Raw genomic sequence first — 115,343 nt, forward strand, 5'->3', positions numbered from 1 at the left:
AGACCGATCGCAAACGAGATCGGCACACCGAACGTCACCAGCACGGCGAAAACGCCAAACAGGATAAGTGCGCTTTGCAGTTCCATGGGGGACTCTCTTCAATTCTCGGCTTACTCGGCCGCATCCTCAACTGGCTTGTCGTTCGGACCGGTGCCGGTGCCGTTGATCAGGCCGATGGCAAATTCAACGCAGTAAAACAGGATCACCGCCCCGGAGAACGGAATGGCTGCGTAGACATAGCCCATGGGAATGCGCAGGGCCGGAGAAACCTGGCCCGTGGACAAAGTCTTGGCCACAAGGTTGTAGCCGCCGTACAGCATGATCGTGATCGCAAACACCGCGATCGCAAGCGTGATGAACAGGTCCGAAAGCTGCTTCGTGCGCCCAACAAGCGAACCGGTCAAAAGATCAATCGCAAGGTGACGGCGCTGGCCAAGCGTATACGCCGCGCCAATCAAACCAATCCACATGAACATGAACCGCGCCATCTCGTCCGTAACCGTGCTCGGCTGACCCAAGATAAACCGCGATACAACCTGCCAAACAACACACACTACCAGAACAGCAAATACCAGAACGGTAACTGTGCTGAGCATCTTATTAACTATATTGGTCAGCGCCTTCATTTTTCTTCCCTAGTGATGGACTTGCGCCGAGCCGCCTGCCGCATTCCTCCTGCGGTGGGCGACCAATTTGATGAACGGTGCCTGGATGCGCCGTTCGCTGGGCTAATCCGGGTTATCCTGCAGGCTACGCAATAACCCATAGTCCGCAAGAATCTGCCGAAATAACTGTGCCCGTCTTTCATCGCGCATTTTTCGATATTGGTCAACCAATATAATAAAATGGTTTGACAATGAGGGCGAATTATAGAAATGTACAGGTGTCGGGGCAGCAGATTCTGTTCGCCTCCGGCATACCAAAGTGAGAACGATCACTGTGCGCTCAGTCCCATCTTGAGCTTTGATAAAAAAGGGTTTCAGCCCGTGCGTCGTCCTCCTGGCGTACGGGTTGGTCCCGAAGCCTCGGAAATCGGTCAACCAAGGTTTTTATGGGTTGGCCCGGGTTCTGGCGAACAGGTGCGCAGCCTGCCTCCCGGCAGCGCAATTTGGTCATTTGTGATTTAAGACGCAGCTCCGACACCCGCGACGGACTGCCAGACTGAGGTATTTGGAAGACGATGCTTGAGCGCATGGAAGGTGCCGACAACGCGTTGGCCTGTCTACACGACGAAGACTACGATGTTCCCTTCAACAAACAGAACCTGAATTATGAAGGCCTGATTTTCGTTGGAGGCCGGGAAGCCGAGTCGCTGAATGGCGAATGGAACTTCTGTGTCGATCTTCTGGACACCGGTTTGCGTCAGAAGTGGTTCGCCATGACCCCGATGCCGGCGGAAGAGCGGCCAGAACCATATGATTACGATCCGTATGTTGGTGAAACGGTACCGGTGCCATCTTGCTGGTCCATGCTAAAAGAGAAGTGGTACTTCTTTGAAGGTAGCGCGTGGTATACCCGTGCCGTGGATATTGCAGAGATGCCTGCCGACGAGCGCTTGTTCTTGCGTATCGGCGCGGCACAGTACGACTGCAAAGTTTTCCTGAACGGCGAGTTTCTGGGTAACCATTATGGCGGTTCCACACCATTCAATGTTGAGTTGACCGACAAGGCGAAAGTTGGCCAGAACTGGCTGATGCTGTGTGTCAACAACGCACGTACGCTGGATCGTGTGCCGATGCGTAACACGGACTGGTTCAATTATGGCGGTGTCTATCGCGCCGTCGAATTGTATCGCGTTCCGAAAACCTTCGTGAAGGATTTGTTTGTTCGGATGTTGCCGGACGACACATATTCGAAGATTGCCATCGACGTGGAAGTTGATGGGGATTCCAGCCAATCCGCCAAGGTTTCAATTGCCGAGCTGGGCATTGATGAAGAGATTGCTCTGGACGCCAATGGCAAGGGCAAGGTGATTGTCGAAGCGAAACCAGAGTTGTGGTCTCCGGAAACGCCGCGTCTATACGATGTGGTCGCTACCGCAGGCTCGGATCGCGTGACTGATCGTGTTGGCTTCCGCCAGATCAAACAGATCGGCGAAGAGCTGTTCCTAAACGGAAAGTCTGTATTCCTTCGCGGGATCTCGGTTCACGAGGATGATGAGTTTCAGGGCAAGGTCTTACTGGATGACGACCTGAAGCAACGGTTCCAGCATGCGAAAGAACTGAACTGTAACTTCCTGCGTCTCGCCCACTACCCGCATGACGAGCGTGCTTCGAAGCTTGCAGATGAGCTTGGCTTCATGCTGTGGGAAGAAATTCCGGTGTACTGGGCAATTGATTTCAAGAACCCGGCCACATTCAAGGATGCGGATAACCAATTGCGTGAACTGGTCAAGCGTGACCGCAATCGCGCCTCTGTCATCATCTGGTCCGTTGGTAACGAGAACCCGGATACGGATGAGCGTCTGGCCTTCATGAAGGGCTTGGTGGATACGGCCAATGAGATGGATGGAACACGCCTGACATCTGCGGCCTGTCTGGTCAACCACACCAAGAACCGCATTGAAGACCGACTGGCTCAGTACATCAACGTGATTGGTATCAACGAGTACTACGGTTGGTACGAAGAGAACTTTGATGATCTGATCGAGTTCCTGGACAACTCTGACCCTGGCAAACCGGTCGTGATTTCCGAGACTGGCGCTGATGGTTACATCGGCGAAGGGAAGCTGGAAAAGGGGTTCTTCAGTGAAGCCTACATGGCCGAGGTGTATCGCAAACAGATTGCAACACTGAAAGAGCGGGCCTTTGTGAAAGGTATTTCGCCGTGGATTCTCTACGACTTCCGCGTTGAACGCCGCCAGAACATGTACCAGCGCGGTTGGAACCGAAAAGGCCTGATCGCGTCTGACAAGAAAACCAAAAAGGAAGCGTTCAAGTTGCTCTCTGACTTCTACGCCACCTTGAAAGAAGAACGCTGATAGGGCTTTAGGAATGAAACTGGACGTCAACAAGCGTCGGTATCAGGATGTTGCGGCTTCTCTGCGCGATGAACTCGCGCAGGGTACCTACGCAATCGGAGATCGGCTCAGAACCGAGCGCCAGATCTCGGAGGAACTGGGTGTAAGCCGTTCGCTCGTACGCGACGCAATGATCATGCTGGAAGTCGAGGGGCTTGTTGATGTTCGCAAGGGGTCTGGCATTTATGTCAGACGCCTGCCCGAAAGCGCTGATGATGAAGGCAAGGGCAACGACATCGGTCCATTTGAGTTGCTGCAGGCGCGTCAATTGCTTGAAAGCAATATTGCCGGGTTTGCAGCGACTGTTGTCACCAAGGCAGATATTGTGCGTATGCGAGAACTGCTCGATCAGGAACGTGCAGAACTCGATGCGGGTGGTGATGCCTATATGGCCGATGAGCTGTTTCATCGACAAATCGCCATAGCGACGCAAAATGCGGTGCTTGTGAGCGCTGTCGACAACCTTTGGGGCATGCGAAACCGGTCGCGCATGTGGGAGAGACTTCATGACCGGGTTTTTGACTGTGGCTATCGCGTGAAATGGCTGGAGGATCACCAGTCCATTTTGACGGCCCTTCAATGTCGAGATCCGCAGATGGCTCGTCAGGCGATGTGGCAGCATTTGGAAAATGTGCGTCTGACACTGCTTGAGCTGTCGGATGTCGACGATCCTGCATTTGATGCGTACCTGTTTGATGCCGACCCCTTGGCGGCAGTGCGCGAAGCTTAACCAGGGCGTACGCCCTTTGAACCATAAAGAGAAAGCACATGGAACAGACTTGGCGCTGGTATGGCCCAAACGACCCGGTAACGCTCTCCGACATTCGTCAAGCCGGAGCCACCGGAATCGTGTCCGCTTTGCATCACATTCCGAACGGTATTGTTTGGCCGGTAGAAGAAATTCAAAAACGCAAGGACGAAATTGAGGCAGCCGGTCTGGTTTGGTCCGTTGTGGAAAGCATCCCGGTTCATGAAGACATCAAGACACGGACCGGTGACTTCCAGAAGTACATCGATGCGTACAAGCAGTCGATCCGCAATCTGGTTGCCTGTGGCATAACAAAGATCTGCTACAACTTCATGCCGGTTCTGGACTGGACGCGCACCGATCTGACTTTTGAGTTGCCGACGGGCGCAACCTGCCTGCGGTTCGATGCTGACATCTTCGCTGCGTTTGATCTGTACATTCTGGAGCGCAAAGGTGCTGAAGCTGAGTACACAGCAGAAGAGATCGAGCGTGCAAAGGCGGCATTTGCAGCCATGACCGACGCAGACAAGGACAAACTGGTAAAGACAATCATTGCTGGTCTGCCAGGCTCCGAAGAAAGCTACACGGTTGAGCAATTGCGTGAGCATCTTTCCACTTATGATGGCATTGATGCTGACAAGCTGAGAGAGCACCTGGCGTTGTTCCTGCAGGAAGTTATCCCAGTGTGTGTGGAAGAGGGCGCCCTGATGGCAATCCATCCGGATGATCCGCCCCGGCCACTGCTTGGTTTGCCTCGTGTTTGCTCTACTGAGAGCGACTATGAGTACATTGCCAAGGCGGTCGATAATCCTGCAAACGGATTTACCTTCTGTACCGGTTCTCTGGGCGTGCGCCCGGACAATGACCTGGTCGGCATGGCCAAGCGTTGGGCGGATCGTATCCACTTTGTGCACTTGCGGGCAACCAAGCGCGAGGACAATCCGCTTTCCTTCCATGAAGCCGATCACCTTGATGGTGACGTGGACATGGTCGGTGTCATCAGTGCGCTGGTGGATGAAGAAGATCGCCGCCACAAGGATGGATGGCAGGGTCGCATTCCGTTCCGTCCTGACCATGGCCACGCGATGTTGACGGACCTCAAGATGAAGTCAGCTCCGGGATATCCGGCAGTTGGTCGTCTTCGTGGTCTGGCTGAACTGCGCGGTGTCGAGCTGGCTGTTCGTCAACTGCGCGGCTGATCCATCGGCATTCTAGCTATTTGAAAAGGCCGGGGGCTTATGCCTCCGGCCTTTTTTGTTGCCATCGTCTTTTTGGGAGGAAACGACTCAGGCGTGCGCAGCTGCCAAGTGCTTTTCTGGCGCGGATGCGGTGGGGGAGACCATCGATCCAGGGCTGCGGTAGTCTTGCAGCCGGCGCAAGTTGGAGCGTGCGCGGCTGCGGGGTCTGTAGTCCACGTTGATGCCAAGCTCGTTGATCATGGCAACCAGTTGGCTTCTGGAATAGAAACCCAGCGCACTGAGCAGGGCGGAAACGTGGTGTTTTACGGTTGCTTCAGAGATGCCGAGATCGTGCGCGATTTGCTTGTTCAGCTTGCCTTGCTTGAGGTAGTTGAGGATGGTCGCCTGACGTCGTGTCAAATTTGCCAGTCCTTCATAAAAATCCTGCGAGAAAGCTACATGATTGTCGTTGGTCCGGTTTTCTGACGGATCATGGCGGATGCCGCGTAGCAACGTATCCTGAAGCTGAGAAAACTCTGCGGATTTGGAGATCGTGGTTTGAGCGCCCCGGGCGATGAAGTAGCCGCTCAGTCCTTCATCTTCGTGGTCCGTGATGATCACGAGCCTCACCATCTCGGTTGTCTCCTGCAGTATGGTGGCGGTGCTGAGGCCTGGTGCTTTGTCCATCTTCGGGTTAACGAGAAGGGTCGAACCCGGATGGGCCGTGGCGTGGCGCTGCAACTCGTCAAAACATGTGGTTGTGAACACTTTGACGCCGGGATACGCGGAGGTGTAGATGCCTGCCAGCGCAGCCGCGAAGGCTGGATGAGGATCGCCGATAACCACAGTTGCGCCGGTTTGTTTGATGCCGGCGGTATTCAGTATCGATTGGTTATCCCTGTACATAGTTTCTCCTCCCAAAGAACGCTGCCTAAGTGATTTAACCTAGCTCTTGAAAAAAATACATACATATGGTTTTTTTACAAGACACTTTGAGGGGAAAAATGGAAAAAATCGGAATCATGGCCTCGGAGCCCGGCTCGAAAACACATCAGGCGCAAAAAAGCGATCGGATGAAGAGGGATATCGTTCTTGCGGCAATAAAATGTCTGCACGAGAAGGGCTATCACAGTGCATCCATTAAGAAAATCGCGGAGGCGAGTTCGTTCTCTCAAGGTGCACTGCAGCATCACTTCAAGACAAAAGAAGATCTGATGGTGTTCGTCACGGAACGCGTGTTGGACAAGTCTCTTCGTTTGACCCAGCAGTGGATAAGTGAAAATACGGGAACGGCTCTCAAGATCTCGGAATTGATGAAGGACTGGTGGGAGAATCAAATGCATTCCCCAGAGTTCATCGCCATGATGGAAATACTGGTGGCTGCTCGTACCGAGGAGAGCTTGCGCAAACGCATTGCCCCCTCAATTGATGCCTATGCTGACAAGACTGAGGCTGTAATCACCGAGTATCTGCAGCTTTGCAATACCAACATCGTCAGCATTGATCTGATCCTTACCGCTTCCCGCAGCATGATGTCCGGTTTTGTAATGCTGGATGCCATGTTCCGTACGGATGAGGAAATACAGACCTATATCCATCAATGGGCTGCCATGCTGGATCTGATCGCGGACAGTCGTCCCGACCAGTTGGCTCATTGAATAGGTGGTTTGAAAGACAAGGTTAGCTCTCGACTTGGTCTTTCAAACAGCGCTTGGCCTCGCCGTTGATTGTTTTCAACTCACGAAGGGTTTGGTCGATCATTGCGCGCCGGTGTTCAAGATCGCGGATTGTCTCATCGGTTCGGTCGACGAGATACTCGAGTTGTTCCCGTTGTCCGGTGCCGGAGTGTTTGTAGAGGTCCAGGTAGTGCGAGATCTCTGTCAGCGAGTAGCCGATGGATCTGGCTCTGAGGATCAGCGCCAAACGGGCCCGATCCCGCTTTGTAAAGACCCGATGCCCATTGACCCGTTGAGGGGAGAGCAGGCCTTTGTTCTCATAGAAGCGAATAGCGCGAGTGGACACACTGAATTCTTCCGCCAACTCCGAGATGCCGAACAATTCCTGATCGGTCTCTGCGGCGATTTTCATGTAGTCTTTAGGTTTGCTCGCGCTATCTGCCATGATTTAGATGATTTCGCCAAGTTTCATGGCAACGCTCATGTCGCCGTCTACCTTGACTTTTCCCTGCATGAAGGCCGCTGTTGGGTTCAGATCGCCATCAATGATTGCCTGGAGGTCTTCCAGGGCCACGCTGATGGTGCAATCCGCCTCCTTGTCAGTGGTGGAGACTTCGGTGCCGTCGATCACCAGAATGCCATCGTCGCCGCAGTCGAACTTGATTGAGCTATCGAAGCCGCTGGATGCAACCTTGTCTTTAATTCCCGCAGCAATCGCGTCTACGCTCATTGCTTTTCCTCCGTTACGTGTAGAAGAGTGGTCGTGCCTCGTTGACGTATAGTGGAAGCTAGTGCAGTGTGCGGGATCAGTAAAGCGACGATGCCTTGAAGGCGCTGATTTTCCCACCAAAGTTCTAATTGTGCCAGCGGCAGAGTGATCGGAGGGCGAGGCTCGCATTGGGCATTGATCTTCCGGCGAGCGCAGCTATAACCGTCGAAATGGCAAATCCCAATCCCCCCTTCGTGTACGATCCACCAATGGTGCCGCAGTTGGATATTCTCCATGCGGATGACCAGATTTTGGTTCTGAACAAGCCCTGCGGTCTGTTGTCAGTGCCGGGTAAGGCTGAAGCTCACAAGGATTGCCTCGAAGCTAGAGCGCAAACCGCGTTTCCTGATGCACGGATCGTGCACCGTCTGGACATGGATACCTCTGGCGTGCTGGTCATGGCAATGAACCCTCAGGCGCATCGACATCTGGGTTTGCAATTCGAACGCAGAAAAACGAATAAAACCTACATTGCACGCGTTTGGGGGCATGTAACGAACGACACCGGATTGGTGGACTTGCCCTTGCGGTGCGACTGGCCAAATCGGCCCCGGCAAATGGTCTGCTATGAGCAGGGGCGTCCGGCTCAAACCCACTGGAAGGTGCTTGCACGAGAGCGGGAAACGACAGTTGTCGAACTCTCACCAATTACCGGCCGCTCGCATCAGTTACGCGTGCACATGCTCAGTCTTGGGCATCCTATCATCGGTGATCGGTTTTATGCGCAAGGCAGCGCTTTGACAGCCGGTGACAGATTGCATCTTCACGCGCGCTCTTTGGGATTACATCATCCCGCTGATGGCGAGTTCATCTGGTTCCATAGTGACGTGCCCTTTTGAGATCCGGAGAGAATCACCTAAGGAGCCAATTCCGGATTTGTCATGAAATTGTATACGCTGATGAACGTTTGACAGGCTTCTTACTGAGCGATATTTTTGGTTGGTATCGTATTTGAACGTATAAAATACGTGTAATACCGTATTTTATCGCCTTTTGATTTGTGACCAATTTGTTTTTATTGTGTTTCAGGTTTTCGGTTTTGAGCAATTATTTACAAAACTGAATTGGAATATCAGCGTTACATCTCATATATCTGCCAAAATTGATTTATATCATCTTGAGTGGACGTTTTTTGTTACACTACTGTTCTAGTCACTACGGGGTTAACGCCGGGCTTGGCGATCGATTGCGGGATTATGTGACAAGCATGTCCTGTAATCGGCCCTGTGACTTCTCACTGGGCTATTGGAGGATCAACATGCCGGTCAGTAATCGCGAAGAACTCGACGCTCTCGTCGCGCGCGTTAAAAAAGCACAGAAAATCTACGCTGAGTACTCTCAGGAACAGGTAGATGCGATCTTCCGTGCGGCCGCTCTCGCAGCAGCTGACAATCGTATTCCGCTTTCACGCATGGCTGCAGAGGAAAGCGGCATGGGTGTCATGGAGGACAAGGTTATCAAGAACCAGTTCGCCTCCGAGTACATTTACAACAAGTACAAGGATGAGAAGACCTGCGGCATCCTTGAAGAAGACGAAACCTTCGGTACCATCACAATCGCAGAACCTACCGGCCTGATCTGCGGCATCGTTCCAACAACAAACCCAACCTCAACCGCAATCTTCAAGGCCTTGATCAGCCTCAAGACCCGCAACGGCATTATCTTCAGCCCACACCCACGCGCCAAGAATGCAACAAATGAGGCAGCGCGTATCGTTCTGGAAGCAGCCATTGAAGCTGGCGCTCCGAAGGATATCATCGGCTGGATCGATACACCGTCCGTTGAACTGTCCAATGCTCTGATGACCCACGACGACATCAACCTTATCCTGGCCACCGGCGGCCCGGGCATGGTGAAGGCAGCTTACTCTTCCGGTAAGCCGGCGATCGGTGTGGGCGCTGGTAACACTCCGGTTGTTGTCGACGAATTTGCCGACATCAAGCGTATGGTTGCATCCGTCCTGATGTCAAAGACCTTCGACAACGGCGTGATCTGTGCCTCCGAGCAGTCCGTGATTGTCGTTGATGCTGTTTATGAACAGGTCAAGGAACGCTTCTCCACCCACAAGGGCTACATCCTGAAGGGCAAAGAGGTGAAGGCTGTAAAGGACGTTCTGATGAAGAACGGCACCTTGAACGCAGCAATCGTTGGCCAGCCCGCCTACAAGATTGCCGATATGGCTGGTGTGAAGGTTCCCGTAGATACCAAGATCCTGATCTGCGAAGTTACCGACACCTCCGATGCGGAGCCGTTCGCACACGAAAAACTGTCTCCGACGCTGGCCATGTACCGGGCCAAGGACTATGACGATGCCTTCAAGAAGGCCGAGGATCTGGTCGCTTTGGGTGGCATTGGTCACACTTCGGTTTACTATACCGATCAGGACCGCTGTAAGGATCGTGTGAAGGAATTCGGTAACCGCATGAAGACGGCCCGTATTCTGATCAACTCTCCAGCTTCCCATGGCGGCATCGGTGATCTTTACAACTTCTCTCTTGCTCCGTCCCTGACGCTGGGCTGTGGCTCCTGGGGTGGGAACTCCATCTCTGAAAACGTTGGTCCAAAGCACTTGATCAACAAGAAGACTGTTGCAAAGAGAGCCGAAAACATGCTGTGGCACAAACTTCCAGAATCCATTTACTTCCGTCGTGGCTGTCTGCCAGTTGCACTGGAAGATCTGAAGGGTGCAAAGCGTGCGCTGATCGTTACCGACGGCTTCCTGTTCAAGAACGGTTACACCGACGAAACCGTAAAGACCTTGAAGAAGCTGGGCATGGAAACGGACGTCTTCTACGACGTTGAAGCCGACCCAACACTGTCCATCGTGCGCAAGGGTGCTGCGCTCTGCAACTCCTTCAAGCCGGACGTGATTGTGGCGATCGGTGGTGGCTCTCCAATGGATGCGGCCAAGATCATGTGGGTGATGTATGAACATCCAGATGTAGACTTCGCCGACCTGGCTTTGCGCTTCATGGACATTCGGAAGCGTATCTACAAGTTCCCGAAGATGGGCGTGAAAGCCAAGATGGTTGCGATCCCGACCACTTCCGGTACTGGGTCTGAAGTAACACCGTTCGCGGTTGTTACGGACGATGAAACCGGCATCAAATACCCGATTGCTGACTATGAGTTGACGCCGAACATGGCGATCGTGGACGCAAATCTGGTCATGAACATGCCGAAATCCTTGACCGCGTTCGGTGGTATCGATGCGATCACCCACGCGACTGAGGCATACGTCTCCATTCTGGCTAACGAGTACTCCGACGGTCAGGCGCTTCAGGCCCTCAAGCTTCTCAAGGAAAACCTCGTTGAAGCTTATGAGAAGGGTGCAGAGGCTCCGGTGGCTCGTGAGAAGGTTCACAACGGCGCGACCATCGCTGGCGTTGCTTTTGCAAACTCCTTCCTCGGTGTGTGTCACTCCATCGCGCACAAGATCGGGTCTGCGTTCCACGTACCGCACGGTCTGGCAAACGCGATGCTGATCTCCAACGTGATCCGTTACAACGCAACCGACAACCCGGCCAAGCAGACGGCGTTCTCTCAGTATGACCGTCCGACCGCCAAATGCCGGTATGCGGAAATCGCTGATCACCTGAAACTGACTGCTGTTGGCGACAACAACGATCAGAAAGTTGAAAAGCTGATTGCCTGGATTGAGAGCGTGAAGAAGTCCCTCGATATTCCGGCAGGTCTGAAGGACCTCGGTATCACTGAAGAGCAATTCAAAGCCAAGTTCGACGAAGTTGCTGTTGAAGCATTCGATGACCAGTGCACCGGCGCAAACCCGCGCTTCCCACTGATTGCCGAAATCAAGCAGCTGCTTCTGGACGCCTACTACGGTCGCGTCTACGTGGAAGGTCGGGCTGAAGATGTAGCCGATTTTGCTGCTGAAAAGGCGAAGAAAGAAAAGGCCGCTACTGCAGCTGAATAAGCGGTCAGCTCCTCAAAACTCATTGGCCCGGCAGCTTTCGCTCCCGGGCCTTTTTTTGTTGGTGTTGCTGTACCTTTGTTGGCCGTTGCGGTGAGGGCGCGATAGGGATTTCAAGAAGAGGGTGATCCTTGATCAGGTAGGATACGTAGTTTTAAGGTGCACAGATGAAAGGATCGCCCGCATGCGCAGCCTCAAATCTCTCGCCCTCGCAGCCATGATGACGAGCGCTATGAGTGTCAGTGCTCCAGCCGCACCCGCCAATATAAGCTTCATAGTGGAACGCAATGGTTCGCCTATCGGAACCTATTCAACGCGTTTTTCCGGCTCCAGCAACAATTTGAGTGTTGATGTAGACATGCGATTGCGTGCCCGGTTTCTTGGCATTCCGGTCTATCGTTTCAACTATTCGGCCAATGAGCGCTGGCGGAATGGTCAGCTGCAAGCGCTTGATGTATCGCTGGACAACAATGGCGAAAAACGCAATCTGGAGGGCGAGCGCGCTGGCAACAGGTTTGTCTGGACGGCAAACGGAGAACAGCGCAGCGTCAACGGAAACATTTTCCCGTCCAACCACTGGAATCCTCAGGTCCTGCGTCAAAATCGGGTTTTGAATACCCTGACTGGAAAGGTCAGTCGCGTGAGTATTCGGAACCGCGGAACTGAACAACTGCAATGCGAGAACCGGACGATCAATGCAACTCGCTATCAGTACACCGGGCAGATCGATACAGAGGCGTGGTATGATCAGCAAGGCCGGTGGGTGGGACTTCGGTTCAAGGCACAGGATGGATCGACAATTTTCTTCAGATGCAAAGGCTAGGGATGTCCCAAGACCGTTTACCGTGGAAGACAGCATGGGTCATTGGCGCAAGTTCCGGTATTGGAGCTGCCACTGCCAAACGATTGAGTTCGGCAGGCGTCAAGGTCGTTGTGAGTGCGCGAACGGAAGGGGCTTTGGAGGAGTTGGCGGCGACCTCCGCGAACCTGTGTGTTCAGACTGTAGATGTAACAGATGATGCCAGTGTTGGAGCTGCGTTCAACGCCGTGATGGACAAGATTGGCGTGCCCGATTTGGTCTTGTACAGTGCTGCCGTTTATACGCCGGGCGGTCTATCTGTCCTCACTGGCGACGAAGCGATGCATCATATGGATGTGAACTACGGCGGCGCGGTGCGGACACTTCAGGCAGTCTTGCCGTCCATGATGGAGGTGGGGCGAGGAGGGGTTGGTATTGTTTCCTCCTTGACGGGATACGCGGGGCTGCCGAACGCGGCGGTCTACGGGCCGACAAAAGCGGCCTTGATCAGTTTGTGCGAAACGATCAAGCCGGAGCTTGATGCCTCCGGGGTTGCGCTTTCTGTCATCAATCCCGGATTTGTGCGAACGCCGTTGACGGAAAAAAATACCTTCGAGATGCCATTCATCATCGAGCCTGATCAGGCCGCTTCCCATATTGTCGCCGGGCTGCGGCGCGGCAAGTTCGATATCGCATTTCCATGGCAGATGGCTGTGATGTTGAAGTTCATTCGTCTTCTGCCATATCCCATCTATTTCCGTTTCATGAAAAGATTGCTGCGCTCATGAGCCAATTGACTGACACTGCCTTGTCTGAACAAACCGCAGAAGCCTACGCTCGGTTTTTTGAAGAGCTTCAACCCGAGACCGTTCGCCAAGTGCACGATCTGGTGTCCGATGATGTTCATTTTATTGATCCATTCAACAATGTGCATGGCCGCGAGATGGTGGAGAAAATCCTTCACCGCATGTTTCACGACGTGCAGTCGCCTAAGTTCAAGATCCTCAATCTGATGTGGTCCGACGGGCTTTGCTTCATGAGATGGGACTTCAGTTGTCATCAGAAGCTGTTGGGCGACTGGAGCGTTCGAGGCATGACGGAGCTTCATTTTGATGCGGAGGGGCGTGTGTCAGCGCACTACGACTATTGGGATGCCAGCACTCATTTCTATCGGCATATTCCGGTTGTTGGCAGTTTGATCCGCATGATCAAGAAACGTGCGTCCGTCTAGGCTCGTTCCCGCATTTCGAGGCGTCTGCGGATTGATCTTTGAGCCCGTGTCGTGATCGGGAAATTCCACATGAGTGCGATAACGCCCATTTTAAGTGCTACTGGAAGCAGCGCGTAAACCACCGCAAGAACATCCAGAGAAAACTGAGAGTTTGGTTCACCAGCCCGGAAACCAAAGAACTCCACCAATGGCAAGCAAACCCCCGCAGCCACCGCAAGAGACAACTTGGCGGTCAGGGTCCATGATGAATAGAGAATCCCGCGACGCTTTCGCCGGGAGCGAAATTCGTCCCAATCTGTCACATCAGCAAACAGAGACGCCGGCAAAGCCAGATCTGCCCCAAGGCAGAGGCCGGTTATGACGCATACGATGCCGAATTCAAGCACGGCGCCTTCTGGCAGGAATGGCACAACAGTAAAAGTGATTGAAACAATGATGATCGAGACCAGCCAGAGTTTGGCTTTGTCTCGATTTCTGCTGAGATAGAGCCATAGCGGCAAACCAAGAATGGCACAGAAGAAATACAGAAAAATCAGCAAGTTCTTTTGTTGTTCTGTGGTCTTGAGAACATCCGTCAAAAAAAACGGAAACAGAACGGTGCCCGTACCATTGGCCAGTCCGTTGACAAGCCAGGCCGAGACGATAACCACAAAGGGTTTGTTTTTGCCAAGACTGTTAAGGAACGAGCGCCAATCGTCGCGCTGATGGTGCGTTTCCGCCTCTCTCATGCGGGGAGCTTCGCGGACCAGTGCGAGCAGAAAGCTGATTGTCGCCGCTCCGGTGACGATGGTTATGAGGGCGATGGCGAAGAACTGCTCATTGGTTGGGACGCCTGATGCCTTGAGAATTGCAGGAAGGGCGCTTGCCAGAACGATACCGGCCAAGGTTGCCCCTTCCCTGGCGGAGGCAAAGCGGGTGCGATCATAGGCACCAACGGCCAGCTCGGCGCCCAAAGCGTTGTATGGAATTGAGAAAAACGTCCATCCCACATAAAGCCCGCAGAGGAACACGACCATCTCCAGCAGGCTGGTTGACGGGTCGGGTATGGACAACAGCACCAGCGCCGGGGCAGCTAACAATCCGCCCAAGAGCATCCATGGTTTGCGCTTGCCCCATCGCGTGGGGAACCGGTCCATAAGCCAACCGACAATTGGATCTGTCGCCATGTCCAGCAAGCGAGCGATCAGAAGGCCAAGCCCAATCGCAGCCAAGCTTAACGAGGTTGCGGTGGCATAGTACTGCGGCAACAGTACCAGAACGGGCAGGGTGGGCAGGGCTGTCGCCAGCCCTGGCAAGGCGTAGAGGGTGAGATCGCGATTAGAACGCACGTACCACCTTGAAGAAGCCGACATCAATCGACTTCGCCTTGAAACCGGCTTCACAGTAGGCCAGATAGTAGTGCCACATCCGCTTGAAGCGCTCATCAAAGTTCATTGATGAAATGCGGGGCCATGCTTCTGTGAAGCGTTCGTTCCATGCCGCAAGGGTTCGGGCATAATCGTGGCCGAAATACTCTTCATGCACCAGCTTCAAGCCGCACCGTTCGATGATTTTCTTCAGAACGGACGGGCTCGGCAGCATTCCACCGGGGAAGATGTATTTTTGAATGAAATCAACGCTTTTGCTGTACTGGTCATAGCGTCCATCTTCGATGACAATGGCTTGAATGACCGCAGAGCCGTTGTCCTTGAGACGATCGTGGATGATCGAGAAATAATGATCCCAGTTGTCTTTGCCGACCGCCTCGATCATCTCGATGGAGACAATGTGATCGTAACTACCGTCGGTGTCACGATAGTCGCGCAGTTCGAACTGTGCGTTCTCCGAGAAGTTCTTGGCCAGACTGCGCTGGCGCGCATAGGTCAGTTGTTCGTTTGACAAGGTGACGCCGTGAACAAACGCGTCGCGCTCTGCGGCTTTCTCGGCAAAGCCACCCCAACCACACCCGATTTCCAGAATGCGGTCGCCGGCCTTCGCCTCGGCGAGGTCCAGAACACGATCGTATTTTTGCTGTTGTGCGGTCTCCAACGCTTGGCCTTCGTTGTATCGGTAGGCCGAGGAATACGTCATGCTCGGGTCAAGCCACTGCTCGTAAAAGGCATTGCCGAGATCATAATGAAAGGCAATGTTTCGCTTGCTGCCGCGCTTTGTATTGGCGTTCATCCAGTGCATGAGGCGATTGAGCCAACGCGTGGCTGTACCCTTCAAATGGATGCCGCGGAAACTGCGGGTATTGATCAAGAAAAGCTCGAATAGGTCTGTCAGATCCGAACAGCTCCAATCGCCTTCCATGTAGCATTCTGCCAAGGACAGGTGCCCGCCAAGGGCAAGACGGCGGAATGTGCGCTCCCGATGGATCCGAACCTCGACGGCCGGTGCCTCCGATGTCCGATGTCCAAACTCTGCACGGTCTCCCTCTGGGAAAACCAGTGTCAAATGGCCCTTTTCCAAGTGGTGCAACACGGCAACGATGGCGCGTCGCCACAGGTTCATTTTCGGGAGACGGGTCTGCTTTCGGGATGTATCAAGCGCGCTCGCTGCGACGCGGTTTTCTTCAACGCTCATTGAACTTCCTTGCCGTAAGTAATTGTATCTGCCGACATTCGTGTAACCAATTGCGCCGGAGGTTCGGGGCGGGGCTGAAGTTTGGCACCTTTGCGCCACATCTTGAGCGCCTCCCAATGGATCCCAGCAAGTATTTTGAATCCGCCCTGAAAATAGCGCAGAGCGAACCACAACAGACTTCGTGTTGTCAGTGCTTTTTCATGCCCCTTGAACGCAGCGGTGAGCACTGGCCCGTTACGATCAAACTGCCGAATGAGGATAGAGGCTGTCTCTCCCGGTTGCCTCACTCGGAAATGATAGGTGCAATCCATATGGATGAACGGTGAGACATAAAACTTCTTGTCACAGGCGTGAGCCAGTGCGTCCGATGAGGGATCAACTTCCGTGAGATAATGATGCCATTGCCCAAAGGTATTGCGTACCTGATAAAGAACAGCTCGCAGCGTGCCTTGCTGGTCGTGACAGAAGAAGATGGACAATGGATTGAATGCATGGCCGAGAAATCTCGGATAGGCCAGGAGCGTGATTTGTCCGACATCAAACGAAATGTCGTTATCTGTCAGCGCGGCCAAAACGAACTGGCGCAAGGACGTGTAACCCTCCGGCATGTGATCTTGCTCGAAAAAGCCAAAAATGTTCCAGCGGTTGACTGATAGCACCGGACTAAGGCGGTCAATTTCGGGCAGGCGATCAATGTCCAGAAACATTGAGAACACGGTGTAACGCAGCTTGTGGCTGAGGTCCTGATGTCGGGTATGCACCACCTCGCCAAGGTAGAAACGAGCCGGGCTGGTGTGGTTCGGCGATGGTGCGGGGGTGGTGCTCATGCCAGTTACTCCGCTGCAACCTGTTGCTGAAGCTGCGAAACAGTGGTGGACGGCAGAGAAATCCGGCCTGACTCGTTTTCAACGGTCCAGGGGCGGCGCACCCCGCCCAAGGCTTCCGCAACGGCCAGACCTGCTTGCAGTCCATCCTCGTGAAAACCGTGTCCAAAATAGGCGCCACAAAACCATGTGCGGTTGTGGCCCTGCAATTCCCAAAGGCTAGATTGCGCATTCATTGCGGCAGTGTCAAACAGTGGGTGACTGTAGACGAAGCTGCGCAGTACCGAGCCTTCCGCCGGTTGATGCGTTGGGTTCAAAGTCACGAATAGATCCTGATCGCAGCTCAAATTTTGCAGCCGGTTCATCCAGTAGGTCACGCAGAGATCGCCGGGGCATTGAGCCGTGTCGGTGCGTTTGATGTAGTTCCAGCTTGACCATGCGCGCCGCGCTCGCGGCATCAACGATGGATCCGTGTGCAGGAGCGCAACGTTCTTCTGGTACTGTATGGCTCCCAGCAACGCTCTTTCGCGATCACTCACGCCCAGCTTTCCGCTTTCCAGAAGGCGCAAGGCCTGATCCGAGTGGGTTGCCACGACAAGGTGATCGAACCGCTCGCTCTCGCCATCCCGATCCACCAGCTCAATGAAACCTGGCATCCTGTTTACGTGCTCTATCGTTGCGTTCAGTCTGACGCCTCCGGATATGCCTGCGGCCAAACGGTCAACGTAGTTTTTGCTGCCGCCGGAAACCGTGCGCCATTGCGGGCGATCCTTGAATTGAATAAGGCCATGGTTCTGGCAGAACCCAATGAAACTCTTGAATGGAAAGGCCAGCATGCGTTCAGCCGGCATGGACCAGATTGCAGCTCCCATGGGAATGAGATGGTCATGAATGAAACCGGATGAGTATCTCTGGTCTTCCAGATACTGAGAAAGGGTATAGGTGGTCGGTTTGCGCTGTGCGTCCTGCGCAGCTTCAGTGTAAAACCGACGGATGTCACTCAAGATGCTCCAAAACCGTGGCCGTACTAGATTGCGGCGTTGAGCGAACAATCCATTCAGACCTGTGCCTGAGTATTCAAATCGCCCTTCGTCCGATGACACAGCGAAAGACATATCCGAGTTCTCGGTTCGGACCGATATGTGTTGGAACAGTGCTGTCAAATTTGGGTAGGTTTGTTCGTTGTAGACAATGAACCCCGTATCGACGGGCACCACTTTGCCCCCAACCTCCACAAGCTGGGTGTTGGAGTGGCCGCCAAGACGGTCATCCTTCTCGAAGAGCGTTACGTCATGTTGCTTGGATAAAAGCCATGCGGCTGACAAACCCGAAATACCTGACCCGATAACAGCAATCTTCATTGACACTTGTTCCCTAATTTCAATCTGTTATTCCTATGGGGGTTTGTGCTTATTGGATCACTTCGAACCTATTTCGTTTTGATTTGATCCATGGAGCGCTGTCACGCGTAACAACAAAGTGTTCGAGCATCATAGGATGAAAACGTGCCCTATCACCAACGAGAAATTGAGGATTCGGGCGGCAGGGGGGCAGTGGTGAACCCCAACCGTTTAAGTCAGGTTCTCTCGTCGTTTAGTGAAACGCAGGATCGTGGGGCTTTTCGCGAGCTATACGATTATTATGGCCCGCGATTGAAACAATTCTATATGAAGTCGGGCACAGACGAGGCAACTGCAGAAGAGATGGTGCAGGAAACCTTCGTGTTGGTTTGGCGCAAAGCGCACCTATACGACGTAACGAAGGCGGCTGCATCCACATGGATCTTCACAATTGCCCGAAATCACCGGATTGATCGGATCCGTCGCGAAAAAAGGTTTGTATCTAAAGATGAACATTATTTTGAGACGGAGCTCGTTGCGGAAGGGGATCAGGATGAAAATGTTGATCAGCCCAAGATGTCTTCGATCATCCAAAAGGCGTTGGCAGAATTGCCAGCTAATCAAGCTGAGCTAGTAAAGCTGTCGTTTTACGAAGAAGTGACACATGCGGAGATTGCGAGCCGTTTGCAATTGCCGCTGGGCACAGTGAAATCGAGACTTAGACTGGCATTTGGGCGGCTGAGGAAGAAACTGGCAGAGTTTGAGACATGATCAATCACCATATCAGTGATGAAATGCTCATGAGTTATGCGGCTGGTGCCTTGTCTGAGGGGGCAAGCCTGTTTGTAGCCAGCCACATTCACATGTGCAAGAAATGTGCGCAGCGCGTCTTCACGGCGGAAGCTGTGGGCGGGGCACTGGTCGACGATCTGGATGGGGTGCCAATGACATCCTGCGGGTTTGACGACCTAATGGCGCGTATCGAGTCGGAAGAGCAGGTCTCGGCAAGCCAGAATGATATTCTGGTAGAGCCAGAGTTGAACCATATTCCAGAGCCTTTGCAGTTGCTACTGGGTAAGGATTACAAGGATCTGCCCTGGAAGAGCGTGGCACCGGGTGTGAAGCAGTTCATCCTGCCGGTTGGCGGGAATCGTGGCGAGAAAACACGACTATTGAAGTTGTCGCCCGGGTTTGTCACCCCTGAACATAGCCACAAGGGGTACGAGCTCACCATGGTACTTCAGGGGTCATTCTCTGATGAGAGCGGACGGTACAAACTCGGTGATGTACAGGAAGCAGATGGTGAAATTGATCACCAGCCTATTGCTGATACAGACGAGGACTGCATTTGTCTGGTTTACACAGACGCGCCTCTGGAGTTCAAAGGCGTATTAAATCGGATGCTTCAGCCCTTCTTTGGGATCTGACGGTATTGATGACACAGGAAAAAGCCCGGCTGCACAACCAGCCGGGCTTTTTTGTTGAGCCTCAGGACTTCTTTGCCGGAAGACGCGGTTCACTGCTCAGCCCCGAAATCAGGGAGAAACATGCAAGCAGCAATACAATAGCGAAGGGGAAGCCGGTAGAGACCGACATGGCCTGCAGCGCGGTCAGGCCGCCACCAACCAACAGCGCAATTGCAACCAACCCAACGAAGATCACCCAGAAGACCCGCTGTGTCAGCGGTGCGTTGACCTTGCCGCCGGCTGTGATCGTATCGATCACCAGGGAACCGGAGTCAGACGATGTGACAAAGAAGACAATCACGAGCGTAATGCCGATGAGTGAAGTCAACTGAGCCCATGGCAGAATGTTGAGCATTTCGAACAGGCGCAGCTCCACGGAGGCGTCAAAGATCGCTTGTTCACCCCCCAGAACTGCTAGGTCGATGGCCGAATTGCCGAAAATGGTCATCCAGAGGATGGAAACGACAGAGGGAACCAGCAATACACTGACGATAAACTCGCGCACTGTTCGGCCGCGGCTGACGCGAGCGATGAACATGCCCACAAACGGTGACCAGGAAATCCACCAGGCCCAGTAGAACGAAGTCCAGCCTTGGCGGAATTGATCGTCCTCACGGCCAAACGGCGCGGCAAGAGCCGGCAGATGCTCCAGATAAGCCGTCATGTTGTCAAAGAAGCTGGTAATCAGGTGCCACGTCGGTCCGACCAAGATCATGAAAAGGGCTAGCATGGCAGCGAGCAACATGTTGATTTCGGAAAGACGCTTCACGCCTGCATCAAGCCCGGCCACGACAGAGGCCATGGCGATGGCACTGATGCCGATGACCAGCATGATCTTTACGAGGCTTGTCGGCTCAATGCCAAACAGATACTGCAGCCCGGCAGTTGCTTGTTCAGCGCCCAGCCCCAGCGAGGTGGCCAGCCCTGAGAGGGTTGCGAATACGGCCAGAATATCAATGATGTGGCCAGGCCAGCCCCAAATCTTTTCGCGGAAGATCGGATAGAAGATAGAACGAAACGTGAGAGGCAGGCCCTTGTTGTAAGCGAAAAGCGCCAGAGACAGCCCGACAATGGCGTATACCCCCCACGGGTGTAGCGCCCAATGGAAAATCGTTGCCGCCATGCTGAGGCGCGTCGCTTCTGCAACATTGCCAGCTGCGCCACCTAAAGGTGCCCAGTCCGTCCGGCCCGCTTCACCGTAAACAACCCCGTCAATTGCGCTGGAGTAATGAGAAATGGGTTCGGATACACCATAGAAAATCAACCCGATACCCATGCCGGCGGCAAAGAGCATTGAAAACCAGCCGATGTAGCCAAAGTCGGGCACCGCCTTGCGTCCGCCAATGCGGATGCGACCCAACGGCGAGATGGCAATGCCCAAGGCAAGCACGACGAAAACATTGCCAGCGAGCAGGAAGAACCAGTCGAAATTCGAGGTCAACCAAACGCGCACGCCTGAGAATACGGGGCCGACACTGTCATGAAACAGCAGAACTGCCGCTACAAAACTGATCACCACCAAGCCAGAAATAGGGAAAACCGGCTGGTGAATGTCCAGGCCGAAGGGGCCGATTCTGGTTCTGACGTTGTCCTGTCCGACCTCGTAGTCTGTATCAATGATCGAAACTGCTCCGTCCGGAGCTGGAATTGCGTCTGTACCGGTAATATCGGTCATTATGCCTCTTTTTTGCGCAGCGGGGACACTCAATGGGAGAGGCGTCACACCAGTTTCGCTTGCCGAAATCTCGGGCGAAACATCGCGCGTTCTGTTTGTTTCCAGCGGTGGTCAAAGCGCAGGCACAATACAACAATACCCAGCACGCATGGTGCCAGTTTCACCTCCACCGAGGAGACTGGAAGTTGTATTGCAAAATCCGCAGCCCGACCTGAGGACCGCTTTTGTTTCTTGGGTGTTGTGGCTGGCGCTGCCCCACCCGACTGAAAGCGTTTTATGCGCCTGAATCAAAGACTTGCAGCATAAGAGAAGCCTTTGAGAAATCTGTTGTATGGTGCTTTCGAGGATATTGGGTACTCCTCGCGAAAGCGTCGGTCAATAGTGCTAATACGTAGAACGGACGCCGAAAATAAGTAGTATAACTTATTTGATGCCACAAGGTCGCAGGGCCTTGACGATGCTTCTGGGCCACGAAATGTGGTGGTTTCGTGTCAACGACGTGTAAAATTCTACGTGAACTAATTTACTGATCATAATTAGGTTTTTTAATCATGTCGGATTTGATCTCAACCTGGCGAGCAGGTTGAGGTTGAGTAATTTTTGACGGCACCTTGATAGGTGGCATCGGGCCGAAAATTGATATGATTTTTTTTAGGAAATCGTGATGTTGCACTCATGTTGATGACCAAATTCAGCCAAAATTGAGAGAATCTTTGACTATGCGTTTAAGGAGGTGGGGCCGTCCCTCATTCGCAGTAAACGAACAGATCCTGTAGGTTTTCTGCTAGGTTTTGTATTTATACCGATGAGTTGATCCTGTTTACTGTGCTCTGCGTACCGCTGTGAAGAAAACAACGAGAAGTGTTGGCGTGCAGATTGTTTGGTTCAAGAAAGATCTCAGGATCACTGACCATCGCCCTTTGATCGAGGCGATGCAGCATGGCACCGTCTTGCCGCTGTATGTGGCGGAACCGGAGTTGTGGCAACAGCCTGATGCCTCGGAGCGCCAATGGTGTTTTGTTAAGGAGTGCTTGAAGGAACTTGACGGGGACCTGCGCAAATTGGGGCAGGGGCTCATTCTGCGTATTGGGTCGGTGACCGATGTTCTGGATGAACTCAAAATGTCTTGTGGTGTTGCCGGAGTTTGGGCCCATGAAGAAACCGGCAATGGTTGGAGTTTTGCCCGGGATCGCACGGTATCCGCATGGTGTCGGTTGAATGGGGTGCGATTTCATGAGTTCCCGCAGACCGGTGTGATCCGGGGGCTATCCAGCCGGGATGGGTGGGCGCGCAAGTGGGACCGCTTCATGAGGGCGGACATTTTACCAGCACCCAAGACCCTCGAGCCTGTGCTTGATGAGCCGTTTCACCTCCCGACTGCTGCGGATTTGGGGTTGGAAGAAGATTTTTGCCCAGGCCGACAGCGCGGCGGCCGTCGAGAGGGACAGCGAATACTGTCATCTTTTTTGGCGGAGCGGGCGGGGCCATATCGCCGTTCGATGTCCAGCCCCTTGAGCGCTGAAAGACATTGTTCGCGCTTGTCGCCTTATCTGGCCTATGGGTGTGTTTCCATGCGTGAGGTTGCGCAAGCGACCTGGGGACGTCAAAGGGAATTAAAAGAACAGGCGAACCCACCTCAAGGGTGGAGAGGGTCTCTGTCTTCCTTCGCGGGGCGGCTGCATTGGCATTGTCACTTCATGCAGAAACTTGAGGATGCCCCTTCCATCGAGTTTAAAAATCTCCATCCGGCATATGATGGGCTGCGTGATGTGAGCAACGAATCTGTATTGGCGGCATGGTCTGCTGGGCAGACAGGATTTCCGTTCGTGGATGCCTGTATGCGTTATCTGCGCCATGGCGGCTGGGTGAACTTCCGGATGCGGGCCATGTTGATGGCGTTCGCGAGCTATCACTTGTGGCTTAACTGGCGGGAGCCGGGCCTTCATCTGGCACGACAGTTCGTGGATTATGAACCGGGTATTCACTGGCCGCAGGTGCAAATGCAATCGGGCACCACGGGCATCAATACTGTCCGTGTCTACAATCCCGTCAAACAGGGCTATGATCAGGATGGCGGTGGCGAGTTTGTTCGCCGGTGGGTTCCCGAACTGGCTGCGGTTCCCACATCGTTCATTCATGAGCCCTGGAAGTGGGAGGAGGCGTCGTCAATTCTGGACAAGAGCTATCCAGTTCCGATCGTTGACCACATGTCGGCTGCGAAGGCAGCTCGGCAGAAAATATGGGCGCTGCGCAAGAGTGAAGAATTCAAGCTGCGTTCGGCTGCCATTCAGACCAAACATGGCAGCCGAAAAAGCGGGTTAGCGCAGGTGCAGCAGAAACCCAAGGCCAGTAGGCGCAAAGCCGAGACACGGGGCGGGGATGGTGGTCAGATGTCGTTCTTGTTTGACGGCCCCAATCAATCTTGAAGGGTAGCCAAAAAAGCCTCTGCCGTTTGCAAGTAGTCCTTTTGCTTTTCCGGAGCCATGCGGGCCCATGTTCGGTATACCTGCGCAAGCCGTGGATTTTGTTGGAGCTTGGCGGCGTTTCGTTGCAGGAAGTGCCAGTACAGTGAATTGAAAGGGCATGCGTTCGGCCCCGTTTTCTTGTTTACGGAGTACCGGCAGCTGTCGCAGTAGTTCGACATCTTCTTTATGTAATTGCCGCTGGCTGCATACGGTTTGGAAGCCAGCAGACCGCCATCGGCAAACTGGCTCATGCCCAAGGTATTGGGTAGCTCTACCCATTCATAGGCATCCGCATAAACCGCCAGATACCATTCATGGATTTGTTTGGGTTCCACACCAACAAGCATGGCGAAGTTTCCCGTGATCATCAGGCGCTGGATGTGGTGGGCATAGGCATGGTGCTTTGTTTGCCCGATTGCTTGACTGAGGCAATGCAGGTCCGTTTCCGCTGTCCAGTAGAACCATGGCAGGTTTCGGTTTGCGTCCAGGGCGTTTTCGTCTACGTAGCCAGGCATTTTGAGCCAATAGATGCCGCGAATGTATTCCCGCCAACCGATGATTTGTCGGATGAACCCTTCCACGCAGTTCAGGGGCGCGTGCCCTTCATGGTAGGCGTGTTCCGCTTTGCGGCATATCTCCAGCGGTGACAGCAAGCCGCTGTTCAAGTACTGCGCGAGCAGGGAATGGTACAAGAACGGCTCGTCAGTAAGCATGGCATCTTGATAGTCGCCAAATAGGGGCAGGGCTTCCTCGATAAAGTGATCCAGCGCTTTCAGGGCATCTTCGCGGGTGACCGCATACCAAAACGGTTGCAGATCACCGAAGTTGTCGGCAAATCGAGCTTCCACCAGGTCAAGCACCTCACGTGTTATCGTGTCAGGTGAGACCTTGAACGGTTGTGGCATGAACAGGCTGTCGGAAGCCGGTTTGCGGTTTTCCTGATCGAAGTTCCATTGGCCGCCTTCGGGCTCGCTGCCGGCCATCAGCAGACCCGTTTTGCGGCGCATTTCGCGATAGAAATACTCCATGCGCAGTTGCTTGCGGCCTTTGGCCCAGCTACGGAACTCGGTGTGGCTGCAAACGAACCGGGTATCCGGTCTGATCTCCAAATCGCACGAAAGATCCTCTGCCAGTTCCTTGAAGGCTTGCAGAAGTCGCCACTCGCCCGGTTCGGTAAGAACGATGTGCTCGGGCTGGTAGTCGGCTGCCAACCTCTTGACTTCGCCGACAAGGTCGCCGGTGTTGTGTGCATCGTCATAGCGGGTGTAAGCAATATGCCAGCCCATGTCCTCCAGCGCCTTGGCATGGTGACGCATGGCGCTGAAGATGTACGCAATCTTCTTTTTGTGATGGCCAACATATGACGCTTCTGTGTGCACCTCCGCCATGACCACCAAGGAGGTCGCCTTGTCCATACCTTCAAGGCTGGACATGTCAGGGCTTAGTTGATCACCGAGCATGACGATAAGGTGCGATATGGACACGGGTTGGCTCTCCTGTTGGTCCGCTTGAGGGAGAGGATAGGGCGCTGTGGTTGGATTTCCGTTGACGTGTTACGCAATTCTTGTCGTACGGCAGGGATAGAGCTTTGCTATTCAAAGGTTTTTTGATCTTCTGCGCGAAAGTGGTCGTATCAAGTGGTGCTTGCACAGGGAAAGGATCGGACCATGACACTCAATCGTATCGTGATTGTGGGCGCTTCCGGTGGCATTGGCCGTGCGTTGGTGGAGCAATCCATTCGCCGATATCCGGAAGCCCAGATTTTTGCATTCTCTCGCGGACAGGCTGTGTTTTCCGATGCTCGGATCGAACCGGGATACCTGGACCTCGAGAAACCAGAGAGCATCAAAGCAGCGGCTCAGACAATACCGGATGGCGGGCTTGATCGCGTCATTGTTGCCAGCGGCATGCTTCATGATGATGCGTGCCAGCCCGAGAAGAGTTGGCGAGACCTTGAAGCTGACGCGATGTTGAAGCTCTACGCCGTCAATACCGTGGGGCCTGCTCTCGTTCTCAAGCATTTCGTGCCCCTGCTGCATCGGCGCAAACCGGCAACCTTTGCCGCCGTTTCTGCGCGGGTCGGCAGTATCTCTGACAACCGGTTAGGGGGATGGTACTCCTATCGTGCTTCCAAGGCGGCGCTGAACATGGTGCTCAAATCCGCGAGTATCGAGTATGCTCGCAAGAACAAGGAGGGTGTGATCGTCGGTCTGCACCCAGGCACCGTAGACAGTTCCTTGTCTGCGCCGTTTCAGGCAAATGTGCCTGAAGGCAAACTGTTTTCACCGGCATACTCGGCGAATTGCCTGCTGGATGTCCTCGATGAGCTGAGGCCGGAGCAAACGGGCCAGTGCTTTGCGTGGGATGGCCAACCGATTCCAGCCTGATTTCGCGGCTACCCTTAGCGTGAGCACCTATGGAAAATCCCTGCGAATGGATTTAAAACGTCCTCTGACACAAGAGGAATGGCAAATATGGCTTACACCAACGGGGCTGATCAGCCGCCGATTGAAATCGTCTTTATTGACCTTGATGGAACACTCGCCAACTCCTCCGGTGAATTTACTGCCCGCACGAGAACTGCGCTTAAACAGGCACAGGCGGCGGGCCTGAAGGTGGTTTTGGCAACCGGACGACCGGCGCATGTGGTGCAGCGTGTGTGCCGCGATCTGGATTTGGGCGGTCCCTACATTGCTTTGAATGGAGGGGCTTGTGGCGATATGGGAACCGGCGAGGTTGAGCTTGCAGGAGAGTTCCACCAAGAAGCAGCGCAAACGTTGTGCCGTTTTGTGCAGGGTTTTGATGCTCTGCTCGCAATCCATGATGCGACTGGTTGGTTCGCGGATCAGGAGGATGAGCGTACGCGCCGCCGTATCGCTTTCTTGCAACAAGAACCGCGTCAGATTGGCTATGAGCCCGGGCAGCTTGAAAAAGCAATCAAGATCATGGCGATTGGCGAGGATGAAGCCTTGCGTGCTATCGCGGCCGACTTGCCGGTTAGTGTCCAGCCACATATCGACTGCTTCCGGACGACCGAGTCCTATCTGGAGTTTGTGCCAAAGGGCCTGAACAAGGCGCAGGCTGCGCAGAAGTTGCTGGACGCCCATGGACTGACATGGGGACAGGCAGCGGCTTTCGGAGATGGCGATAATGACCGGGCCTTGCTTGAAAGCGTTGGCCACTCATTTGCCATGGCCAACGCACGTCCCGAGGTCAAAGGCAGTGCCCGCTTCCACGCCCCATCCAATGATGAGGACGGGGTCGCGGTGATGCTGGAAAAAATGGTTGCGGGCGAAGTCGCCTTTTAATTGTGATGTGGCGCATAAGGTGGCGCGATACGATGAAGGGGCGAATAATGCCACAGGTATCGCGCTGCCACATAGGCAACCACCACGGTTGCCACATAAAGCTCCAAGTGGGCGACGAGGCGAACCTGTGCCACGTATTCCGGTGACATGCCATAACCCTGCATCACATTGGCTGTCTTGAACATTGCGGTGGCTCCAATCACCAATGGAAAGGTATAGGCAGCGAAGGCAGGTGTGAACGACAGTTTGAGCAGTCGTCCCGAAGCCATGTAGATGAGCATCGTCATCAGGATCGCGATGCCGGCCAATACCGCGATGATCACCGGGGATGGGATTTGAACCATGGTCAGGTAGCCGGCGAGCGACAGGCTGGCCGGTGCTGCAAGAATGGCCAGGGTCGGTTTGGCAGCATCAGGAACTTTCGTGTGGAAGATCAACCGGTGCATCATGATCGGCAGCATGATTGCATAACACACAATCCCGAAAACAAGCAGACCGTTGGCCAATGGGCGCAGGGCCTCAACGCCGGGAAAGGCAACGTTCGCCACGATAATACCCACCGGAGGCACGAACCAGCTTGGTACCATGTGCGCCATGCGAAATACCTTTGCGCGATGAAAGACGAAGGCTGTCAGAAAGCCAAGGTGCAACACAACAGCGATGAGCCACAGGCTTGCACCCAAGGTTACTGACCAACTGGCCACGGACTTTGAGACCACCATTGTGGCCATTGCAAAGGTGGGGACCACACTGCCGACGACAGGGTGGCGTAGATCGTCCATCAGGCGACTGGGGTGAATGGTAAATTTGATCGCGATCATCAGAAGAAGGGCGGCGCCAATTGCGGCTCCTGCCATTTGCATCTGTCCGTGGAACTGGCCTGCGTTTTCCCAGCTCCAGCCCAGGCTTGCAATGCCAAGTGCGAGCCCGGCCATGGGGGTCGGCACGAAAGCAAGCCGTTCTTTCAGCTTCGTTGTCATTCAAAAGTCCCTCTTCAGGCAGAGGTTGCTCTGCGTCATATTCTTGATCCCTTCAATACAGGTTTCATTTTGTTTTGAATATTTGAAACTATTGAAATAGACATTCGTAATTAGTGAACGTTTGGGGTTGGAAATTCCATGTCCATCACGCTCAAGCAAATGAGAGTGTTTACCGCTGTGGCGCAAGAGCAAACTGTTACCGCAGCGGCTGAGCGTCTTCATCTGTCCAAGCCTGCGGTCAGCACCGCGCTTTCCGAGTTGGAACGCCTGCTGGATCATCGGTTGTTTGATCGAGTCAACAACCGTCTGCATCTGAATGCGCAAGGCCACAAGCTCTTGCCCCTTGCCAGTGAACTGCTGGAACGCAGTGAAGAAATCGAGGGAGTGCTCAGCGATGCAGATCCGCTGAGTGGTCAACTGAATATCGGTGGAAGCTACACAATTGGAAATCACGTTCTGCCGTTTGTGCTTGGGCATTTTCGCGATGAAACAGGCCACCGAAAGCAATCTCTGGTCATCGCCAACACAGCGCGGATCGCAACGATGCTGCTGGGTTTTGAACTCGATATTGCGTTTGTGGAAGGTCGGGTCGACGAGCCGGATTTGGTGTGTGAGCCGTGGCACGAGGATGAGATGGTGGTGCTATGCTCTCCACAAAACCCTCTCGGTGAGGGCGGGATGCTTTCTTATGCTGACCTAGCCGGGACCGACTGGGTGTTGCGGGAACCGGGATCCGGTACACGCGAGTTTTTCATTCAGCATGTGGCTCCGCAACTGCGTGAATGGCATTGTGCATTCGAACTCAGCAGTCATGAGGCGATCGTGAACGCAGTTAGCGCCAATCTGGGGTTGGCCTGTTTGTCCCGGATGTCGGCACGGCAGGCATTGGCTGAAGGTGGTGTTGTTGAGGTTCGTGTCCCTGAGCCGCTGAAACGCCAGCATTGGATGCTGTACCACCGGCAAAAGTATATGGGATCGCTGCAGAGCCTGTTTCTGGACTTTGCCCGGAATTGGTCACTGGACCACAACCAGCCTCTTCGCTAGGCGCGTTCCCTCCCCAGATTGAAAGGATGGTCGCGTTGTTGCGCTACCGGTAGCCTGCCATGTTGGGAGGATGCCGGGAGATGAGCAAAATTGCAGTAGTTGGTGCTGGCGTGTGGGCCTATCGACGGGAGATCGCCCACATAACCGGGTGTGAGCCGGTATATGTCAAGCATACGGCAATGCCTCCTGCGGGCGTGAAGGCTGTTGCGGGGTGGGGGTACAAGCCAGTGCTGAAGGATCCTCGTGCCTATGCTCAGCGCCATGGGCTCCAGTATCTGGCGTTTGAAGATGGGTTTCTCAGGTCGGTGTATCCGGGGCCGACATCGCCCGCGCTGTCGCTGTTCTTTGATGACACGGGCATGTATTATGATCGGTACCGCACCTCTCGGCTTGATCGACTGATCGAGCAGCGTAAAGGGCTCGACAACCGCAGTGTCGCCAGCCAGATCATTGCGCAGTTGAAGACGTTGCGCCTGTCAAAATACAACGCGTTTGATCCTGACCATGTGCCGTCCAGCCTTGCGGGTATTTCGCCGGGAACGGCCATTCTGGTCGTGGACCAGACGCAAGGGGACGTTTCCATTTCTGGCGCGGGCGCTGATCCCGACACCTTTCACGCGATGATGTCTGGAGTTTTAAGCGAGGCGGGCGAAAGGCCGATCCTCGTCAAGGTTCATCCGGAGGTCGTGAGTGGACGCAAGTCGGGGTGCGTGCCACACTCGGTTTTATCGGATGCCAGAGTGCGGGTTTTGAGCGAGCCAGTCTGCCCGTGGTTTCTACTGGATCTTGCGGAAGAAGTGCATTGTGTTTCGAGCCAGTTGGGGCTTGAGGCGTTGATGGCCGGATGTGCCGTGCATTGTTGGGGGCGTCCGTTCTTCTCTCAGCGTGGGCTTACCATGGATCGTGGAGCCAGTGATGCTCCGCAACCTGCGCTGGCTGCGCTGGATGATCTGATTGCCGCTGTTTATCTGGATTATGCTTTCTATTTTGATGCATGGACGCGCCAGCCCATCAGCTTTTTCAGGGCCTGCGAGCAACTGGCCTACTTGCGTCAAAAACTTCCGCAACAGGCTCCCTCCTGGCAGAACATGTTGCCGCGCGAACTTCATTTTCTGATGCATCGCCTGTTCGTATTACCTGAGCGTCCAGTTGTATCGCGCGTCTAAAAGAACTGTCGGATAAGGGTGTTCAGGTACGCCGGGATGGCACGGGCATCCACCTCAGCTTCGCGGATAAGCGTGTCGAAGTGATGGGTCAGCAGCTTAACGCGGTCACTGTCCCTGAATACAATATAAGATTGCCCAATATAGACTGCCGAGAGCAAGGGGCCGAATACGGTGATGGGGGCACTAAAAATGCGTTTGGCGTCAAAAAGGAAAATACGAAGGGAGGGGAACACCTCGTCGTAAACTTCCAAAAGCGTCTCCAGCTGCGCGCGGCGCACGTCGGCGGAAAGGCCGTGATAATACCCCGTGCCGGCGGCAAAGCTGTCGATCTCGTGTTTGGGAAGGGCAATCTCATAATCCGATCCGCGGCCCTTGAGCAGTTCAAGTCGCTCTTCGTAGGCCGCAATCACATCGTCGGGTGATCCTTCGAAGTGACTTGCATACTCCCAGCGCAGGACACCGCGTATCTTCAGCATATCCGGCAAGGTTGCAGGCACATGGCGGATCTTGTAGCCGGCAGCCTCCTGATGCCAGTTGAATATCTCTTCGTCTGCAGCTGCGCGTGCGGCTTTGGGCATTGCGAAAGATGTACGCAACAAGTCCCCGGCTTGTTGCGGCATGTCAGTCAGGCCCAACAGCCAGTCCGCGCTGACATTGAGCACGGCGGCACATTCTCCAACGACATGGGCATTCGGAAGACGGGCGTCCTGCCCATTGAGCAGTTGCGAGATCGTAGAGCGTTCAACGCCAATGGTCTTGGCCAGGGCGCTCTGGCTCATGCGGGAGTTCTCCAGCGCCTGTTGCAGACGATTGCGGAAACGGGCTGCGCGCTCACGTTTGTCCATTTTATAGGTCATGGTTTAATTAAATAAACAAATGCAGGTATTTGTAAAGAAGGTAATGCCTTCTGAAACAGGGGCGTTTCCGCTAAACGCGGTATGTAACCCTATGGAATCAAGGAGTAATCATGGATACGCAACTCAGAACGATCGTGAAGTCCTGTTTTTGGCAGCTCACCGGGTTGGTCGTTATGATGGGTGTGGGTTTCCTGTTTACCGGCTCTTATCTGACGGGAGGGCTGATGGCTCTCGTCAATGCGGGAATTGGGTTCACAACCTATTTCGTCTATGAACGGATCTGGGCGCGGATCAATTGGGGGCGGGTCAAGGCCTGAGCCCGTGTATTAAGCGTTTTGAAACCAGGTGATCCTGCTGTCCGCGGATCTGATGGTGGAGGCCTATCCTTGGAAGAGATTGAGCCGGAGCCGTTTGGCAACAGCGCGGACAGCAACCTGCCCACGAACGCTATTGCCATTACCATCAAGTGGTGGCGCAAACCCAGCAATGGCCAGTTTGCCGGGTGCTATGGCCAGCAAGCCTCCGCCGACGCCGCTCTTTCCCGGCAAACCGACGGTGTAGGCGAAATCACCGGAGGCAGTGTACAGGCCTTCCATCATCATTTCAGCAAGGATGTGTGCGGTATTATCTGGATGCAACACCTGTTCCTGCGTTGCCGGGTTCACGCCATGGTTGGCGAGTGTGGCGCCCATGATGGCCAGATCAACGGCGGTGATAAGGGTGGAACATTGCCGCGTGTAGATGTCGAGCGCCTCCATGGGGTCGGAATAGCAAGTTCCGGCTGAGTAAAGCAGCCAAGCAATTGCACGATTATGGAAGTTGGTGGTCTGCTCAGACAGGTTGACTTCTTCAGATAAGGACAATTGGCGCCCGGCAAATGCGGATTGTGTTTTCAATATCCTGTCCCAGCGTTCGTCAGCGGTATCTCCGGGCACAAGGCTGGCTGTTGCAATGGCACCGGCGTTTACCAGTGGCGACATGGGTTTGCCCTTGGCGAGTTCAACAGCTATCACCGAGTTGAAAGGCATTCCCGTTGGGTTCGCTCCAACCTTTTCGCGAAGAGCCTCGGAGCCGATTGAATCCATCACAGTTGCCAGCGTGAATACTTTGGATATGGACTCAATGGCGAATTCATATCGGCTGTCACCTGCTTCGAACAAACGTCCATCAGCGGTAGCGATCGCCACGCCGCACAGGTCTTCGTCTACTGAAGCCAGATAAGGGATGTAGCTGGCGTTTTCACCGCCAGTCTGATTTCGGGCCTTTTCGTGTGCCTGTTTCACCGTGTCTGTCAGAAGCTCAGTGGTGTAGGGGCTGGACATGGTGGGTGTCTCCTCAGGCTGTGTCCGCTGCCTTTGACCCGGTGTGTTGCCAGGTGAATGGCTCCAGTGCGTCGTCGTCCGTTTCCATCTTCCAGTTTGGCTTGCGCATGGCATAGATAATAAACGGCATCGCAACGAACACCACGTTGCCGAGAACCAGCAAGCCTACCCACGCGGCCGGACTGCCAACAGCAATCTGGGCTGGAGGAAGAAAGCTGAGGCCATAAGCGAGCAGGGCGCCCGCCAAACCCACACCCCCGATAATGAACATGCCGATTGTCCCGCCGGGCACGTTGTAGGGGCGTTTGAGGTTCGGGCTTCTCAGACGTAGATAGATAGCCGCTGCAAACATGAGCATGTACATGATCAGGTAAAGCATGATCGTGAGTTGGGAGAGGATTTGATAGGCCGCCTGAACAGAGGGCAGGATGACAAACAACAGAACGAGGATGGTGACAATGGCTCCTTGAATGAGCAGGATGTTCACCTGAACACCATTTTTGTTCACTTTCTGCATGAATGGCGGCAGGTAGCCCGCATGGCCAACCGACAACAAGCCGCGGCTGGGGCCTCCAATCCAGGTTGATACGCCGGCAAGCACACCAATGGCCAGAGCAACTGCCATTATCGGGGCCAGAAACCCAAGTCCGAACGCATCAAAGTAGTCGAAGTAGGAAACCAGCAGGCTTTGGGTGAGATTGATCTCACTTTGCGGGATGATGAAGCCAATCGCCAAGGTGCCGAGGACAAACAGGGCTACCGTAATGATAGATGATAAGAAGATGGCCTTGGGGTAATTGCGTGAAGGATCGTCGATCTCCTTTACGTGGACGGCGTTCATTTCCATGCCTGCGTAAAACAGAAAGATGCTGGAAGCCAAAACAAGGTTATTGAGGTTGGTCAGGTCCGGGATCAGATCGGTTTCACGAACGGGCATTTGAATGGGATTGCCCATGGCGAGCCATAACATGCCGAACAAGATGATGATGCCACCGGGGATGATGGTACCAATGAGCGCGCCGTATTTGCTGAGTTTGGCGCCCGCCGAGACGCCGCGCAGGTTGACCAGGGTCGCTCCCCAGTAGATGACAAGGCAGGTAACGAGAACATAAAGCTTGTTGGCGGACAGCGCCTTGTCCCAAGTCTGGTCGGGGCCGATAAAGGCCAGAGAGACCGCGGCGAACGTGAGAACAGTTGGAAACCAGATCGTGCTTTCAATCCACAAAAGCCAAATGGCAAGAAAGCCGATGCGTGTTCCGAATGCTTCGCCAACCCACCGAAATACGCCGCCTTTTTGCGGTAGCGCTGATGCCAGTTCCGCTGCCACCAGCGAAACAGGGATCAGGAAGAACACCGCAGCAAAAAGATAGTAGAATATGGATCCCAGACCATACTCGGCCTCGGCCGGCAGGCCGCGCAGGCTCACTACTGCGGCCACGTTCATGATGGCAAGCGTGAATACTGAGATCTTGACGACCCCAGCCGCGCTGGGCTGCCCTGTCTTGGTTGAAACAGCTTCTGACATGATCACCTCCAACTTGGCTGGGGACGTTTGGATCAATTGTGCTTGTAAGAACCACGTTCTTTTTCGGTCATCGGCACAGACACCGGATGCTGCTCGAAATGGGCGATGGCGCGTTGCATGTCTTCCAGCAACAGAGCTGCCAAGTCGCGACTGACGCCTTGCCGAACCATGATGCGGATGATGTCAGTATCCTGAGTGTTGGCGGGGAGTTTGAAGGCCGGTACCTGCCAGCCGCGTTCAAGCAACTTGGCGCTGAGATCATACAGCGAGTAGGGCAGGCTGGCGCCATCGCGTACCTTGAAGCAGGCGGCTGGAATGCCTGCCTCCGGGTCGCCGTCATTGATGAACTCGAAGGGACCAAGTTTGGATATTTCCCGCGCCAGCCATTTGGTCGTGTCATAACAGGCCTTTTGAACCCTGCGATACCCCTCTCGGCCGAGTCTGTTCATAAGGTAGTATTGTGCGATGACCTGTCCGGCGGGACGTGAAAAGTTGATGGCCAGTGTCCCGACTTCTCCGCCAAGATAAGGAACCGAGAAAACAAGGTCTTTGGAAAGCTCCTGCTCATCTCGCCAGACCACCCAGCCGACACCCAAGGGGGCAAGGCCGAACTTGTGACCGGATGTCGAGATGGATTTGACTCGAGGTAGACGGAAGTCCCAAAGGATATCCGGTGCACAGAATGGGGCGAGAAAGCCGCCCGAGGCTGCGTCTACATGGATATCAACATTGATGCCGGTTCGTTTTTCATAGTCATCCAGCGCTCTGGACAATGGCTCAACGAACTCATATTGGCCTGTGTAGGTGACCCCAAATGTGGGTACAACACAGATGGTGTTCTCATCTACTGCGGATAACATGCTTTCCGGCGTCATGTGATATGCACCGGGCTCCATGGGCAGCTCGCGCAGTTCTATATCCCAATACCTGCAGAACTTGTGCCAGCAAACCTGCACCGGACCGCAGACAAGGTTGGGCTTGTCAGTCGGCTTTCCCTCCGCCTGACGGCGCTCTCGCCACCGCCACTTGGCTGCGAGTCCGCCCAGCATGCAGGCCTCAGACGAGCCGGTGGTTGATGTTCCTACCGTGACAGTCGCCTCTGGCGAGTTCCAGAGATCAGCCAGCATGTGCACACAGCGCATCTCCAGTTCGGCCGTTTGTGGGTATTCGCTTTTGTCGATCATGTTTCGGTCAATGGCCATGTCCATGATCTTGTGAACCTCTTCCTCCTCCCATGTCTGACAAAAGGTGGCGAGGTTCTGGCGCGGGTTGCCGTCAAGATACAACTCGTCCAGCACAACCTGCATGATTTCATGTGCGTTGTGCTCGTCCTCGGGAAAGTCGTATTTTGGCAACGGTTTGGCGACATCGCGCCCGGCAAAGATGCTATCCAGCACGCTGTAGCGAAGTTCATCGCGTTTGTTGACAGTCATGGAGGTGGTCCTTCCTGCATTGGGTTGCAGCGTCCCAAGCGCGCGGGATGAGGTCCAATTCGTGCGGCTTGCATGCGAACCTGGCGCCTCCCGGCGTGATTGGGAAATAGTGTTTTGAGAAGTGGCTAGCTTGCGTTTGAGGCGCGGAGCCTTTGACGCAATGTTGTGGCTAGGCCGCGGAGCCTGACTGCTCGTTCTCTTTAATATGCTCGTGCAGTGCCTTGCGCAGCGCTTCTTCCTTGCTGTGGTCCAAGGATGTCTGCATGATTTCGCCGCCTGTTCCTTCCAGTCCCGCAAGGACCTTGTCCAGCGTCACCTTGTTGATCAACACGAACAAGGCGGCGTTTCCCGGCTGCAAGGTGCTGGCGACCTGTTTCATGAACTTGTCGTTGATACCGAAATCGGAGAGAGCTCCGGCGAGTGCGCCCGAAGCTGCACCTACAGCCACCCCTGCCAACGGCACCATGAAAAGGACACCGATCAATAAGCCCCAAAGGCTTCCTGTGGCGGCGCCAGCGCCTGTCGGGGAGAAAATCTGGTGGAGTTTTATGTGCCCATTCGGTTTCTTTTCCGCAATCACCGCATCCCCCATCTGGATGAGGTATTCCTTTTGAAACGCGAACAGCTTTTCTCGTACTTCCTCGGCTTTTTCGAGGGTGGGATAGGCAATGACCACTAGATTGGACATGGAAGGATCTCACTGTTGTTTCAGTGCTTTTATTATTGACCGACGTTTCAGGCATTGGCAGGAACCTGACGAGGCCATCGGAGAGTATTTGTGAAATGACGCAGGGTCAACAAAGAGCTGCACGTGTAGTTAAACAGAGGTGAGTGTTGCTTTCGGGGCAAAGCTTTCCCGCTACCCGCAATCTGCTGCGGGGAAAAAAACCGCCGCCAACGAGGTTGGCGACGGTTCCGTTATTAGTCAGAAAAGGGGGGGGTAGTCCGCCTCAGGCTGCAGTCCCTGAGCGTTCACGTACGGCCCGCAGGAAGTTTGTGACCTGATCGCGCAATTGCGCGGCACGCTCTTGCATGGTCTGGCTGGAGCTGTTGACCACCATGACTTGATCCTGCGTTTCTTGAGCGCTTTGAGCAACGAAATTGATGCTTTCTGAGACCTCGTTGGTAACGCGGGAGGCTTCGGTCACATTGCTTGCAATTTCTTGTGTGGCAGCATGTTGTTGTTCTACTGCGGCCGCAATTTGCGCGGATGTGCCCGACAGATTCTCGATTGTTTGAGAGATCGTGGAAATGGCTGAAACCGCGTGGTTTGTCTCCTGCTGGATCTCCGAGACCTGTTTGTCGATCTCCTCGGTTGCCTTGGAGGTTTGGTTCGCCAGTTCCTTCACTTCGGCAGCAACCACCGCAAAGCCTTTACCTGCTTCACCTGCGCGGGCGGCTTCAATGGTTGCGTTCAAGGCCAGCAGGTTCGTCTGTTCTGCAATGGCCTGAATGAGCGTGACAACCTCACTGATATGCTTTGCTGATCGGGCGAGCCGTTCCACGCGTTCGTTCGTGCTGGCCGCTTCCGAACTGGCCTGTGATGTCATGTCGTTGGAACGCTGTACCTGGCGGCTTACCTCGCTCACGGATGCTGCCAGTTCTTCGGCTGCTGAAGCTACGGCCTCCACATTGGAAGATGCTTGCATCGAGGCGGCTGAAGCGCGCTGGCTTTGGCTTGATGTGTGGTCTGCATTGCCTGCCAGGCGTTCGGACGCAGTTTCAAGTTCCTGAACTGCGGCACTGACTGTATCCAACAACTCAGAGATATCGCGGTCAAAGCCCGCGCAAAGTTCCTGGACTTCATTGCTGCGCTGTACAGAGGTCTGTTGATCTCGCTTCTGGGCTTCCTCAAGAGCTTTGCGGTTGCGCTCGTTTTCCTGAAACACCTTCATTGCAGAGGCGATCTGGCCAATTTCGTCAGTACGATCAATGTAATTTATGGTCGCCGAGTTGTCGCCTTCAGACATGCTGTGCATGTTGCGGATGAGTTCGGCAATCGGCATGTTGATGGAGCGGATTGTAATGAACGCAATTGCCGCTGCTACCAGCATGGCTATCAAAGAAATGATGATGTTTGTCGTGGCCTGTTTCCAGAACGCATGGTCGATGTCGTCGGTGTAGACGCCGGTCCCGATCATCCACTGCCAAGGCGCGAAACCCTCAGCCCAACTTTCTTTCTGATAAAGCGTATCGCCTCCGCCAGCCTTGGTCCAAACATAGGACACCTTGCCGCCGCCGTTCTGGGCTTGCTTGATCAACTCGCGTACAAGATAGACGCCATTTTGATCGCGGGTATTGATAAGGTTTTTACCGATGGCATCATCGTTTGGCATGACCAGCGTTGTGCCTTCGTAGTCATAGACGAAGATGTAGCCATTTCCGCCATCGTAGCGAATGTCGCGCATGGCTTGTTTGGCAAGGTCCTTTGCCTCGGCCTCGGTGAATTCGCCGGTTTGAGCGCGTTGATGGAAATGCTCAGTTATGCGCAGCGCAGAGCTGGTGATGTGTTTGATGCTGTCGATGCGCTCATTCACCATGGATGTGCGTAGCGCTGAGAGATTAATGAGTGAGAGCGCGACGGCAAAGGCAAAGATAACCAGGGTTGGAAGGGCAATCTTCCATGCGAGGGGGAGTCTGGACAGTGACATGTCTTTTCCGTTGAGTTGCAGCAGAACTCCAAGATCATTAGTTAAATATACTCAATGAATATTTAATAGATGAACGACAATCATTCAGACGCCCTAAATTTGGGTGTTTTGGCGCTAAATTAGTGCGTTTAGATAAGGAGTGAGATCTCTCATAAATGAAATATGCTAAATAATAAATTTCATCGACAGTCTTAAGTTATTGTAATTAAAGAATATATTGTGGGATATCAGTTTTCGAGGTGGAATGGTGGTGATGCGCCACATCGCCTCATATTTCTGTGGGCAGGAAGCGCATTTCCATTTTACCAAGGGACCAGCGGAAGGATGCTTTGGTGAAGACGGTGCCGAAAACGCTGTGCTAGCGAACTGAACAAAACATCATGCTTGACGTCTAAAAAATCAGCCCTCTACGGCTTGATCTAGCTGGCTTTGAAGGTACTGGTTAATATTCTGTTGGGATTGCGCTTTTTTGAAGTAATTGTTCAGATTGATGAGGTTCTCATTATTCTGGTTAACCACCTCGGATAGTATGCTATTCGCTCGATTATACGCATTCTCAAGCAAATCGTTTTCCTGTCGTGCGATTGCCATCGCAGTGGTATCATTTCTAGGATCAACAGATAGCTCATTCACCAAAACCCACCACAAAATGCGACATATATGGAAGACACCATAGTTTAAAATGTTTCGTGAAGGATTGTCAGGTTCGAGCTCTCTGTAGGCTCTTCTGCCTCGAATTTCTGCGAACTTGTAAATTTCGTGTGAAACCGCAAGCTGCCAGGGCTGTGCTTTGCCATAAATGTCATTGTAAAATTCAGGTGAGTACACCTTGTATTTCTGAGCTCGGCTAACAGTCGGTTGGTTCTTAAATATCGCCAGGTAGGCTTGACCTGCTTTTTCCAAGTCAATCACCTTGGATTTATGTACACCTGCACTTTTTGCTTCCCCCCTTTTTCTTTCGTAAAATAGGCCAAAATCTTCACTAATCTTCCGCTGAATAAGCTGCTGTATCTCGTCATTGGCATGAAGATCACGGGAGCCGATAGTGTTTTGGTTATTTGTTGCTATGACCACGTTGCTTATAAAATTAAAATCGTTAGACTCATATATCTTGACTTGAACCTTTACGTTATCTTGCAACTCTCCATCTTCAAATGCGGATCGCAAAGACGATGTAGTTTGGCAGCCATTGATAATCTGTACTTTTTCAACTCGAACTGAAGGAGCGTCTGGATCTCGCACCATCGACAAGCTTTCACAAACCATTGTCACTCCGTTGTTCATGTACCAGAAGCTGTCAGATTTTTGGTTGTTGGTCGCAGTTTCGTAAATCGATTTGTTTACTTGTCCACCAAGGCCGAGATTGCCTCTGACATTTGCGTCAAAGATTGCATCTCGAGGTTCGATTTGAGCGAGTTGTGCTAGGTCTCTGCCCTTCACCGTACAAAGAACGCTTCGGACTCCCCCGGTGTCAAATTCGACGATCGAAGGTCGATTTGCGTCATACACAATCGGTATGTCCGCAATTATTTGGCGCGCCCTATTGCGCCTTTGATTATTTATTCGATCGAGTTCATTGACTCCAATGAAGTGAAAATCAAAGCTCGCGAAAACTCCACTATCCGAAAATTCCCGCAGAATATTACCCTTGTTGGCTTGCGCTTCTTCGGCAATGTCTGCTTCGTCACCTAAAGTTACAAAGTAGCAGGAAACACTAACGCTGTTGTTTCCGTATTGCCTGATCAACTGTCTCGCGTTTTCAATTTTCTCTACCAATTTCGCATTTGGATTGGCTTGATATACGGACTGTTTGGACAGAAAAACAAATTCCAATCCTGTCTTCATAAGGGATACAGTATTCGCCGAAAAACCTTGTGTGTTTTTGACTTGAATTAGACGAATGTGAACCGATTGATTGCTATCATCCACTTCAATCTTAAAAATGTCGATCTGACGTTCGCCAGCCCCGTCGACCAGTTCATCATCCGGCAGTTCATCGAGGTCAGCATCGAACAATATGGAATAAAACCAATACATGAACGCGTCATCTTCTTCAACATTCAGTTCACTCGCAGCGTTTGCTATGGCATCGGATATAAATCCGCGTTTGATGGCTGTACTCAATTGATTAATTCCTTTGGTTTATTTAAATAGTATGCCTGCATTCTGATCCGCGCAATGCAACTTTAAGCTTTATCTCTCAAATAGTAAATTATATCCTTGAAGACGGATACCAGCTTAGTATTGAGCTGAGGCGGTCAGTTGGATAGCGGCGAATGCTTTTTTGCCCATGGCAGTCATAGCGGTGGGGGGGGTACTATTGTGAGCGGGAGCATCGTTTAATTAGTTTTTGGGATGAAGCATTCTGTTTGATGCTGTTTCATAGGACATGGAACCCATACGGCACCCAGCGCCTAATATGCGCACAAACGCTCAGCGAAACTTGCATCTATCATTTTAAAAATATTGGGAGAAATGGTAGCGAGGGAGGGACTTGAACCCCCGACACGCGGATTATGATTCCGCTGCTCTAACCAACTGAGCTACCCCGCCACAGGGTTGTCACTGTTTGTCAGTGACTGACGATCTGTGTGACCGCCGCGTCGTGTGAGAGGGTGTATAAGGCGCTTGAGATGTTCCGTCAAGCCTTGTTCGTCAAGATTTGTGGAAACTCGAAATCTTGTGAAAAAACATTCAAAAACAAGGGGTTTGCTGGGTTCGGCGTCGTGGAAAAAGCGCCTTTTTGCACGGGCTGTAGCGGTTGTCAGGCCTACGTTCGTGCGACGTAGGCCTGTGCCTTTACTTCGGCTGCGGGTCAGGAACTGGCCGGGAGTCCGGCTGCTTCCCAAGACTTTCCAATGAGGTTGCGCAGTGCATCCTCTGATTTTCTGTCTTTTTCCGCACGTTGGATCCAGCCGCCTCCCAGAACACGGGCATCCTGAGTGTCTTCGTCAAAAAATACGCAGGCCTGTCCTGGTGCTACGCCGAGTTCACCAGCGACGAGCTCCACAGTAATGTCATCGCCTTCCTTGCGCAGAATTGCTTCTGTCGGTGGGCGGGTTGAGCGAACCTTGGCGAATACTTTCAGGCCTTCCACAGGCAGGTCGTCGAAATGGCCGGCACCGATCCAGTTCACGTTGCGCAGGAGCAGCTTGTGCGTTGCCAGAAATTCTTTTGGCCCAACAATCACGCGGCGGTTGTCTGCATCCAGATGCACTACATACAGGGGCTCGCCAGTTGAAACGCCGATGCCACGGCGCTGGCCGATGGTGAAATGAATGATGCCTTCATGTTGGCCGAGTACACGCCCATCTACATGAACGATGTCTCCCGGATCAGCCGCGTGTGGGCGCAGCCGTGCAATCACGTCGGTGTAGCGGCCCTGAGGCACAAAGCAGATATCCTGACTGTCATGTTTATCAGCAACGATCAGTCCGAATTCTTCTGCCAGTGCGCGCACCTCCGGCTTGGTCATGCCGCCAAGTGGGAAGCGCAGGAAGTCCAGTTGCTCTTGCGTGGTAGCGAACAGGAAGTAGCTCTGGTCGCGATCCAGATCAACGGGCCGATACAGTGCGTTGCGGTTGCCTTCAAGCTTGGTGCGAACATAATGACCGGTAACCAGCACATCGGCGCCCAGATCTTTCGCGGTCTCCAAAAGGTCCTGGAATTTGACGGTCTGATTGCAGGTAACGCAAGGAATTGGCGTTTCACCGTTGATGTAACTGTCGGCGAAACGTTCAATAACCTGTTCGCGAAAACGGGATTCATAATCCAGTACGTAGTGAGGGATGTCCAGACTCTCGGCTACGCGCCGGGCGTCGTGAATATCCTGGCCGGCGCAGCAGGCTCCCTTTTTCTGAACAGCTTCACCATGGTCATAGAGCTGGAGGGTAACACCAATGACGTCGTAGCCCTCGCGCTTCATCAGACCGGCAACGACTGATGAGTCGACACCGCCGGACATGGCGACAACAACCCGCGTGTCTTCCGGACGCCCAGGTAGGCCCAGACTGTTAAGCATTTCGCGACTGACCTCTTAAATCTTTCATGCGCGTGCGCCACAGGGCGCGGTTTTCAGTGCTGCGCATATGGCATTTAATGGGGGTTTCACAAGCCCCGACACTTTTTTATCGACGCCGACCCCAAATTTGTACGGGACTATACTCAAAAAACTTTCAGCCGCCAATGACCCTCGCTCAGGAATGCGGAAAACTCTGCCTAGCTGCAGTCTGTGCAGGGCAAAAACTGCTGCCAGAGAGGGTTGGGCCGCGTTGTGCGGCATGGAAAGCCGCGGAAGCTCGCGGGTTCGGCTTCCTCTGACAAGTTGGCCTGAAGCTTGCTACCCTCACTGCGGAATTGTGTCTGCAGGCTCAGGGGAACGAATGGCCGGTACTCCATCCTTTGACCCGACCGGGGTCAATGTGCTGTCGAAAAATACCTCGCTCAAAGGAGCGTTGACGGGATCGGTCGGCATGGTCTCTGGGGTAAATGGAGCGTTTGCAGCACTGCTTAAAGGGCAGGCTAGCGCTGTCTCTCAGGGTCTATCCTCCAATGAAGCCGTTTCTGATCCTGGCGGCGAGGCCGACCTATTGCGCGCCGGCGGCGTTGCAACAACTGATGCCGCAGCAAGTACAGTCGTTGTTTCCCCTGGTGTACCGGGTGCGGTTACTGTCTCTGGCGGTCCTGCGAATTTGGCAGAGAACGAGGGAGGAGCCGACGATCCGACAGCAGCCCCGGCATCCTTTGCCAATGCCGTTTCTGGATCTGCTGACCAAAAGACATTGCAAAACGGTGCCTTGGTAGCAGCCAGCCCTTTGCGTGCGGCGGTTGGTTCGGAAAGCGCGGCGTTCGAGGTGCCTGCTCAGATCAAGGTCGGCGACGCGGCGGCCTCGGTCAGCAGATCGGGCGCCAGGGCTGGTGCAAGCAGTGTGTTGCCCGCTGGTATGACGGCGGAGACGAGTGCTGTGAAGGTTGCCCAACAAGCGCCATCTGAAGTAGGTACGCCTGCGCGCATCCAGATCTCTGCGAAGTCCATTGGCAGTCAATCGGTTTCCGCTGTACTTGATGCGGCCGATAGTGGTGTGCAGGGTGGAGCCAAAAGCGTTCCAGTTGCGTCAGGAGCAGTCGGCGCAGTTGATCCTGTGAAGGGCGGTTCGACGAGCCCGACTGAGGGCGGGTTTGATGCAGCGGAACAGCCGCCGCGGTTCTTCGATGTAAAGCAGCTCCAAGCAGCCGTTACAAAGAGTGGTGATGGGCCCCAACCCAATGTGAAAACGGCGTCTCTGGCCAGCCACACTCCTGTCCCACTGTCTGGAGCCAGCCCGGCTCTCAAGGCGTCCGGTGCCAGCTCACCAGCTGTCCCTGTCTCGGCCGCTCAAAATGGAGCAGCGGCGGTCGATAACCCGGCCATAGCTACCAGCAAAGCCGATGTGAGCTTGAAATCAGATCTGGCGAGCGCGGCGTCTCCAACGACGAATGGCGCCGCTGCTGGCGTATCTGCTGCTCAGGCAAGCCGTGCTGCTTTGACAGGTGATAGTGTGGGGACGTCTGTCTCTGCTCAGGTTGGTTCAGCGAAAACAGCCCCGGCAGCATCTGAGGAGCTTCAAGCGCCCACTTCAGCAGTAAAGCCTGGATCTGCGGGTTCCGTCGATCATATGGCGGCGCCTACGAATAAGGTGTCGCTGCCTCAAGACAGTGCGATGCCGTCCAGTTCACCGGTGGCTGAGGGGCGTTCATCTGTTGCTGCAAAGGCTGAACTGCAACGACAAACCCTGGACGCAAGTTCTCAAAATGCCCGCGGTGCTGCTTCTGCTCCTGTACAAATTAAAGGTACGCAAGTGCAGGAACAAGCGACCGTACGCCCGGCAGTTGAAACGGTTCCGTCATTGGCGCAGATGGCGCCCGATCGTATTCGTGTTACCCAAGTCGCGCCTGATCGAGTGGTGGATGAGGCCGTGCTCCGGGCGCAGGTGCCGTTGGATGGCAGTGCAGAAGATCATTCAGTTTCCACCAGCGGCTTGAAAAATGAAGCGGCTCCCAAAGCCAACGCAGCCCTGCCAATGATGCCGAAAAGTGTCAGTGACATATTGCAGGATCAGGAACAGGCGCTCGCCAAAGCGGTGGAGCGGCAAGAAGCGGCTGGTAAGGCTTCAACAGGTGCTTCGGATGCCGGACAGTCCAAGAGCGCTCAGCAGCACCAGTCTCAGGCGACGGCTGCTCATCTGGTGGCGCCACTTGCGCAAAATTCCACGAAGCCACGCGTCGCTCCGATTGATCTTTTCGGCAGCCGAAATGGGTCGCGAGTCGGGTTGGATGGTACCAGCCGCATGACAGCAGCTGCTGCTGAGGGGGCTGTGCAAGGGGTTGGTTCTGGCGATGGCGCCACGACAGGGAGCCTTTCTGGTGGAGCGGGTTCTCAGACTGGCGCACCAGCTCCTGCTGGTGCGGCCAGAACAGGCGCAACAGTTGGCCAGCCTGCTGGTGGGAAAACATCGGGAAATGGCGAGTTGCCCTTGATGTTCAATCAGGCTCTGGCCATGGGCGATGATGGATTGATGCGTGGTGAAGATGGGGAAGGACTGGATGAATTTGCTGGCCTCAGCCAGACTGGTTCAACCTCAACCAGTTCGTCTGCCTCCGCCGCTGCTTCGACGGCACTCGCGCGCGATGGCGCTCGCCACATCGCGCAAACAGTCATTCCCACCCTTGTCAGGCAGGCACAACGCGGAAACCAGCGTTTTGAAATCCGCATGGATCCGCCGGAGTTAGGCAAGGTGGACGTATCGCTTGAGTTTTCAAAGGACGGTAAGGTGCGGGCCCATTTGACGGTGGATCGTCCGGAGACGCTGGACTTGTTCATGCGCGATCAGCGTGCCTTGGTAAAAGCTCTGGGCGATGCCGGACTTCAGGCCAGTGATGATGGCTCTCTCCAGTTCTCTCTGAGAGGAGAGCAAGGCGGTGGGCAGAGCCATGGAGAAAGCGCTGGTGAGCATGCCAACGGCGGAAACCGAGGTGGGTCGTCCAATGCTGTCGGGTCAGATGGCACCACCGTTTCAAATATTTCCAAAGCCTATAGCGCGGCCTCAACCGGGGCTCTCGACATCTCGATTTAAGCCCGAAGGCTTGTGAGGAGACCAATACAATGACAACGATCGGAGATGTGAGCTCATCGGGCACCTCATCCTCGCAGAACAATGCTGCGACTCAGTCCATCGGTGCGAGCTACGACCTTTTCATGTCCATGTTGACGACGCAGCTGCAGAATCAGGACCCGTTGGACCCTCTGGATGCCTCGCAATACACCGAGCAGCTGGTAAATTACACTCAGGTTGAGCAACAAATTCTGAGCAACCAGAATTTGGATAAACTGCTGGTGCAATTGAAAACGCAAAATGCGAGTCAGTTTGTTGGTTATATTGGCAATGAAGTGACAGCTCTGGGCGATACAGCGAATCTCAAGGATGGCGAAGCCTCGTGGGGCTATACGGCGCCACAAGATGGCGAAGCCAAGATTGAAATCCGCAACAGCGAAGGCGGCATTGTCTTTAAAGACACGGTAGATCTTAAGGAAGGAAAAGGCGCCTATACATGGCCGGGAACCACCACTTCTGGCAGTACGGCGCCCGATGGGCAGTACAGCATTTCCATCAAGATGGCGAACCCTCAGGGCAAGGAGTTTGAGGTGTCCACTGAAGTAACTGGAACTGTTACTGAAGTTGATTTTACCAAAGGTGAGGTTATGCTCAAACTCGGTGATCTCGAGGTGCCGGTGTCAGAAATCACGAAAGTAAAGCAAGGATAATCGTGGTTAATATCCACTATGAATCTTAGTAATGAATCTTACCAAAACCTGACCGCCGGTTTAGGTAATTTTTAAAGGCCTTCGTCTACTCTCCATTCAAGCTAGGTCATGGTTTGTGTGAGAGTAGAATGACCGAACAAGTAAGTTCACGAGTAAAATACGTCATTGGTCCCGATGGGAGTCCTTTGACAATCGCCGATCTCCCTCCGCGTACAACAAAGCGGTGGGTGATCCGTCGGAAAGCCGAGGTTGTGGCCGCCGTACGCGGCGGACTACTTTCCCTCGATGAGGCTTGCCAGCGCTATACGCTGACAGTGGAAGAGTTTCTGTCTTGGCAGAGTTCCATTGAAAAGCATGGTCTGGCTGGTCTGAGGGCGACCCGGATACAGGACTACAGAAGTTGATAAGAAACTGCTTGTCGGGCTGGGAGGTTCGATCAGGTAGGCGTTAATAGGAAAGCCCTTCGTGCGGAAGTACGGAGGGCTTTCTTATTGAATGCATCAGACCACATTGAGCGGCCTATGCTTGCGGGTGCGTGAATGGTGGTTGACCGTCAGCCCTGCAGAACACGACCCCTCTGTTCTTGACGAAAATGCGGCGAGAAGGGGGTGGTTGACAGCCCCAGCGGGCAAATCAGGCAAATCACCCTCCTAACGTTTACCAGCCAATTTTAACCGTATATTCAATACCTATTGCAATTTGATAGGTAAATTTTGCATAAACTCTTGGAAAACTGGTGTTCGAAAATGGCTGAATTTGGCCAAATCTGGGCATTTTGACGAAAAGCTGGCTTAGGGCGTTAAGGATTTGTTAACCACATTGGCGGCAATTTTTGCCCAGTAGATAACCACGGGGCACCTGTGATTTGGGTGGTTTTCTACTCTTTGTGGCGACGACTATTAATGTGGGGCGACATCCGTGAGCGGCATCCTTGAGTTTTTGAAAACCCTCGGTCCTGCGCGTATTGGTGCTATGGGCGTCATGGCAGCCATTCTTATCGGCTTGTTTTCCTTTATTATTTTTCAGGCTACAGCGCCGCAACTCGTTCCTCTTTATACTGACCTGAGCATGGATGACGTTTCTGCCGTTGTTCAGGAACTGGAGGGGCAAGGCGTCACCTACGAAGTGCGTGACAACAGCTCGGCGGTTTTCGTGCCTGAAGAAGACGTCTACCGCCTTCGTATGGTGGTTGCGCAGGCCGGATTGCCTACTGGCGGCGGCGTCGGCTATGAGATTTTCGACAAGACGGATACATTGGGTGCAACCAGTTTCGTGCAAAACATTAATCATTTGCGCGCTCTGGAAGGAGAGTTGGCCCGTACCATCCGGTCTTTGGGCAAGATAAAAACCGCCCGTGTGCATTTGGTCATTCCGGAGCGCCAACTGTTTCAACGGGATCGCATTCCTCCGACGGCGTCTATCGTTCTGGCAGTACGCGGCGCTTTGGACGAGGGGCAGATACGGGCGATCCAGCATATGGTCGCGTCTGCCGTTGAAGGTTTGGAGCCCTCCTATGTGTCTATCGTAGATGAGCGTGGCGCATTGTTGGCCAGTGGTTCGGGGCGAGACGAGGGCAACTTCGGCGTGTCGGCTCTGGACGATCAGGCCATGGAGATCGAGAACCGGTTGCGCATTCAGATTGAGGAAATCCTGAATAACGTGGTCGGGTTCGGGCGAGCACGGGTAAAGGTCGCGGCTGATCTCAATTTCAATCGTCGGACTGAAAAGCAGGAGATTTATGATCCTGCCGGGCAAGTTGTGCGCTCCACACAAACACGGGAAGAAAACTCCACGTCGCGGTCTGGAGAGGATGCCGTTACTGTTGGGAACCAATTGCCAACCGCTGACCCACAAGCGGGCGGTGCGGGCGATCTGGATCAAGCCAACTCTTCCGAAGAGGTGGTGAACTACGAGATTTCCAAGAGCACCGTTACGGAAGTGATCGAGGCTGGGGAGCTGGAGCGACTTTCCGTAGCGGTGCTGGTTGACGGTACCTATGATCAGAACGAAAACGGTGAGGTCGTCTACACGCCCCGTTCTGAAGAAGAGATGGAACAGATCGCCAAGCTGGTGCGTACTGCTGTCGGATTTGATGAATCTCGCGGTGACACCGTAGAGGTCGTAAACCTCCGGTTTACCGAAAACGCATTGCAAGACGTTGAGCCGGTTGCCGGTGGGTTGTTCGAGTTCACGCGCTACGACATCATGCGCCTGATCGAGATGGGTGTGTTGCTGGTCATCTCAGTTCTGCTGCTGATTTTCGCGGTGAACCCGCTGATGAAGAAGGTGCTGGCACCCGTTGAAAAGGGGAGTGATCTTGCACCTGCGGAAGCGGCGGCGGGTGGCGCGTTGGTTACAACAGGGCCTGATGGGCAGCAAGAATATCTTGCGCAGTTGGTCGATGATCGGGCTCAAAAGCCCGCAATTCCCAGCAATGAGTGGATTGAAGACGCCAAGAGCGAGGCTGCATTGCACGCCAATTCGATTAAGGAAATCAGCGATATGATTGAGGAGCTTCCGACCGAAGCTGTCAACATTGTTCGCGGTTGGTTGAACGAGGCGGCTTAAGACTATGAACCAGCAACTTCCGACAACTGCAGGGCGCCAGCTAGAGGTTTCCGATGGGGCCGACCAGCGCGATCTCAGCGGTACAGAGCGTGCTGCGGTGCTGCTTCTGGCGTTGGGTGAAGAGCATGGCCGGACCATCTGGCAGGGGCTGGATGAGATAGAGGTACGCCAAGTCTCGCAGGCAATGGCGCGGCTTGGACCAGTTACCCCTGCAATGCTGGAGGAGTTGTTCGTTGATTTTGTTCGAAAGCTCTCAACGCGTGGTTCGTTGAACGGCAATGTGGATGTGACAGAGCGGCTGCTGTCTTCTTTCCTCAGCCCCGATCGCGTGGCCCATATCATGGAAGAAATTCGTGGGCCTGCAGGCAGGAACATGTGGGAGAAACTCTCCAATGTTCAGGAAAACGTGCTCGCGAACTATTTGAAGAACGAATACCCGCAAACCATTGCGGTTGTTCTTTCGAAAATACAGCCGGATCATGCTGCGCGCGTGCTGTCCTTGCTTCAGGACGAATTGTCCATGGAAGTGATCAATCGCATGCTGCGCATGGAATCCATTCAAAAGGACATTCTGGAAAAGGTTGAGCAGACTTTGCGGGTTGAGTTCATGTCCAACCTGTCTCAGACCAGCCGCCGGGACAGTCACGAGATGATGGCGGACATCTTCAACAACTTCGATCGGCAAACGGAAGCTCGTTTCATGGCTTCGCTGGAAGAACAAAACCGGGAATCTGCCGAGCGCATCCGCAACCTGATGTTTACTTTCGAGGACCTGCTCAAGCTGGACAACGCAAGTTGTCAAACACTGTTGCGCCATATCGAGAAAGACCGTCTGGCTCTGGCTCTGAAAGGGGCCAGCGAACAGGCGATGGAGTTCTTCACGGCGAACATGTCTGCGCGCGCCTCGAAAATGCTGATGGAAGATATGGAAAACCTTGGACCTGTGCGCCTGAGAGATGTGGACGAGGCCCAATCCCATATGGTTGCCACCTGTAAGGACCTGGCGGCGAGTGGCGAGATCATGATCTCCAAGAAGAAGGGAGATGATGAGCTTGTTTATTGATCCGGCACATGACGGGTTTGTGAGGCGCGCATGGTCACGGTGATGCCGGAAGGCGCTGTGCGCAAGCGCTTCCTTTTCGATACGGCCAATGAGGACCAGGCTGCGGCGGATGCCGCTGCAACACCGCCCGAACCCACGCTTACGCTCAGCGAACACCAGGAGCTTCTACGGCAGGCGGAAGCGCAGGCCTATGAACGCGGGCGCACCGAAGCTGTAGCCAGTGCGCAAGCACAAGAAGCCGCTCGCCAGACAGAGATTACTCAGGATATCTCTCATGGACTTGTCGAGCTGAGTGAGCGTGTCGAGCAGGTTTTGAAGCAGCAGGAAAAGAGCGCCGTCGCTCTGTGCTTTCTGATTGCGCGTCGGCTCTGTGCGCATCTGATTGCTCGTGAACCGTTGACCGAAGTCGTTGCGCTGATTAACGAGTGTCTCAAGCCACTGAGGCGGGTGCCTTCACTAACCATAGAGGTGCCTGAGGCAGATGCGCAGCACCTGGAAAAGGTCATAGGCAAGATTGCAGAGGCGAATGGATACAACGGGCAGATTCATGTCTCTGGAAAACCCGGATTGATGCGCGGAGATTGTCGGATCGAGTGGCCGGAAGGTGGTATTATCCGCGACCGGCGCAAGACGAATGAACACATTGAGGGCGTTTTGCAGGCGTATTTCAAGGCAGCGGATCGCGAGAACGCTGCGGCCGGCAAGACGAGTAAGCCCGAACCGATGGAGACGGACGCCTCATGAGTCAGAACAATGGCGACGACACTCAGGGAGTGGTGTTTGACGAGTTGGAAGGCAATGCAAAGCCAGCCAGTGCAAGCGGTGAGGATGCGCCCGTCAGCAACAAGTCCGCTGAGGATCTGGAGGCGGTTTTTGATGTGCCGGTACAGATTTCGGCGGTGCTGGGACATACCAAGATGCACATTTCCGACCTTTTGCAGCTTGACGCGGGTGTTGTAATGGAACTCGATCGTAAAATCGGCGAAGCCATTGACATCTATGTGAATGACAGGCTCGTGGCGCGCGGTGAGGTTGTGCTCGTGGAAGAGAAGTTGGGCGTCACCATGACGGAAATAATCAAATCCGACAAGTAATGGCGTCGGTACGTGAGGACAGGTAAATGCGGCTTTTGATTGTGGGCACTTTGGGTGGGCAGCTGACCACGGCGACCAAGATCGCCATGGATCGTGGCGCCTCGGTGTCCCATGCCTCCAACATCGACGAAGCGATGAGTGTCCTGCGCTCTGGCCGCGGCGCAGATCTGTTGATGGTTGATGTGAACGAGAGCATCGCCAACCTCTTGGAAAACATCGAGCGCGAGAGAATCCACGTTCCTGTAGTAGCCTGCGGGCTGGAAACAGATGCCAAAGCCGCTGTGTCAGCTATTCGGGCTGGCGCTAAGGAATACATTCCACTACCACCGGATCCTGAGCTTATTGCTGCCGTTCTTGCGGCTGTCACGGAAGACCGCCGGGATCTGATTTTCCGCGACCCGGCCATGGCCAGTGTCGTGAAACTGGCGGAACAGATTGCCCCTTCTGAAGCCTCAATTCTGGTTACCGGTGAGTCTGGAACGGGTAAGGAAGTTATCTCACGGTTTGTCCATCGCAAGTCCTCTCGGGCCTCCAAACCCTTCATCTCCATCAATTGCGCAGCGATACCCGAGCACCTTCTGGAAAGCGAGCTGTTCGGCCATGAGAAAGGGGCCTTTACCGGCGCTCTCGCGCGGCGGATTGGCAAGTTTGAAGAGGCGCACGGCGGCACCTTGATGCTCGACGAAATCTCGGAGATGGACATTCGCCTCCAGGCCAAGTTGTTGCGTGCCATTCAGGAGCGTGTGATTGACCGGGTGGGCGGCAGCAAGCCGGTACCGGTGGACATTCGCATTATCGCAACGTCGAACCGGGATTTGGGCGAGGCCGTCAAGGCCGGTACATTTCGTGAGGATTTGCTGTACAGGCTGAACGTGGTGAACCTGAAATTGCCGCCACTGCGCGAGCGTCCGGGGGATATCATCGAGTTGGCGGAGCATTTCCTGAGTGTTTATGCCAAGGCCAATGGGGTGGCTGCAGCCGGTTTGGGTGAGGATGCGCGTGAAGTGCTGCTGGCCAACGATTGGCGCGGCAATGTGCGCGAGCTGGAAAACACCATGCACCGGGCGGTTCTGCTGGCTGGCGGCGAAGAGATTGGCGCCGATGCGATCCGCATGCCGGATGGGTCGCCTATTCAGGCCGGCCCGGGGCACGAAACCGCAGCGCGGGCCGCAGCGCAGGCTGCGGAGGCTGTTTCCACAGTCATGGTTGGGCGCACGGTAGCTGACGTGGAGCGGGATCTTATTCTTGATACTCTGGACCACTGTCTGGGCAACCGGACCCATGCGGCCAAGATACTCGGCATTTCAATTCGGACTTTGCGCAACAAACTCAACCAGTATGCGGAGGAAGGGATCTACGTTCCGCAGCCGGGTGAGCTGCGTGCGCATACCTGACACGAGCGCGTAAAGGGGCATTTGGGCGTTCATGGCGGACAATGAAGTAACCCAGCAACCGGCTGCAGAAAGCGGCAACGGGGCCTCCAAAGGGGCTGGCGGTTTCATGACGTCTGCTTTCGGGTTGTCGATCCGCGACATTTACACAGCGGTACGCCACGGTGATCTGGGACTGGCGATTGGGGTGATGGTCATCCTTGTGATGCTCATCCTGCCCATGCCCCCCATGATGCTGGATTTGTTCCTCGCCATATCCATCATCTTTTCGGTCATGATCCTCATGACCGGCCTTTTTATTCAAAAGCCGCTGGAGTTCTCCTCGTTTCCAACGGTCTTGTTGATTGCCACGATGCTTCGGTTGGCGTTGAACATGGCATCAACCCGACTGATCCTGGCCAATGGTCACGAAGGCGAAGGGGCCGCTGGTAATGTGATTTCCGCTTTTGGCAGCTTTGTCATGGGCGGCAATTATGTCATCGGGATCATCGTGTTTGCGATCCTCGTGATTGTGAACTTCATCGTCATTACCAAGGGCTCGGGGCGTATCGCCGAGGTTGCCGCGCGTTTCACTCTGGATGCCATGCCGGGCAAGCAGATGGCCATTGATGCGGACCTTTCTGCTGGCCTGATTGATGAGGACGAAGCCCGCCGCCGCCGCAAGGAACTGGAGTCGGAATCCACGTTCTTCGGGTCCATGGATGGTGCCTCCAAGTTTGTGCGCGGGGATGCCATCGCCGGCCTGCTGATCACCTTCATCAATATTGTAGGCGGCATTGTCATCGGGGTTCTGCAGAAGGAACTCAGCTTCTCCGAAGCCGCGCAGAACTACACCCTGTTGACCATCGGTGATGGTCTGGTCTCCCAGATCCCCGCGCTGATCGTGTCCACCGCCGCCGGTATTCTGGTATCCAAGGCCGGGCTGCAAGGCTCCGCAGACCGGGAACTGGTCAAGCAATTCTCGGGCTATCCCAAGGCGCTCGGCATGTCTGCATTCGTCATGGTGATCTTGTCGCTGTTGCCGGGCATGCCGATGATACCGTTTCTCGCACTGGCGGGGCTGGCCGGGTACATGGCTCGGCGCGCATCGCGTCAAATCGAGGAGCAAAAGGCTACGGAAATCGCTGAACAGGTAACGGCTCAGGAAGAGGAAGCTGCGCCCAAGGAACCGCCGATCACTGACAGCTTGAAGCTGGATGAATTGAAGATTGAACTTGGTTATGCGCTGCTTCCGATCATCAATGGCCGCAACAAGGAAGAGACGGATCAGGTTACCGAACAAATTAAGGCATTGCGTCGCCAGATCGCTTCCGACATGGGTGTCATCATGCCGTCTGTACGTATTCTGGATAACATACAGCTGCAACCGAACGAGTATATCATCAAGGTTAAGGAAGTGGATGCTGGCTCCGGTGTGCTGTTCCCGAACCAGTTCATGGTGATGGATCCGCGCGGCGGCGAGGTTAAGTTGCCGGGGACCCAAACAACCGAGCCGACCTTCGGTTTGCCTGCAACCTGGGTAGAGGCGCAATACCGCGAAGAAGCGTCCCTGTTGGGATATACCGTTGTTGATCCTGCAACCGTGCTTTCAACTCACTTGACTGAAACCATCAAGTCCAACATTTCCGAGTTGTTGACCTATGCGCATGTTCAACACCTGCTGAAACAGCTCCCGGACGATCAGGCCAAGTTGGTGGAGGATATTGTCCCGAGCACCATCTCCATTTCTGGCATTCAGCGCGTGTTGCAAGCCTTGCTGGAGGAGCGCATTTCGGTTCGCGACCTGGGCACCATATTGGAGGGGGTTGCTGAAGCTGTTGGTTCCACCCGCAATCCATCCATGATTGCCGAACACGTGCGAACCCGCCTTTCCCGCCAGATCTGCGCTGCCAATCAGTCGCCTGGCGGTTATTTGCCGTTGATCAGCCTTAGCCCGCAATGGGAGTCGGCCTTCATGGAATCCATTATCGGCGATGGTGATGACCGTCAGCTTGCGATGGCGCCGTCCAAGCTTCAGGAGTTTGTTGGACTGGTACGGCAGGCATTTGAGGAAGCGGGTCAAGCCGGTGAAAACCCCGTTTTGCTGTGCTCAGCCCACACCCGCCCTTATGTCCGGTCTATCGTCGAGCGTTTTAGAGCCCACACCTTTGTTATGAGCCAGAACGAAGTGCATCCTCGTGCACGTCTGAAAACAGTGGGTTCCATCTGACCCTCTGTGTTCCGTGGGGGTTAGCGCTGGACCTCCGCTGATCGATGAGTATTGTTCCCCTTGCGATACTTCAAGAATAGGGGAGGGGATCAATGACGTCAGATGTATCGGGCTCGTGCCAATGTGGTCGTGTGACCTATCGTGTCTCTGGGCAGTTCGAGCACTTCTTTTTGTGCTACTGCAGTCGGTGCCAAAAGGATACAGGCTCAGCGCATGCGGCAAATCTTTTTTCAACCACGGCTCAACTCGTCTGGCTCAGTGGTGATGCGCTCATCAAGACATATCGGGTACCCGAGACGCGCCATCAGAAAAGCTTTTGCTCTGAGTGCGGCGCTCCCGTGCCGATGATGCAGATGGACGGAGAGCTGCTGGTTGTGCCAGCGGGCAGTCTGGATCAGACGATTACCAAAACACCGGATGCGCGGATCTTTCACGCCAGCCGGCCGGCATGGGCGGACCGTTTAGAGCAGATCCATTGTTTTGCTGAAGGCCCCGGTTGAGGATGGTTTGATCAATCTGGTTGATTGACATTGACCCCATCCTGCGTCACCTCACTTTCCATATTGCTATAGTTCAGGGAGTTTTCATGAGCACGATCCCATTGCACCTTGATGGTTATACCGTTTTGCCACAGGACAAGATTGCTTTTGTCGTTACCTATCTAGAAATGACAGAAAAGCCGGATTTGACGCCTGTTTCGAGGTCGGATCTTGCCCTTGAACAGCAGGAAGCCATGAGCGCGCAGGCATTTCGGGATGTGTTCAGGCGGATTGGTGAGCCTTGGCTTTGGTTCGGGCGGTTGACCTGCGCCGACGATGAACTTGAGGCTCTTCTTGCGCAAACCACGCGTGAAGTTTATCTGCCGATGAAAGATGGCAATCCAGTGGGCTTGTTAGAGCTTGATTTTGCGGACCCGCAGAATGTGGAACTGACTTACTTTGGATTGACGCCGGAAGTAGTCGGGGGAGGTGCGGGGCGCTGGTTGATGAACCAAGCCCTTGAAATTGTATGGGGCCGTGAGCGCACGCGGCGATTCTGGCTTCATACCTGTACTGGTGACAGCCCGCAGGCGCTCGGGTTCTACCAGCGCAGTGGCTTTGTGCCCTTCAAGCGAGCCATCGAAGTTGCGGATGATCCGCGTGGTCTGGGCGTATTGCCCAAGGACGCCGGACCTCATCTGCCATTCCTGAATGGTAAATAGTTTCAGTGTCTTGACCGCCGGATTTCGAACAGCCTTGCCGTTCTTTCGCTGTTTGTCTTCACCAAGCTGCGGAGTGGTGCCGGTCGTTCCTGAAAGCAGTTGCCCCAAGTTTGATCAAGGGTAACCCACCCGTGAGGAGTTGTGCCGTCAATATTAAAATTGTATTAATTTGGGGGTTAACATTGGTTAACCATTGGCACATGATTGCCGGTGGATGACCGGGTCGACCAATAGGCGGGAAGTGCCGTTTTGGTTAGGTTTGCGCCACTATATGGTAGCGGTGAGTGGCTCTGGGGGCTCAATGACAGAGGTGCGTGATAACGTTGTGCCACACGCGCGGGTTCGGTCTTTGCGTGAGGCCATTCGCAAAGTGCGGATGGCTGAAATTGAAAGAACGGATGTTGTGGTTGACCTGCAGGAAAGTGAGCGGGCTCGGCTTGAGATGCTCAGCGAAGAGCTGCAGGACGTTTTCCGCGAAGTGCCGGAAGACGACGATCAGTTCTCATTTCACATTGTTGGTGGATCGCAGCCCCGCTTGTGGATCGATATGACCAGTCACGTGCTGATGGCGCGAGACAAACAGACCTACCGTTTCGTGAAGGACACACGGATGGGGCGTGTGGTCCTTCTGGAATCCGCCAATCTGGATGATATGGCGGACTGCATCACCGAATACATCGCCGAACGGATCATTGAAAAGGACCTGTTCCTTGAAGGTGACTGGTTGATGCGGCGGCTGCGCGGCAAGGATCCGGACAAGGCGCGCGCGATGGAGGCGTTGGCCCAACACAAAAAGGAACAAGGTGGCCCGGCCGCGAGTTTCTGGAAGGGCATGTTCCTGTTTGTTCTTGGGCTTCTTGTTGGTGCAGCCGCGTTGGTTGCCTATGCGTGGTTTATCGTGCCGGGCGGAGTTTAGGGCTTGGCTCCTGACGGGATCTGAAGAGTGTGTGTCGCGATTTCGGTGACGCCGGTGTTGCCTTGTTGGAAGCCACGCTCCAACATGCGGCACTGCCATGCGCCCGGATTGCCGGAGATCTCGAAGGTGTTGTAGCGGGCTGCTGGGCGATGCGATCCCAAACCATTTGAGGCTGAGGGAACGCATACAACCGGCACGGGCCCATGAGCGCCGGCAATTTGCATTCGAGTGGCTTTATGAGTGTGGCCATGCAAGATCAGTTCAGCCCCGTGATCGGCAATGATTTTCCGGAACCTGCTGGATCCGACGAGGCGTTTGTGCCACTTGGTGGCTTCGCGCACGGGCGGATGGTGCATCACGACCACGCGAAACAAACCTTGCTTGCGCAAATGGTCCAGGGCAGTCCCCAGTTCGCGGAGTTGGGCTGAATCAATGTGACCTGTCGCCATGAAAGGGCCGGTGGCCCGTGCGGTGGAAAGGCCCACAAGTCCCACGCAGCCGCGGACACGAACCCAAGGAAAGAGGGAGTTTTCTGGTCGTGGCATCGTGTGATGAGCGATGTCGTCTCCGCTCATGTAGGCTTGCCATTCGGTCGTTGCCGCCTTGAAGGCTCCGGGCACATAGGCGTCATGGTTGCCCGGCGTCAGTGAAACGTCAGCCGGGCTTCCAAGCTCGCTCAACCACGCCTTTGCGGCTTCGATTTCTTTCGGCAGAGCGATATTTACCAGATCGCCACAAACAGCGATGTGGTCTGGGGCCTTTGCGTGAATATCGTCGACCAACTGGTCCAGATAGGAGTTGGTCATGGCGTGCGCTCTGTTGCGTTGCCAGTTGATGTAGCCCAGCACCCGTTTGGAGGCGAGCTGCAATAATTCAACATCTGGCAATGGGCCAAGATGGGGGTCGGAAATCTGAACGAGCTTGAACATCCTCTGGATATTTACTGGTGCCCGTTCAAGTTCAAGTGTTATTGTTATTTCCAGTTATTTTTTGTGGTTCTGACCCCAAAAAAAGAGCGTCAAATTGGCCATTAGCCGTTATAAGCAGTGTGCAGACAAGAAACGTAGGGGGTTTGAGCGCTGTTCAGGGCCGGGCGCCATTGAAAACGCGTGGTTTTAGCTCTGGAACGGAGCCAACGGATAAGCATAGTGTGCCTCAAGCAGGTTTATTGGGAGCATTAGTTGGTGCACGGAGTGCAATACAAGCAAACATGTTGCTTTACTCTGCGTCTGTTTAGCTGAGGCAGCACGAATGAGTAGTGCTGTTTTTGCATTGGAGGCATGCAGAATTGTGATGTTTCACGGGGAGGTTGCCGAGTGGTGGAAGCCGACGACCATCAAATCAGCCTAACAACGCGGATCGTGCGAGTCCTTGTGCATACGGTGGCGATGTTTCGCCGGGCGATGACGCTGGGTGTGCGTATCGCCGTTTTTGATGAAGCCGGTAGTGTGCTGTTGGTCAAACACACCTATTTGAAGGGCTGGTATCTGCCCGGAGGTGGCGTGGATCCGGGTGAAACACTGGAGCAGGCTGCCATTCGCGAGCTTCGCGAAGAGGCAGGCATCGTTCCCAGAACGCCCCCTGAATTTCTGTCCATGCACTTCAATAGGAATGCCACGCAGCGGGATCATGTGGCGTTCTTCGTCGTACGCAACTGGACACGCGACCCGAACTGGGAGCGTCCGGGTCATGAGATTGCGGAGATCGGGTTCTTCCCGGTTGACGAGCTGCCGCAAGGCACCACACCGGCGACGCGCCGCCGTTTGATGGAGGTGCGAAATGCGCGAGAGGCTTGTGCCTTCTGGTGAGCGTTTATCAGAAAGTTTATGCTTGCTCCGTCATTTATGATCTTTACGAAATTCGTGGCTCATGCTAACGGATTTCGCGTAAACCCATTGAAGGAAGTTTTCAGGTGGCACAGCTATCTCTCCGACGACGAATGACCTGTGGCGAGCGCCGAGTGCGTGACGCAGTTCGTCGTGGTTTTGCAGCTGTGTTCCATGGTCTCTGACAGGCCGTGACCACTGGGGAGCCGCGAACACCCGGTTCCAACAATGGTCATGTTATGCTGAAACCCCAATGGTTCATCCGGCAAGAAATGCCGCAGGACTCCCACCAAATCGACTTGATACAAGATGAGGCGTTTGGACCCGGACGCCACACGCGGACTGCGTTTCGCATTCGTGAGGGCGTACCGCCCTGCATGGCGCACAGTTTCGTTGGTCTGATGGATGGTGTTCTGGCCGGCTCAGTCCGGTTAACGCCGATCCATATCGGCGATACCTCCGCCATGCTGCTTGGCCCCCTTACTGTCAGCCCTTCCTACAAAAACAAGGGGTTAGGCAAAGCCTTGATGAAAACCGCGCAAGATGCTGCCCGTTGTTCCGGGGTTCCTGCCATTCTCCTCATCGGAGATGCGCCGTATTACGGACCTCTGGGCTATCAGAAAGTGCCCGAACATACCATGGAATTGCCGGGGCCTTATGACCCGGATCGCTTGCTCGTTCTCATGTTGCAGGATGGTCCGTTGCCGACCGGCTTGGTGCGGGCCGGGGCAGGGGCTACAGTGTGAGGGGTCAGCGCCCCTCACGATACCACATGGCGGACAAGAGCAGCAGCAGGACCCCTAGACCCAGAAAGCCTGTCATGAGCGGATATTTCCGAATGCCGTTCAGCATGCTTGCATCCGACCGTTTCAAGCCGATCCAGCCAGCACCGTGGTAGTTCGCGCCGCTGCTTGCGGCAATTACATCCGGAACTTCAAACTCCTCCGGGGTTTGGCGCAGGCGCACTATACCGCCGCCAGTAGGGTCGATTGTCTCCGCAAGACGATCTGGCGTGGAGATTACATCACGAAACTCTTTCGGGTTTGCCGGCCCAATGTTGATGAGCGTTCGGCGCACGCCGTCATCTGCTTCATACAGCCCGAGTTCGCCAACGCGCACAGTGGTGCTCCAGACGCCCGGCTCGTCCGGTGCCAGCTCATGAATGCTGGTTTGGCCCGAAGGAGTGGTCAGCACGACAGGGTCAACCTGTTCATCCAGGGTTTGGCGCAGGATCGTCAAGTCCTGTCCGTTGGCTTCGAGACGCAGGGTCTCTTCGTCCAGGTCCGGCTCCTGCATAAGCCAGTGCGCCAGACGGCGCAACAGACTCACATGCGGTCCGCCGCCTTCATAGCCTCGGGCCCAAAGCCACACATGATCCGACAGCAGGGTAGCGACCCGCCCTTCGCCAACACGGTCCAGCACCAAAAGGGGGCGGTCCTCGGCTCCGGTCATCAATTCTTGCCCGCTTGTAATCACGGAATCAACCACCCGGAACCAGCGGCTCCAAGCTGGAGGTGTTTGCTCTGATCCCGGGAGTTGACGCGTTACCGGATGGCGCTCTCCAAGACTAGAGATTTGCGGCTGGAATGGAACGTCCAGCGTTTGACCTGTTGGGGCTGCGGGCAACACGCGGCTCAGCGGGGTTTGGTAGATGGAGGACATGTCTGCATAATCTGGTCCGCCAGCTACAAGTACGGCGCCACCTTTCATGACGAACTGGGCAATATTGTCGAAGTATAACAACGGCAGCACGCCGCGGCGCTCGTAGCGGTCAAAAATGATGAGATCAAACTCATCAATCTTGACTGAAAACAGCTCGCGGGTTGGGAACGCAATCAAAGACAACTGGTTGATTGGGGTTCCATCCTGTTTTTCCGGAGGCCGCAAAATGGTGAAATGCACCAGATCTACGGCCGCGTCCGACTTCAGCAAATTGCGCCATGTGCGCTCCCCGGCGTGCGGCGACCCAGAAACAAGCAGAACCCGGAGGTTTTCGCGAATGCCGTCAACGGTCACCACCGCCCGGTTGTTGATTGGCGTGAGTTCGTTGTCGAGGCCGGAGACTTCAAACTCGAAGATGTTGTCACCTCCATGATCGATCTCCAGTGTGACCTCGAAGGGCTGGTTGACGCGGATTTGCCTCTGCTCTTCCGCGCTGCCATTGCGGCGCAGGGTGAGCGTGGCTGTTTGTGGCAACTCCCCAGTGCCAGCTTGCACGGCTTCCAGAACGACCGTCTGTTCAGATCCAACAAGACCAAATTTGGGTGCGGAAACGATGTGCAGGCGCCGATCTACTTCTTCCGGATGGCCTGAAAGCACCGCGTGCAACGGCGCATCAAATCCCAGTTGATCAAGGGTCTCCGGCACATCGTGAACCTGGCCGTCGGTTAACAGAATTGCTCCGCCAATGCGTTCAGGCGGCACATCACCCAGACTGTCGGCCAGTGCACTGAACAACTGCGTGCCATCGTTGCGCAGACCAGATGCCGGGTCCACGGTTACTTCGCGCAGGTCGAAACCTTCCAGCGCTTCAATCTGTGCTGCAATGCTGGTGCGGGCAGTGTCGGTGTCGGTCTCGCGCCCATCCAGCGTTTGGCTTTGGCTGCGATCGGTAACCAGCGCCACTACCGTTGAGAGAGGGCTACGGTCCTCCTGATAGAGGGCTGGATTGGCAATGCCCAGCAGCAGCAAGGTGATGGCCAACACGCGCAACAAGGCGCCCTTGAGCCGCAGGTACAGCAAGGCGATGGCCACAATGACAAAGAGTGCTGCCGCAGCATAGAGCCATGGCCACGGGATCAATGGATCAAACGAAAGGGACCAGATCATCTTCTTCTCCCTTTACTGACCGAGGCGCTCAAGCAGGGCGGGAATATGCACCTGATCGGATTTGTAGTTTCCAGTCATCACGTACATGAGGATGTTCACGCCAACACGAAAGGCCATTTCCCGCTGTGAGGGGTTGGGTGGGACTGTCGGATAAAGGTACGTGCCGTTGGAATCGATCGCCCAAGCCGCGGCCATGTCATTGGCGGTGATCAAGATGGGGGAGACGCCATCACTTACGCGCACAGGGCGGCGTCCTTGTGCCGTTGCAGCTGGCAAGGCCTGCACCCACAGCGGGCTGCCTGCGTATCGACCGGGAAACTCGTTGAGGATGTAAAAGGTTTTGGTAAGCACATGATCTGACGGCACCGGTTCCAATGGCGGTACATCAATGCTTTCCAGCATGGTCCGCAACTTGGTCCGTTCTGGCGTGCCGCTAAAGCCACCTGAGCCAGCGGTGAGTTGGTCTCGAGTATCGATCAACACAGTGCCTCCATTTCGCATGTATGCGTCGAGGCGGGCAATTGCTGCTTCACTTGGTTCCGGCATGTCAGCGGTGATCGGCCAGTACAGAAAGGGGAAGAACGCCAACTCGTCCGTTTCCAGGTCCACGCCCACGGGAGCCTCGGGTTCAAGCGCAGTGCGGGCTGTCAGGACGCGGGTTAAACCAAAGAGGCCCGCCCGGCTGATCTCATCAACCTCAGCATCTCCGGTGCGCACATAGGCGAGGCGAGTGTCCAGTGTGGCGTCAAGGGCGAATATGTCTGCGGCCGTCTCCTGTGCGTGGCTGGGCGTTGGCGCAAATGCCAGCGCCACGGAAACGCCAAGTGTGGCAACAAGAACGGGTTGGACCAACCGCCGCTGCAGCGCGCCTGAAAGGACGATGCGGATGACAGAGTCCAAAAGCGCAAGGCTCAGCACCAGTGCCCAAAGCGGCGCGCGCAGATCAACTGGTTCACTTTCCGGATAAGCGCGTGCAGCAGACTGAAGTTCCTGCGGCAGGTCGAGGCCCACCACTTCGTCTTCCGCCTTGAGCAAGTTGAAGGCTGTAAAAGCGCTCTCCGTGCCATAGAGGCCCGGTTGATGCTGCCAACTGGGCGAAAGGCTGGCCAACTCGGTTTCATTCAACGGCAAGGCTTCAGGCGGCGGGGTGGTGAGTTGCCCAGTGCCATCAAGAACACGATAGGGCGGCAGCATGGTCGAGCTTGTCTCGCTCGGCTCACTGTCCGTCTGAGCGTTGGTGCGAGCGGCCGCGTTGGTGGTAATGGCCTGAAGCATTTGGACAAAGGCACCGGAGAGCGGCAGGTTGGACCAGGTTGTATCTGCGGTCACATGGAATAGCACGATCTGACCTTGTCCGCGCACATCTGCCGTGACGAGGGGTGTCCCATCCTGCAAAGAGGCCCAGGTCTTGTTTGGCAGCTCGGCTGAGGGTTGGGCCAGAACCTGTCGTTGGACGGTAACATCGGTAGGCACTGTCAAGGCGCGGAACGGACCTTCCGCAGCAAACTCGCCAATAGGCTGTGGTTGCTTCCATGAGAGGCTGCCGCCCAACGTCCGGTCACCGCCGCGCAGGCGCACTGGAATTAACGTATCGCTTTCTCCTGCCATGTTCGGGCCGGCAAAACGCACCAGTGTTCCGCCATTCTCGACCCACCTGTTCAACTGGTCTTCAGCCGAAGCGGGCAGCGTGCCGATATTTGCCAGAACCATCACGGTAACCCCCTTGTCGATCAAGTCCGTGATCGCTTCCCTGAGGTCCGTCGAGCGTGTGGAGGGGAGGTCTGCAAAGGGGGCGAGGGCACGGTTGAGATAGTATCGTGCCGAAAGAAGGGGCTGGGTTTCTTGGGCCAGGCTATCGGTCAGAATGCCAACCTTGCGTCGCTTCCAACGTTCATCCGCCAAAAAAGTGGTGCCGCTGGCACGGTGGCCAGTGAGTGTGAGGCGCGCGATGTCATTACGTAGATCGGCTGGCAGGTCCAGCCTGGCAGTGCCGGTTTTTTCGCCGCTGGCGAGAGTTATGCGTTGTCGTGCAATGGTTCGGCCCTGTCCATCAACGGCCAGGACCTCTGGGCTCTCTGGCTCTTCGGCGTTCATCCGCGTTACATCAAGGCGCATCGATTGGGCATTGTTGCGCAGGTTTTTAAGTCCGTAGACCTGTGCATCAGGCGTGAAAATCTCGATGGTGGTTGTATCTTCATAAGTCGCCAGCGCCTGAAAAAAAATTTTATCCTCAGCAGTTTGCAGTGAGGAGGGAAGCCAGATCAGGGTTGTCGGCGGCGTATCGCTGGCAGCGGTTTGCATCAAAGGAGCCAATTGGGCGCGATCATTGGGCCAGCTGCGCGGTGCGAGGGCGCGCACGTGTTCTCGTGCTTCCGGGGCCCCTGTCAGGGCGGGTGTTTGGCGCGGACCGTCTGCGCTGGCAAGAACCAGAACGGGTCGGCCGTTTTCAACGGCTTCATCCAGCAGTTTCAGTGCGAGATCCTGCTGTTGGGACCATCCGGCTGCAGCATCCCAGCCATTGTCGATGACCAGCCATAGTGGGCCGGTGGTCGTGGTGGAGCGTGTGAGTGGATTCCACGTCGGGCCTGCCAGTGCAACGATGAGAGCAGCAATCAGAAGCAGCCGCAGCAAGGTCAGCCACCATGGGCTGTTGTTGGGGGTCTCTTCCTGTTTAGTGATCGACAGCAGCAGCCGCAACGGCGGAAACGTGGTTTGCTCCGGCCGCGGCGGGGTTAGTCTGAGCAGCCACCAAATCGCTGGCAGCAAGGCAAGTGCCGCCAGGACCCAAGGGGTTGCGAAAGCGAGTGACGCGAAAAGTCCACTCATGCGCTACCTCCAAACGCCCGTGCATCATCGCCAAGGCGCGCATGCAAAAACAGCAAGGGTTCATTCGGGGAGTGGTCCGTATGATGTTCTATGTAGGACCAGCCAGCACTGCGCGCCGCGGAGCGAATGGTGTGTTTGTGTTCCGCCAGTATGTCCTGATAGGAGCGTCGCCACTCCTCGGCACGTCCCGCCAGAAGCTTGCTGCCAGTTTCGGGATCACGAAATTCCATACGGCCGTTGAACGGGAAGGTTTCTTCGATGGGGTCCAGAATATGGACGAGATGACCCTTGGCTCCTGTGGCGGCCACTTTGCGGATCCATTCTACAGTTACGTCTGGCGGGTCCAGAAAGTCAGAAAATACAAGAACATCCGAGAACCTTCGAATGTTTTGAGCCGAAGGATAGGCAGTTTGCACCTTGTGGTGAAGCAGGGCTGTGGCTATTTTCTCCGCCAAATTGCGACTGGCGGTGGGCGCAACAACGTCAGGGACGCCGACACGCTCGCCCGCGTCACCGAGCAGATTGGCCAACGTCAATTGCAATAGCAACGCGCGATGCTGTTTTGTGGTTGCGCTGAGTCTGGAGCGGAACTGCATTGACTCGGAAAGGTCTGCCCAAAGCCACAGCGTGTGTGCGGCTTCCCATTCCCGCTCACGAACATAGAGATGCGTGTCACGGGCAGAGCGGCGCCAGTCGATACGCTTGACCGGCTCGCCGGTGTGAAAGGGTCGGAATTGCCAGAATGTCTCACCGGGGCCAGCGCGCTTTCGGCCATGCCAGCCCGCAGTGACTGTCTGAGCAAGACGTCGAGCCTCAACCAAAAGGTCCGGCAAGCTCTCCGAGAGCGCACGTGCCTTGACGGATACAGCCATCGTGTTGAGCGCGGTGGTGTCGTCTGTCGAGGCCATTGTTTTACTCCGTTTGCCGCCGTAATGCGCTACAACTGCTTTTCAACGATGCTGCGGATCACACCGGGCACCGTTTGGCCATCAGCGCGCGCGGCGAATGTCAACGCCATGCGGTGTTGCAAGACCGGTTCCGCCAATGCGCGAACATCTTCGATACTTGGGGCCAGACGGCCATCAAGCAGCGCACGGGCTCGAACAGTCAACATCAATGCCTGACTTGCACGTGGGCCGGGGCCCCATGCGATCAGGTCCGCAAGGGCATTGTCTGCCTCCATCTGGTCCGGACGGGCCGCGCGCACCAGCCGCAATATGGCTTCTACGACGGTTTCACCCACTGGGATCTTTCGCACCAGCGCTTGTATGTCCATCAGGTCTGCGGCTTCCAGAATGCGGGCAGCGGCGGCTTCATCAGCCCCTGTGGTTTCCAGCAGAATGCGACGCTCGGCATCCAGATCGGGGTAGTGGACATCGATCTGCATTAGGAAGCGATCGAGCTGGGCTTCAGGCAGCGGGTAGGTGCCTTCCTGTTCAAGCGGATTTTGAGTGGCCAGCACATGGAAGGGGCGCGGCAGGTCGTGCCGATGCCCTGCAATGGTGACGTGATACTCCTGCATGGACTGCAGAAGTGCCGACTGCGTGCGGGGGCTGGCGCGGTTGATTTCGTCGGCCATAAGAAGCTGAGAAAAAACAGGGCCTTGCAAGAAGCGGAAGGAGCGAGTGCCATCGGGACTCTCCTCCATGACCTCCGACCCGAGAATATCCGAGGGCATCAGGTCAGGGGTGAACTGAATGCGTCGTGCATCCAAACCCAAAACGGTTCCCAGTGTGTCGACCAGTTTCGTCTTGGCCAGGCCCGGCACGCCAACCAGCAAACCATGGCCGCCTGACAAGATGGTGATGAGGGACCGCTCCACCACGCTTTCCTGACCAAAGATGACGCGGGCAACTTCCTCACGCGCCTTGGTGATTGTGGTCACGGCCTGTTCGGAAGCCTTGATGATTTCTTCAGGATCCTGTGAGACGCCGGGGGGATTGGTGTTCATGCATGCTCCACGAAGCTTGGGGGCTGGCTGATCGGTCTATCGCCGGTTCTAACCATCATAATACAGGGTTCAAACAGGAATTGTTCCATGCAATTTCACAGAGATGTCAAAATTGCGGCATCTTTTACATGTTCCTCAGGTTGACTTAACATTCTGAGAACGCAGCGGCGTTTTGCCACTACCAGCGTTTAACTGTCAGGGTGGACAATTGCAGTTTACGCAAGAATGCATAGATCTTGTGAAGCCGCCTATTCGACCTAAGACGGGTGGGCGCGCACTGTATTTGTGTTTCCTGAGGTTTATCATGGGAACAGCCTTTGGAGGAGGGGCCTGAGATGACAACATCGCAATTGCCAGCCGGATTGCAAGCCCTGATTGATCGTGCAGGCGGAGATGGGAAGTCACTGCCTCCCATTGATCGCTGGGATCCGCCGTTTTGCGGTGATCTGGATATGCGGATCGCCAGCGATGGTCAGTGGTTTTACATGGGGACGCCCATTGCCCGGCAGGCGCTGGTTGATTTGTTCGCCAGCGTATTGAAACGGGAAGAGGATGGAAAATACTATCTGGTAACACCGGTAGAGAAGATTGGACTGACAGTGGACGATGCGCCGTTCGTGGCGGTCGAGATGGACTTCCAGCCGGGAGAAGGCGATGCCGGGTCGGTTTTCACGTTCCGCACCAACACGGGGGATGTTGTGGTTGCAGGCCCGGATCACCCGGTCCGTTTTGAAACGGAAAGTGACACGGGCGGGTTGAAGCCTTACATCCATGTCAGAGGGCGGTTGGAAGCTTTGCTCGCGCGACCTTTGCTTTACGAGCTGGCCGACCACATGGTTGAGAGAAAAATCGACGGCGTTTGTGTGCTGGGAATAGAAAGCAACGGGGAGTTTTTCCCAGCCGAACAATGAGAGGATAACCCGGTTTGAGCACCTTGAACGTGATGCACCCGTACCCGTTGGGTGAAACGTCTGATCTTTATTCGGCGGATGCCTTCCAAATGCGTGTGCAACAGCGGATGGACGTGCTGCGCGCTGTGGTGGGCGGAGACCATTTGTTAAATCCCGAGTTCAGCTACTGCGCTGAGCATCCTCACAAATTGCGGGATGCGGCCGTTCTTATCCTCGCTGTGAACCGAGGCCCCGACGCGCGTATCGTGCTAACCCAGCGCACTGCTCACTTGCGTGCCCATGCCGGGCAAGTTGCGCTACCGGGCGGCAAGATAGACGAGGAGGATATCGATCCGGTGGCTGCCGCGTTGCGAGAGGCTCATGAGGAAGTCGGGCTGGATCCGGCCCTGGTTACGCCGATCGGTGAGTTGGGATCGTACCTGACCGGCTCCGGGTATCGGGTGGTTCCGGTACTGGCCACGGCCCCGGCCGAGATTGCCCTTCAGCCCAATCCGGCAGAAGTGGAACACGTGTTCGAGGTGCCGCTCTCATTTCTCATGAATCCGGCAAACCATTTGACGCAGTCCCGCGAAATCGCTGGAAAGAAACGCTTTTTTTACGCAATGCCCTATGAGGACCACTATATCTGGGGGGTCACCGCAGGGATTTTACGCTGCCTTTACAACACGGTGTATGCCTGATGCTTCGAATTCTGATTACCCATGGCTTGCTGTTTCTCGTTCCTTTTATCGGTTACGCCATCTGGCTGTATCTGGGAAAAAAGGCGCAGACAGACAAGAAGTTCCGCGATGGACCGATTGCTTGGCTGGCAATTTCCGGTCTGGCGCTGGTAGCGGCCAGTTTCATCATCATGGCATCGGTGGGTTATGCCCCTCAAGGCTCGCAGTATCGCCCTGCCCAGATAATCGATGGGGTGTTCGTCCCAGGGGGATATGAAGAGCCGAATGGCTGAGTTGAAAACAAGCGACTGGCTGCAAACAGGCGCGATCCAGCGTGTGTTTGATGTGCTGGAGCAAGACGGAGACCGGGCTCGCGTTGTGGGTGGGCCGGTGCGAAATGCGCTTTTGGGTGAACCGGTTGAGGATGTAGATATTGCCTGCACGGCCTTGCCTGAAACCACCATGGAGCGCGCGGAAAAGGCTGGTCTGAAAGCTGTGCCCACCGGCGTTGAGCATGGCACGGTTACGCTTGTCTGTGAGGGGATACCGTTCGAAGTGACGACCCTGCGGGAAGACGTGGAGACGTTTGGTCGTCATGCAGTTGTCCGCTTTGGGCGGGATTGGGCCAAGGATGCGTCCCGGCGCGATTTCACGATGAATGCGCTGTACGTTGATCGCAACGGAGAATTGTTTGATCCGCTGGGAGGGGTCAATGATTGCCTCACCCGGCAGGTCCGTTTCATCGGAGATGCAACCCAGCGTATTCGGGAAGACTACCTGCGTATCCTGCGCTACTTTCGTTTCTTTGCGACCTATGGGCATGGCGAGCCGGATCCGGTCGCGCTGGCGGCTTGTACCGCCGAGCGTGACGGCATCACCGACCTGTCGGCAGAGCGTGTGACGAAAGAACTGGCTCGACTGGTTGAAGCACCAAGGGCGGCCGAGGTGCTGGAACTTATGCAAAGCGCAGGAGTTCTGACCCCTGCAGCCGGCGAACCGGTTGAACTGGACCGCGTGCAGGCGGTGATAAGTGCAGAACAGGCGCTGGGCTTGAACGGGGACAAGGACCTGCGTTTGATTGCGCTCAAAGATGAAAGATCGTGCGTTCATTTGCGTTTTTCAGGGATGTTTTGCAAGCGTGAGCACGCAGCCCATCAGGCCCGGCGTGCTTTGGCAGCCCACGGCTTTGGGCAGGCGCATCTGAAGTCGCTTGCCTATGACTTATCCGCCCCTGCAGTTGGTGATGGTATCTTGCTGTCTGCCTTGGATGTGTCGGCAGTAGAGGAGGTGCGCGCGCCGTGGTCCTTCGTGACGTCGTGGACCGTGCCGGAGTTGCCCGTCACCGGCAAGGATCTGGTCAAGGCTGGTGTTGTGCCCGGACCGCAGATCGGCACTCTTTTGGAGGCGGCCAAGAAGAGCTGGAAGGCCTCCGACTACACAAAGACCAAGCAGGCGCTGCTTGCCGAACTTCTGGCTGCGGGGGAAGCGGGCACGGAGCCGTCAGATGATTGAGCTACGCGGCCATCACCTGTTGTGCATGTTGACGTTTGTGGGCAAGGGCTACACCGCCGCCTTTACCCGCAATTACGAAGGCTTGATGCAACGGATGAACGCGGGAGAGCCGGTCAAGGTGGTTGCAGGGCCGGATGCCATATGCGCCGGGCTTTTGAAATCAGACCCCTGTGCTCATTGTCATGACGACAGCGTAAAGGAACGCGATGCAGCGGCGCTGCAGGCTGTGGAAGCGGCGCTCGGGCGACCCTTGCCACGTGAAGCCGCGTTTACGTTGAGTGCTGACGATATCGAGCGGTTGCGAGCCGGTTACAGCGCAGGTCAGATGAAAGCCGCCTGTGAAGGGTGTGAGTGGCAAACCCTGTGCGCGGAGATTGCCGCCTCGGGCTTTTCCGGGGTGCGGCTTTTTGGAAAATAGGGACACGAGCCTTTTATTTGACGCCGCGCTGACTATATCCAAGCGAAACATGTTTCTTCGACAATTGTGGGATCTCCATGCGTTTCATTCTCAAATCACGGCGCGTCTTGACGCTTCTCATCATGGCCGTCGCGGTCGTGTTCGTGACGGCTGAGTTTGCCGAGGCCAAGCGCGGCTTCAGCTTTGGCAGCCGCGGCTCGCGCACGTTCAGCGCGCCGAAGACGACCCAGACAGCACCAAAAACCCAACCGTTGGAGCGGTCCATGACACCGCGTCAGCAAGGCACGCAGCAGCAAGGTGTAGGTTCGCAGCAAACACGAACCCAGCAGGCCGGTGCCATGCAGCAGCGCCGCGGCTTGTTTGGCGGTGGGTTCATGGGCTCCATGTTGGGCGGCTTGATGCTTGGCGGCCTGATCGGCATGCTGCTTGGCCACGGTATGGGCGGCTTTGCAGGCTTTCTTGGTTTGATCTTCCAGCTGCTGCTGTTGGCTGGCGGCGTCATGTTGTTGATGCGTTTCCTGAGATCGCGGCAACAGCCACAGGCGGCTGGCGCAGGAAGTGGCTATGCGCCGCATCCCACTCAGAATTTTGAGTTCAACGACGCCGGTGGCGCGCGCGCTGGAGGCAGCTCCGTGCCCAATGCGGGAGCACGACCCGTTCACGATGATCACCCGACGGCATCCGCTACACCTGCGGATGATGAAATCGGGCTGACGGCTGACGACTTCGACAGGTTTGAAGACATGCTGACGCGGGTATGGACAGCCTACGGCGCAGAGGATTATGGCGCGATCCGCGAGCTTACCACGCCAGAGATCATGGGATATTTCGCGGAGGAGCTGGGGCAAGCAGCCTCGAATGGTCTCATTAACGAAGTGCGCGATATCAAGTTGTTGCAGGGTGACCTGAGTGAGGCTTGGCGCGAGGGGGCTGACGAATATGCGACAGTGGCCATGCGCTATTCATCCATTGATGTGACCCGTGAACGCGCAACCAACAAGGTGGTTGAAGGGAACCCGGATGAGCCGGAAGAGCGGACAGAGCTCTGGACCTTTGTTCGCCAGACAGGTGAGCCATGGAAACTTTCGGCCATTCAACAAGGTTGATCGGCCTTCTTTTTCAATGAAAGTGACAGTGTCCCGCCGGTTGGCGGGACATTCGTTTCATGTCGAGGTCTGACGGCACGAACGGGGCGCTGGCATGGATTGCTTGTTCTGGTGCGCATAAAGCACGACACGTATCGCCCGCCCCGTAAAGGTGCCGGATGCGAAGCTGACTAGGCCAGCATAAACGCCAATGAAGACCGGTGCTGATGCAAGGGCCGGTTCAATGGCCAGAGCGACGCCTCGCGCAAAATTGGCCCAGAATACGGCCATCATCATTGCCAGTGTGAGCCATTCACCCGCCAACTGGACATAAGCGCCATCTGTTCCTCGAAGCCACTTTCTTTGCCAATGAAAGCCGCTGAGCATGCCGAAGATGTAAAATACAGCAAAGCCCGTCCACGCAAGAACCGGATTGGCAAGCGAAGCGATGGAATTGGCGGACATGATGCCAATGAGCGGCAGGAGAAGGAATGTGGCGATGCGGGTTTGCCGAGGCCTTGTTGACCGCAGTCCGGCCCAGATCAACAAGGCAAGCAGAGGCCATACCCACACCGGGGCACCCGTGACGATTTGAAGTAGCATTTTGAAACCTGTTTTCCCGTCACTTTAATGAGACTGGCCGTGATGAGTTGGGTGTAATGCGGAGCGGTATTCCTGTTGCTGCGCCTTGTGGGCATCCCACCCGTGACTGGCAACCGCAATGCCCCATCCCAGCGCGGGCCATATGACCCAAAGCACGTCAGGGCTCGTGATGATGTTCACAAGCGCCAGCAGGCCCATGACGACAGCGTACTTCGTCAAGTGTCCGGGAAAAGAGCGAATGGTTTCGAGCCGGTCCTTTGATGCCTCGTAGGCATCCACTGCTTCCATCATATCTGGTGTGAGTTGTGTTGTCGGGTTTTGGGCTGCGACAGCAGGGGGATTTGGTGTGTGTGCAGGCATGGGTAGGGTCTCCCTTAACTCGGAAAAATCGGTCTCGAGAGCTGACGCGAGGCATTTCAGGGTTTCCGGGCTCGCATTGGCGCCGCGCTCAATGCGCTGCAAGGTGCGGGTGCTGACGCCTGCCATGGTGGCGAGTTGCTCCTGCGAGAAACCTTTTTCAATACGAAGCTGTTTGACCTTCATTGTGCGTTGCCCTCTCGAACTCACCTATCCATGCCGGTTTCTTGCCACAAAGACCACGACACAAGCACGACACTAACCTGTCACTGCGGTGACATACAACGCAAACCTGCGGATTATAAGGTAGTGCATCTGAGGTGAAGAACCTGACCCTGCCATCGTCACCCCAGTCCCGCGCTGGGGAATGCCCTTACCATCCGCCGCAATTTGTAGCTCTGGATGCCGGATCGATGTCCGGCATGACAGTGGTTGGAGGGGAGCGCTTGTCATGCTGGATACCGGCTCGGGGGCCGGTATGACAATGCTGGGTAGGATAGTCGCAAGGGTTTCACTCGCTTACAGCCTCGTGCTTCATTGCAGGCCGTCATCCCGCGCTTGACGCGGGATCCAGAGCCGCGGGGAAACACTTTGCATCAACCTTGAACACCACAGCACGCCGTAGTGCCTGTTGGATCCCGGATCTGCGCTGCGCTTGTCCGGGATGACCTCCGAGGGGTGTGACCGGGTTGATGGCCGCAAGCGACCGATGAAACTGCGGTGCAAACCATTGCCGCGCCACGTTACCATCCAACCTCCGAGAGACCAGGTGGCGTGGCCTCAACCTACCACCGTCATCCCGCGCTTGACGCGGGATCCAGTCAACTGGAACCAGGAGTGCAGGCGGCTGTAAGATGCACACCGCTCATTCCTACGGTGGATCTTCCCCCACAGCTGCTGGTGTTAGCGCGAGAAATCTGACCCTCTTGCGTCACCCCGGCCCTGAGCCGGGGTCCAGTCAGAGTACCCTTACCATCCGCCGCAATTTGTAGCTCTGGATGCCGGATCGATGTCCGGCATGACAGAGTGGCTTTTTCCTTTTGCTGTTGGATCCCGGATCTGCGCTGCGCTTGTCCGGGATGACCTCCGAGGGGTGCGACCAGGTTGATGGCCGCAAGCGACTAGCGCGGTTTGACCATCAGCTCGGGCCGGACGATGAGATCGAACTCCTCTTCCGTCACATACTCCAGGCGCAGCGCTTCTTCACGCAAAGTGGTGTGGTTCTTGTGCGCCGCCTTGGCGATCTCAGTCGCCTTGTCATAGCCGATTTTTGGAGCGAGTGCCGTTACCAACATCAGTGACCGTTCCACCAACTCCTCGATGCGGTCCTTGTTGGCCTTGATGCCGACCACACACCTGTCTGTGAAGCTGGCCATAGCATCACTCATCAACTGGATGGACTGCAACACGCTTTCCGCAATGACCGGCTTGAACACGTTAAGCTCGAAGTGGCCTGTCGCGCCGGCCACCGATACAGTGGTTTCATTGCCCATGACCTTGGCGCAAACCATGGTCAATGCCTCCACCTGTGTAGGGTTCACCTTGCCCGGCATGATCGAAGAGCCCGGCTCGTTTTCCGGCAGGCTCAACTCACCAAGGCCAGACCGTGGGCCAGACCCGAGGAAACGAATGTCATTGGCGATTTTCATCAGGGAAACCGCAAGCGTATTCAGCGCACCATGCGCAAACACGAGGGCATCATGGGTCGCCAGCGCCTCGAACTTGTTCTCCGCCGTCACGAAGGGCAGCCCCGTCGTTTCGGCAACTTGAGCTGCAAAAGCCTCTGCAAAGCCGGGGGTTGAATTGAGGCCCGTGCCCACCGCGGTTCCCCCTTGCGCCAAGCGGTACAGGCCCACCAACGACTGTTCGAGACGTTCGCGCGACAGACGAAGCTGGGCCACATAACCTGAAAACTCCTGTCCCAATGTCAACGGCGTAGCATCCTGCGTGTGGGTTCGGCCAATTTTGACGATATCCTCAAACGCATCAACCTTGGCCTGAAGCGCCTCTTCAAGGTGGCGCAGTGAGGGCAAGAGCTTGGTCTTGATCTCAACGGCCGCGGCGATGTGCATGGCCGTGGGGAATGTATCGTTGGACGACTGGCCCATGTTGACGTGGTCATTTGGATGGACCGGATCCTTGCTGCCCAACTCGCCGCCCAGGATCTCGATGGCCCGATTGGCGATCACTTCATTGGCGTTCATGTTGGACTGCGTGCCGGACCCTGTCTGCCAAACGGACAAGGGAAAGTGGTCGTCCCACCGCCCTGCTGCAACCTCTTGAGCAGCCTGCTTGATGGCGCCGGCCAGTTCAGGGTCAAGGCGCCCCTCTGCTTCATTGACCGTGGCAGCCGCCAGCTTGACAACACCAAGGGCATGCACCAGCGGCACCGGCATTTTCTCCTTGCCGATGGGAAAGTTGATCAGAGAACGAGCCGTCTGCGCACCCCAATACTTGTCTTCGGGAACTTCAAGCGGGCCGAAACTGTCTGTTTCTTGCCGAGTTGCACCCAGGGACGATAGCTTGTTCATTACGACCTCCTTTCACACCCGCGCTTCCCCTTGTCTAACGGGCAAGCGGTTGATGACCTATCCAGTCAGGTAGGCATGGACGCACGTGCAATCAATGTACATCTGCCTGCCATTGCTGTTCAGGGAAGACATGCCGGGCCTTGCGTCACCGTCAACGCCTTGTATGCTCGGATGATCCTTTCCCAAGACCGGACCACATTCATGGGCCTGCCACCAGTTTCCGCCATCGGTATCGAGAACTACCGCTCTGTTCGCAGCCTGTTCATGCGGGTTGGTGCGCTCAATGTTTTTATCGGTAAGAACGGCACGGGAAAGACCAATCTTTACAAGTCTCTGGAGTTGCTCCAGCAAGCAGCGCTGGGCCGAATTACCCGCGCCGTTTCCGAAGATGGCGGCGTGGAGAGCGTGATGTGGGCCGGGGGCCGCAAGGTTCATGACAAGGCCCAGATCCGACTGCGTGCCGATCTGGGAGATCTGTCCTACAAGATTACGCTGGGGCTGCCGAACCCTATTTCCGATCCCGCCCTGCCATTGGAGACCATGGTAAAGGAAGAGGAACTGAACCTTTTGACCGGACGCCGACCGGTATGCCTCATGCAACGCAAGGGGCCCAGCGTGTTTTTGCGCACCGCTGATGGAGAGCGGGTCACCTACGACAATGAATTGCTCAGTTCCGAAACCGCATTGGCGCACATTCGCGACGGTGCCCGGTTCCCCGAGCTGGATGTTGTCCGTCACACGCTCTCGGAGTGGCGGTTCTACCACAGCTTTCGCACGGACAAGGACAGCCCGCTCCGCCGCCCCAGCGCCAATGTAACAACGCCGACCCTGTCCTCCGATGGCTGTGACCTTGCCGCCGTGTTCGCCACTCTCAAGGAGATCCGACAGGATGTGCACCCCCTGCATGAGGCAGTAGCTGACGCCTTTCCGGGAAGTCGGTTGCAGATTGAAGCCAATGGCCAAGACTGCCGCTTTTCTCTTGAGACGCCAGAGATCCATCGGCCATTTCCGGCACGAGAGTTATCGGATGGCACACTTCAGTATCTGGCGCTTTTGGGCGGGTTGTTGTCCTATCGCCTGCCGGCGTTCGTGGCCTTGAACGAGCCGGAAACGAGCCTCCACCCGGACCTTTTGGAGCCGCTGGCTAAGGTCATCGCACAGGCTGCAAACCGGTCACAAATCTGGATCGTCACTCACTCAGAAGCATTGGCCGAACATCTGATTGACCATGCAGGCGCCTATCCTCGCCGCATTTACAAGGACGAGGGCCAGACACAGATTGATGGCTTGAAGGTCACCGGAGAATTTATCGGCGAAACCTGAGGTGGAATTTGACCGGCCCCAGATTGTTTCCTCAAGGGGAACACCTAGATAAACGGAAGTGTTCCACTCACCTGCTTTTGTCCGAAAGTACACGAATGACCGAGCTGAAACGGGATATCCGCGCCTCTTACACCTATCCGGCTGGAGTGCATCTGCAGCGCCGGCTGTGGATCGAGCCAGCTCAGCCTGCCGAACTGTCTGAAGCTGGCGTGAAAACATGGCTGCTGCAGGGAGCACATTACGAGCAGGACCTGCTTGATCTGTTCGCGGCCTTCATGGGGCGACTGGTAACCGCGGGCCATCCTGTGCACCGTGCCACCTTGCATATTGGCACCTTGCACCCACAACTGTTCGCCTACGGATGGATGTGGAACGGGCTTGAGGGGTACTGCGACGAGTTCAAGGTGGAAGAAGCCGCGCTGACAACGGATTCCTATCGCAAGAACCCGATCTACCGTGTGATCGAACACGGCGAGGAAATTCGCCAGTTTCTGCCCAGCGTCCCCGAAGAGTGCCTCAGCCCGCTTTTGAAGGAGTTGCGTACTGAGGGGTATACCGAATACGCGGCCCTTCCCATGCAGACCGGCGGCAACCTCCACCATACGGTAACGTTGGCAACCTGCCATGCCGATGGGTTCTCTGAACACCAATATGCCACACTGCGCGACCTTCTGGATGTATTCGCATTACACGTGGGCCGTCATGCCATCAAGCGCATCGCCCAGAACGTGATGGCAACGTATCTTGGCGAAGCAGCCGGTGAAAAAGTGCTGGCAGGCAACATCAAACGGGGGTCAGGTGAGCCTATCGAGGCAATTGTCTGGGCCTCGGACATGCGCGGCTCAACCGACCTTTCCGACAAGCTGGCGAACGACGAAATGCTGGCCGTGTTGAACCGATATTTTGAATGCCTCGCCGGAGCGGTGATCGACCATGGCGGAGAGGTTCTGAAATACATCGGCGATGGCCTGCTGGCGGTCTTTCCTTTCAACTCGGACACCACAGAGCATGAAGCAGCCCAAGCTGCCGTGGCTGCCGCTACGGACGCGCTGGCGCGGCTCGACAAGCTGAACTCGGACCCCGCCGAACTCTCTGGCATTTCGGGTTGGCGTCCCTTGCGGACGGGCATCGCCTTGCATCGTGGTGAAGTGTTTTTCGGAAATGTTGGCGCCCCGCAACGACTGGATTTTACCGTGACAGGGCAAGCCGTCAATGTCGCTTCGCGCGTGGAAGGCCTGACCAAAACCTTGGGCCACCCGCTGTTGATCACGGAGCCAGTCGCCCGGTCCTTGCCACACATGTTGACGCCGTTGGGCACGCAGGAAGTGAAGGGTGTCAGAGCACCGCTGGCGCTCTACACAACACCCAGCCAAGCCTGAAATGGTTGCAAGGCGTCTAGGAAACTGGTTTTTGGAGCATCTTCTGAACTGCAGCGAGATCTTTGGCCAGTCTCTCCAAGTCGGCAACGCTCATGTCCAGGTGGTCTACCGCGCAACGTTGCACCTCGCATATCCCTTGAGCCAGTGACCGTCCCTTGTCGGTCAAGCTGACGATGACTTGGCGCTCATCATCAACCGAGCGCTTGCGCCGCACCATGCCCATCTCCTCAAGACGCTTCAATAGCGGCGTCAGTGTGTTGGATTCTAGAAACAGTATCTCACCAAGTTCACTGACCCGTTGATCATCTTTTTCCAGCAGAGCCAAAACGGTGATGTATTGAGGGTAGGTCAAGCCCAGCTCTTTCATGAGCGGCTTGTAAAACCGGTTGAAGGCATGGTTGGCCTTGTAAATCGCAAAGCACAGGTGACTGTCCAGGCGAATGCCCTGAAATGGCCCAGCTTTTTCGTCCTCGGAGGAAGCGGTGTTTGGCGTTTGGTCTTTTGGCATCCGGTTGTCTGTCCTCTGCGAATTCGTTCTGGCAGCCTGCCCTGCATATTTCCATCGTGCGCGATTATTTCAAGCCTACCTTGACAAAGCAAGGTGCACCGACCAATCTACATCGTGCACGATTTTTTCACGCACGATATTAAAAATGCAGAAAGGAAGCAGTCATGTCCGTCAAAGTCCTCTACGAAACCAGTGCCATTGCAACCGGCGGACGCGATGGTACCGCCAAAACCCTCGATGGTGCGCTGGAGGTCAACCTCTCAACACCGAAAGAACTGGGGGGCGCCGGTGGTTCCGGAAACAATCCGGAGCAGTTGTTTGCAGCTGGATACGCAGCCTGTTTCATCGGCGCCATGAAGGCCGTTGCCGCCCAACGCTCTGATCTGAAACTACCAGCGGATGTCACTGTGGAATCCACTGTGGGCATCGGTCCGCGGTCCGAGGGAGGTTTTGGTTTGGAAGTGGCTCTCAAGGTAACCGTACCGGGCCTCGACAAGGCAGTAGCTGAAGAGCTTGTCGCGGCTGCCCACGACGTATGTCCATATTCCAATGCCACGCGTAACAACATTGATGTTCAGTTGACGGTGGCTTAGGACACTAGGCACGCATTGCCTGACGCCGGCTTCTTGCCGACCTCAGGCAGTACGGCTTGCTGGCACTACGGCGTGCCGTTGTTTTCAGGGTTGATGCAAAGTGGTTTCCTGCGGCTCTGGATCCCGCGTCAAGCGCGGGATGACGGTGGTAGGTTGAGGCTATGCCATCTGGTCTCTCAGAGATTGGATGGTTACGTGGCGCGGCAGCACATTGGCACAATAGTTTCACCGGCCGCTTGCGGCCATCAACCCGGTCACACCCCTCGGATGTCATCCCGGACAAGCGCAGCGCAGATCCGGGATCCAACAGGCACTACGGCGTGCTGTGGTTTTCAAGGTTGATGCAAAGTGTTTCCCTGCGGCTCTGGATCCCGCGTCAAGCGCGGGATGACGGCAGAAGGGAGGCCCTGCTGTCTGGTATCACGCGGGTCATGTGTATTGGCATGAAGTCAAGGCCACTTCACCACCGGTGGCATGGAGGACAAGATCGAGGCGACGTTGCCCCCGGTTTTCAAGCCGAAGATGGTCCCGCGGTCATAAAGCAGATTGTATTCCACATACCTGCCACGACGAACGAGTTGCTCCTCGCGCTGCGCCTCGGTCCATGGCTTGAGGTAGTTCTCACGCACAAGCTTCGGGTAGATCTCAAGGAATCCGCGGCCGACGGACTTGGTAAAGGCGAAGTCGTCCTCCCAAACGCCGGTGTTGTGATAGTCGTAGAAAATGCCTCCCACGCCCCGAGCCTCGTTTCGGTGCTTTAGGTAAAAGTAATCGTCACACCATTTCTTGTAGTGCTCGTAGTCAGCGCCCTCATGTTCGGCGCAGGCCGCCTTCATGGCAGCATGAAACGCGATGGTGTCCGGATCATCCTGAGTGCGACGTGCATTGAGAACGGGGGTGAGATCAGCGCCGCCGCCAAACCATTGCCGTGTGGTGACTACCATTCTCGTATTCATATGCACGGCAGGCACATGCGGATTGTGCATGTGGGCGATCAAGGAAATCCCGGAGGCCCAGAAACGCGGATCTTCATTGGCGCCGGGGATCTGGCCCCGGAACTCCGGCGAAAACTCACCGTGTACGGCAGATACGTGAACGCCGACCTTCTCGAAAACACGTCCCTTCATCATGGACATGATCCCGCCGCCTCCCTTGGCGCCTGTATGGTCGGTTCGCTCCCACGGTGTTTGCTCGAACCGGCCTGCCGGTTGATCGCTCAACGGTCCGTCATGATCGGCAATCTCGTCTTCGAGCTGCTCGAATGCGGCACAGATCTGATCCCGCAACTCACTGAACCAGCGTGTGGCTGTTTCTTTCTTGTCCTCAATGTTGGAGGGGATCGGTCCGCCGCGCTCGCTCATGCCATGCTCCGAAAACGTCGTTATATTTAGAATTGTTCTGAACTAAGTGAAATTACCAGCAGGTTCAAGCGGTTCTTTTGCCACGCCTCAAGAAAAGCCGTTGGTCTGGCGTAGAGCTTCACCCAGTACCATGCTGGCCGATATGGCCATGTTCAAGGAACGCATGCCATTCTTCATGGGGATCAGCAGGCGATGATCCGCTGCGGCATGGACATCTTCAGGCACCCCGGAACTCTCGCGGCCCATCATCAGAATGTCGTCGGAGGCATAGGCAAAGTCAGTATAGGGTTGCGCAGCTTTTGTGCTGAGTAGCAAGAGGCGGCGCCCTTCAGCCTCACGCCAGTCACGGAAGGCGTCCCAACTCATGTGCCGTTGTAGACGTGCCCGTTCGATGTAATCCATGCCTGCTCGTTTGAGAGCATGATCGGACAGCGGAAACCCCGCCGGTTCTATGAGGTGGATTTGAATGTCCATACACGCGGCCAGACGGAGTAGTGTGCCGGTATTTTGAGGAATGTCGGGTTGGTACAGCGCAATATCAGGCATGGTGTCTCACGAAGCACGATGGGCCAAAAAGGAGGCCGGATCATAGCGCTGAGCAAAGAAGGGGATAAGAGGCGTTGTTGGAAAGCTGTTGACAGCGGCCTGTTGTTTACACCGCCGACGGGCAAAAGCGCCTTATCTTTCATCTGCCTTGGAGTGACGCTTGTCAGCATCGATTTGTTGCCAATATACAACAGGTCTACTTTTGTTGAAAATGCCTCTGGGGCAGCTGTAGCCAGCGCCTGACGAATTGGGTAGGAACAACCTCGTTGCGGATATGGCAGCGACTCACCTGCGAAACGCGGGGGAGGCGAGCCTTTCACCGTCGGCGCCCTGCCGGCAAAATTGAGTGACCTTTTTGAAGGGGAGACGTTACATGACTACATTCTCTGCGCATGTACTGGGCCGTGTCTTCCCTGGCGTGACCGTTGCATTTTGCACCCGGCGAACCGCTTAAGCCCGCTCACTCACTGAACCAGCTTCATATTCTCCATATACACTTCGGGTAGAAGTGCGTCCTGTCCTCGTGTGGGGACTGGTGTCTTTGGCTTCTGCCCATCTCTGAAGAGACAGAACCATGATTACGAGCGTACTGTGGGCGCATTTGGCGTCCAGGTCGGATTCGGCGCTCTTGACCTCGCGCCGTCACCCGTCTCGCCTCCGCTTACGAGAGGCCCCGTTATCACCCAGTCCATTGCGGCGAGGTGGTGTTTTTCTTCTGCTTGTAATGGCCATCAGCTTGCTTGCTTTTGCGCCATCTTTTGTAACGGCATTGTTGTCCATCGAGGCTGTTGAACGCGGCGGGCTTCTGATCAGCGGGGCGGAATTTCGCACCGGCTTGTTTGGCAGTTTGATCGGAGCGTTTGCGGTTGGCCTCGGGATTGCCAGCTTTATCTGGACACTGGCCGATGGGCCGCTTACTCCTCAAGACAGATATGAGAGCGACGAGCGGACGCGATAAGCGCCCGCTCGAAACCCCAAAGGCAAAAAACCAAAAGTCAAGGATAGCCGGGATGTTCTCTCGCTTTGAAGGGTTGGTAGACCCTTTTGAAAAAACTGAAGTCAAAACGCCGCCATCGACATTCTGGCGGTTTATCTGGCATTACACACGGCCGTTTGCGCCGCTTTTATGCCTGGCGGCCCTGCTTAGCGCCTGTATCGCGGTGCTTGAAGTGGTGGTCTTCACCTTCCTCGGCGATTTGGTGAACTGGCTGGGCAGTGAAGATCCCAGCACCTTCTTCCAGAACAACTGGCCGCACCTGATCTGGATGGGTGTTGTCGTGCTGGTGTTGTTGCCAGCGTTGGAGTTGATCTGGCAGTTGGTGTTTCATCAGGGCATCGTCGGCAATTTTCCGATGATGGTGCGCTGGCGTGGCCATCGGTACTTGTTGCGCCAGAGCCTGCCGTTTTTCCAGAACGATTTCGCGGGTCGTGTGGCCAACAAGCTGATGCAAAGTGCACTTGGTGTGCGCGAAGTGGTGACGCGTATTGCGGACATCTTCGTCTACGTCATGGTGTATTTCACTGCGGCAGTGGTCGTGCTGTTTGCCGCGGACTGGAAGCTGGCCTTGCCGCTGGTGGTGTGGTTTGGCGCGTATCTGGTGGTGTTGTTCTACTTCGTGCCGAAGTTGAAGACGATCTCACGGGAGCAGGCGGATGCACGATCGGTCATGACCGGCCATGTGGTGGATGCCTACACAAATATCTCCACGGTGAAACTGTTTTCTCACGCCGAGCGTGAAGAAGACTATGCCAAGGCGTCCATGGCGGACTTCATGGATCCGGTTTATCGCCAGATGCGTTTGGTGTCGGTGCTCAACGTGGCTCTCACCAGCATCAATATGTTGTTGCTGTTCACGGTCGGTGCCGTTTCCATCGGTCTTTGGAGCTATGCGATCGTCAGCACCGGTGACATTGCCGTTGCCATTGGCTTTGTCTTGCGCTTGCAGGGCATGTCCCAGTGGATCCTGTGGGAAGTTGCAGGTCTGTTTGAAAACGTCGGCACCGTGCAGGATGGAATGGCAACGCTATCCAGGCCCTGCGAGGTGGTGGACGCGGAAGAAGCCAAGGATCTTGTCGTTCAAGATGCCGGGATTGAGTTCAAAGAGGTACGGTTTCACTACGGCAAAGAAAAGGGGGTTCTGGAGAACCTGTCACTTTCTATCAAGCCGGGTGAAAAGATCGGTCTGGTCGGGCGTTCCGGTGCGGGTAAGTCGACCTTGATGAACCTGTTGCTGCGGTTTCACGATCTGGAAGGTGGCAAGATCGAGATCGACGGCCAGGATATCTCCAAGGTCAGTCAGGAGAGCTTGCGGCAGGCCATCGGTGTGGTGTCGCAGGACACATCGCTTCTGCATCGAACCATTCTCGAAAACATCACCTATGGCAAGGAAGGGGCGACCTTCGAAGGGGCCCGCCTTGCAGCTGAACGCGCCCATGCGCTGGACTTCATCAATGAGCTGAAGGATCCGAAAGGGGGCAGTGGATTTGATACGCTTGTTGGTGAGCGGGGTGTCAAGCTGTCTGGTGGCCAGCGTCAGCGGATCGCCATTGCCCGTGTGCTTTTGAAGGATGCGCCGATCCTCGTTCTGGATGAGGCCACGTCGGCGCTCGACTCCGAAGTGGAAGCGGCCATTCAGGAGAGCCTGTTTGAGCTGATGCAGGGCAAGACCGTAATTGCTATTGCGCACCGGTTATCTACGATCGCAGCCATGGACCGGCTCGTGGTTATGGATCAGGGAAAGATCGTAGAAATGGGCGCTCATGAGCAGTTGCTGGAAGCTGGCGGGCTCTATTCCAAGCTTTGGGAACGCCAATCCGGCGGTTTTTTGTCGCAGATTGCGGCTCAATAACTGCGATTCAGAATGAATCAACCTACAGTCGTCGCGGGGAATCTTGCGACGGCTGATCCTGTCAGCGCTTGAATATACACGACTTTCTTCCTAGTCGTTTCGTCGCTAGAAGCTTTCTAATCCACCGAATTGCGTAATTTTCCCAATTTTCGTGCGACAATAAGTCCACTTTTCGCCGTGGTCGCTGGACAAGTGGGCGACTTGGTGTCAGATAAATCACGCTATTAGAATTGCGTAGTTCGCGCATGGGCGCCTGCAGCAGTATCACGGTCGATAACCAAAGAGTTTTCATCGAGTGACGGCTTGGTGGGGCGTTAAAACTGTAACTTGTTTCGAGAGGACGCGACCTTGGAACACTCGGACACGGCAGAACCGAATCGCCGCGATTTCTTGTATCTCGCGACCGGTGCCGTGGGCGCAGTTGGCGTGGGAGCGCTGGCATGGCCCTTTATTCATCAGATGAACCCTGATGCATCGGCATTGGCACTGGCGTCTATTGAAGTTGATGTCTCGGCCATTGATGTCGGGCAGTCAATCACTGTTACCTGGCGCGGCAAGCCGGTTTTCATTCGTCATCGTACGGACAAAGAAATTGAAGAGGCCAACAACGTGCCTCTTTCTGATCTACCCGACCCGATTGCACGTAATGCCAACTTGGATGCCAATGCTGAAGCAACGGATTTAAACCGTTCTGCAGAAGGCAAAGAGCCCTGGCTTGTTATGGTCGGGATTTGTACGCACCTGGGGTGTGTGCCGTTGGGACAAAAAGGAGATTTCGGCGGGTGGTTCTGCCCTTGCCACGGATCTCACTACGACACAGCTGGCCGCATCCGCAGAGGTCCTGCTCCGGAAAACATGCTGGTTCCGCCTTTCGCATTCGTTGATGACGAAACCATTCGCATTGGCTAACCGGTTCAGTTCAGGAGGCAGCTATGGCTGGGCATACCAAATATGTACCGCAAAGTGCACCTGCTAAGTGGCTAGAAGCCCGCTTGCCGGTGATCTCGCTCATTCGCGGGAGCTTTGTGGACTTTCCAACCCCGAAGAACCTCAATTATTGGTGGACCTTCGGCGGTATCGCATTTTTCGTTCTGGTGGTGCAGATCGTGACCGGCATCGTGCTGGTGATGCACTACACCCCACATGTGGACATGGCATTCGCATCCGTTGAGCACATCATGCGTGATGTGAACTACGGGTGGCTGATCCGCTACCTGCATGCCAACGGCGCATCGATGTTCTTCATCGCCGTCTACATTCACATTTTCCGCGGTATGTACTACGGCTCCTACAAGGCTCCCCGCGAGATCTCGTGGATCCTTGGTGTGATCATCTTCCTGTTGATGATGGCCACCGCATTCATGGGCTATGTGTTGCCTTGGGGCCAGATGTCCCTGTGGGGCGCAACCGTGATCACCAACCTGTTCTCGGCCATCCCTGTTGTGGGTGAGGGCATCGTGACCTGGTTGTGGGGTGGTTTCTCTGTCGGCAACCCGACGCTGAACCGCTTCTTCTCGTTGCACTATCTGTTGCCGTTCGTGATCGTGGGCGTTGTGCTGTTGCACATCTGGGCGTTCCACACCACGGGTAACAACAACCCGGTTGGTGTTGATCCCAAGTCCGACAAGGACACGATCCCGTTCCATCCGTACTATACCATGAAGGATCTGCTGGCGATCGTCGTCTTTATGATCTTCTTCTCCTGGTTTGTGTTCTACCTGCCCAACTACATGGGCCATGCGGATAACTACATCGAAGGTAATCCGCTTGTGACACCGGCGCACATCGTGCCTGAATGGTACTTCTTGCCATTCTACGCCATTTTGCGCGCTGTTCCGGACAAGCTGGGTGGTGTTGTGCTGATGTTCGGCGCAATTGCGGTGCTGTTCTTCCTGCCTTGGCTTGATACTTCCAAGGTGCGTTCGGCGACGTTCCGCCCGTTGTTCAAGATTTTCTTCTGGCTGTTTGGTATTTACTGCGTGGCTCTTGGCTATCTCGGTGCGATGCCGGCTGAAGGGATCTACGTGATCTTGTCACGGATTTTCACCACACTGTACTTCCTGCACTTTCTCGTAGTGTTGCCGCTGCTTGGCTTCATCGAGAAGCCGGATAAAGTGCCGGAATCGATCAATGATGCCGTGCTTGCCGATCATGGCAAGCCGAGTGCAGCTTGAGATCGGAGCGGGGGACTTTAAGACTATGAAAACACTTCTCGTCAAAAGCGCTCGTGCTCTGGCTCTTGCTTGTGGCGTTCTGATGGCTGGAACGGCGGCTCATGCCGCCGGTGAAGGCCCGCATGTGGAGCGCCAGCAGTGGTCGTTCTCTGGCCCGTTCGGTCAGTATGACAAGGCGCAGCTGCAGCGCGGCTTCAAGGTGTACCGTGAAGTTTGTGCTGCATGTCACTCCATGAACTATGTTGCCTTCCGCAACCTGGCTCAGGAAGGTGGCCCCGGCTTCTCCGAGGACGAGGTGAAGGCATTGGCAGCGGATTACCGGATCGAAGATGGTCCGGATGATTTCGGTGACATGTTCGAGCGTGAGGGCAAGCCTTACGATCACTTCCCGGCACCTTTCCCGAACGAGAAGGCTGCCCGCGCAGCCAATGGCGGCGCCTACCCACCTGACCTGTCGCTGATCGCCAAGGCCCGTGCCGTAAAGCGCGGTTTCCCGTGGTTCGTGACGGATATCGTTACGCAGTATCAGGAGAACGGTCCGGACTACCTCTACGGTTTGCTGACAGGCTATGAGGAAGCGCCGGAGGGCTTTGAGGTTCCGGTTGGCCAGTACTACAACACCGGCTTTATCTCCGGCGAGACGCTGGCCATGGCTCCGCCTCTGATGGATGAGCTGGTGGAATACACGGACGGAACGCCCATGACTGTAGATCAGTATGCGCGTGACGTTTCCGCCTTCTTGATGTGGGCCGCTGAACCGAAGCTGGAGCAGCGCAAGGAACTGGGACTTGGCGTGATGCTGTTCCTGATCCTGTTTGCGTCTTTGCTGTACTTCACCAAGCGCAAGATCTGGAAGGACGTCGAGCACTAAGCCTCGTCGGTTCCAACAATCTCAAGGGTCGCCAATCGGCGGCCCTTTTTTGTGTCCGCTTGCGGGATGGTTTAAGGTGCGCTCGATTTCCTTATCCTGCGTGCTGTTGTGCCGCGTGGGGCTCTGAAGTTTCCTGAAAGAAAGTGTTTGCAATGAAGTCTGTACTTGGAATTGTTGGCGGCTCGGGCCTTTATGATCTGCCGGGATTTGAAAACAGCCATTGGGAGACCATCGAGAGCCCATGGGGCACTCCATCAGACGCCGTACGCATTGGTGAGATTGACGGATTGCGAGTTGCCTTCTTGCCTCGCCACGGGCGTGGCCACGTTCACGGACCCAGTGATATCAACTATCGCGCCAACATTGATGTTTTGAAGCGGGCAGGGGTGACGGATCTGGTGTCGGTGTCAGCCGTTGGATCTTTGAAGGAAGCCTACGCGCCGGGCACATTCGTACTGGTGGACCAGTTCATTGATCGGACATTTGCGCGAGAGAAGAGTTTCTTCGGCAAAGGTTGCGTGGCGCACGTTTCTGTCGCCGAGCCGGTATCGCCCAAGCTGCTTGAACTTGTGGAGGCTGCTTGCCAAGACGAGGCGCTGTCTTACCACAAGGGTGGTACCTATCTGGCCATGGAAGGGCCACAGTTCTCGTCTGTCGCGGAAAGCCATCTTTATCGTCAGTGGGGATGTGACGTGATTGGCATGACCAACATGCCGGAAGCCAAGCTCGCCCGTGAAGCGGAAATGAGCTACTGCACTGTCGCCATGGTCACCGACTACGATAGCTGGCATCCGGGTCATGGTTCCGTAGACATTGCCGACATCATCCGGGTGTTGGGAGAGAATGTGGATCATGCGCGCCGCTTGGTGTTGAACCTCGCCAAGAGATTTCCGAGGGAGCACACGCCATGCCCCATCGGGTCCAATACTGCGCTTGAGTACGCGATCATGACGGCCCCAGCGAAACGCGACCCCGACCTGGTTGCCAAGCTGGACGCCGTGGCGGGCCGTGTATTGAACAGGGCATAGGTTGCAGGCGCCGTGGACTTGCATCCGCTTCCATGGCATCGTGAGGTTATGAGAACCAACTTTCAGATTTCTGGCGCGCGGCGTCTGTTGCGAATTATCAGCCCGGCCTGAACTGCCGGGCCGGGGTTATTTGCATCTGATTGTTAAATGCGCGTCCTGCGCTTTCCAAAGGGTTTTCTCATGTCACAAGACAAGCCTGTACTGCACCTGATGTGCGGCAAGGTCGCCTCCGGCAAATCTACGCTTACTGCAAGGCTGGGCGAACAACCGAATACGGTTGTCATCGCCGAAGATGAATGGCTTTCGGGCCTCTATGGAGACCAGATGGTCTCAATCTCCGACTTCGTGCGCTGTTCTGCGAAGCTGGAGGCGGTGATTGGTCCGCACATCGTCGCCTTGTTGAGGGCAGGTGTTTCAGTGGTGTTGGATTTCCACGCCAACACGGTCGAACGGCGGCGCTGGATGCGCTCAATTGTGAAGGCGACTAACGCCGAGCATCGGCTTCACTATCTGGATGTGCCTGATGAGGTTTGCAAGGCGCGCCTTCGAGCGCGCAACGCCATGGGCGAGCATCCCTTTACGGCGAGTGATGAACAGTTCGAACAGCTTTCGCGGCATTTCGTCGTGCCGAGCCCGGAGGAGGGGCTTGATGTTGTGGTTCACCGCTTCGACGGCGAGTGGTCGCCCATTGAAGCTGACTGACGCAGCTCATAGTGTGCCGCGGGTTCCATGTGCTACCGATGATGCGACCTTGGTCTGAAGGTCGGCGTGGTGTAGATTTGCCCGCTATTTCGGAATCAACGGAGAGCGCGCGCTCTCCGTCAACAAAGAGCAGGACCGTGTCTGAGAACTCAATTCGTGAAGAACTGATTGAATCCATTCGTACCATTCCAGACTACCCTTCAAAGGGCATTCTGTTTCGGGACATCACGACGCTTTTGAAAGACGCCAAGGCTTTTCGCCGTGCTGTTGATGCGTTGGTTCAGCCTTATGCCGGATCCAAGATTGACCAGATCGCTGGCATTGAAGCGCGAGGCTTTATTCTCGGCGGCGCAGTGGCGCACCAGTTGTCGGCCGGTTTTGTGCCGGTGCGCAAAAAGGGCAAGCTTCCTGCGGCTACCGTGGAGCAGGAATATGAATTGGAATATGGCAGTGATGTCATCGAGATGCATCGGGATGCAATCCAGTCGGGGGAGAAAGTGATTCTGGTTGATGACTTGATTGCAACCGGAGGTACTGCTGATGCTGCCGTCCACCTCTTGCGCAACGTGGGGGCAGACATCGTGGCGGCCTGTTTTATTATCGATTTGCCAGATCTGGGGGGACGTGCCAAACTTGAGAAGTTGGATGTTCCTGTACGCACACTAGTGGAGTTCCCAGGCCATTGATTTCCTTGAGTTCTCAAAGTGGTCCATGTTTTTCTGAGGCCTTTGAAAACCAATTCGAGTTGCTTTTGAAATGGCGGCGGGACGTCCGCCATTTCCTGCCTGATCCAGTCTCTCAAGAGGATCTTGATCATATTCTGACAGTTGCGGATATGGCGCCATCCGTGGGAAACAGCCAGCCTTGGCGATTTGTGGTTGTAGAAACTCAGGAGGCCCGTCATGCGGTCTACCAAAGCTTCAAAACGGCCAACAACGCTGCCCTTTCCGGTTACCGGGGGGAGAAGGCGAAGACCTACGCCTCGCTGAAGCTGTCGGGCATTGAAGTGGCCCCGGTTCAACTTGCCGTCTTTTGTGAGCAAGACCCCGAACAGGGGGCGGGGCTTGGCAGGCAAACCATGCCCGAGACATTAAATTATTCAGTTGTATCAGCTATCTATAATCTGTGGCTCGCGGCACGCATTCGTGGTATCGGAGTTGGATGGGTATCCATTCTGGACCCTGAAAGTGTGTCTGCGACACTTGGCGCACCAAACAGTTGGCAGTTGGTAGCGTATCTTTGTATTGGTTATCCGATTCAGGAAACAGATGTGCCAGAGCTGGAAACCAAAGGCTGGCAGGAACGGACTGCGCGGGAAAGCCGGATCTATAGCGACCGGGAACTGCGTGGGGCCGATAAGGTGAAGAAAGGATAAGGGATGGCGGTTGTTATCAGGCCGATTGATGAGCAGGACCACCCAATGGTGGTTGAACTGCTGGTTCGTCGCTGGACAAGTCCGGACATCCTTATTGAGGGCGAGATGATTGACGCCTCCCGGTTGCCGGGTTTCATCGCGCTTGAGGACGGGCGTCTCGTGGGGCTGGTTACCTTGATCAAGCGCCCGCACGAGTGGGAGATCCTGACGCTGGATTCACTACAGCGCTGGGGTGGCGTTGGAACCATGTTGCTGGATGCTGTTGTAGATGGTGCGCTCGCCGAAAATATTCCGCGGCTGATGGTGCGCACCTCCAATGACAACATGGATGCTTTCCGCTTTTATCAGCGCCGCGGTTTTCGCCTGGAACGGGTGGTGCAGGGCGCCATCGATGAAGAACGCAAACAAAAACCTGAGATCCCAGCCACGGGGCTGCATGGCATTCCGATCCATGACGAGGTCGTGTTCGGACGGTCTTTAGCTTAAAATTAGAAGTTTCCCATTACGGTACATAGTCGTTCTAAAAATGTTTTAAATATCGCTTTACTCACTGAGGGTTGGGGCACCCTTGGAGGTTTTATGACACCTAAGGTATTGGAGGAGCTGGTTAAAAACCATCGCACCATCAAGTTGGTGACAGCCCGGGAAATTTTGGGGTTGAGCAAAGCTGCATTTTTCAAGCTTGTCGATGAGGCCAGTGCACGGGGCACGGTTCGCCTGAGTGATGATCGGTTGATTTCGTTGGTACCTCAACCGGAGGAGAGCATCGGTGTGCGAATGCACAACCGATTTCGAGAAAAGGATGCAATCGGTCGGTTGGCGTCGGCGCAGATTGAGCCCTGTTCTCATCTTTTGATTGAGGCTGGAAGCACACCAACTTATTTCGTGAAGCACCTCAACCTTGGGGGGCACATCCGGATTTCGACCACCAGTCCATTGATTGCGCAAAGCATCGTCGTGCAGCACCGGGCGGCGGTGGTCGAGGTTATTTCGGGCCGATTGACGTCAGGAAATTCCAATCTCCATGGTACTGACGCCTTGCAGCGGATTGGCGAGATTGAGGCAGACTGGGCAATCCTCAGCCCTGTTGGGCTCAATGCGGAACAAGGTTTGGCTTACTATTTCCGCGAGGATGCGCGGGTATGTGAGGCGATGAACCTGCATGCCAAAAAAACCATGGTGCTGGCTGACAGCTTCAAGCTCGGTGTGCCGAGCCGGTTTCCGTTCATACCCTCCGAACCTGTCGATCTGCTTGTCACGGACAGTGGGTCATCTACGGAGCTGGAGGCGGTGTGTGAGGCGCTTCAGCCGAAGGAGGTGTTGCTGGCAAACCCAGATACAGAGGATGTGAGCGAGCTAACGCTGCTTGATACATAGTTTATTAGGCGATCATACTATAGTATATCTACGTGATTAATATACAGAATTGTCTGCTTGGGTGGGGTTTGACAGGGGATGGTGAGCGAATTGATGGTCGATGTGCTGGCCAATCTGGTCAAGCGATACAGGCGCATCGAGCTTAGAACGGTCAGCGAAATTTTGAATGTGGGCGCGCTCAGCATTGGCGAGATTGCGAATGCGCTTGCTGACAGGGAATTTTTCGACCTGTATGATGATACCCTGTTCTACCTCGCGCCGCGCGAAGAGGAACGCTACAGCGTGCGCTTGCGCAGCCAGTACAACGAAAAGCATGCGATTGGACGATTGGCATCAACGCTGTTTCGACCCGGTGATCACTTGTTGATTGAAGCCGGTAGCACCATGACCATTTTCACCCAACACCTTACCGAAGTGCCGGGCTTGCGCGTCTCCACCAACAACTACGCTGTTGCGTCACACATCGTGACAGCTTGTCCAACCTGTCAGGTGCACATGATTGGAGGAGACCTGAAAGCTGACGGTGGGGGGTGTCTTGGAGCGCTGGCGGAGACCAATGCGCGCCATCTGCAGGGCGATTATGCCGTGATCTCACCGGTTGGCGTATCGGCCGAAGGGGACATCATGTATTTCAATGAGGAAGAGGCTTCGTTTGCGCGGACGTTGAGCGAAACCTGCAAGAAAACGGTTGTGCTGTGCGACTCCAGCAAGGTGGGCGTTCCAAGCCGTCACAGGGCGATCCAGCCACAGGACGTGGATTATTTCATAACCGACAGTTATCTCAAGCCGCTGTCGCAAGCACGGCTGATGCGCTCTGGGCTTCGTGCCTTGCGGATCGCGCAGGTTGAAGTGGAGCAAGCCAGCGAAATCGTGATGCTGGATGTTTAAGGCTAGTCCTTGTCAACAAAAAAGCGCGGCCGTATAGCCGCGCTTGTTGTTTCGGAGTTGTAAGCGTCAGGTCACGTGTTGAACTTGAACAGCAAAACATCGCCATCCTGAACAATATATTCCTTGCCTTCGTCACGGGCTTTGCCCGCATCCTTGGCGGCGACTTCGCCTCCCAGACCTACGTAGTCATCATAGGCGATGGTTTGGGCTCGAATGAAGCCGCGTTCAAAGTCGGTATGGATGACGCCTGCTGCTTGTGGTGCCTTGGTGCCCTTGACGATGGTCCAGGCACGGGTTTCCTTTGGGCCGGCGGTGAAATAGGTAATCAGACCGAGAAGATCGTATCCAGCGCGGATCAAACGATCCAGACCGGGTTCTTCCAGTCCCATATCCGCCATGTACTCGCGCTGCTCTTCATCATCAAGCTGAGCAATTTCGGACTCGATTGCAGCCGAAATGACAACGCTGGCCGCGCCTTCGGCCTGCGCCTTTTCAACCACCTTCGCAGACAGCGCGTTGCCCGTTGCGGCAGAACCCTCGTCCACATTACACACATAAAGGACCGGCTTTGACGTCAAAAGGTCCAGCATGCGCAGCTGGCGCTTTTCTTCAGGATCCGTGATGTCCAGCGCGCGTACGGGCTTGCCTTCCTCCAGAATTGCAAGGGCCCGCTCCATGATTGGGAGCTGGATCTTGGCATCCTTGTCGCCAGACTGAGCCTTCTTCTTGAGCGGCGCGATGCGCTTTTCAAGGCTCTCCATGTCAGCAACCATCAATTCGGTCTCGACGGTTTCCGCATCCGCAATCGGATCAATGGTGCCTTCCACGTGGGTAATGTCGCTGTCTTCAAAACAGCGCAGGACATGGGCGATGGCATCCACTTCACGAATGTTGGCCAAAAACTGGTTGCCCAATCCTTCTCCCTTGGAAGCACCCCGAACCAGTCCGGCAATGTCCACAAAGGTCAGGCGGGTCGGGATGATTTCCTTGGAACCAGCGATTTCTGCGATTTTGGTCTGGCGTGGGTCCGGTACGGCCACATCCCCGGTGTTGGGCTCAATGGTGCAGAACGGATAGTTGGCGGCCTGTGCAGCGGCCGTCTTGGTGAGCGCGTTAAACAGCGTGGACTTGCCCACATTGGGAAGACCGACAATACCGCACTGAAAGCCCATTAGTCTTGTCCTTTCGATCCGAACAGCCGCTCAAGCCCTGCGGCGAGCGGCCCTTTTTTGGAAGCAGGCTGCTTTGCCTCGCTCCCTGCATGGGGTGCCGAAGGGGAGACCTCGGCGTCCTTGGTCTTGCGCGCTGCCGCAGCTTCGCGCGAGGATTGTTTCTTGTAAGGTTTACCCGGAGCCTCGCCCCGCGTTGCAAGTGTCACCTTGTTGGCGAACTGATTGTCCTGCCCTTTGGCGAGCATGGCCGCATTGTCTGCAATGGCTTCCAGAAGCGGGTCCAGCCAGTCATGATCGGCCTTGGAAAAGTTCCCCAGAACCCACGGCACCACACGATCCTTGTGGCCGGGATGCCCTATGCCCAAGCGTACGCGTCGATATGCATCCGACAGATGGGCGGAGATTGACCGCAAGCCATTGTGGCCGCCATGGCCTCCACCGGCTTTCATGCGAAACTTGCCGGGGGGCAAATCCAACTCGTCATAGAGCACGACAATGTCTTCGACGGGGATCTTGTAGAAGCGAGCGGCTTCACCAACGGCGCGACCGGACTCGTTCATAAAGGTCATGGGCTTCATGAGAAGGATCTTTTCCCCCTCAAGGGTGCCTTCGGCAACTTGCGCCTGAAAACGGGATTTCCAAGGCGAAAAGGTGCCATGGCGGCGATGAATTTCATCTGCCGCCATGAACCCGATATTGTGCCGGTTTTTCTCGTAGTTTGGACCCGGATTTCCCAGGCCGACAAGCAGCTTCATCTGGTGATCTCCAGCCCTTACGATAAAACCTTAGGCTTCGCCTTCTTCAGCTTCACCTTCGCCTTCACCGTCTTCATCAGACTCATTGAGGCCAGCTGGGGCTGCAATGGTGGAGATGGTGAAGTCACGATCTGTAATGGTAGGCTGGCAACCTTCCGGCAGCTTTACAGCGGAGATGTGCTGTGTGGAGCCGAGGTCTTCATTGGCCAGATCGACTTCGATTGCCTCAGGAATACTGGTTGCTGGAACCGTCATTTCAACCGTGTGGCGAACGATGTTCAGAACGCCGCCGCGCTTGATGCCCGGGCATTCTTCTTCGTTCAGGAAGCGTACCGGAATATCAACAGTCAGGGTGTCGCCTGCGGTAACGCGCATGAAGTCAATGTGCCATACGAAGTCACGGACCGGCTCAAGCTGGAAGTCCTTCGCGATCACGGTGATCTTCTTGCCGTCAAGATCAAGGGTGCCGATCTGGGACAGGAAGCCGCCGCGGAAGACAGCGAGCTCGGTTTCCTTGTAAGGCAGGTTGATGCTGATTGCAGGCTTCTTGTCGCCGTAAATGACTGCTGGTACGAGACCTTCACGACGAGCTGCACGAGCGGCCCCCTTGCCGACCCGTTCACGCACCGTTGCTTTCAGCTCATAGCTGTTCGCCATGGTGGTTACTCCTAAGTTTAGATATAAAAGAAGGCCGTTGAAGGGGCATTGCGCCTCTTCCTGCACGGCCAGGCTCACGTGTCTCCTCCAAGGGTGAACGACACGCGAGGCTCGTATAGCGGATCACTGCTGAAAGAGCAAGTAGCACAAGCCCCATGGCACCATGGAATTGCGCAGTCTGTGTACGTCGTTGAGAGGCGCTGCTTGAACCGGCCCAAGACGGGATGGGCCAACGAAAAAGCCGAGAGCGCAGGCTCCCGGCTTTGAACGGTTTTTATGGCGCTCTTGTCAGATGAAGAGGCTGGAAACCGACTTTTCCTGAGCCGTGCGATTGATGGCTTCGCCAATCAGCGGGGCAATGGAAATGGTTCGGATGTTTGGTGCTGCGTTGACAGCTGCCGTCGGTTCGATGGAGTTGGTAATGACCAATTCCTTCAACTTGGAGGCAGATACGCGAGCCACAGCGCCACCAGACAGGACACCGTGCGTGATGTAGGCGGTGACCGACTTTGCTCCTTGTGCCAGCATGGCGTCTGCTGCGTTACAAAGCGTACCGCCGGAATCGACAATATCGTCCACCAGTATGCAGTCGTAGCCCTTCACATCACCAATGATGTTCATCACTTCGGATTCGCCAGGCTTATCGCGGCGCTTGTCGACGATTGAGAGTGGCGCTTCAATGCGCTTTGCCAGAGCGCGGGCCCGTACAACGCCGCCCACATCCGGCGAGACAACCATGACGTTGTCCGTGGCGTAGCGCTCTTTGATGTCCCGTGTCATGACCGGTGCTGCGTACAGGTTATCGGTCGGGATATCGAAGAAGCCCTGAATTTGACCTGCGTGGAGGTCCATTGTCAGAACACGGTCGGCACCAGCGTTGGTGACGAGGTTAGCAACCAGCTTGGCTGAGATCGGTGTGCGTGGTCCGGCCTTGCGGTCCTGACGGGCGTAGCCGAAATACGGAATGACTGCCGTGATGCGGCGTGCCGATGAACGGCGCAATGCATCAATCAGAATCAGCAATTCCATAAGGTGATCGTTGGCCGGATAGCTGGTGGATTGCAGGACAAAAACATCCTCGCCGCGCACATTCTCCTGAATCTCGACATAGATTTCCTGGTCGGCAAAGCGGCGTACCTGCGCTTTTGCCAGGGGAACATCCAGATATTTCGAGATTTCTTCAGCCAGCGCGCGATTCGAGTTCCCCGCGACGATTTTCATGACCCGCAAGTCCTTCCTGGGCTGTGGTTTGGAACAATCGGCTTTGTGCCATTGTTCAACGATAGTTCAAACTTTCGGCAGAACATGCCGTGAATGAACGGCAACAGACGTCGCCGCCGTTGGGGCGCCTTTTAACAACCGGTTTGCGAGCCGACAATAGTCATAAGGACAGAACTGCTGTGATTTTTTAGCCAATCAGCATTATTACCAGCGTAAATCGTTTTAGTGCCGGCTAACCACTATTAACCCATGCGCTGATGGCCGCAACCGCCCTTGCGCCAACCCGCTTGAGTGAGTCGTTGCCGACAGAAGCCCATGGATCGCCGGATCCACCCTCAGATTGCTCCTGTCCCTGAATGCGGTGCAGACGGTTTCCGTTGTTGTCCATGATGTCGAAGACATAGAAAACCGTGGTCGTATACTTGTCACCCACTGCGGACAGGTAGCCCTGTACCCGATAGGTGGAGGGGGCACCGACGCGCCGGACAAGATTGATGTTTTGTGACCGCGCGCTCTGGGCAATGGCACGGGCCAGATCATCCCCTGCGTTGCCGGGAATGCCCGTGAACTGTTCAAAGGCAAAGGTTGCCTTGTCAGGGGCCACGGTTGGTGCAACCGAGTCCTGATTGATCATGGAATTCATCGTATTCAAGGTGCCGGGCGGAACCGGGTCGCCCCCACATGCAGCAAGCAGCAGCACCGAGCTTACGGCCAAACACCGTGACAATTCCTGAAACCTGATCATTTTCTTCCTTAACCGATGGCTGAGTAACCGGCGTGCATTGTGCCCCACACGCAGAATCCTCTTGGGTCCTAGCTCAACAATCTTTAACGCCCCTTAACGGGCAGGTCGAGAGAGAGCTTTGATAATGTTTCGGGCCCTTCTTTATGGGTAATGTAGGTTTGCCCCAGTGACATGGCGGTCTCACTGTCCGAATCCATGATGATCATATGCATGAACAGGACCATGTTTTCCTCGATCACCCGGTCGTTGCCACGGTAAGCCATGTAGGGTGCATCCATCCAGCTGGGGGTGAAGCGGGCGCCAAGTGAATAGCCGCAGGCATTGAGCCTGTGAGACATCAAGCCGCGCTCGTCCAGCACATCCGCATGAGCGGTAAACAGGTCCCCAAAGGTGTTGCCCACCTGCATTACGGTCTCGACGGAATGGAGCGCCGCCCGCGCCGCCTGATGCAGTTCTTTGTGTCGTGGTTTGGGTTCGCCAATGACCACGGTTCGCATCAAGGCCGCATGGTAACGCCGATAGACACCGGCCCATTCCAGTGTCAGTTGATCGTTTTCTGACAGAGTACGTCGTCCGCCCTTGTAGCGACACAGCAAGGCATCTCTGCCGGATCCGATAATGAACTCGTTGCCCGGATAGTCGCCGCCGCCTTCAAAAATGGCTCCTTGTAACCGAGAGAGAATGAGCCCTTCATCCGCGCCGGGGCCAGTCACTTCCATGGCTGCCTCAAAGGCTTTGTCGGCAAGGTGGGCGGCTTCACGGACATATTCCAATTCGGCGGGGGATTTTATGAGCCGCAGACTTGGGATGATGTCCGATGCGTCTTTCGTGTCGGCGAAGGCGCGCAGGGTTTCGTCCAGCTCCCGACCATTGGCCGCAGTCAGGCCATGGGTGTCGTACTCAATGCCAATACGGGCGCCGAGAAGATCCAGATCGAAAAGGATTTCCTTGACCTGGCCGACGGGCGACTTGCCAGCCACATCGGTCCAGAGCCGGATATCGCGGATGTTGGAAGTGTGTCGTGCCTGCCGAAGGTCAGCAGAGCGGGTAAGCAGAATGGGGTCTTCGCCGGGACGTACAATAAGGCACTGGAAGAAGCAAAAACCGAACGTGTCAAAACCGGTGAGCCAGTACATGCTCTCCTGCGCGAACACCAACAAGCAATCCAGTTTTCTTTCAGCCATCTTGGCTTCCAGCGCCTGTTTTCGGTTCTCGAATTCTTCAGAAGAAAAGTGAAGAGCCATCTGTGGTTTCCCCCTGGGTGTGGTCTAGATCAGCGCAATTGCCGATATCTGCCGGCCATAATCTGGTTCTTTATGGTGAGTGGCGCGGCGATACGAGAAAAACATCTCGGGTTCGGCATAGGTGCATCGATTGACAAAGGACACGCTGGCCACCTCTTCAGCGGCCAGTTGGTCCAAGATGAAAGCTGGAAGGTCGAACTGAGCATGGGCTTCACGCACGGACGGCGTGAAATAGCGTTCAAAGTCCGCGCTCATGGCGAGGAACTGGTCTTTGAACTCGGGGCCCACTTCATAGGCAGGTTGGTTGATCGTCGGACCCAGCACTGCGGTTATGGATTCGCGGCGGGCACCCAAGCCTTCCATGGCGGAAATCGTGTTTTTCAGAACGCCTGCATAGGCACCGCGCCACCCGGCGTGAGCCGCGCCGATAACGCCAGCTTTGGAGTCCGCAAACAGGATCGGGCCGCAATCCGCGGTCAGGATACCAATGGCGATACCCGGCCGGTTGGTGACGAGGGCGTCGGCCTCTTGTCTTTCGTCGTCGGGCACGGGGCCGGTAACAACCATCACATCCGGGGAATGGACCTGATAGGATGTGACAAGATGATCTGGGGCAACGCCCATGGCTTGTGCCACGCGTTGACGGTTGATCAGCACGTTCTTGCGATCATCCTTCGACCCCAAGCCTACATTCAGGCTCTTGTAAAGGCCGGATGATACCCCGTTTTCGCGGGTGAAAAAGCCATGCCGCAGTCCTGGCATGGTTGCCAATTCCGGCGCCTGGATCATCTAGCCTCCTCCATTTTGCGGGAAGGTTGACTGACTTCATCGCCGTTTGTCAATTCGCAGCGCTGGATTACAGAGAGTTTTCAGCGGAGAACGGCATGGGAGGGGTGGCGCTGGTCGTTACGGCAAGGGCCTTGAACAGCATTCCCATCTGGTTGTCCGCCGCCAGCCGTTCAACGGCCTGACGGATCTCATTCTGCTCTTGTGCCGTGCGGTTGGTGCCCAGTTGACCTGCGCGTTCCAGCAAACCGAGCTCAAGAAGAAACCGAGCTTGCGGTATCGGGCCATGGGTATGGGTGCCTGCCGTTTGTGCTGCGGTCTTGAGCGCCTCAAAGTTGACATGGGCTGTCAAATCGGCCTCGCCAGGCGTTTCCAGCGGCGAGACATAGGCATGATTTTTTACGGCTTGCAGCGTGTCTCCAAGGGCGGCAGCGGTATAGCCATAATCAATGAACAGGGCGAGGCCGCCATTGTCTGCAATGCGCTGGGCAATCGTTGTTGCAAGCGCTGTGGCTGCGGGTGCAAGTTCAAGAATATCGCCGGGCGATGCCGTTTGTGCGGCCAATGGCAAAGCATTCTCGTCCAGCGTGCCGGAGCCCAGCCCAAATACCAGTTCTTGAGTATCGGAGAGGCCGATGCAGCGCTCCACCCAAGCGTGTTGCGTTTTTACATATTGGTGGATGGGCAGGGCATCGAACAGTTCGTTGGCTACCACATACACCGGGCCTTCGGGGATTGTATCAAAGTGCTCGTGCCATGTGATGTCTGACGGTTTTAGGCGGTTCTTTTGGTTTTGCTGCAAGCGTGGACTGGTTTCCACCAGATGTACGCGGGCGGCTTTCATGAAGGCCGGGCGCAGACGTGCCACACGGAGGATATCCTTCATGAGTGTTCCGCGTCCCGGTCCCAACTCGACCAGATGAAAAGCCTCCGGCGCCCCATCCTGTTGCCATTGATGAACCAGCCAGGCGCCAATGATTTCGCCGAACAGCTGTGAGACCTCCGGAGCGGTGGTGAAATCACCCTTGGTTCCAAATGGCTCGCGGGTCATGTAGTAGCCGAAATCCGGATCCGACAGGCATAGCCCCATGTATTCGGCGATAGACATGGGGCCGTGATGGGCGATACGGAACTTGATCTTGTCGAGCAGTGTGGTGTGCGTCATGGCTCTGATTTCAGGTGTCGTTCCGGGCGGGTTGGCGTAGAGCGTAAACAGCGAGAGCAGCGCCCGCCAGAATCATCGGCAAACTGAGCAGGATGCCCATGGTCAGAAAGCCGGAGAGATAGCCGATATGGGCATCCGGGACGCGGTAGAGTTCCGCGATGGAGCGAAAGATGCCGTATCCCATGGCAAAAAGGCCCGCCAACGCGCCCGGTTTTTGCAATAACTTGAAGCGATGCATCAGGAGCCGCAATACGACAAAGAGCAAAATGCCTTCCAGTGCGGCTTCGTATAGCTGGCTGGGATGGCGGGGCATTGGTCCCCCGGTGGGGAAGACGACAGCCCAGGGCACATCCGTTGGTCTGCCCCAAAGCTCGGAGTTGATGAAGTTCGCCATGCGCCCGAAAAACAGTCCGATGGGCGCGGCGACGCCGCACAAATCCATCAGCGTCAGCAAGTTGAGACGCTTGAAGTGGCTGTAGGCAAGCATCGCAATGACCACTCCGAGGAAGCCGCCATGAAAGGACATGCCCCCGGTCCATACCGCCAGAATCTCCGCAGGGTTTTGCAGATAATAGGGCGCATTGTAGAAAAAGACGTAGCCGAACCGGCCGCCCAGTACGATGCCCAATGCTGCCCAAACGACAAAATCATCAATATCTGTCGCCGTCGGTCTGGAAGCCTTGGCGTTCCAAAGCGTGTCATTGAGAACGACCTTTCGCATGTATCGCCATGCGAGCAGAATGCCCACGATATAGGCCAGCGCGTACCAGCGAATAGCCAAGGGACCAAGTTCGATCAGAACAGGGTCGATCTGCGGAAAGGGGATGGCAAACAAGGGCATGAATGGACCAAGGGTTTGAAATGGCTTTGAGCCCCTACATGCGACATGATGGCGGCATCTGCAAGGTTGTCCGGATCAACTTTACATCAGGTACAGGAACACGCGGTGCCGGCGGTGGATGCTCAGCGCCTCAAAAGCGGTGTGCAACTGGGCGGTGTGCGGCTTTGACCCGCAAACTCTCTTGAAGTTGTGGGTACGGCACAATAGGTCTACACTTATTCAACGATATCGGAGCGTGAGATGACACAATCGCCGAACAAGATCCTTGACGATTTCGCCAAGCTGATGACCGACGCCGCAGGCGTGGCTCAGGGAGCCCGGCGTGAAGTGGAGACCGCCTTCAAGGCGCAGGCAGAGCGTTTTCTGGCGGACATGGACGTGGTGAGCCGCGAAGAATTCGACGCGACCAAGGACATGGCCGTGCGGGCGCTCGATGAGGTGGAGAGCCTCGAAAAGCGCCTAAAAGCGGCAGAAGACCGGATTTCCGCGCTTGAAGCGGCGATTACCAAAGAGAAAGACTAGGCACAGACCGGGCCTTGCGGGAGTGTTAATTATCTGTGGGCGATGGTTTGTCGTCCACAATTTTCGCGTTTTGGGAGGCTGCAGGCGTATATCCCGAGCAGGGAGCTTGCCTGTATATTTTTTTAAAACAAGGATTCGTCACCGGCATGCGGCCAATATGAAACCCAGGTCAAAGCCAGCGGCAGTCCAGCAAGAACACACGAAGTGTCTGGTCCTAGGGAACAATGCCTTTTGAAGGGATTGTTTTTGTTCCGCCCTCTAGCCTCGAGAGGACCGAGATGAGCCTCATAGATACTGACTTCGAGCAAGCGCCGAATCCTGTCGATACGATCGAGGATGTTGCGGCTTTGAACGACTGGTCGTTCGAGCGGCTTGGTGATGATGAAATCTCGATCTCCGTCAAGGGAAGCTGGTGTGACTACCACATTTCCTTTTCCTGGATGGAAGAGCTGGAAGCCCTGCATCTGGCCGCTGCGTTTGATCTGAAAGTCCCTGAGCCTCGCAAGACCGAAATTGTGCGTTTGTTGGCTCTGGTGAATGAACAGATGTGGATGGGGCACTTCGACTTGTGGAACCGCGAGGGCATTGTGATCTTTCGCCAGTCCTTGCTGCTGGCAGGTGGCGTTCAGGCCAGTTCTCAACAGATCGAGGTCATGTTGTCTCATGCGCTTGAGGCGTGTGAGCGGTATTATCAGGCATTTCAATTCGTCGTTTGGGCTGGGAAGACCGCGCAGGAAGCGGTCAATACGGCGCTATTCGAAACAGTAGGCGAGGCATGAAGTTAACGGCTGAACGTCCGCTCGTTCTGGTTGGAGCGGGCAAAATGGGGGGCGCCATGCTGGAAGGCTGGCTAGAGCGCGGTGTGGCTCCCGACAGTGTGTGTATCGTCGATCCCGCTCCCTCCGAGGAGATGAAAGCATTGCTTCAGCGCCGCGGCGTGGCTTGGCATTCGGTGTTGCCTGATGATGTGCGGGCAGGGGTTATGATCCTTGCCGTCAAGCCTCAGATGATGGCAAGCGTCGCACCGGGGATCTCCTCGGGTGTTGACGCCAATACCGTAGCCGTCAGCATTGCTGCCGGCACACCCGTGACGTTTTTTGAAGACACGTTCGGCCGCGATGTTCCGGTGGTTCGTGTCATGCCGAATACGCCAGCACAGGTTGGACGCGGTATATCGGCCGGCTTTGCCAATGCCGTTGTCACGCAAGATCAGAAAACCCTTGTTGCCGAGTTGATGCAGGCGGTTGGTCGGTTTGTCTGGGTGGAGGCGGAACAGCAGATCGATTTCGTGACTGCCATCAGCGGGTCTGGGCCAGCCTATGTGTTTCACATGGCAGAGGCCATGGCGGCTGCAGGCGTGGAACTTGGTCTTGATGCGGACGTAGCTGCGGAACTGGCACGCCATACAGTATGTGGAGCCGGTGAGTTGATGTATCAAAGTCCGTTGTCGCCTGAAGTGTTGCGCCAAAACGTGACCTCACCGGGCGGCACTACGGCTGCGGCTCTGGATGTTTTGATGGGCGAGAATGCCCTGACAGAGTTGATGGTGAAAGCTGCCAAGGCTGCGGCGCAGCGCGCAAAAGAGCTTTCGGAGCAATAAAAAGAACGTGTCACCCTCTGGACGAAACGCGTGGGGCTGCTAGCTTTACGTGCAAGACGGTTTTTTGTGTCAGGAGGTGGCCTGTGCCAACTGAGAAGACCCGCAAGCGCATTGTCGACAGTTTCATGAAGCTGCTGAGTGAGCAGGGGTATCGATCCATCACCTATGTCCAGGTTGCCGAGGCTGCGGATGTGGGTTTGGACACCCTGCGGGCCAGCTATGACAGCAAGCTGGACATTCTGGCAGCCTTTGCGCGCTCCATCGATCAGAAGGTACTTTCGGATTACGATAGTGAAATGGAAGGGGAGCCAGCGCGCGAACGATTGTTTGACGTGCTTATGACCCGGCTGGACTATCTGGAGCCTCATAAGTCTGCTCTGCGTCATTTGCGGGCCGCTGTTCAGGAAACCCCGAGCTTCGGACTTGAGATGCAACGCGTGTCGGTGCGTTCCATGGAGTGGATGTTGGCGGCTGCAGGCATTGAGCTGTCCGGATTGCGTAAGTTCGGTGTAACGAATGCCTTGTCGGTTGGTTTCTGGCGCGTGCTAAAGGTGTGGTTGGAAGAAGAGGACGCCGGCCAACCCAAGACCATGGCTGCACTTGACCAGATGCTGCGTGACGGTCAAGACTGGTTGCGTCGGGTCGATAAGGTGCAAAAGAAGCTGTCTCCTGTTGCCAAGAGGATGGCGCGTATGCGTGCCGGTTGTTCCCGCCCATCCTCCTCGTCCGATGACGGCCCCGCTGCCGCGACGGACTATCAGATTTAAACAGGCAAGAGGTTCCGGTTGTGAGCAACGCTGACACCCCTACGATTGAGTTTGATGATTTTTTGAAGGTAGATATCCGTGTTGGTCGGATTGTTGAGGCCGAGCCGTTTCCGGAAGCGCGCAAACCGGCGATCAAACTGAAAATCGACTTTGGGCCCGATGTCGGTATCAAGAAGTCGTCAGCGCAGATTACCGAGTTCTATGAGCCAGAGCTTTTGATTGGCAAACAGGTCATGGCGGTTGTCAACTTCCCGCCCCGCCAGATTGGAAAGTTCATGTCCGAGGTCCTAACGCTTGGATTCTCGGCGGATAGTGGGGGTATCGTGTTGGCCCGGCCAGATCAGGACGTTCCAATCGGGGCTCGGCTGCACTAACTGAATACAGGTTCGTACAGGGTGTGATCCTGGCCGGTCAAATGGGTACACGCACTCTGACCCGCAATCCGCCGAGCGGGGACTCCCTCAAAAACACTTCTCCGCCATGAGCGCGAATGATATCGCGGGCGATGGACAGGCCAAGCCCGGAGCCGCCTGTGTCCTGATTTCTCGCCGTATCCAGCCGGTGGAAGGGGCGGAATACATTTTCGCGTTCTTCCGGTGGGATGCCGGGTCCATCGTCGTCAACTGTCACGATCAACCAGTCGGGTGTTCGATGGCCTTTGATGCGAATGGTCGATCCGTATCTGGCTGCGTTGGTGATGAGGTTGAGCAGGCAGCGTCGGAAGGCCCGTCCCTTGATGACAACCAGTGGATCACCATCAAAGGATGAAGCCACGTCGGCGCCAACAACTTCCGCTTCTATCTCCAACTCCTCGAGCATCAGTGCGACATCGGTTTCAACGGCCTCTTCATCACCGTAGCCTTTGGAAAACGCGAGGTAGTCATCCAGCATCCGGTTCATCTCTTCAACGTCCTTGCGCAGAGCCTTCACTTCCGGGCTGTCACCCAAGAACGTGAGCTGCAGACTGAACCGTGTGAGGATGGTTCTCAGGTCGTGGCTGACACCGGCCAGCATGGTCGTGCGTTGTTCGACGTGGCGCTCAATGCGGCGGCGCATATCCAGAAACGCCATCGCGGCTCGGCGGACTTCCCGCGCGCCGTGGGGGCGGAATCTGGCGACCTGACGGCCCTTGCCGAAATCCTCAGCTGCGTCTGCAAGCTTTTCAATGGGACGGATCTGATTGCGCAGAAACAGCAGGGCCATGACGATCAGGATCAAGGAGGTCGCAACCATCCAGACAATGAAAATGTGAGAGTTTGAGGCGTAGGTCTGGCTTCGGCGCGCGATGAACCGAAGGTTTTCATTCTCCAGCTTGATGCGGATCTCTACAAAACGCCCGTCGCCGATCGTATCAATCCAGAAAGGCTTGCCAATCCGGGCAGCAATCTCACGGCTCAGGTACAAGTCGACCAGATCGAAAAAGTCCCTTGGTTGGCGTGGTGGGAGTGGTTCAGGCGGCATGACGCTGACCGACAAGCCAAGAGCGCTGGCTGCTATGCGTTTCACCTTTTCCGGATCATCCTGCGCACGAAATGTTTCCGTCATCTCGACCACAGAGGCGATCTCCCGCACAACAGCCTCCGATAGGCGGCGTGTGACCAGCGCATAGTGCCGTTCCATGAACACGAAGACCAGAACCGACTGCAGCAACACCATGGGAATGACGATGATGAGCAGGGCGCGTACATAAAGGCCTTTTGGCAAGCGATTGTGCAGCCAGCTTGCAAGCCAGTGATATGGCTTGAGAATGAATTGCAGAACCCGAGAGGCTTTGATCACGCGGGAGATGCTGAAGTCGCGCCAGCTGCTTCGATCAGTCATGAATCAGTCCGTTATCAGACGGTAGCCCACGCCGCGGACTGTCTGCAGGTAAAAGGGATTGCTTGGGTCTTCCTCAATCTTGCGGCGCAATCGGTTGACTTGCACATCAACTGTGCGCTCGCCGAGCGTGCTGTCATCGCCCACCAGATCTGCTCGTGTCACGGTTTGTCCGGGCTTGGCAGCAAATGCATTCAGGAACTGCTTTTCCCGGTCCGTCAATCGGACATAGTCCTCGCCCCTTTTCAGTTCCTCCCGCTCCGGGTTGTACTGATAGGGCCCGAAAGTGATCGTTTCAGGCTTGATCTCCTGCTTGGGGCCGCCGCGCCGCAAGATGGCGGAGATGCGCAGCAGAAGCTCGCGGGGTTCAAATGGCTTGGGCAGATAATCATCCACTCCCGCTTCAAGGCCCATGATGCGATCATCGGTTTCGGAGCGGGCGGTGAGCATCAAGATGGGCACATCGGACGTGCGGCGAATGTCTTGGGCGAGTTCAAGACCGCTTTCTCCGGGCATCATCACGTCCAGAATCAGAAGGTCGAATTGCAGGCCCTGCATGCGGCGGCGGGCTTCTGCAGCCTCTTTGGCCACCGTTACCCTGAAGCCTTGCTCTCCCAGGAAGCGTTGCAGCAATTCGCGAATACGATTGTCATCATCAATAAGCAGAAGGTGGGGTGCGGTATCCCCAGGTATGCTGGACCCCGTCACTGGTCACTCCTTCGTGGTACTTTGCGAAATGAGGCGCACAACATCATTGCGGTCGTTTTCATCAATCATCAGATACAGGAACTGGCGGACAATTTCATCACTTCCCGGGGGCATGAGTTCAATTGTCTTGTTGATCCGCTTGGTTTGCAATTGTGACAACTGCTGTGCCAGCAACCGGCCTTTGTCCGTAGTGAAAAGCAGGCGCTCACGCCGGTCCAGCGGGCCATGTTGCTGTTCGATATAGCCTTCATCAACCAGCTGTTTCAAAACCCGCCCGAGGCTTTGTTTGGTGATCTTCAGTATACCAAGCAGGTCGGAGACCCGTATTCCCGGATTGCGATGGACAAAGTGGAGGACCCGGTGATGGGCGCGTCCATAACCCAACTCGTTCAGCAGGACGTCGGGGTCGTCGGTGAAGTCACGATAGGCAAAGAAAAGGAGCTCGATCAAATCAAAACGGGGCGTGGTCTCTGGCATTCTCGCTCGCCTGTGGGGTGGTGGATTCCGGTCATTCTACAAAAAATACGTCAGCTATGTTGACTTATATTGGTTCGATTGTTACTTATTATTCGCGCTTTGAGAAATGATCGTATCAATCATTCCTGTTTTAAGGTAAGAAATGGGAATGTGCCTACAGACGATATTTCGACGAGACAGTCAATGGGCGCGGCTTGAGAGCGGTGCTGATCAACACAAAGATATTGTAAAACAGAACAGGCCCTGAAGTGACCGACCGAGCGCGGTCTTTCTTTGTCAATTGTTCGCCAGTGGAGTTTAAAAATGGCGGGTATTCCATTTGATCAACGTGAAGGTGTCATCTGGTATGATGGCGAATATGTGCCGTGGTCAGATGCGAAGGTGCATGTGCTCACTCACGGCCTGCATTATGGCAGTAGCGTTTTTGAAGGCCAGCGTGCCTATGGTGGCGACATTTTCAAGCTGCAAGAGCATACGGAGCGTCTTCATGCGTCCGCCCGTATCCTTGGGTTCGAAATCCCATGGAGCGTGGAAGAGATCAACCGCGTGTGCAACGAGTTGATGGAAAAGTCTGGCTTGGTTGATGCCTATTTGCGTCCGGTTGCCTGGCGCGGTAGCGAGATGATGGGCATCTCCGCTCAACACAACAAAATTCATCTGGCGATTGCTGCATGGGAATGGCCCAGCTATTTCAGCCCGGAAGAGCGTCTGAAAGGCATTCGTCTCGACCATGCGATGTACCGCCGGCCAGCGCCGGAAACGGCGCCTTACAAGGCCAAAGCCGCAGGCCTTTACATGATTTGTACGATTTCAAAGCATGAAGCGGAGCGCAAGGGATACACAGATGCGCTTATGCTTGATTGGCGCGGCAACGTGGCCGAAGCGACGGGAGCAAATGTTTTCTTCGTGAAAGATGGTGCTCTTCATACGCCGGTGCCGGAGTGCTTCCTCGATGGCATCACCCGTCAAACCGTCATTGAATTGGCAGAAAGACGCGGGCTTGCAGTTCACGAGCGCACCATTCTGCCGGAAGAGCTTAGCAGTTTCGAGCAGTGTTTCCTTACGGGTACTGCTGCAGAAGTGACGCCCGTTTCAGAGATTGCAGGCACGTTTTTCGAGGTTGGTGAGATCACGCAGACCTTGATGAGGGATTATATTGCTGAAGTTCAAGGTGGTGCAGAAGCAAAGGCGTTAAGAAAGGCGTCTTGAACACGATACCAGGTATAAAAAAAGCCATCGCAGCACCCAGCTGCGATGGCTTTTTTTGTGTGTTCAGGAGGCATCTTCATGCATGGGGTGAAACAGACGCCCTTTCTCCGTGATCAATACGATGATCAAAGCCGTTGTCCCCAGCAATAGATAGCCCAGCGTGAGCGGAATGGTGGTGCCGTTGTACAGAGCACCAATGCCCGCCCCAAGGACTGCGCCAAGTGTAGTGGTGACAAATCCGACCATGGCGGATCCAGCGCCAGCAAACGCCCCCAGAGGTTCCATCGCCATGGAGTTGAAGTTCGGCGCGATGAAGCCGAAGAAGAACATGACAAGGGCCTGAAAGGCATAATAGGTCCATAAGGTCATGGACCCGGTAAGGGCCAACGTTGCCCCGACAGCGCTGACGCCGATGAGCATCAGCAAGGCGCCATGGGACAGTTTGCGCAAGCCGAACCGTTCTACAAGCTGTGAGTTCAGGAATGCGGCTACAGATTGACCTGCGGCAATGAGCGCGAACACCAGGGTGAAGCTGGCCCCGAGGCCAAAGACGCCGTTGAAGATTTGCTGAGCGGAGTTGATGAAACCGAACAGTGCGCCAAAGGCACAGGACACAGCCAGCATATACCCCAAAGCGAACCGGTTCGTTAGAACAAGCCAGTAGGAGCGGGCGACAGTGCGCGGGTTCAGGCCCAGCCGTTTCTCCATTGGCAGACTTTCCGGCAGGCGGGCAAAGCACCAAAGCATCAGTGCGAAACTGAAGGCTGTAAGGAAAATGAAAATCCAGTGCCAGTGTCCAAGGAACAGAATACCCTGGCCAACCGTTGGAGCCAGAATCGGGGCTGCCATGAACACCATCATGGCGAGTGACATGATCCGGCCCATTTGGCGTCCGCTGTACCAGTCACGGACCATGGAAATTGTCACAACACGTGGGGCTGCTGCTCCGATGCCTTGAAGAGCCCGGGCCGTGAGCATGGTCTCGAAAGACTGTGCAAACAATGACAGCACTGCGCCGACGATGAACAGCAGAATGCCAGCCAACAAGGTTGGACGGCGGCCTAACCAGTCAGAAACGGGGCCAAAGATCAAAGAAGCCGCTCCCAGACCCAACAGGTAGGAGCTGAGGATCAATTGGCGGTTGTTTTCATGGACGACACCCAGTTCGTCCCCAATTTGAGGCAGGGCCGGCAGCATGATGTCGATGGATAGCGCATTCAGCGCCATCAATGCTGCTATCAGCAGGACCAGCTCAATAAGCGACAGCCCTGCGTGAGGCACGGAAGGCTGCCCCTTCGCAGTCGTAGATGACATGAATAATCCTTATTGTATTGTTCTGAAGCGCTTAGTTCTTATGGTGCGCGACGAAGAGTATGGCAGGGAAGGTCGGACCCTCTCGAGCACAATGCAGGGCATATAGCCGAAACGTCATGGGTCCTGTCAATGGTAAAAACCGAATGTCTGCAATGCACAGATGCGCCGATTACCGAGCGTCTTTAGCCATCCAGCGCGCTGCGTCTGTATCGTCTGTTGATTTGGCCTCAACCCACTGCGGCTCGTTTCCACTGGCAGGATGTTCCTTTTTCCAGAACGGGGCCTGCGTCTTTAGAAAGTCCATCAGAAAATCGGCAGCCTCGAAAGCCGCTCGGCGATGAGCGCTGGCCGTCACCACCAGAACAATGTTTTCCCCCGGCCGGATGCGGCCCACCCGATGGATGATGGTGAGCCCGGTCAGCGGCCACCGTTCCAAGGCAGAAGTGGCCAGCCGCTGTAACTCTGCCTCAGCCATTCCCGGATAGTGCTCCAGTTCTAAAGCTGCCAAGCTGCCGTTTTCATCGCGGCACAAGCCTGTGAAGGTAACAAGAGCGCCGATGTCCGTTCGTCCGGCCTTGAGGTGTTCCAGTTCCGCAGCCACATCAAAGTTACTGGCTGATACGGAGATTTTTGGAGTTATGGACGACATGATTGGCTCCTGCACCCGTGCAATGGAAAGTCAGCCGCCAGTCATGGGCGGAAAGAATGCGACTTCATCCGCACCGGAAATGTCCGCTTCCATGGATACGTGCTGTTGATTGGCAGCCACGCGGATGAGTTGAGGGTCCTCAAAGGCGTAGGCGTAGCCTTCATCACGCTGGCTGAGCCACAGCATCAGGTCCTTGGCGGTGGTCACGCCGCCAGGAAGGTCAATGGTTTCTTCCCCAGTGCCCACGCGTTCGCGCAGCCATGCAAAATACAGCAGCTTCATTTCGCCTCCCTCGTCCGGCCAGCTAGTCTTCGATCAGATGACCAATACCCGCCCGGAAATAGTCGTAACCGGTATACAAAGTCAGGATAGCGGCCAGCCACAACAAGGCAATGCCTGCTTCTGAAACATAAGGCACAATGGCGTCACCGGCTGGGCCGGCGATCAGGAACCCCATGGCGACCAATTGCACGGTTGTTTTCCATTTCGCCATTTTGGTGACCGGGACACTAACGCGCAACTCGGCCAAAAATTCGCGAAGACCGGACACAAGGATTTCGCGGCACAAAATGATGATCGCCGCAATGACGGACCAATGCCCGATGGTGCCATCCAGTGTAAGCATGAGCAGGCATACAGAAACAATGAGCTTGTCGGCAATCGGGTCCAACATGCGCCCGAGGGCAGATTGCTGCTGCCAGGCGCGGGCCAGATATCCATCAAAGAAGTCGGTCACGGCTGCTATGATGAAGATCGCCAGCGCGACCCAACGTGAGGTATGTCCCGGAAAATAGAAGCAAAGAGTTATTGCGGGGACGGCAGCAATTCGGCCGTACGTCAGGACATTCGGAAGTGAGAACAGAACTTTGGTCGACATGTGAACCTGCACTGGGAGGCGGCTGGAGTTTAGCCGGGTTTGGACGCACATAGGGTCTGCCCAACGTCTTTAACAGAGGGAAGACTACGTGCGAAGGGGCTTGGTGACCGAATTTCAGTCAAACATGGAGTCGCTGACTTCATCGATAATTTGCCGGGCTTTTCGCAGGGTGAAGGTTGTCGCTTCTTCTTCCGAGCTGTGGGTGTCCGCACGAATGAACTCATGTTCCTTGATCACGCCGTCGACTTGCTTCGTGATGCGCCCCATGGTTTGCCACTGGCCGCCATTTTTCTGGGGCTCAGCGTAAATCAGGTAGCCTTTATACTCTTCAGGCTCGACCTCGGTGCGGGTGTCTTCGGTTTGCTTGCCGCCAAACAGCCGTGAAAAAAAGGACATGCTCAAACTCGTTTTCGAATGCATCTTTTTGGGTGCAAGTGCTGAACTTAGGACTCACCCACTGGCTCTACAATAGGCACGGAAGGGGTAGGTACGCAATCGTCCGGGCCAAGCATCCGACGCGACCAATGGTTCCTGCACAAGGAGGTGTAGGTATCTTCCCCCCCGATCACCACCTGATCGCCTTCTTCAACAATCCGTCCGTTTTCGTCGAGGCGGGCCACCATCGTGGCCTTGCGGCCGCACCAGCAGATGGTGCGTACTTCGCGAATGTTGTCTGCAATGGCCAGCAAGGCGGCGCTTCCGGGAAAGAGTTTTCCTTGAAAGTCGGTACGCAAACCGTAGCACATTACGGGCATGCCAAGGCGATCTGCGACATGTGCGAGTTGCCAGACCTGCTTCTCATCGAGAAACTGGGCTTCGTCCACCAAGACGGCATCCAGAGGACGGGAGTCCTTTTCTGCCTTTATGGTCTGGAACATGTCCGTCGCTTCGTCGAAGATCATGGCATCCGACTTCAACCCAATTCGCGAGGCGATTTCGCCAATCTTGGTCCTGTCATCCAGAGCGGCCGTGAACAGCAGGGTGCTCATGCCGCGCTCCTGATAGTTGTAGGAGGCTTGAAGGAGCAGGGTAGATTTGCCTGCGTTCATCGAGGAGTAGTTGAAGTAGAGCTTTGCCATAGATTCAAAGAATTCGTGTGTTGCCGGTTCCGTTCCGTGTCGCTGATCCCTTCATACAGGGATTCGAAGGTTCGATGGGTTTCTGGAACAGTTACACACAAGCCAGCTAACCCCGGTGCTATCGTTTCGGCAAATCTACATTGGCTATCAACGGCAAGTGATCTGAGCCCACATCTGCCGCCACCTTGACTGAGGAGAGCGAGAGCGGCGCGGATACGGCAATATGATCAACCTGCGAGCCGGCCAGATCCGCAAGCTCCGGAGCAAAGAAATAACGCGTGTTGCGAGGAAAACCGCGCTCAAACCGCGTTGTCAGGCTCATTTCCTCCAGGAGCGATGGAAAGCTTTTCGACCACGGGCTCGTGTTCCAATCACCGGCCACGATTACCGGCACGCTGTTGTCCGGATCGTTGGTGCGCTGGGCAACCTTTGCAGCGATTGTTTCCAGATAGGTGGTTCGGGCCAACAGCTTGGAGGGAATATGCGGGCTGGTTGGATGAACAGCATAAACCTTGATGGGTGTTTGCGCAGTTTCCACGGTGAACTCTATGTAAGCGTTCAACTTGCCATAGCTTAGCGGAATCGACTGAATGCGTTGCTGCTGCACATCTGAGAGGGGCAACTTGCTGAAAACGGTGAGATCGCTGTCATGGCCGTCAGGCGGAACAATGGCGTGTGTATAGGTGTCTGCCAGAAGGGCCTGCAACCGGGGCGTAGCTGCGCCTGTTTCCTGAAACAGAACGAGGTCCGGTTGGGTATTGTTGATCACAGCCATCAGTCGCGTGTCGTCATACTCAAAGCGTTCCAGATTCAAGCTCATCAAGGTGAATACCTTTTCCGGATCACCTGCAGGTTCTGGTGGCGTGAGGGCGCGAAGTTGATCATAGGTTCCCAGTCCCAATGTCAGCCATAGAGCGGCGAGCACCGGGGTTGTGTACCCGAGAGAGCGCGACAGGATGCAGGCCAAGAGTGCCACAGCAATGGACAGAAAAATGAACTGCGGTGCGAAAAAGGCGGCTGCCTCGGACAGGTAGTAGCCCGGTAGCCAATACGCCATGGCAACGAGCAGACCTAAAAGCCAGCTTATGCCAACAAGACATTTCGACAGGCGACGTACGTGGACAGCCAGACGGTCAGCGGAAACAAGAGATGCCAATCAATTCACCAGTGTCTGCGGCGCGCCAGTTATCGAAACGGCGCCGCCGGGGATCATTCATGGAAGTGGTCATAAATCAGTTTGGCCGTGCTTTCGGAGATTCCTTCAGCCTCCACCAAGTCTTCAATACCTGCTTTTGACACGGCCTTGGCAGTGCCGAAATGCTGAAGCAAGGCCCGCTTTCGTGCAGGGCCAATACCGGCAATCTCGTCCAGAGGGTTGGCGGAGATGGCCTTTTTTCGTTTTGCCCGGTGACTGCCAATGGCAAAGCGGTGGGCCTCGTCTCGCAGTCTTTGAACGAAATAAAGAACCGGATCGCGCTCCGGCAACATGAAACTGTCACGGCCATGGATGAAGAATTTCTCGCGCCCGGCGTCTCGATCGGGTCCTTTGGCGATCCCTACGAGGGGCACATCCGTAATCCCCATTTCCTCCAGTGTTGTGCGCACCGCTGTGAGTTGGCCTTGCCCGCCGTCGATGAGCACGAGATCGGGCCATTCGGGAATATCTGCATTGCTGAGGGGCGTCTCGGGCTGCTCAGGAAGCGCTTCTTCTGGCGCGGCCGGTTGTTCCGTGCCGGATCGAAAGCGGGCGGTTTGGATGTAACCTTCCGGCGCTTCCTTTTGCAGTCGCGCAAAGCGCCGGCTCATCACTTCCCGCATCATGCCATAGTCATCCCCCGGCACAAGGCTTTCGGACTTGATGTTGAACTTGCGGTAATGTCCCTTGGCGAAGCCTTCCGGCCCAGCCACGATCATGCCGCCAACAGCATTGGTGCCCATGATGTGGGAGTTGTCGAAAACATCTACTCGGCGGGGCATTCGGTCCAAACCGAAGGCTTCCGCCATGCCCTTGAGAAGGCGAATCTGGCTCGAGGTTTCGGCAAGACGGCGTCCAAGAGCCCCTTTGGCGTTGCTGAGGGCGTGATCCACCAGTTCCTTCTTCTCGCCACGCTTTGGCGTTGCGACGTCCACCTTGTGGCTTGCACGGGCAGTGAGTGCTTCTCGCAGCAGCTCCGCCTCTTCAATCTCGTGGGAGAGCAGTATGAGGCGCGGGGCCGGCTTGTCGTCATAAAACTGAGAAAGGAAACTTTGAAGGACCTCCTCAGATTCCATGCTCTTGTCGGCTTTGGGAAAGTAGGCGCGGTTGCCCCAGTTCTGACCGGTTCGGAAAAAGAATACCTGAATGCAGGTCTGGCCGCCTTCCTGAGCGACCGCGAACACGTCCGCTTCCTCTGTGTTCTGCGGGTTGATGCCCTGATGGCTTTGAACGTGGGACAGGGCTGCCAAGCGGTCGCGGTAGACCGCAGCGCGTTCAAAGTCCAGTTGCTCGGAAGCTTGCTCCATGGCTCGTGCAAGTTCCTTTTTGATCAGTTGGCTGCGGCCCGACAAAAAGGCCTTGGCTTCACTAACCAGCCCAGCGTAGTCCTCTTTCGAAACCTCACCCGTGCAAGGTCCTGCGCAGCGTTTGATTTGATAAAGAAGGCAGGGGCGTGTGCGGTTGCTGTAGTAGCTGTCTGAGCAATTGCGCACCAGAAACGCCTTCTGCATGGCATTGATTGTTTCGTTAACAGCGCCTGCAGAAGCGAAGGGACCGAAGTAACTCCCCTTTCGGTTTCTTGCGCCGCGATGCTTGATCAGCGCAGGTGCCTCGTGATCCTCGCTTATGAGGATGTAGGGAAACGATTTGTCGTCGCGCAGCAACACGTTGAAGCGCGGCCGCAGGCGCTTGATGAGGTTGGCTTCCAAAAGCAGCGCTTCGGGTTCGGTGCGCGTTTCAACAAACTCCATGGAAGCGGTGGCCATGATCATGCGCATGATGCGATTGGACTGGCCTTGAAGGCGCGTGTAGCTGGTAACGCGCTTTTTCAGCGATCGGGCCTTGCCAACGTACAAGACATCGCCGGTATCGTTGAGCATGCGATAGACACCCGGCCCCATGGGCAGGCGCTTGACGAAATGCTTGATGACATCGACGCCCTTGGTGCCTTCCGGCAGGGCGGATGTGCTGCTTTCGAATTCAATGGCGGGGGCCGTGTTCGGCGCACTGGAGGTGCTTTCAGCCTGTTCGGGCATGTCCTTGGTCCGACCGCTCATTCCTGATGCTCACCTATCATCTTTGTTCTGTTCCAATAAAATGGCTCTGAAGCGGGTGCAAGCTCCAGAGCCAATCTAGCAGAGTTCACGGAAACCGCTCTACAGCATCTGCTGGAGCCCTAGATTTTCCCAAGGGCAAAAACCCCGTAAATGTAACTGATGTAGCCTGCCGTCAGCAAAAGCCCCAAGCCGCGGCCCAGGCACATGCGGCGCATTGCAAAGATCAATAGCAGGATTGCGCAGCCGAGCATGACCCAGATATCCATTTCCAGAATCTGCTCTGGAACGGGGATCGGGGCAATCAGGGACGTAATGCCAAGGATCGCCAGAATGTTAAAGAGGTTGGATCCGATCACGTTGCCCAACGCGACTGCGGCATGCTGGCGTACGGCCGCCATCAGCGTTGTCGCCAGTTCCGGCAAAGAGGTGCCGAGTGCCACGACCGTCAGCCCGATGACAGCGTCGGACACGCCCCACGCCGAGGCTAGAACGACAGCGCCTTCTACCGTGTAGTGCGCTCCAATAGGCAAGCCAACCAGGCCGATGAACACATAGCCGAACGACAACAGTGCGTTTTCCGGGATCGATTCCACATCCACATCGCCCAGCTCTTCCAGTTCGAGATCGCGGTTGCCAGTTGCGGCCTTCATGGTTTTGCGGTGTTGATGGGCTGTGTGGGCAGACCACAGCAGAAAGCCTGCCAACATGGAAACAAGAACCACACCGGTCCAAAAGTCCAGAATTCCATGGAAACACAGGCCGATGAAAATCAGCGAGACGCCCACCATAAAGACAGCGTTGCGGGTTGCGCCTTTCTCGTCGCAAGGCGTGGGTGCCAGAAGAGCGGGCAGGCCCATGACAAGCAGTACATTGGCGATGTTTGAACCAACCACATTCCCAATTGCAATCCCGCCGTTGCCTTGAAGAGCGGCATTCAGCGAGATGACAAGTTCTGGCGCGCTGGTGCCAAATGCGACAATGGTCAAGCCAATGACAAGAGAGGGAATGCCAAGCATCTTCGCAATGCCGACGGACCCACGTACTAGAAAATCACCCGCAAAAATCAGAGCGGCGAGGCCGCCAACAAGGCTCAGGTATGCAATGAACATTCAACGATCCGGATCGTGTGTTGTTTATGCCAGCTTTGTTTTGAACCGGCTGTCTTTGTGCCCCCGCTATATAGGCAAGAAAGGGTGTGGCTTGAACCCCTGCGCCGAGTTTTCCAAGTGAGTGGCGCAATTCACACGATGTGGACACTACAAATGACAGGGGGTATTTATATGAATAACGTAGCGGCAACAGTAGGTTGTGCCCTGTGGCAAGGAATGTCGAAAATTTGCCGTAGTTTCTCCATTTTTCGAGGCTGATGCAGCCACATTGGATCCCCATAAACAGGAGGACGCGGATTCCGAGGGGGACTCGGATACCGTCGGACTGCCCCCGATTTCCAGCAGTCCTACCAAAGCCATATAAGTGGAGATAATAATATGCTGCGTATTGCATCAACAGCTGTCGCATTAGGCCTGATTGCCGGCCCAGCACTTGCCGCGGACCTTCCTCAGCCCCAGGAACCCATTGCCTACGAAGAACCAGTGATTGTATCTCAGTACGACTGGAATGGTGCCTATTTTGGGGCCAACATGGGTTACGGCTTCATGGGTTTTGACGGCAAGGCCGGTACCTCTGGCGCCCTTGATGACAACACCGACGGTGTAAACGTGGGTGTATACGGCGGTTACAACTTCATGGTTACCCCGCAGGTTGTGCTGGGTGTTGAAGGTGACATCG

110 protein-coding genes and 1 tRNA gene (1 of these 111 running past the window's edge) are annotated in these 115,343 nt (G+C 55.3%); 59 read left to right on the forward strand and 52 right to left on the reverse strand.

All coding sequences use genetic code 11. The annotated features are described in order from the left end of the window. Window positions 1-110 precede the first annotated feature (110 nt). Entirely contained in the window at window positions 111-626 is a 516-nt protein-coding gene (locus G512_RS0100010; protein ID WP_028479916.1) for a TRAP transporter small permease, read from the reverse strand. Window positions 627-1,180: 554 nt separating this feature from the next. Between G512_RS0100010 and G512_RS0100015 the strand changes: the two genes are divergently transcribed. Genes G512_RS0100015 through uxuA form a run of 3 tightly spaced genes read left to right on the forward strand, consistent with a single transcriptional unit; the run spans window position 1,181 to window position 4,966 of the window. Continuing rightward, entirely contained in the window at window positions 1,181-2,980 is a 1,800-nt protein-coding gene (locus tag G512_RS0100015; RefSeq protein ID WP_028479917.1) for a glycoside hydrolase family 2 protein, read from the forward strand. A 13-nt stretch (window positions 2,981-2,993) separates the two neighbouring features. Continuing rightward, window positions 2,994-3,749 (forward strand): FCD domain-containing protein, encoded by a 756-nt coding sequence (locus G512_RS0100020; protein ID WP_028479918.1) that lies wholly within the window; start codon window positions 2,994-2,996, stop codon window positions 3,747-3,749. A 38-nt stretch (window positions 3,750-3,787) separates the two neighbouring features. Then, entirely contained in the window at window positions 3,788-4,966 is a 1,179-nt protein-coding gene (gene uxuA, locus G512_RS0100025) for a mannonate dehydratase (protein WP_028479919.1), read from the forward strand. Between the two features lie 87 nt (window positions 4,967-5,053). On the opposite strand, the gene G512_RS0100030 is transcribed toward uxuA, so the two are convergent. Next, window positions 5,054-5,851, reverse strand: coding sequence for a response regulator transcription factor (locus G512_RS0100030; protein WP_028479920.1), 798 nt, complete (start codon window positions 5,849-5,851; stop codon window positions 5,054-5,056). Between the two features lie 98 nt (window positions 5,852-5,949). On the opposite strand from G512_RS0100030, the gene G512_RS0100035 reads away from it, so the two are divergent. Continuing rightward, on the forward strand, window positions 5,950-6,603 hold the full coding sequence (locus G512_RS0100035; RefSeq protein ID WP_028479921.1) for a TetR/AcrR family transcriptional regulator: 654 nt from the start codon (window positions 5,950-5,952) through the stop codon (window positions 6,601-6,603). Window positions 6,604-6,625: 22 nt separating this feature from the next. On the opposite strand, the gene G512_RS0100040 is transcribed toward G512_RS0100035, so the two are convergent. Both G512_RS0100040 and G512_RS0100045 read right to left on the reverse strand, forming a co-directional pair. Next, window positions 6,626-7,066, reverse strand: coding sequence for a MerR family transcriptional regulator (locus G512_RS0100040; protein ID WP_036487831.1), 441 nt, complete (start codon window positions 7,064-7,066; stop codon window positions 6,626-6,628). A 3-nt stretch (window positions 7,067-7,069) separates the two neighbouring features. Continuing rightward, the gene (locus G512_RS0100045; RefSeq protein WP_028479923.1) at window positions 7,070-7,351 is read right to left on the reverse strand and encodes an SCP2 sterol-binding domain-containing protein; all 282 of its coding nucleotides are present in this window, start codon (window positions 7,349-7,351) and stop codon (window positions 7,070-7,072) included. 209 nt (window positions 7,352-7,560) lie between these two features. Between G512_RS0100045 and G512_RS0100050 the strand changes: the two genes are divergently transcribed. From G512_RS0100050 to G512_RS0100070, 5 genes are all read left to right on the forward strand, one after another. Next, on the forward strand, window positions 7,561-8,229 hold the full coding sequence (locus G512_RS0100050; RefSeq protein WP_028479924.1) for an RluA family pseudouridine synthase: 669 nt from the start codon (window positions 7,561-7,563) through the stop codon (window positions 8,227-8,229). Window positions 8,230-8,648: 419 nt separating this feature from the next. Next, window positions 8,649-11,324, forward strand: coding sequence for a bifunctional acetaldehyde-CoA/alcohol dehydrogenase (gene adhE / locus G512_RS0100055; protein ID WP_028479925.1), 2,676 nt, complete (start codon window positions 8,649-8,651; stop codon window positions 11,322-11,324). Between the two features lie 181 nt (window positions 11,325-11,505). Continuing rightward, entirely contained in the window at window positions 11,506-12,144 is a 639-nt protein-coding gene (locus tag G512_RS19460; RefSeq protein WP_051268649.1) for a DUF6134 family protein, read from the forward strand. Window positions 12,145-12,146: 2 nt separating this feature from the next. Next, window positions 12,147-12,908 carry an SDR family NAD(P)-dependent oxidoreductase gene (locus G512_RS0100065; protein WP_028479926.1) on the forward strand — a complete coding sequence of 254 codons (762 nt, stop codon included), beginning with the start codon at window positions 12,147-12,149 and terminating at the stop codon, window positions 12,906-12,908. After that, window positions 12,905-13,351, forward strand: coding sequence for a nuclear transport factor 2 family protein (locus G512_RS0100070; protein ID WP_036487833.1), 447 nt, complete (start codon window positions 12,905-12,907; stop codon window positions 13,349-13,351). The genes G512_RS0100065 and G512_RS0100070 overlap by 4 nt, the downstream gene beginning before the upstream one ends. Here the strand turns inward: G512_RS0100070 and G512_RS19465 are convergent. From G512_RS19465 to G512_RS0100090, 4 genes are read right to left on the reverse strand one after another with little or no spacing between them, the layout of a single operon-like run. Next, complete coding sequence (locus G512_RS19465) at window positions 13,348-14,679, reverse strand: MFS transporter (protein WP_051268653.1); 1,332 nt, start codon at window positions 14,677-14,679, stop codon at window positions 13,348-13,350. The two genes, G512_RS0100070 and G512_RS19465, sit on opposite strands and share 4 nt — an antisense overlap. Continuing rightward, window positions 14,669-15,916: an SAM-dependent methyltransferase gene (locus tag G512_RS19470; RefSeq protein ID WP_036487836.1), complete on the reverse strand. Its 1,248-nt coding sequence runs from the start codon at window positions 15,914-15,916 to the stop codon at window positions 14,669-14,671. The genes G512_RS19465 and G512_RS19470 overlap by 11 nt, the downstream gene beginning before the upstream one ends. Beyond that, entirely contained in the window at window positions 15,913-16,743 is an 831-nt protein-coding gene (locus G512_RS0100085) for a DUF1365 domain-containing protein (protein ID WP_028479928.1), read from the reverse strand. Before G512_RS0100085 ends, G512_RS19470 begins: the two co-directional genes overlap by 4 nt. Before the next feature lie 5 nt (window positions 16,744-16,748). After that, the gene (locus G512_RS0100090; protein WP_036487838.1) at window positions 16,749-18,101 is read right to left on the reverse strand and encodes an NAD(P)/FAD-dependent oxidoreductase; all 1,353 of its coding nucleotides are present in this window, start codon (window positions 18,099-18,101) and stop codon (window positions 16,749-16,751) included. A 144-nt stretch (window positions 18,102-18,245) separates the two neighbouring features. On the opposite strand from G512_RS0100090, the gene G512_RS0100095 reads away from it, so the two are divergent. Together G512_RS0100095 and G512_RS0100100 are read left to right on the forward strand one after the other, a co-directional pair. After that, window positions 18,246-18,851 (forward strand): sigma-70 family RNA polymerase sigma factor, encoded by a 606-nt coding sequence (locus G512_RS0100095; RefSeq protein WP_228130454.1) that lies wholly within the window; start codon window positions 18,246-18,248, stop codon window positions 18,849-18,851. After that, entirely contained in the window at window positions 18,848-19,507 is a 660-nt protein-coding gene (locus G512_RS0100100; protein ID WP_028479931.1) for a ChrR family anti-sigma-E factor, read from the forward strand. The genes G512_RS0100095 and G512_RS0100100 overlap by 4 nt, the downstream gene beginning before the upstream one ends. A 61-nt stretch (window positions 19,508-19,568) precedes the next feature. Here G512_RS0100100 and G512_RS0100105 read toward each other — a convergent pair whose 3' ends face one another. Further along, window positions 19,569-21,221, reverse strand: coding sequence for a BCCT family transporter (locus G512_RS0100105; protein WP_036487841.1), 1,653 nt, complete (start codon window positions 21,219-21,221; stop codon window positions 19,569-19,571). A gap of 869 nt (window positions 21,222-22,090) precedes the next feature. On the opposite strand from G512_RS0100105, the gene G512_RS0100110 reads away from it, so the two are divergent. Further along, window positions 22,091-23,647 carry an FAD-binding domain-containing protein gene (locus G512_RS0100110; RefSeq protein WP_051268655.1) on the forward strand — a complete coding sequence of 519 codons (1,557 nt, stop codon included), beginning with the start codon at window positions 22,091-22,093 and terminating at the stop codon, window positions 23,645-23,647. Here the strand turns inward: G512_RS0100110 and G512_RS0100115 are convergent. After that, window positions 23,638-25,170 (reverse strand): cryptochrome/photolyase family protein, encoded by a 1,533-nt coding sequence (locus G512_RS0100115; RefSeq protein ID WP_028479934.1) that lies wholly within the window; start codon window positions 25,168-25,170, stop codon window positions 23,638-23,640. The genes G512_RS0100110 and G512_RS0100115 overlap by 10 nt on opposite strands. Before the next feature lie 183 nt (window positions 25,171-25,353). Between G512_RS0100115 and G512_RS0100120 the strand changes: the two genes are divergently transcribed. Beyond that, window positions 25,354-26,073, forward strand: coding sequence for an SDR family NAD(P)-dependent oxidoreductase (locus G512_RS0100120; protein ID WP_028479935.1), 720 nt, complete (start codon window positions 25,354-25,356; stop codon window positions 26,071-26,073). Window positions 26,074-26,160: 87 nt separating this feature from the next. Next, on the forward strand, window positions 26,161-26,994 hold the full coding sequence (locus G512_RS0100125) for a Cof-type HAD-IIB family hydrolase (protein WP_162143350.1): 834 nt from the start codon (window positions 26,161-26,163) through the stop codon (window positions 26,992-26,994). On the opposite strand, the gene G512_RS0100130 is transcribed toward G512_RS0100125, so the two are convergent. After that, complete coding sequence (locus tag G512_RS0100130; protein WP_028479937.1) at window positions 26,991-27,974, reverse strand: TDT family transporter; 984 nt, start codon at window positions 27,972-27,974, stop codon at window positions 26,991-26,993. The genes G512_RS0100125 and G512_RS0100130 overlap by 4 nt on opposite strands. Window positions 27,975-28,112: 138 nt before the next feature. Between G512_RS0100130 and G512_RS0100135 the strand changes: the two genes are divergently transcribed. After that, window positions 28,113-29,018 (forward strand): LysR substrate-binding domain-containing protein, encoded by a 906-nt coding sequence (locus G512_RS0100135; protein ID WP_028479938.1) that lies wholly within the window; start codon window positions 28,113-28,115, stop codon window positions 29,016-29,018. An 80-nt stretch (window positions 29,019-29,098) separates the two neighbouring features. Beyond that, complete coding sequence (locus G512_RS19475; RefSeq protein WP_028479939.1) at window positions 29,099-30,184, forward strand: capsular polysaccharide export protein, LipB/KpsS family; 1,086 nt, start codon at window positions 29,099-29,101, stop codon at window positions 30,182-30,184. On the opposite strand, the gene G512_RS0100145 is transcribed toward G512_RS19475, so the two are convergent. Continuing rightward, window positions 30,181-31,029: a helix-turn-helix domain-containing protein gene (locus G512_RS0100145; RefSeq protein WP_028479940.1), complete on the reverse strand. Its 849-nt coding sequence runs from the start codon at window positions 31,027-31,029 to the stop codon at window positions 30,181-30,183. The genes G512_RS19475 and G512_RS0100145 overlap by 4 nt on opposite strands. A gap of 122 nt (window positions 31,030-31,151) precedes the next feature. Here G512_RS0100145 and G512_RS0100150 point away from each other — a divergent pair, with 122 nt between their 5' ends. After that, window positions 31,152-31,358 (forward strand): DUF2061 domain-containing protein, encoded by a 207-nt coding sequence (locus tag G512_RS0100150; RefSeq protein ID WP_028479941.1) that lies wholly within the window; start codon window positions 31,152-31,154, stop codon window positions 31,356-31,358. 63 nt (window positions 31,359-31,421) lie between these two features. On the opposite strand, the gene glsA is transcribed toward G512_RS0100150, so the two are convergent. The 8 genes from glsA to mnmA all read right to left on the reverse strand — a co-directional run bounded on the left by glsA (window position 31,422) and on the right by mnmA (window position 41,993). Then, complete coding sequence (glsA, locus tag G512_RS0100155) at window positions 31,422-32,363, reverse strand: glutaminase A (protein WP_036487849.1); 942 nt, start codon at window positions 32,361-32,363, stop codon at window positions 31,422-31,424. Between the two features lie 13 nt (window positions 32,364-32,376). Beyond that, complete coding sequence (gene gadC / locus G512_RS0100160) at window positions 32,377-33,891, reverse strand: putative glutamine/gamma-aminobutyrate antiporter GadC (RefSeq protein WP_407636258.1); 1,515 nt, start codon at window positions 33,889-33,891, stop codon at window positions 32,377-32,379. Window positions 33,892-33,920: 29 nt separating this feature from the next. Then, window positions 33,921-35,321 carry a glutamate decarboxylase gene (locus tag G512_RS0100165; protein ID WP_028479944.1) on the reverse strand — a complete coding sequence of 467 codons (1,401 nt, stop codon included), beginning with the start codon at window positions 35,319-35,321 and terminating at the stop codon, window positions 33,921-33,923. A gap of 169 nt (window positions 35,322-35,490) precedes the next feature. Next, window positions 35,491-36,009, reverse strand: coding sequence for a DUF1269 domain-containing protein (locus G512_RS0100170; RefSeq protein ID WP_028479945.1), 519 nt, complete (start codon window positions 36,007-36,009; stop codon window positions 35,491-35,493). Window positions 36,010-36,271: 262 nt separating this feature from the next. Next, on the reverse strand, window positions 36,272-37,972 hold the full coding sequence (locus G512_RS0100175; protein ID WP_028479946.1) for a methyl-accepting chemotaxis protein: 1,701 nt from the start codon (window positions 37,970-37,972) through the stop codon (window positions 36,272-36,274). Between the two features lie 399 nt (window positions 37,973-38,371). After that, complete coding sequence (locus G512_RS0100185; RefSeq protein WP_143181330.1) at window positions 38,372-40,096, reverse strand: AIPR family protein; 1,725 nt, start codon at window positions 40,094-40,096, stop codon at window positions 38,372-38,374. 352 nt (window positions 40,097-40,448) lie between these two features. Further along, window positions 40,449-40,525, reverse strand: a tRNA-Met gene (locus G512_RS0100190). Window positions 40,526-40,787: 262 nt separating this feature from the next. Next, entirely contained in the window at window positions 40,788-41,993 is a 1,206-nt protein-coding gene (mnmA, locus tag G512_RS0100200) for a tRNA 2-thiouridine(34) synthase MnmA (protein ID WP_028479948.1), read from the reverse strand. Window positions 41,994-42,354: 361 nt separating this feature from the next. Here mnmA and G512_RS0100205 point away from each other — a divergent pair, with 361 nt between their 5' ends. The 12 genes from G512_RS0100205 (at window position 42,355) to G512_RS0100260 (ending at window position 56,215) form a co-directional block, all read left to right on the forward strand. Next, a complete protein-coding gene (locus G512_RS0100205) occupies window positions 42,355-45,084 on the forward strand; it encodes a flagellar hook-length control protein FliK (protein ID WP_028479949.1) in 2,730 nt (909 codons plus the stop codon). A 29-nt stretch (window positions 45,085-45,113) separates the two neighbouring features. Then, the gene (locus G512_RS0100210) at window positions 45,114-45,773 is read left to right on the forward strand and encodes a flagellar hook assembly protein FlgD (RefSeq protein ID WP_028479950.1); all 660 of its coding nucleotides are present in this window, start codon (window positions 45,114-45,116) and stop codon (window positions 45,771-45,773) included. A gap of 128 nt (window positions 45,774-45,901) precedes the next feature. Further along, window positions 45,902-46,177 (forward strand): CtrA inhibitor SciP, encoded by a 276-nt coding sequence (sciP, locus tag G512_RS0100215; protein ID WP_028479951.1) that lies wholly within the window; start codon window positions 45,902-45,904, stop codon window positions 46,175-46,177. Between the two features lie 514 nt (window positions 46,178-46,691). Next, window positions 46,692-48,341: a flagellar basal-body MS-ring/collar protein FliF gene (gene fliF / locus G512_RS0100220; RefSeq protein WP_028479952.1), complete on the forward strand. Its 1,650-nt coding sequence runs from the start codon at window positions 46,692-46,694 to the stop codon at window positions 48,339-48,341. A gap of 4 nt (window positions 48,342-48,345) precedes the next feature. Then, window positions 48,346-49,404 carry a flagellar motor switch protein FliG gene (gene fliG / locus G512_RS0100225; RefSeq protein ID WP_028479953.1) on the forward strand — a complete coding sequence of 353 codons (1,059 nt, stop codon included), beginning with the start codon at window positions 48,346-48,348 and terminating at the stop codon, window positions 49,402-49,404. Window positions 49,405-49,434: 30 nt separating this feature from the next. Next, window positions 49,435-50,148 carry a FliH/SctL family protein gene (locus G512_RS19480; RefSeq protein WP_051268657.1) on the forward strand — a complete coding sequence of 238 codons (714 nt, stop codon included), beginning with the start codon at window positions 49,435-49,437 and terminating at the stop codon, window positions 50,146-50,148. Beyond that, window positions 50,145-50,498, forward strand: a complete 354-nt coding sequence (gene fliN, locus G512_RS0100235; protein WP_028479954.1) for a flagellar motor switch protein FliN — start codon at window positions 50,145-50,147, stop codon at window positions 50,496-50,498. Before G512_RS19480 ends, fliN begins: the two co-directional genes overlap by 4 nt. A 26-nt stretch (window positions 50,499-50,524) precedes the next feature. Next, on the forward strand, window positions 50,525-51,892 hold the full coding sequence (gene flbD, locus G512_RS0100240; RefSeq protein WP_028479955.1) for a sigma-54-dependent transcriptional regulator FlbD: 1,368 nt from the start codon (window positions 50,525-50,527) through the stop codon (window positions 51,890-51,892). A 106-nt stretch (window positions 51,893-51,998) separates the two neighbouring features. Next, window positions 51,999-54,098: a flagellar biosynthesis protein FlhA gene (gene flhA / locus G512_RS0100245; protein ID WP_036488059.1), complete on the forward strand. Its 2,100-nt coding sequence runs from the start codon at window positions 51,999-52,001 to the stop codon at window positions 54,096-54,098. Between the two features lie 92 nt (window positions 54,099-54,190). Further along, complete coding sequence (locus G512_RS0100250) at window positions 54,191-54,598, forward strand: GFA family protein (protein ID WP_028479957.1); 408 nt, start codon at window positions 54,191-54,193, stop codon at window positions 54,596-54,598. 86 nt (window positions 54,599-54,684) lie between these two features. Then, on the forward strand, window positions 54,685-55,299 hold the full coding sequence (locus G512_RS0100255; protein WP_028479958.1) for a GNAT family N-acetyltransferase: 615 nt from the start codon (window positions 54,685-54,687) through the stop codon (window positions 55,297-55,299). A gap of 301 nt (window positions 55,300-55,600) precedes the next feature. Further along, entirely contained in the window at window positions 55,601-56,215 is a 615-nt protein-coding gene (locus G512_RS0100260; RefSeq protein WP_028479959.1) for a hypothetical protein, read from the forward strand. Here G512_RS0100260 and G512_RS0100265 read toward each other — a convergent pair. Continuing rightward, complete coding sequence (locus G512_RS0100265; protein WP_028479960.1) at window positions 56,212-57,144, reverse strand: metallophosphoesterase family protein; 933 nt, start codon at window positions 57,142-57,144, stop codon at window positions 56,212-56,214. The genes G512_RS0100260 and G512_RS0100265 overlap by 4 nt on opposite strands. A 387-nt stretch (window positions 57,145-57,531) precedes the next feature. Between G512_RS0100265 and G512_RS0100270 the strand changes: the two genes are divergently transcribed. Continuing rightward, the gene (locus G512_RS0100270; RefSeq protein WP_028479961.1) at window positions 57,532-58,023 is read left to right on the forward strand and encodes an NUDIX domain-containing protein; all 492 of its coding nucleotides are present in this window, start codon (window positions 57,532-57,534) and stop codon (window positions 58,021-58,023) included. Window positions 58,024-58,280: 257 nt separating this feature from the next. After that, entirely contained in the window at window positions 58,281-58,787 is a 507-nt protein-coding gene (locus tag G512_RS0100275) for a GNAT family N-acetyltransferase (RefSeq protein ID WP_028479962.1), read from the forward strand. Window positions 58,788-58,791: 4 nt separating this feature from the next. Here the strand turns inward: G512_RS0100275 and G512_RS0100280 are convergent, their stop codons facing one another. From G512_RS0100280 to G512_RS0100295, 4 genes are read right to left on the reverse strand one after another with little or no spacing between them, the layout of a single operon-like run. After that, on the reverse strand, window positions 58,792-60,870 hold the full coding sequence (locus tag G512_RS0100280; protein WP_028479963.1) for a membrane protein: 2,079 nt from the start codon (window positions 60,868-60,870) through the stop codon (window positions 58,792-58,794). A gap of 12 nt (window positions 60,871-60,882) precedes the next feature. Beyond that, entirely contained in the window at window positions 60,883-63,696 is a 2,814-nt protein-coding gene (locus G512_RS0100285; protein WP_028479964.1) for a DUF4159 domain-containing protein, read from the reverse strand. Continuing rightward, window positions 63,693-64,604 (reverse strand): DUF58 domain-containing protein, encoded by a 912-nt coding sequence (locus tag G512_RS19485; protein ID WP_051268661.1) that lies wholly within the window; start codon window positions 64,602-64,604, stop codon window positions 63,693-63,695. Before G512_RS19485 ends, G512_RS0100285 begins: the two co-directional genes overlap by 4 nt. Before the next feature lie 29 nt (window positions 64,605-64,633). Continuing rightward, entirely contained in the window at window positions 64,634-65,647 is a 1,014-nt protein-coding gene (locus tag G512_RS0100295) for an AAA family ATPase (protein WP_028479965.1), read from the reverse strand. Between the two features lie 335 nt (window positions 65,648-65,982). Here G512_RS0100295 and G512_RS0100300 point away from each other — a divergent pair, with 335 nt between their 5' ends. The 6 genes from G512_RS0100300 (at window position 65,983) to G512_RS0100325 (ending at window position 70,253) form a co-directional block, all read left to right on the forward strand. After that, entirely contained in the window at window positions 65,983-66,558 is a 576-nt protein-coding gene (locus tag G512_RS0100300; RefSeq protein ID WP_028479966.1) for a DUF1285 domain-containing protein, read from the forward strand. A gap of 14 nt (window positions 66,559-66,572) precedes the next feature. Beyond that, the gene (locus G512_RS0100305) at window positions 66,573-67,238 is read left to right on the forward strand and encodes a CoA pyrophosphatase (RefSeq protein WP_228130455.1); all 666 of its coding nucleotides are present in this window, start codon (window positions 66,573-66,575) and stop codon (window positions 67,236-67,238) included. After that, entirely contained in the window at window positions 67,238-67,510 is a 273-nt protein-coding gene (locus G512_RS0100310; RefSeq protein ID WP_028479968.1) for a DUF6111 family protein, read from the forward strand. The genes G512_RS0100305 and G512_RS0100310 overlap by 1 nt, the downstream gene beginning before the upstream one ends. Next, window positions 67,503-68,729, forward strand: a complete 1,227-nt coding sequence (locus G512_RS0100315; protein ID WP_028479969.1) for a CCA tRNA nucleotidyltransferase — start codon at window positions 67,503-67,505, stop codon at window positions 68,727-68,729. Before G512_RS0100310 ends, G512_RS0100315 begins: the two co-directional genes overlap by 8 nt. Continuing rightward, on the forward strand, window positions 68,722-69,147 hold the full coding sequence (locus G512_RS0100320) for a DUF1284 domain-containing protein (RefSeq protein ID WP_028479970.1): 426 nt from the start codon (window positions 68,722-68,724) through the stop codon (window positions 69,145-69,147). Before G512_RS0100315 ends, G512_RS0100320 begins: the two co-directional genes overlap by 8 nt. Window positions 69,148-69,224: 77 nt before the next feature. Then, on the forward strand, window positions 69,225-70,253 hold the full coding sequence (locus G512_RS0100325) for a Tim44 domain-containing protein (RefSeq protein WP_028479971.1): 1,029 nt from the start codon (window positions 69,225-69,227) through the stop codon (window positions 70,251-70,253). A gap of 57 nt (window positions 70,254-70,310) precedes the next feature. Here G512_RS0100325 and G512_RS0100330 read toward each other — a convergent pair whose 3' ends face one another. The 3 genes from G512_RS0100330 to fumC form a co-directional block, all read right to left on the reverse strand. Then, entirely contained in the window at window positions 70,311-70,835 is a 525-nt protein-coding gene (locus G512_RS0100330; RefSeq protein WP_028479972.1) for a hypothetical protein, read from the reverse strand. Between the two features lie 24 nt (window positions 70,836-70,859). Then, window positions 70,860-71,378: a helix-turn-helix domain-containing protein gene (locus tag G512_RS19490; protein WP_051268664.1), complete on the reverse strand. Its 519-nt coding sequence runs from the start codon at window positions 71,376-71,378 to the stop codon at window positions 70,860-70,862. 935 nt (window positions 71,379-72,313) lie between these two features. Beyond that, entirely contained in the window at window positions 72,314-73,723 is a 1,410-nt protein-coding gene (gene fumC / locus G512_RS0100345) for a class II fumarate hydratase (protein WP_028479974.1), read from the reverse strand. A 201-nt stretch (window positions 73,724-73,924) separates the two neighbouring features. On the opposite strand from fumC, the gene G512_RS0100350 reads away from it, so the two are divergent. Together G512_RS0100350 and G512_RS19495 are read left to right on the forward strand one after the other, a co-directional pair. Then, window positions 73,925-75,046, forward strand: coding sequence for an AAA family ATPase (locus tag G512_RS0100350; protein WP_036488076.1), 1,122 nt, complete (start codon window positions 73,925-73,927; stop codon window positions 75,044-75,046). 95 nt (window positions 75,047-75,141) lie between these two features. Further along, entirely contained in the window at window positions 75,142-76,425 is a 1,284-nt protein-coding gene (locus tag G512_RS19495; RefSeq protein WP_036487873.1) for an adenylate/guanylate cyclase domain-containing protein, read from the forward strand. Between the two features lie 16 nt (window positions 76,426-76,441). Here the strand turns inward: G512_RS19495 and G512_RS0100360 are convergent, their stop codons facing one another. Then, window positions 76,442-76,867, reverse strand: coding sequence for a MarR family winged helix-turn-helix transcriptional regulator (locus G512_RS0100360; RefSeq protein WP_028479976.1), 426 nt, complete (start codon window positions 76,865-76,867; stop codon window positions 76,442-76,444). 230 nt (window positions 76,868-77,097) lie between these two features. Here G512_RS0100360 and G512_RS0100365 point away from each other — a divergent pair, with 230 nt between their 5' ends. Beyond that, window positions 77,098-77,526, forward strand: a complete 429-nt coding sequence (locus G512_RS0100365) for an organic hydroperoxide resistance protein (protein WP_028479977.1) — start codon at window positions 77,098-77,100, stop codon at window positions 77,524-77,526. A 449-nt stretch (window positions 77,527-77,975) separates the two neighbouring features. Here G512_RS0100365 and hemF read toward each other — a convergent pair whose 3' ends face one another. Together hemF and G512_RS0100375 are read right to left on the reverse strand one after the other, a co-directional pair. Further along, window positions 77,976-78,887: an oxygen-dependent coproporphyrinogen oxidase gene (gene hemF / locus G512_RS0100370; protein WP_028479978.1), complete on the reverse strand. Its 912-nt coding sequence runs from the start codon at window positions 78,885-78,887 to the stop codon at window positions 77,976-77,978. A gap of 87 nt (window positions 78,888-78,974) precedes the next feature. Further along, on the reverse strand, window positions 78,975-79,433 hold the full coding sequence (locus G512_RS0100375; RefSeq protein WP_028479979.1) for a tRNA (cytidine(34)-2'-O)-methyltransferase: 459 nt from the start codon (window positions 79,431-79,433) through the stop codon (window positions 78,975-78,977). Window positions 79,434-80,007: 574 nt separating this feature from the next. On the opposite strand from G512_RS0100375, the gene G512_RS0100385 reads away from it, so the two are divergent. The 12 genes from G512_RS0100385 (at window position 80,008) to G512_RS0100440 (ending at window position 90,697) form a co-directional block, all read left to right on the forward strand. Further along, the gene (locus tag G512_RS0100385; protein ID WP_143181329.1) at window positions 80,008-80,391 is read left to right on the forward strand and encodes a hypothetical protein; all 384 of its coding nucleotides are present in this window, start codon (window positions 80,008-80,010) and stop codon (window positions 80,389-80,391) included. 52 nt (window positions 80,392-80,443) lie between these two features. Next, complete coding sequence (locus G512_RS0100390) at window positions 80,444-82,282, forward strand: ABC transporter ATP-binding protein (RefSeq protein WP_028479982.1); 1,839 nt, start codon at window positions 80,444-80,446, stop codon at window positions 82,280-82,282. Window positions 82,283-82,630: 348 nt separating this feature from the next. After that, window positions 82,631-83,191 carry a ubiquinol-cytochrome c reductase iron-sulfur subunit gene (gene petA, locus G512_RS0100395; RefSeq protein ID WP_028479983.1) on the forward strand — a complete coding sequence of 187 codons (561 nt, stop codon included), beginning with the start codon at window positions 82,631-82,633 and terminating at the stop codon, window positions 83,189-83,191. A 23-nt stretch (window positions 83,192-83,214) separates the two neighbouring features. Continuing rightward, the gene (locus G512_RS0100400) at window positions 83,215-84,456 is read left to right on the forward strand and encodes a cytochrome b (protein ID WP_028479984.1); all 1,242 of its coding nucleotides are present in this window, start codon (window positions 83,215-83,217) and stop codon (window positions 84,454-84,456) included. 25 nt (window positions 84,457-84,481) lie between these two features. Further along, window positions 84,482-85,327 (forward strand): cytochrome c1, encoded by an 846-nt coding sequence (locus G512_RS0100405; RefSeq protein WP_028479985.1) that lies wholly within the window; start codon window positions 84,482-84,484, stop codon window positions 85,325-85,327. A gap of 152 nt (window positions 85,328-85,479) precedes the next feature. Further along, window positions 85,480-86,355 (forward strand): S-methyl-5'-thioadenosine phosphorylase, encoded by an 876-nt coding sequence (locus tag G512_RS0100410; protein ID WP_028479986.1) that lies wholly within the window; start codon window positions 85,480-85,482, stop codon window positions 86,353-86,355. 180 nt (window positions 86,356-86,535) lie between these two features. Next, window positions 86,536-87,057, forward strand: coding sequence for an AAA family ATPase (locus G512_RS0100415; protein WP_028479987.1), 522 nt, complete (start codon window positions 86,536-86,538; stop codon window positions 87,055-87,057). A gap of 137 nt (window positions 87,058-87,194) precedes the next feature. Beyond that, complete coding sequence (locus G512_RS0100420; protein ID WP_028479988.1) at window positions 87,195-87,743, forward strand: adenine phosphoribosyltransferase; 549 nt, start codon at window positions 87,195-87,197, stop codon at window positions 87,741-87,743. A gap of 5 nt (window positions 87,744-87,748) precedes the next feature. Further along, a complete protein-coding gene (bluB, locus tag G512_RS19500) occupies window positions 87,749-88,432 on the forward strand; it encodes a 5,6-dimethylbenzimidazole synthase (RefSeq protein ID WP_036488078.1) in 684 nt (227 codons plus the stop codon). A 3-nt stretch (window positions 88,433-88,435) separates the two neighbouring features. Next, window positions 88,436-88,918 carry a GNAT family N-acetyltransferase gene (locus G512_RS0100430; protein ID WP_028479989.1) on the forward strand — a complete coding sequence of 161 codons (483 nt, stop codon included), beginning with the start codon at window positions 88,436-88,438 and terminating at the stop codon, window positions 88,916-88,918. 93 nt (window positions 88,919-89,011) lie between these two features. Continuing rightward, window positions 89,012-89,809: a DeoR/GlpR family DNA-binding transcription regulator gene (locus G512_RS19505; RefSeq protein WP_051268666.1), complete on the forward strand. Its 798-nt coding sequence runs from the start codon at window positions 89,012-89,014 to the stop codon at window positions 89,807-89,809. 78 nt (window positions 89,810-89,887) lie between these two features. Continuing rightward, window positions 89,888-90,697 carry a DeoR/GlpR family DNA-binding transcription regulator gene (locus G512_RS0100440; RefSeq protein WP_051268668.1) on the forward strand — a complete coding sequence of 270 codons (810 nt, stop codon included), beginning with the start codon at window positions 89,888-89,890 and terminating at the stop codon, window positions 90,695-90,697. 71 nt (window positions 90,698-90,768) lie between these two features. On the opposite strand, the gene ychF is transcribed toward G512_RS0100440, so the two are convergent. From ychF to lgt, 9 genes are all read right to left on the reverse strand, one after another. Beyond that, window positions 90,769-91,869 (reverse strand): redox-regulated ATPase YchF, encoded by a 1,101-nt coding sequence (gene ychF, locus G512_RS0100445; RefSeq protein WP_028479991.1) that lies wholly within the window; start codon window positions 91,867-91,869, stop codon window positions 90,769-90,771. Beyond that, window positions 91,869-92,624 (reverse strand): aminoacyl-tRNA hydrolase, encoded by a 756-nt coding sequence (pth, locus tag G512_RS0100450; protein WP_028479992.1) that lies wholly within the window; start codon window positions 92,622-92,624, stop codon window positions 91,869-91,871. The genes ychF and pth overlap by 1 nt, the downstream gene beginning before the upstream one ends. Window positions 92,625-92,654: 30 nt before the next feature. Continuing rightward, window positions 92,655-93,281 carry a 50S ribosomal protein L25/general stress protein Ctc gene (locus tag G512_RS0100455; protein WP_028479993.1) on the reverse strand — a complete coding sequence of 209 codons (627 nt, stop codon included), beginning with the start codon at window positions 93,279-93,281 and terminating at the stop codon, window positions 92,655-92,657. A 288-nt stretch (window positions 93,282-93,569) separates the two neighbouring features. Further along, a complete protein-coding gene (locus G512_RS0100460) occupies window positions 93,570-94,502 on the reverse strand; it encodes a ribose-phosphate pyrophosphokinase (protein ID WP_028479994.1) in 933 nt (310 codons plus the stop codon). Window positions 94,503-94,734: 232 nt separating this feature from the next. After that, a complete protein-coding gene (locus G512_RS0100465; RefSeq protein WP_028479995.1) occupies window positions 94,735-95,247 on the reverse strand; it encodes a hypothetical protein in 513 nt (170 codons plus the stop codon). 83 nt (window positions 95,248-95,330) lie between these two features. Beyond that, entirely contained in the window at window positions 95,331-96,491 is a 1,161-nt protein-coding gene (locus tag G512_RS0100470) for a M24 family metallopeptidase (protein ID WP_028479996.1), read from the reverse strand. 24 nt (window positions 96,492-96,515) lie between these two features. Further along, complete coding sequence (gene pgeF, locus G512_RS0100475; protein ID WP_028479997.1) at window positions 96,516-97,280, reverse strand: peptidoglycan editing factor PgeF; 765 nt, start codon at window positions 97,278-97,280, stop codon at window positions 96,516-96,518. 67 nt (window positions 97,281-97,347) lie between these two features. Then, entirely contained in the window at window positions 97,348-98,442 is a 1,095-nt protein-coding gene (locus G512_RS0100480; RefSeq protein WP_028479998.1) for a class I SAM-dependent methyltransferase, read from the reverse strand. Between the two features lie 10 nt (window positions 98,443-98,452). Next, window positions 98,453-99,283, reverse strand: coding sequence for a prolipoprotein diacylglyceryl transferase (gene lgt / locus G512_RS0100485; RefSeq protein ID WP_028479999.1), 831 nt, complete (start codon window positions 99,281-99,283; stop codon window positions 98,453-98,455). Between the two features lie 240 nt (window positions 99,284-99,523). Here lgt and G512_RS19510 point away from each other — a divergent pair, with 240 nt between their 5' ends. From G512_RS19510 to G512_RS0100515, 5 genes are all read left to right on the forward strand, one after another. Then, window positions 99,524-99,805, forward strand: a complete 282-nt coding sequence (locus G512_RS19510) for an accessory factor UbiK family protein (RefSeq protein WP_036487894.1) — start codon at window positions 99,524-99,526, stop codon at window positions 99,803-99,805. A 278-nt stretch (window positions 99,806-100,083) separates the two neighbouring features. Beyond that, complete coding sequence (locus tag G512_RS0100500) at window positions 100,084-100,584, forward strand: type III secretion system chaperone family protein (protein WP_028480001.1); 501 nt, start codon at window positions 100,084-100,086, stop codon at window positions 100,582-100,584. Next, the gene (proC, locus tag G512_RS0100505) at window positions 100,581-101,405 is read left to right on the forward strand and encodes a pyrroline-5-carboxylate reductase (RefSeq protein ID WP_028480002.1); all 825 of its coding nucleotides are present in this window, start codon (window positions 100,581-100,583) and stop codon (window positions 101,403-101,405) included. Before G512_RS0100500 ends, proC begins: the two co-directional genes overlap by 4 nt. Window positions 101,406-101,488: 83 nt before the next feature. Further along, window positions 101,489-102,172: a TetR/AcrR family transcriptional regulator gene (locus G512_RS0100510; protein ID WP_028480003.1), complete on the forward strand. Its 684-nt coding sequence runs from the start codon at window positions 101,489-101,491 to the stop codon at window positions 102,170-102,172. Window positions 102,173-102,192: 20 nt separating this feature from the next. Continuing rightward, window positions 102,193-102,546: a tRNA-binding protein gene (locus G512_RS0100515; RefSeq protein ID WP_028480004.1), complete on the forward strand. Its 354-nt coding sequence runs from the start codon at window positions 102,193-102,195 to the stop codon at window positions 102,544-102,546. 37 nt (window positions 102,547-102,583) lie between these two features. Here G512_RS0100515 and G512_RS0100520 read toward each other — a convergent pair whose 3' ends face one another. From G512_RS0100520 to G512_RS22530, 3 genes are read right to left on the reverse strand one after another with little or no spacing between them, the layout of a single operon-like run. Continuing rightward, on the reverse strand, window positions 102,584-103,993 hold the full coding sequence (locus G512_RS0100520; RefSeq protein WP_051268670.1) for an ATP-binding protein: 1,410 nt from the start codon (window positions 103,991-103,993) through the stop codon (window positions 102,584-102,586). Between the two features lie 3 nt (window positions 103,994-103,996). Continuing rightward, on the reverse strand, window positions 103,997-104,698 hold the full coding sequence (locus G512_RS22525; protein ID WP_028480006.1) for a response regulator: 702 nt from the start codon (window positions 104,696-104,698) through the stop codon (window positions 103,997-103,999). A gap of 3 nt (window positions 104,699-104,701) precedes the next feature. Continuing rightward, window positions 104,702-105,175, reverse strand: coding sequence for a MarR family winged helix-turn-helix transcriptional regulator (locus G512_RS22530; RefSeq protein WP_028480007.1), 474 nt, complete (start codon window positions 105,173-105,175; stop codon window positions 104,702-104,704). 303 nt (window positions 105,176-105,478) lie between these two features. Here G512_RS22530 and G512_RS0100535 point away from each other — a divergent pair, with 303 nt between their 5' ends. Beyond that, window positions 105,479-106,384 (forward strand): branched-chain amino acid aminotransferase, encoded by a 906-nt coding sequence (locus G512_RS0100535; RefSeq protein ID WP_028480008.1) that lies wholly within the window; start codon window positions 105,479-105,481, stop codon window positions 106,382-106,384. Between the two features lie 63 nt (window positions 106,385-106,447). On the opposite strand, the gene G512_RS0100540 is transcribed toward G512_RS0100535, so the two are convergent. From G512_RS0100540 to G512_RS0100580, 9 genes are all read right to left on the reverse strand, one after another. Beyond that, the gene (locus G512_RS0100540; protein ID WP_036487902.1) at window positions 106,448-107,698 is read right to left on the reverse strand and encodes a multidrug effflux MFS transporter; all 1,251 of its coding nucleotides are present in this window, start codon (window positions 107,696-107,698) and stop codon (window positions 106,448-106,450) included. A gap of 169 nt (window positions 107,699-107,867) precedes the next feature. Beyond that, on the reverse strand, window positions 107,868-108,347 hold the full coding sequence (locus tag G512_RS0100545) for a molybdenum cofactor biosynthesis protein MoaE (protein ID WP_036487908.1): 480 nt from the start codon (window positions 108,345-108,347) through the stop codon (window positions 107,868-107,870). A 30-nt stretch (window positions 108,348-108,377) separates the two neighbouring features. Then, window positions 108,378-108,629 carry a molybdopterin converting factor subunit 1 gene (gene moaD, locus G512_RS0100550; RefSeq protein ID WP_028480011.1) on the reverse strand — a complete coding sequence of 84 codons (252 nt, stop codon included), beginning with the start codon at window positions 108,627-108,629 and terminating at the stop codon, window positions 108,378-108,380. A gap of 22 nt (window positions 108,630-108,651) precedes the next feature. Continuing rightward, window positions 108,652-109,224: a CDP-diacylglycerol--glycerol-3-phosphate 3-phosphatidyltransferase gene (gene pgsA / locus G512_RS0100555; protein WP_028480012.1), complete on the reverse strand. Its 573-nt coding sequence runs from the start codon at window positions 109,222-109,224 to the stop codon at window positions 108,652-108,654. Between the two features lie 114 nt (window positions 109,225-109,338). Further along, window positions 109,339-109,620 (reverse strand): HlyU family transcriptional regulator, encoded by a 282-nt coding sequence (locus tag G512_RS0100560; RefSeq protein ID WP_028480013.1) that lies wholly within the window; start codon window positions 109,618-109,620, stop codon window positions 109,339-109,341. A gap of 47 nt (window positions 109,621-109,667) precedes the next feature. After that, window positions 109,668-110,303: a thymidine kinase gene (locus tag G512_RS19515; protein WP_051268672.1), complete on the reverse strand. Its 636-nt coding sequence runs from the start codon at window positions 110,301-110,303 to the stop codon at window positions 109,668-109,670. A gap of 118 nt (window positions 110,304-110,421) precedes the next feature. Beyond that, window positions 110,422-111,459, reverse strand: coding sequence for an endonuclease/exonuclease/phosphatase family protein (locus G512_RS0100570; protein ID WP_036487913.1), 1,038 nt, complete (start codon window positions 111,457-111,459; stop codon window positions 110,422-110,424). Window positions 111,460-111,512: 53 nt separating this feature from the next. Beyond that, window positions 111,513-113,555 carry an excinuclease ABC subunit UvrC gene (gene uvrC / locus G512_RS0100575; RefSeq protein ID WP_028480015.1) on the reverse strand — a complete coding sequence of 681 codons (2,043 nt, stop codon included), beginning with the start codon at window positions 113,553-113,555 and terminating at the stop codon, window positions 111,513-111,515. 119 nt (window positions 113,556-113,674) lie between these two features. Continuing rightward, complete coding sequence (locus G512_RS0100580; RefSeq protein ID WP_028480016.1) at window positions 113,675-114,664, reverse strand: calcium/sodium antiporter; 990 nt, start codon at window positions 114,662-114,664, stop codon at window positions 113,675-113,677. Window positions 114,665-115,042: 378 nt separating this feature from the next. Here G512_RS0100580 and G512_RS0100585 point away from each other — a divergent pair, with 378 nt between their 5' ends. Beyond that, window positions 115,043-115,343 carry the 5' end (the start) of an outer membrane protein gene (locus tag G512_RS0100585; protein ID WP_028480017.1) on the forward strand. It continues 353 nt past the right edge of the window, so 301 of the gene's 654 nt are visible here — the first part of the coding sequence; the start codon lies at window positions 115,043-115,045; the stop codon falls past the right edge of the window.

The organism is Pseudovibrio exalbescens DSM 16456 (genome assembly GCF_000422785.1).
GTDB classification, from domain to species: Bacteria; Pseudomonadota; Alphaproteobacteria; order Rhizobiales; family Stappiaceae; genus Pseudovibrio; species Pseudovibrio exalbescens.

Coding starts and splice junctions, on each gene's coding strand:
- lgt (WP_028479999.1), bottom strand. CDS start 99,283: ATGCCCTTGTTTGCCATCCCCTTTCCGCAGATCGACCCTGTTCTGATC.
- G512_RS0100350 (WP_036488076.1), top strand. CDS start 73,925: ATGGGCCTGCCACCAGTTTCCGCCATCGGTATCGAGAACTACCGCTCT.
- glsA (WP_036487849.1), bottom strand. CDS start 32,363: ATGTCCAGCCCCTACACCACTGAGCTTCTGACAGACACGGTGAAACAG.
- G512_RS0100280 (WP_028479963.1), bottom strand. CDS start 60,870: ATGATCTGGTCCCTTTCGTTTGATCCATTGATCCCGTGGCCATGGCTC.
- G512_RS0100030 (WP_028479920.1), bottom strand. CDS start 5,851: ATGTACAGGGATAACCAATCGATACTGAATACCGCCGGCATCAAACAA.
- G512_RS0100010 (WP_028479916.1), bottom strand. CDS start 626: ATGAAGGCGCTGACCAATATAGTTAATAAGATGCTCAGCACAGTTACC.
- G512_RS19495 (WP_036487873.1), top strand. CDS start 75,142: ATGACCGAGCTGAAACGGGATATCCGCGCCTCTTACACCTATCCGGCT.
- G512_RS0100390 (WP_028479982.1), top strand. CDS start 80,444: ATGTTCTCTCGCTTTGAAGGGTTGGTAGACCCTTTTGAAAAAACTGAA.
- G512_RS0100470 (WP_028479996.1), bottom strand. CDS start 96,491: ATGGCTCTTCACTTTTCTTCTGAAGAATTCGAGAACCGAAAACAGGCG.
- pgeF (WP_028479997.1), bottom strand. CDS start 97,280: ATGATCCAGGCGCCGGAATTGGCAACCATGCCAGGACTGCGGCATGGC.
- G512_RS0100320 (WP_028479970.1), top strand. CDS start 68,722: ATGATTGAGCTACGCGGCCATCACCTGTTGTGCATGTTGACGTTTGTG.
- G512_RS0100460 (WP_028479994.1), bottom strand. CDS start 94,502: ATGAAAATCGTCGCGGGGAACTCGAATCGCGCGCTGGCTGAAGAAATC.
- flbD (WP_028479955.1), top strand. CDS start 50,525: ATGCGGCTTTTGATTGTGGGCACTTTGGGTGGGCAGCTGACCACGGCG.
- G512_RS0100480 (WP_028479998.1), bottom strand. CDS start 98,442: ATGACGCACACCACACTGCTCGACAAGATCAAGTTCCGTATCGCCCAT.
- mnmA (WP_028479948.1), bottom strand. CDS start 41,993: ATGCTTAACAGTCTGGGCCTACCTGGGCGTCCGGAAGACACGCGGGTT.
- G512_RS0100125 (WP_162143350.1), top strand. CDS start 26,161: ATGGCTTACACCAACGGGGCTGATCAGCCGCCGATTGAAATCGTCTTT.
- G512_RS19515 (WP_051268672.1), bottom strand. CDS start 110,303: ATGGCAAAGCTCTACTTCAACTACTCCTCGATGAACGCAGGCAAATCT.
- flhA (WP_036488059.1), top strand. CDS start 51,999: ATGACGTCTGCTTTCGGGTTGTCGATCCGCGACATTTACACAGCGGTA.
- G512_RS19475 (WP_028479939.1), top strand. CDS start 29,099: ATGAGCAAAATTGCAGTAGTTGGTGCTGGCGTGTGGGCCTATCGACGG.
- G512_RS0100255 (WP_028479958.1), top strand. CDS start 54,685: ATGAGCACGATCCCATTGCACCTTGATGGTTATACCGTTTTGCCACAG.
- G512_RS0100400 (WP_028479984.1), top strand. CDS start 83,215: ATGGCTGGGCATACCAAATATGTACCGCAAAGTGCACCTGCTAAGTGG.
- G512_RS19480 (WP_051268657.1), top strand. CDS start 49,435: ATGGTCACGGTGATGCCGGAAGGCGCTGTGCGCAAGCGCTTCCTTTTC.
- pgsA (WP_028480012.1), bottom strand. CDS start 109,224: ATGTCGACCAAAGTTCTGTTCTCACTTCCGAATGTCCTGACGTACGGC.
- G512_RS0100365 (WP_028479977.1), top strand. CDS start 77,098: ATGTCCGTCAAAGTCCTCTACGAAACCAGTGCCATTGCAACCGGCGGA.
- G512_RS0100580 (WP_028480016.1), bottom strand. CDS start 114,664: ATGTTCATTGCATACCTGAGCCTTGTTGGCGGCCTCGCCGCTCTGATT.
- G512_RS0100285 (WP_028479964.1), bottom strand. CDS start 63,696: ATGAGTGGACTTTTCGCGTCACTCGCTTTCGCAACCCCTTGGGTCCTG.
- G512_RS0100265 (WP_028479960.1), bottom strand. CDS start 57,144: ATGTTCAAGCTCGTTCAGATTTCCGACCCCCATCTTGGCCCATTGCCA.
- G512_RS0100100 (WP_028479931.1), top strand. CDS start 18,848: ATGATCAATCACCATATCAGTGATGAAATGCTCATGAGTTATGCGGCT.
- G512_RS0100540 (WP_036487902.1), bottom strand. CDS start 107,698: ATGTCATCTACGACTGCGAAGGGGCAGCCTTCCGTGCCTCACGCAGGG.
- G512_RS19470 (WP_036487836.1), bottom strand. CDS start 15,916: ATGAGCGTTGAAGAAAACCGCGTCGCAGCGAGCGCGCTTGATACATCC.
- G512_RS0100020 (WP_028479918.1), top strand. CDS start 2,994: ATGAAACTGGACGTCAACAAGCGTCGGTATCAGGATGTTGCGGCTTCT.
- G512_RS19510 (WP_036487894.1), top strand. CDS start 99,524: ATGACACAATCGCCGAACAAGATCCTTGACGATTTCGCCAAGCTGATG.
- G512_RS0100070 (WP_036487833.1), top strand. CDS start 12,905: ATGAGCCAATTGACTGACACTGCCTTGTCTGAACAAACCGCAGAAGCC.
- G512_RS0100455 (WP_028479993.1), bottom strand. CDS start 93,281: ATGGCGAACAGCTATGAGCTGAAAGCAACGGTGCGTGAACGGGTCGGC.
- G512_RS0100560 (WP_028480013.1), bottom strand. CDS start 109,620: ATGTCCTTTTTTTCACGGCTGTTTGGCGGCAAGCAAACCGAAGACACC.
- G512_RS0100415 (WP_028479987.1), top strand. CDS start 86,536: ATGTCACAAGACAAGCCTGTACTGCACCTGATGTGCGGCAAGGTCGCC.
- G512_RS19505 (WP_051268666.1), top strand. CDS start 89,012: ATGACACCTAAGGTATTGGAGGAGCTGGTTAAAAACCATCGCACCATC.
- G512_RS0100175 (WP_028479946.1), bottom strand. CDS start 37,972: ATGTCACTGTCCAGACTCCCCCTCGCATGGAAGATTGCCCTTCCAACC.
- G512_RS0100315 (WP_028479969.1), top strand. CDS start 67,503: ATGGCTGAGTTGAAAACAAGCGACTGGCTGCAAACAGGCGCGATCCAG.
- G512_RS0100105 (WP_036487841.1), bottom strand. CDS start 21,221: ATGACCGATATTACCGGTACAGACGCAATTCCAGCTCCGGACGGAGCA.
- ychF (WP_028479991.1), bottom strand. CDS start 91,869: ATGGGCTTTCAGTGCGGTATTGTCGGTCTTCCCAATGTGGGCAAGTCC.
- G512_RS0100295 (WP_028479965.1), bottom strand. CDS start 65,647: ATGAACACCAATCCCCCCGGCGTCTCACAGGATCCTGAAGAAATCATC.
- G512_RS0100430 (WP_028479989.1), top strand. CDS start 88,436: ATGGCGGTTGTTATCAGGCCGATTGATGAGCAGGACCACCCAATGGTG.
- G512_RS0100035 (WP_028479921.1), top strand. CDS start 5,950: ATGGAAAAAATCGGAATCATGGCCTCGGAGCCCGGCTCGAAAACACAT.
- G512_RS0100410 (WP_028479986.1), top strand. CDS start 85,480: ATGAAGTCTGTACTTGGAATTGTTGGCGGCTCGGGCCTTTATGATCTG.
- G512_RS0100520 (WP_051268670.1), bottom strand. CDS start 103,993: ATGACTGATCGAAGCAGCTGGCGCGACTTCAGCATCTCCCGCGTGATC.
- G512_RS22530 (WP_028480007.1), bottom strand. CDS start 105,175: ATGCCAGAGACCACGCCCCGTTTTGATTTGATCGAGCTCCTTTTCTTT.
- G512_RS19485 (WP_051268661.1), bottom strand. CDS start 64,604: ATGGCCTCGACAGACGACACCACCGCGCTCAACACGATGGCTGTATCC.
- G512_RS0100440 (WP_051268668.1), top strand. CDS start 89,888: ATGGTGAGCGAATTGATGGTCGATGTGCTGGCCAATCTGGTCAAGCGA.
- G512_RS0100130 (WP_028479937.1), bottom strand. CDS start 27,974: ATGACAACGAAGCTGAAAGAACGGCTTGCTTTCGTGCCGACCCCCATG.
- G512_RS0100275 (WP_028479962.1), top strand. CDS start 58,281: ATGCTGAAACCCCAATGGTTCATCCGGCAAGAAATGCCGCAGGACTCC.
- G512_RS0100045 (WP_028479923.1), bottom strand. CDS start 7,351: ATGAGCGTAGACGCGATTGCTGCGGGAATTAAAGACAAGGTTGCATCC.
- G512_RS0100135 (WP_028479938.1), top strand. CDS start 28,113: ATGTCCATCACGCTCAAGCAAATGAGAGTGTTTACCGCTGTGGCGCAA.
- proC (WP_028480002.1), top strand. CDS start 100,581: ATGAAGTTAACGGCTGAACGTCCGCTCGTTCTGGTTGGAGCGGGCAAA.
- G512_RS0100040 (WP_036487831.1), bottom strand. CDS start 7,066: ATGGCAGATAGCGCGAGCAAACCTAAAGACTACATGAAAATCGCCGCA.
- G512_RS19490 (WP_051268664.1), bottom strand. CDS start 71,378: ATGAAGGTCAAACAGCTTCGTATTGAAAAAGGTTTCTCGCAGGAGCAA.
- G512_RS19460 (WP_051268649.1), top strand. CDS start 11,506: ATGCGCAGCCTCAAATCTCTCGCCCTCGCAGCCATGATGACGAGCGCT.
- sciP (WP_028479951.1), top strand. CDS start 45,902: ATGACCGAACAAGTAAGTTCACGAGTAAAATACGTCATTGGTCCCGAT.
- G512_RS0100250 (WP_028479957.1), top strand. CDS start 54,191: ATGACGTCAGATGTATCGGGCTCGTGCCAATGTGGTCGTGTGACCTAT.
- G512_RS0100325 (WP_028479971.1), top strand. CDS start 69,225: ATGCGTTTCATTCTCAAATCACGGCGCGTCTTGACGCTTCTCATCATG.
- fumC (WP_028479974.1), bottom strand. CDS start 73,723: ATGAACAAGCTATCGTCCCTGGGTGCAACTCGGCAAGAAACAGACAGT.
- G512_RS0100310 (WP_028479968.1), top strand. CDS start 67,238: ATGCTTCGAATTCTGATTACCCATGGCTTGCTGTTTCTCGTTCCTTTT.
- moaD (WP_028480011.1), bottom strand. CDS start 108,629: ATGAAGCTGCTGTATTTTGCATGGCTGCGCGAACGCGTGGGCACTGGG.
- G512_RS0100205 (WP_028479949.1), top strand. CDS start 42,355: ATGGCCGGTACTCCATCCTTTGACCCGACCGGGGTCAATGTGCTGTCG.
- uvrC (WP_028480015.1), bottom strand. CDS start 113,555: ATGAGCGGTCGGACCAAGGACATGCCCGAACAGGCTGAAAGCACCTCC.
- G512_RS0100085 (WP_028479928.1), bottom strand. CDS start 16,743: ATGAGCACCACCCCCGCACCATCGCCGAACCACACCAGCCCGGCTCGT.
- uxuA (WP_028479919.1), top strand. CDS start 3,788: ATGGAACAGACTTGGCGCTGGTATGGCCCAAACGACCCGGTAACGCTC.
- G512_RS0100015 (WP_028479917.1), top strand. CDS start 1,181: ATGCTTGAGCGCATGGAAGGTGCCGACAACGCGTTGGCCTGTCTACAC.
- G512_RS0100260 (WP_028479959.1), top strand. CDS start 55,601: ATGACAGAGGTGCGTGATAACGTTGTGCCACACGCGCGGGTTCGGTCT.
- G512_RS0100065 (WP_028479926.1), top strand. CDS start 12,147: ATGTCCCAAGACCGTTTACCGTGGAAGACAGCATGGGTCATTGGCGCA.
- G512_RS0100145 (WP_028479940.1), bottom strand. CDS start 31,029: ATGGACAAACGTGAGCGCGCAGCCCGTTTCCGCAATCGTCTGCAACAG.
- hemF (WP_028479978.1), bottom strand. CDS start 78,887: ATGAGCGAGCGCGGCGGACCGATCCCCTCCAACATTGAGGACAAGAAA.
- G512_RS0100120 (WP_028479935.1), top strand. CDS start 25,354: ATGACACTCAATCGTATCGTGATTGTGGGCGCTTCCGGTGGCATTGGC.
- G512_RS0100330 (WP_028479972.1), bottom strand. CDS start 70,835: ATGCTACTTCAAATCGTCACGGGTGCCCCGGTGTGGGTATGGCCTCTG.
- G512_RS0100050 (WP_028479924.1), top strand. CDS start 7,561: ATGGCAAATCCCAATCCCCCCTTCGTGTACGATCCACCAATGGTGCCG.
- G512_RS0100405 (WP_028479985.1), top strand. CDS start 84,482: ATGAAAACACTTCTCGTCAAAAGCGCTCGTGCTCTGGCTCTTGCTTGT.
- G512_RS0100375 (WP_028479979.1), bottom strand. CDS start 79,433: ATGCCTGATATTGCGCTGTACCAACCCGACATTCCTCAAAATACCGGC.
- G512_RS0100385 (WP_143181329.1), top strand. CDS start 80,008: ATGATTACGAGCGTACTGTGGGCGCATTTGGCGTCCAGGTCGGATTCG.
- G512_RS0100090 (WP_036487838.1), bottom strand. CDS start 18,101: ATGAAGATTGCTGTTATCGGGTCAGGTATTTCGGGTTTGTCAGCCGCA.
- pth (WP_028479992.1), bottom strand. CDS start 92,624: ATGAAGCTGCTTGTCGGCCTGGGAAATCCGGGTCCAAACTACGAGAAA.
- G512_RS0100500 (WP_028480001.1), top strand. CDS start 100,084: ATGAGCCTCATAGATACTGACTTCGAGCAAGCGCCGAATCCTGTCGAT.
- G512_RS0100465 (WP_028479995.1), bottom strand. CDS start 95,247: ATGATCAGGTTTCAGGAATTGTCACGGTGTTTGGCCGTAAGCTCGGTG.
- G512_RS0100170 (WP_028479945.1), bottom strand. CDS start 36,009: ATGTCCAATCTAGTGGTCATTGCCTATCCCACCCTCGAAAAAGCCGAG.
- G512_RS0100545 (WP_036487908.1), bottom strand. CDS start 108,347: ATGTCGTCCATAACTCCAAAAATCTCCGTATCAGCCAGTAACTTTGAT.
- G512_RS0100210 (WP_028479950.1), top strand. CDS start 45,114: ATGACAACGATCGGAGATGTGAGCTCATCGGGCACCTCATCCTCGCAG.
- adhE (WP_028479925.1), top strand. CDS start 8,649: ATGCCGGTCAGTAATCGCGAAGAACTCGACGCTCTCGTCGCGCGCGTT.
- G512_RS0100165 (WP_028479944.1), bottom strand. CDS start 35,321: ATGACTGTCAACAAACGCGATGAACTTCGCTACAGCGTGCTGGATAGC.
- G512_RS0100535 (WP_028480008.1), top strand. CDS start 105,479: ATGGCGGGTATTCCATTTGATCAACGTGAAGGTGTCATCTGGTATGAT.
- G512_RS0100300 (WP_028479966.1), top strand. CDS start 65,983: ATGACAACATCGCAATTGCCAGCCGGATTGCAAGCCCTGATTGATCGT.
- fliN (WP_028479954.1), top strand. CDS start 50,145: ATGAGTCAGAACAATGGCGACGACACTCAGGGAGTGGTGTTTGACGAG.
- G512_RS0100150 (WP_028479941.1), top strand. CDS start 31,152: ATGGATACGCAACTCAGAACGATCGTGAAGTCCTGTTTTTGGCAGCTC.
- fliG (WP_028479953.1), top strand. CDS start 48,346: ATGAACCAGCAACTTCCGACAACTGCAGGGCGCCAGCTAGAGGTTTCC.